The organism is Corynebacterium sp. HMSC08C04 (genome assembly GCF_001807495.1).
GTDB lineage: Bacteria > Actinomycetota > Actinomycetes > Mycobacteriales > Mycobacteriaceae > Corynebacterium > Corynebacterium simulans.
This window is the reverse complement of sequence record NZ_KV789202.1, coordinates 1-110,653: the sequence shown is the minus strand read 5'-3', so window position 1 is coordinate 110,653 and position 110,653 is coordinate 1. Positions and strand designations below refer to the sequence as shown.

General features: G+C 59.8%; 102 protein-coding genes and 4 tRNA genes (1 of these 106 cut by a window edge). 68 read left to right on the top strand and 38 right to left on the bottom strand.

Features of this window, described 5'->3' with window-relative positions; genetic code table 11:
• Positions 1 to 1,263: the 5' portion of a M20/M25/M40 family metallo-hydrolase gene (locus HMPREF3169_RS03670; protein WP_062036344.1), read on the bottom strand. Its footprint begins 45 nt before the window's first position; only the first 1,263 of its 1,308 coding nucleotides appear in the window; the start codon lies at positions 1,261 to 1,263; its stop codon lies beyond the left edge, outside the window.
• 77 nt (positions 1,264 to 1,340) lie between these two features.
• On the opposite strand from HMPREF3169_RS03670, the gene bioB reads away from it, so the two are divergent.
• From bioB to HMPREF3169_RS03655, 3 genes are read left to right on the top strand one after another with little or no spacing between them, the layout of a single operon-like run.
• Complete coding sequence (gene bioB / locus HMPREF3169_RS03665; RefSeq protein WP_070455713.1) at positions 1,341 to 2,321, top strand: biotin synthase BioB; 981 nt, start codon at positions 1,341 to 1,343, stop codon at positions 2,319 to 2,321.
• A complete protein-coding gene (locus HMPREF3169_RS03660; RefSeq protein WP_061919918.1) occupies positions 2,321 to 2,563 on the top strand; it encodes a biotin synthase auxiliary protein BsaP in 243 nt (80 codons plus the stop codon). Before bioB ends, HMPREF3169_RS03660 begins: the two co-directional genes overlap by 1 nt.
• Positions 2,564 to 2,592: 29 nt before the next feature.
• The gene (locus HMPREF3169_RS03655; RefSeq protein ID WP_070455711.1) at positions 2,593 to 3,516 is read left to right on the top strand and encodes a Sir2 family NAD-dependent protein deacetylase; all 924 of its coding nucleotides are present in this window, start codon (positions 2,593 to 2,595) and stop codon (positions 3,514 to 3,516) included.
• Here HMPREF3169_RS03655 and HMPREF3169_RS12910 read toward each other — a convergent pair.
• Positions 3,416 to 3,967 carry a hypothetical protein gene (locus tag HMPREF3169_RS12910; protein WP_141740995.1) on the bottom strand — a complete coding sequence of 184 codons (552 nt, stop codon included), beginning with the start codon at positions 3,965 to 3,967 and terminating at the stop codon, positions 3,416 to 3,418. The genes HMPREF3169_RS03655 and HMPREF3169_RS12910 overlap by 101 nt on opposite strands.
• Before the next feature lie 91 nt (positions 3,968 to 4,058).
• On the opposite strand from HMPREF3169_RS12910, the gene HMPREF3169_RS03650 reads away from it, so the two are divergent.
• From HMPREF3169_RS03650 to HMPREF3169_RS03630, 5 genes are read left to right on the top strand one after another with little or no spacing between them, the layout of a single operon-like run.
• A complete protein-coding gene (locus HMPREF3169_RS03650; protein WP_070455709.1) occupies positions 4,059 to 5,846 on the top strand; it encodes an HtaA domain-containing protein in 1,788 nt (595 codons plus the stop codon).
• A 29-nt stretch (positions 5,847 to 5,875) separates the two neighbouring features.
• On the top strand, positions 5,876 to 6,928 hold the full coding sequence (locus tag HMPREF3169_RS03645) for a heme/hemin ABC transporter substrate-binding protein (protein WP_070433344.1): 1,053 nt from the start codon (positions 5,876 to 5,878) through the stop codon (positions 6,926 to 6,928).
• Positions 6,912 to 7,976, top strand: a complete 1,065-nt coding sequence (locus HMPREF3169_RS03640; RefSeq protein WP_061919926.1) for a FecCD family ABC transporter permease — start codon at positions 6,912 to 6,914, stop codon at positions 7,974 to 7,976. The genes HMPREF3169_RS03645 and HMPREF3169_RS03640 overlap by 17 nt, the downstream gene beginning before the upstream one ends.
• Positions 7,973 to 8,782, top strand: a complete 810-nt coding sequence (locus HMPREF3169_RS03635) for a heme ABC transporter ATP-binding protein (RefSeq protein ID WP_070455708.1) — start codon at positions 7,973 to 7,975, stop codon at positions 8,780 to 8,782. The genes HMPREF3169_RS03640 and HMPREF3169_RS03635 overlap by 4 nt, the downstream gene beginning before the upstream one ends.
• 44 nt (positions 8,783 to 8,826) lie before the next feature.
• A complete protein-coding gene (locus HMPREF3169_RS03630) occupies positions 8,827 to 9,075 on the top strand; it encodes a hypothetical protein (protein WP_070455706.1) in 249 nt (82 codons plus the stop codon).
• Here the strand turns inward: HMPREF3169_RS03630 and HMPREF3169_RS03625 are convergent.
• Positions 9,072 to 10,049 carry an esterase/lipase family protein gene (locus HMPREF3169_RS03625; RefSeq protein ID WP_083286048.1) on the bottom strand — a complete coding sequence of 326 codons (978 nt, stop codon included), beginning with the start codon at positions 10,047 to 10,049 and terminating at the stop codon, positions 9,072 to 9,074. The two genes, HMPREF3169_RS03630 and HMPREF3169_RS03625, sit on opposite strands and share 4 nt — an antisense overlap.
• Before the next feature lie 319 nt (positions 10,050 to 10,368).
• Here HMPREF3169_RS03625 and amn point away from each other — a divergent pair, with 319 nt between their 5' ends.
• From amn to HMPREF3169_RS03595, 6 genes are all read left to right on the top strand, one after another.
• On the top strand, positions 10,369 to 11,772 hold the full coding sequence (amn, locus tag HMPREF3169_RS03620) for an AMP nucleosidase (RefSeq protein WP_070455704.1): 1,404 nt from the start codon (positions 10,369 to 10,371) through the stop codon (positions 11,770 to 11,772).
• Positions 11,773 to 11,815: 43 nt separating this feature from the next.
• On the top strand, positions 11,816 to 12,331 hold the full coding sequence (locus HMPREF3169_RS03615; protein WP_061919934.1) for a phosphoribosyltransferase: 516 nt from the start codon (positions 11,816 to 11,818) through the stop codon (positions 12,329 to 12,331).
• Positions 12,332 to 12,426: 95 nt separating this feature from the next.
• On the top strand, positions 12,427 to 13,827 hold the full coding sequence (locus HMPREF3169_RS03610; protein WP_061919935.1) for a SulP family inorganic anion transporter: 1,401 nt from the start codon (positions 12,427 to 12,429) through the stop codon (positions 13,825 to 13,827).
• 102 nt (positions 13,828 to 13,929) lie between these two features.
• Positions 13,930 to 14,577: a biliverdin-producing heme oxygenase gene (locus HMPREF3169_RS03605; RefSeq protein WP_070455702.1), complete on the top strand. Its 648-nt coding sequence runs from the start codon at positions 13,930 to 13,932 to the stop codon at positions 14,575 to 14,577.
• 103 nt (positions 14,578 to 14,680) lie between these two features.
• Positions 14,681 to 15,499 carry an HtaA domain-containing protein gene (locus tag HMPREF3169_RS03600; RefSeq protein WP_062036334.1) on the top strand — a complete coding sequence of 273 codons (819 nt, stop codon included), beginning with the start codon at positions 14,681 to 14,683 and terminating at the stop codon, positions 15,497 to 15,499.
• Positions 15,500 to 15,747: 248 nt separating this feature from the next.
• A complete protein-coding gene (locus HMPREF3169_RS03595; RefSeq protein WP_070433350.1) occupies positions 15,748 to 16,233 on the top strand; it encodes a ferritin in 486 nt (161 codons plus the stop codon).
• On the opposite strand, the gene HMPREF3169_RS03590 is transcribed toward HMPREF3169_RS03595, so the two are convergent.
• A complete protein-coding gene (locus HMPREF3169_RS03590; protein WP_070455701.1) occupies positions 16,230 to 17,291 on the bottom strand; it encodes an ROK family transcriptional regulator in 1,062 nt (353 codons plus the stop codon). The two genes, HMPREF3169_RS03595 and HMPREF3169_RS03590, sit on opposite strands and share 4 nt — an antisense overlap.
• Positions 17,292 to 17,387: 96 nt before the next feature.
• Here HMPREF3169_RS03590 and HMPREF3169_RS03585 point away from each other — a divergent pair, with 96 nt between their 5' ends.
• The gene (locus tag HMPREF3169_RS03585; protein WP_062039239.1) at positions 17,388 to 17,957 is read left to right on the top strand and encodes an LOG family protein; all 570 of its coding nucleotides are present in this window, start codon (positions 17,388 to 17,390) and stop codon (positions 17,955 to 17,957) included.
• 69 nt (positions 17,958 to 18,026) lie between these two features.
• Positions 18,027 to 19,694: a DUF885 domain-containing protein gene (locus HMPREF3169_RS03580; protein WP_070455699.1), complete on the top strand. Its 1,668-nt coding sequence runs from the start codon at positions 18,027 to 18,029 to the stop codon at positions 19,692 to 19,694.
• Here the strand turns inward: HMPREF3169_RS03580 and HMPREF3169_RS03575 are convergent.
• Positions 19,691 to 20,779, bottom strand: a complete 1,089-nt coding sequence (locus tag HMPREF3169_RS03575; protein ID WP_070433352.1) for an AbrB family transcriptional regulator — start codon at positions 20,777 to 20,779, stop codon at positions 19,691 to 19,693. The two genes, HMPREF3169_RS03580 and HMPREF3169_RS03575, sit on opposite strands and share 4 nt — an antisense overlap.
• Before the next feature lie 99 nt (positions 20,780 to 20,878).
• On the opposite strand from HMPREF3169_RS03575, the gene HMPREF3169_RS03570 reads away from it, so the two are divergent.
• The gene (locus HMPREF3169_RS03570; RefSeq protein WP_083286047.1) at positions 20,879 to 21,661 is read left to right on the top strand and encodes a TSUP family transporter; all 783 of its coding nucleotides are present in this window, start codon (positions 20,879 to 20,881) and stop codon (positions 21,659 to 21,661) included.
• Here HMPREF3169_RS03570 and HMPREF3169_RS03565 read toward each other — a convergent pair whose 3' ends face one another.
• Together HMPREF3169_RS03565 and HMPREF3169_RS03560 are read right to left on the bottom strand one after the other, a co-directional pair.
• Positions 21,662 to 23,929, bottom strand: a complete 2,268-nt coding sequence (locus HMPREF3169_RS03565; RefSeq protein WP_070455698.1) for an ATP-dependent RNA helicase — start codon at positions 23,927 to 23,929, stop codon at positions 21,662 to 21,664.
• Positions 23,930 to 24,595, bottom strand: a complete 666-nt coding sequence (locus HMPREF3169_RS03560) for a sugar O-acetyltransferase (protein WP_070433354.1) — start codon at positions 24,593 to 24,595, stop codon at positions 23,930 to 23,932. It abuts the gene before it with no gap.
• Positions 24,596 to 24,647: 52 nt separating this feature from the next.
• On the opposite strand from HMPREF3169_RS03560, the gene HMPREF3169_RS03555 reads away from it, so the two are divergent.
• Together HMPREF3169_RS03555 and HMPREF3169_RS03550 are read left to right on the top strand one after the other, a co-directional pair.
• Positions 24,648 to 25,337 carry an alpha-ketoglutarate-dependent dioxygenase AlkB family protein gene (locus HMPREF3169_RS03555; protein ID WP_070433355.1) on the top strand — a complete coding sequence of 230 codons (690 nt, stop codon included), beginning with the start codon at positions 24,648 to 24,650 and terminating at the stop codon, positions 25,335 to 25,337.
• A 38-nt stretch (positions 25,338 to 25,375) separates the two neighbouring features.
• Complete coding sequence (locus tag HMPREF3169_RS03550) at positions 25,376 to 25,921, top strand: NADPH-dependent FMN reductase (protein WP_070433356.1); 546 nt, start codon at positions 25,376 to 25,378, stop codon at positions 25,919 to 25,921.
• An 84-nt stretch (positions 25,922 to 26,005) separates the two neighbouring features.
• On the opposite strand, the gene HMPREF3169_RS03545 is transcribed toward HMPREF3169_RS03550, so the two are convergent.
• Both HMPREF3169_RS03545 and betT read right to left on the bottom strand, forming a co-directional pair.
• A complete protein-coding gene (locus HMPREF3169_RS03545) occupies positions 26,006 to 27,583 on the bottom strand; it encodes an aldehyde dehydrogenase family protein (RefSeq protein WP_070455696.1) in 1,578 nt (525 codons plus the stop codon).
• Positions 27,584 to 27,628: 45 nt separating this feature from the next.
• On the bottom strand, positions 27,629 to 29,878 hold the full coding sequence (betT, locus tag HMPREF3169_RS03540; protein ID WP_062036318.1) for a choline BCCT transporter BetT: 2,250 nt from the start codon (positions 29,876 to 29,878) through the stop codon (positions 27,629 to 27,631).
• A gap of 333 nt (positions 29,879 to 30,211) precedes the next feature.
• Here betT and betA point away from each other — a divergent pair, with 333 nt between their 5' ends.
• The 8 genes from betA to HMPREF3169_RS03500 all read left to right on the top strand — a co-directional run bounded on the left by betA (position 30,212) and on the right by HMPREF3169_RS03500 (position 35,749).
• Complete coding sequence (gene betA / locus HMPREF3169_RS03535; RefSeq protein ID WP_070455694.1) at positions 30,212 to 31,987, top strand: choline dehydrogenase; 1,776 nt, start codon at positions 30,212 to 30,214, stop codon at positions 31,985 to 31,987.
• Between the two features lie 21 nt (positions 31,988 to 32,008).
• Entirely contained in the window at positions 32,009 to 32,719 is a 711-nt protein-coding gene (locus HMPREF3169_RS03530; protein WP_070455692.1) for a LysE family translocator, read from the top strand.
• Positions 32,720 to 32,744: 25 nt separating this feature from the next.
• Positions 32,745 to 33,098 carry a DUF2218 domain-containing protein gene (locus HMPREF3169_RS03525; RefSeq protein ID WP_062036311.1) on the top strand — a complete coding sequence of 118 codons (354 nt, stop codon included), beginning with the start codon at positions 32,745 to 32,747 and terminating at the stop codon, positions 33,096 to 33,098.
• 10 nt (positions 33,099 to 33,108) lie between these two features.
• The gene (locus tag HMPREF3169_RS03520; protein ID WP_062036309.1) at positions 33,109 to 33,435 is read left to right on the top strand and encodes a YbjQ family protein; all 327 of its coding nucleotides are present in this window, start codon (positions 33,109 to 33,111) and stop codon (positions 33,433 to 33,435) included.
• Positions 33,436 to 33,535: 100 nt separating this feature from the next.
• The gene (locus HMPREF3169_RS03515) at positions 33,536 to 34,363 is read left to right on the top strand and encodes a CE1 family esterase (RefSeq protein ID WP_148132097.1); all 828 of its coding nucleotides are present in this window, start codon (positions 33,536 to 33,538) and stop codon (positions 34,361 to 34,363) included.
• Between the two features lie 10 nt (positions 34,364 to 34,373).
• Positions 34,374 to 34,661 (top strand): RNA-binding S4 domain-containing protein, encoded by a 288-nt coding sequence (locus HMPREF3169_RS03510; RefSeq protein WP_070455689.1) that lies wholly within the window; start codon positions 34,374 to 34,376, stop codon positions 34,659 to 34,661.
• Positions 34,661 to 35,455, top strand: a complete 795-nt coding sequence (locus HMPREF3169_RS03505) for a VOC family protein (RefSeq protein WP_070455687.1) — start codon at positions 34,661 to 34,663, stop codon at positions 35,453 to 35,455. Before HMPREF3169_RS03510 ends, HMPREF3169_RS03505 begins: the two co-directional genes overlap by 1 nt.
• On the top strand, positions 35,456 to 35,749 hold the full coding sequence (locus HMPREF3169_RS03500; RefSeq protein WP_070455686.1) for an MGMT family protein: 294 nt from the start codon (positions 35,456 to 35,458) through the stop codon (positions 35,747 to 35,749).
• Here HMPREF3169_RS03500 and HMPREF3169_RS03495 read toward each other — a convergent pair.
• The gene (locus HMPREF3169_RS03495; protein ID WP_070455684.1) at positions 35,733 to 36,563 is read right to left on the bottom strand and encodes a PrsW family intramembrane metalloprotease; all 831 of its coding nucleotides are present in this window, start codon (positions 36,561 to 36,563) and stop codon (positions 35,733 to 35,735) included. The two genes, HMPREF3169_RS03500 and HMPREF3169_RS03495, sit on opposite strands and share 17 nt — an antisense overlap.
• Positions 36,560 to 37,123, bottom strand: a complete 564-nt coding sequence (locus tag HMPREF3169_RS03490) for a hypothetical protein (RefSeq protein ID WP_070455683.1) — start codon at positions 37,121 to 37,123, stop codon at positions 36,560 to 36,562. Before HMPREF3169_RS03490 ends, HMPREF3169_RS03495 begins: the two co-directional genes overlap by 4 nt.
• Before the next feature lie 42 nt (positions 37,124 to 37,165).
• On the opposite strand from HMPREF3169_RS03490, the gene HMPREF3169_RS03485 reads away from it, so the two are divergent.
• Positions 37,166 to 39,103 (top strand): M13 family metallopeptidase, encoded by a 1,938-nt coding sequence (locus HMPREF3169_RS03485; RefSeq protein ID WP_070455682.1) that lies wholly within the window; start codon positions 37,166 to 37,168, stop codon positions 39,101 to 39,103.
• Here HMPREF3169_RS03485 and HMPREF3169_RS03480 read toward each other — a convergent pair.
• Positions 39,090 to 39,596 carry a CG0192 family protein gene (locus tag HMPREF3169_RS03480; protein WP_062036293.1) on the bottom strand — a complete coding sequence of 169 codons (507 nt, stop codon included), beginning with the start codon at positions 39,594 to 39,596 and terminating at the stop codon, positions 39,090 to 39,092. The genes HMPREF3169_RS03485 and HMPREF3169_RS03480 overlap by 14 nt on opposite strands.
• A 30-nt stretch (positions 39,597 to 39,626) precedes the next feature.
• On the opposite strand from HMPREF3169_RS03480, the gene HMPREF3169_RS03475 reads away from it, so the two are divergent.
• On the top strand, positions 39,627 to 40,460 hold the full coding sequence (locus tag HMPREF3169_RS03475; protein WP_062036291.1) for an alpha/beta hydrolase: 834 nt from the start codon (positions 39,627 to 39,629) through the stop codon (positions 40,458 to 40,460).
• 248 nt (positions 40,461 to 40,708) lie between these two features.
• Complete coding sequence (locus tag HMPREF3169_RS03470; RefSeq protein ID WP_239240472.1) at positions 40,709 to 41,998, top strand: PepSY-associated TM helix domain-containing protein; 1,290 nt, start codon at positions 40,709 to 40,711, stop codon at positions 41,996 to 41,998.
• 132 nt (positions 41,999 to 42,130) lie between these two features.
• Here HMPREF3169_RS03470 and HMPREF3169_RS03465 read toward each other — a convergent pair whose 3' ends face one another.
• From HMPREF3169_RS03465 to HMPREF3169_RS03445, 5 genes are all read right to left on the bottom strand, one after another.
• Positions 42,131 to 45,496 (bottom strand): arabinosyltransferase domain-containing protein, encoded by a 3,366-nt coding sequence (locus HMPREF3169_RS03465; RefSeq protein ID WP_210385667.1) that lies wholly within the window; start codon positions 45,494 to 45,496, stop codon positions 42,131 to 42,133.
• 30 nt (positions 45,497 to 45,526) lie between these two features.
• Positions 45,527 to 47,497, bottom strand: coding sequence for a galactan 5-O-arabinofuranosyltransferase (locus HMPREF3169_RS03460; protein ID WP_070455680.1), 1,971 nt, complete (start codon positions 47,495 to 47,497; stop codon positions 45,527 to 45,529).
• 37 nt (positions 47,498 to 47,534) lie between these two features.
• Complete coding sequence (locus HMPREF3169_RS03455; RefSeq protein ID WP_061919989.1) at positions 47,535 to 48,293, bottom strand: decaprenylphospho-beta-D-erythro-pentofuranosid-2-ulose 2-reductase; 759 nt, start codon at positions 48,291 to 48,293, stop codon at positions 47,535 to 47,537.
• A 47-nt stretch (positions 48,294 to 48,340) separates the two neighbouring features.
• Complete coding sequence (locus HMPREF3169_RS03450) at positions 48,341 to 49,756, bottom strand: decaprenylphosphoryl-beta-D-ribose oxidase (protein ID WP_061919991.1); 1,416 nt, start codon at positions 49,754 to 49,756, stop codon at positions 48,341 to 48,343.
• Positions 49,757 to 49,900: 144 nt separating this feature from the next.
• Positions 49,901 to 50,179, bottom strand: a complete 279-nt coding sequence (locus HMPREF3169_RS03445; protein ID WP_061919993.1) for a hypothetical protein — start codon at positions 50,177 to 50,179, stop codon at positions 49,901 to 49,903.
• A 34-nt stretch (positions 50,180 to 50,213) separates the two neighbouring features.
• On the opposite strand from HMPREF3169_RS03445, the gene HMPREF3169_RS03440 reads away from it, so the two are divergent.
• From HMPREF3169_RS03440 to HMPREF3169_RS03425, 4 genes are all read left to right on the top strand, one after another.
• Positions 50,214 to 50,678, top strand: coding sequence for a hypothetical protein (locus HMPREF3169_RS03440; protein ID WP_061919995.1), 465 nt, complete (start codon positions 50,214 to 50,216; stop codon positions 50,676 to 50,678).
• 55 nt (positions 50,679 to 50,733) lie between these two features.
• Positions 50,734 to 51,624, top strand: coding sequence for a plasmid pRiA4b ORF-3 family protein (locus HMPREF3169_RS03435; protein WP_061919998.1), 891 nt, complete (start codon positions 50,734 to 50,736; stop codon positions 51,622 to 51,624).
• Positions 51,625 to 51,695: 71 nt separating this feature from the next.
• Positions 51,696 to 52,085: a GtrA family protein gene (locus HMPREF3169_RS03430; protein WP_061920154.1), complete on the top strand. Its 390-nt coding sequence runs from the start codon at positions 51,696 to 51,698 to the stop codon at positions 52,083 to 52,085.
• Entirely contained in the window at positions 52,085 to 52,546 is a 462-nt protein-coding gene (locus HMPREF3169_RS03425) for a GtrA family protein (protein ID WP_070455679.1), read from the top strand. Before HMPREF3169_RS03430 ends, HMPREF3169_RS03425 begins: the two co-directional genes overlap by 1 nt.
• Here HMPREF3169_RS03425 and HMPREF3169_RS03420 read toward each other — a convergent pair whose 3' ends face one another.
• The 3 genes from HMPREF3169_RS03420 to HMPREF3169_RS03410 form a co-directional block, all read right to left on the bottom strand.
• A complete protein-coding gene (locus tag HMPREF3169_RS03420) occupies positions 52,547 to 53,452 on the bottom strand; it encodes a galactofuranosyltransferase GlfT1 (protein WP_062036276.1) in 906 nt (301 codons plus the stop codon).
• A 168-nt stretch (positions 53,453 to 53,620) separates the two neighbouring features.
• On the bottom strand, positions 53,621 to 54,415 hold the full coding sequence (locus HMPREF3169_RS03415; RefSeq protein WP_061920004.1) for a galactan export ABC transporter ATP-binding subunit Wzt/RfbE: 795 nt from the start codon (positions 54,413 to 54,415) through the stop codon (positions 53,621 to 53,623).
• A 28-nt stretch (positions 54,416 to 54,443) separates the two neighbouring features.
• The gene (locus HMPREF3169_RS03410) at positions 54,444 to 55,295 is read right to left on the bottom strand and encodes a galactan export ABC transporter permease subunit Wzm/RfbD (RefSeq protein WP_061920156.1); all 852 of its coding nucleotides are present in this window, start codon (positions 55,293 to 55,295) and stop codon (positions 54,444 to 54,446) included.
• A gap of 240 nt (positions 55,296 to 55,535) precedes the next feature.
• Here HMPREF3169_RS03410 and HMPREF3169_RS03405 point away from each other — a divergent pair, with 240 nt between their 5' ends.
• Positions 55,536 to 56,792 carry an aminotransferase class V-fold PLP-dependent enzyme gene (locus tag HMPREF3169_RS03405; RefSeq protein WP_070455678.1) on the top strand — a complete coding sequence of 419 codons (1,257 nt, stop codon included), beginning with the start codon at positions 55,536 to 55,538 and terminating at the stop codon, positions 56,790 to 56,792.
• Between the two features lie 24 nt (positions 56,793 to 56,816).
• Here the strand turns inward: HMPREF3169_RS03405 and HMPREF3169_RS03400 are convergent, their stop codons facing one another.
• The gene (locus tag HMPREF3169_RS03400; RefSeq protein ID WP_070455677.1) at positions 56,817 to 57,776 is read right to left on the bottom strand and encodes an NAD(P)H-quinone oxidoreductase; all 960 of its coding nucleotides are present in this window, start codon (positions 57,774 to 57,776) and stop codon (positions 56,817 to 56,819) included.
• 82 nt (positions 57,777 to 57,858) lie between these two features.
• Here HMPREF3169_RS03400 and HMPREF3169_RS03395 point away from each other — a divergent pair.
• A tRNA-Ser gene (locus HMPREF3169_RS03395) sits at positions 57,859 to 57,943 on the top strand.
• Positions 57,944 to 58,146: 203 nt separating this feature from the next.
• Here the strand turns inward: HMPREF3169_RS03395 and HMPREF3169_RS03390 are convergent.
• From HMPREF3169_RS03390 to HMPREF3169_RS03375, 4 genes are read right to left on the bottom strand one after another with little or no spacing between them, the layout of a single operon-like run.
• Positions 58,147 to 59,151 (bottom strand): ThiF family adenylyltransferase, encoded by a 1,005-nt coding sequence (locus HMPREF3169_RS03390; RefSeq protein ID WP_062036270.1) that lies wholly within the window; start codon positions 59,149 to 59,151, stop codon positions 58,147 to 58,149.
• Entirely contained in the window at positions 59,148 to 59,594 is a 447-nt protein-coding gene (locus tag HMPREF3169_RS03385) for a molybdenum cofactor biosynthesis protein MoaE (protein ID WP_062036268.1), read from the bottom strand. The genes HMPREF3169_RS03390 and HMPREF3169_RS03385 overlap by 4 nt, the downstream gene beginning before the upstream one ends.
• Positions 59,584 to 60,054, bottom strand: a complete 471-nt coding sequence (locus HMPREF3169_RS03380; RefSeq protein ID WP_070455676.1) for a MogA/MoaB family molybdenum cofactor biosynthesis protein — start codon at positions 60,052 to 60,054, stop codon at positions 59,584 to 59,586. The genes HMPREF3169_RS03385 and HMPREF3169_RS03380 overlap by 11 nt, the downstream gene beginning before the upstream one ends.
• A complete protein-coding gene (locus tag HMPREF3169_RS03375; RefSeq protein ID WP_070455675.1) occupies positions 60,054 to 61,205 on the bottom strand; it encodes a molybdopterin molybdotransferase MoeA in 1,152 nt (383 codons plus the stop codon). Before HMPREF3169_RS03375 ends, HMPREF3169_RS03380 begins: the two co-directional genes overlap by 1 nt.
• 84 nt (positions 61,206 to 61,289) lie before the next feature.
• On the opposite strand from HMPREF3169_RS03375, the gene HMPREF3169_RS03370 reads away from it, so the two are divergent.
• From HMPREF3169_RS03370 to HMPREF3169_RS03360, 3 genes are all read left to right on the top strand, one after another.
• Complete coding sequence (locus tag HMPREF3169_RS03370) at positions 61,290 to 61,547, top strand: MoaD/ThiS family protein (protein ID WP_062039224.1); 258 nt, start codon at positions 61,290 to 61,292, stop codon at positions 61,545 to 61,547.
• A gap of 246 nt (positions 61,548 to 61,793) precedes the next feature.
• Positions 61,794 to 61,973: a hypothetical protein gene (locus HMPREF3169_RS03365; RefSeq protein ID WP_062036262.1), complete on the top strand. Its 180-nt coding sequence runs from the start codon at positions 61,794 to 61,796 to the stop codon at positions 61,971 to 61,973.
• 95 nt (positions 61,974 to 62,068) lie between these two features.
• Positions 62,069 to 62,458 (top strand): hypothetical protein, encoded by a 390-nt coding sequence (locus HMPREF3169_RS03360; RefSeq protein ID WP_062036260.1) that lies wholly within the window; start codon positions 62,069 to 62,071, stop codon positions 62,456 to 62,458.
• A 94-nt stretch (positions 62,459 to 62,552) separates the two neighbouring features.
• Here HMPREF3169_RS03360 and hisC read toward each other — a convergent pair whose 3' ends face one another.
• Positions 62,553 to 63,605, bottom strand: coding sequence for a histidinol-phosphate transaminase (gene hisC / locus HMPREF3169_RS03355; RefSeq protein WP_070455674.1), 1,053 nt, complete (start codon positions 63,603 to 63,605; stop codon positions 62,553 to 62,555).
• A 10-nt stretch (positions 63,606 to 63,615) separates the two neighbouring features.
• A complete protein-coding gene (locus HMPREF3169_RS03350) occupies positions 63,616 to 65,307 on the bottom strand; it encodes an alpha-keto acid decarboxylase family protein (protein ID WP_070455673.1) in 1,692 nt (563 codons plus the stop codon).
• Positions 65,308 to 65,407: 100 nt separating this feature from the next.
• Here HMPREF3169_RS03350 and HMPREF3169_RS03345 point away from each other — a divergent pair, with 100 nt between their 5' ends.
• Together HMPREF3169_RS03345 and HMPREF3169_RS03340 are read left to right on the top strand one after the other, a co-directional pair.
• Complete coding sequence (locus HMPREF3169_RS03345; RefSeq protein ID WP_070455672.1) at positions 65,408 to 66,538, top strand: PucR family transcriptional regulator; 1,131 nt, start codon at positions 65,408 to 65,410, stop codon at positions 66,536 to 66,538.
• 89 nt (positions 66,539 to 66,627) lie between these two features.
• Positions 66,628 to 66,719: transfer RNA gene (locus tag HMPREF3169_RS03340), tRNA-Ser, on the top strand.
• A gap of 49 nt (positions 66,720 to 66,768) precedes the next feature.
• Here HMPREF3169_RS03340 and HMPREF3169_RS03335 read toward each other — a convergent pair.
• Positions 66,769 to 67,500 carry a response regulator gene (locus HMPREF3169_RS03335; protein WP_246815590.1) on the bottom strand — a complete coding sequence of 244 codons (732 nt, stop codon included), beginning with the start codon at positions 67,498 to 67,500 and terminating at the stop codon, positions 66,769 to 66,771.
• Positions 67,501 to 68,181: 681 nt separating this feature from the next.
• Positions 68,182 to 69,588, bottom strand: a complete 1,407-nt coding sequence (locus HMPREF3169_RS03330; RefSeq protein WP_070455671.1) for an NAD-dependent succinate-semialdehyde dehydrogenase — start codon at positions 69,586 to 69,588, stop codon at positions 68,182 to 68,184.
• A gap of 174 nt (positions 69,589 to 69,762) precedes the next feature.
• On the opposite strand from HMPREF3169_RS03330, the gene HMPREF3169_RS03325 reads away from it, so the two are divergent.
• Entirely contained in the window at positions 69,763 to 71,064 is a 1,302-nt protein-coding gene (locus tag HMPREF3169_RS03325; protein WP_246815594.1) for a TrkH family potassium uptake protein, read from the top strand.
• Positions 71,057 to 71,755: a potassium channel family protein gene (locus tag HMPREF3169_RS03320; protein ID WP_179294263.1), complete on the top strand. Its 699-nt coding sequence runs from the start codon at positions 71,057 to 71,059 to the stop codon at positions 71,753 to 71,755. The genes HMPREF3169_RS03325 and HMPREF3169_RS03320 overlap by 8 nt, the downstream gene beginning before the upstream one ends.
• 5 nt (positions 71,756 to 71,760) lie before the next feature.
• On the opposite strand, the gene HMPREF3169_RS03315 is transcribed toward HMPREF3169_RS03320, so the two are convergent.
• From HMPREF3169_RS03315 to HMPREF3169_RS03295, 5 genes are read right to left on the bottom strand one after another with little or no spacing between them, the layout of a single operon-like run.
• The gene (locus tag HMPREF3169_RS03315; protein WP_070455670.1) at positions 71,761 to 73,320 is read right to left on the bottom strand and encodes a polyamine aminopropyltransferase; all 1,560 of its coding nucleotides are present in this window, start codon (positions 73,318 to 73,320) and stop codon (positions 71,761 to 71,763) included.
• On the bottom strand, positions 73,308 to 73,706 hold the full coding sequence (locus HMPREF3169_RS03310; RefSeq protein WP_070455669.1) for a DUF350 domain-containing protein: 399 nt from the start codon (positions 73,704 to 73,706) through the stop codon (positions 73,308 to 73,310). The genes HMPREF3169_RS03315 and HMPREF3169_RS03310 overlap by 13 nt, the downstream gene beginning before the upstream one ends.
• Before the next feature lie 14 nt (positions 73,707 to 73,720).
• The gene (locus HMPREF3169_RS03305; RefSeq protein ID WP_061920038.1) at positions 73,721 to 74,110 is read right to left on the bottom strand and encodes a DUF4247 domain-containing protein; all 390 of its coding nucleotides are present in this window, start codon (positions 74,108 to 74,110) and stop codon (positions 73,721 to 73,723) included.
• The gene (locus tag HMPREF3169_RS03300; protein WP_070455668.1) at positions 74,107 to 74,589 is read right to left on the bottom strand and encodes a DUF2617 family protein; all 483 of its coding nucleotides are present in this window, start codon (positions 74,587 to 74,589) and stop codon (positions 74,107 to 74,109) included. Before HMPREF3169_RS03300 ends, HMPREF3169_RS03305 begins: the two co-directional genes overlap by 4 nt.
• A gap of 6 nt (positions 74,590 to 74,595) precedes the next feature.
• On the bottom strand, positions 74,596 to 75,207 hold the full coding sequence (locus tag HMPREF3169_RS03295; protein ID WP_070455667.1) for a DUF4178 domain-containing protein: 612 nt from the start codon (positions 75,205 to 75,207) through the stop codon (positions 74,596 to 74,598).
• 130 nt (positions 75,208 to 75,337) lie between these two features.
• Between HMPREF3169_RS03295 and HMPREF3169_RS03290 the strand changes: the two genes are divergently transcribed.
• From HMPREF3169_RS03290 to HMPREF3169_RS03265, 6 genes are all read left to right on the top strand, one after another.
• The gene (locus HMPREF3169_RS03290; RefSeq protein WP_062042708.1) at positions 75,338 to 75,730 is read left to right on the top strand and encodes an MmcQ/YjbR family DNA-binding protein; all 393 of its coding nucleotides are present in this window, start codon (positions 75,338 to 75,340) and stop codon (positions 75,728 to 75,730) included.
• 16 nt (positions 75,731 to 75,746) lie between these two features.
• Complete coding sequence (locus HMPREF3169_RS03285; RefSeq protein ID WP_062042705.1) at positions 75,747 to 76,124, top strand: YidH family protein; 378 nt, start codon at positions 75,747 to 75,749, stop codon at positions 76,122 to 76,124.
• Positions 76,125 to 76,442, top strand: a complete 318-nt coding sequence (locus HMPREF3169_RS03280; protein ID WP_061920047.1) for a DUF202 domain-containing protein — start codon at positions 76,125 to 76,127, stop codon at positions 76,440 to 76,442.
• Positions 76,443 to 76,553: 111 nt separating this feature from the next.
• Positions 76,554 to 78,116, top strand: coding sequence for an SLC13 family permease (locus HMPREF3169_RS03275; RefSeq protein WP_070455666.1), 1,563 nt, complete (start codon positions 76,554 to 76,556; stop codon positions 78,114 to 78,116).
• Positions 78,117 to 78,264: 148 nt separating this feature from the next.
• Positions 78,265 to 78,337 (top strand) — tRNA-Arg (locus HMPREF3169_RS03270).
• Positions 78,338 to 78,760: 423 nt separating this feature from the next.
• A complete protein-coding gene (locus HMPREF3169_RS03265; RefSeq protein ID WP_235590976.1) occupies positions 78,761 to 78,952 on the top strand; it encodes a hypothetical protein in 192 nt (63 codons plus the stop codon).
• A 60-nt stretch (positions 78,953 to 79,012) separates the two neighbouring features.
• On the opposite strand, the gene HMPREF3169_RS03260 is transcribed toward HMPREF3169_RS03265, so the two are convergent.
• Positions 79,013 to 80,041 (bottom strand): prephenate dehydrogenase, encoded by a 1,029-nt coding sequence (locus HMPREF3169_RS03260; protein ID WP_061920054.1) that lies wholly within the window; start codon positions 80,039 to 80,041, stop codon positions 79,013 to 79,015.
• A gap of 39 nt (positions 80,042 to 80,080) precedes the next feature.
• On the opposite strand from HMPREF3169_RS03260, the gene HMPREF3169_RS03255 reads away from it, so the two are divergent.
• The 6 genes from HMPREF3169_RS03255 to tgt all read left to right on the top strand — a co-directional run bounded on the left by HMPREF3169_RS03255 (position 80,081) and on the right by tgt (position 85,218).
• Positions 80,081 to 80,560, top strand: coding sequence for a tRNA adenosine deaminase-associated protein (locus HMPREF3169_RS03255; protein WP_070455665.1), 480 nt, complete (start codon positions 80,081 to 80,083; stop codon positions 80,558 to 80,560).
• A 31-nt stretch (positions 80,561 to 80,591) separates the two neighbouring features.
• Complete coding sequence (locus tag HMPREF3169_RS03250) at positions 80,592 to 81,023, top strand: nucleoside deaminase (protein ID WP_070455826.1); 432 nt, start codon at positions 80,592 to 80,594, stop codon at positions 81,021 to 81,023.
• 44 nt (positions 81,024 to 81,067) lie between these two features.
• The gene (locus tag HMPREF3169_RS03245) at positions 81,068 to 81,268 is read left to right on the top strand and encodes a CsbD family protein (RefSeq protein WP_061920058.1); all 201 of its coding nucleotides are present in this window, start codon (positions 81,068 to 81,070) and stop codon (positions 81,266 to 81,268) included.
• A 48-nt stretch (positions 81,269 to 81,316) separates the two neighbouring features.
• Positions 81,317 to 81,407 (top strand) — tRNA-Ser (locus HMPREF3169_RS03240).
• A gap of 110 nt (positions 81,408 to 81,517) precedes the next feature.
• A complete protein-coding gene (locus HMPREF3169_RS03235; protein ID WP_070455664.1) occupies positions 81,518 to 83,920 on the top strand; it encodes an MMPL family transporter in 2,403 nt (800 codons plus the stop codon).
• 5 nt (positions 83,921 to 83,925) lie between these two features.
• Positions 83,926 to 85,218 (top strand): tRNA guanosine(34) transglycosylase Tgt, encoded by a 1,293-nt coding sequence (tgt, locus tag HMPREF3169_RS03230; RefSeq protein WP_070455663.1) that lies wholly within the window; start codon positions 83,926 to 83,928, stop codon positions 85,216 to 85,218.
• 168 nt (positions 85,219 to 85,386) lie between these two features.
• On the opposite strand, the gene HMPREF3169_RS03225 is transcribed toward tgt, so the two are convergent.
• On the bottom strand, positions 85,387 to 86,085 hold the full coding sequence (locus HMPREF3169_RS03225; RefSeq protein WP_061920064.1) for a queuosine precursor transporter: 699 nt from the start codon (positions 86,083 to 86,085) through the stop codon (positions 85,387 to 85,389).
• 319 nt (positions 86,086 to 86,404) lie between these two features.
• On the opposite strand from HMPREF3169_RS03225, the gene HMPREF3169_RS13355 reads away from it, so the two are divergent.
• The 9 genes from HMPREF3169_RS13355 (at position 86,405) to HMPREF3169_RS03180 (ending at position 102,738) form a co-directional block, all read left to right on the top strand.
• The gene (locus HMPREF3169_RS13355; protein ID WP_235590977.1) at positions 86,405 to 87,004 is read left to right on the top strand and encodes a hypothetical protein; all 600 of its coding nucleotides are present in this window, start codon (positions 86,405 to 86,407) and stop codon (positions 87,002 to 87,004) included.
• Positions 87,004 to 89,793: a VWA domain-containing protein gene (locus HMPREF3169_RS03215; RefSeq protein ID WP_070455662.1), complete on the top strand. Its 2,790-nt coding sequence runs from the start codon at positions 87,004 to 87,006 to the stop codon at positions 89,791 to 89,793. The genes HMPREF3169_RS13355 and HMPREF3169_RS03215 overlap by 1 nt, the downstream gene beginning before the upstream one ends.
• A gap of 72 nt (positions 89,794 to 89,865) precedes the next feature.
• A complete protein-coding gene (locus HMPREF3169_RS03210; RefSeq protein ID WP_070455661.1) occupies positions 89,866 to 93,537 on the top strand; it encodes a tubulin-like doman-containing protein in 3,672 nt (1,223 codons plus the stop codon).
• Positions 93,537 to 96,398, top strand: coding sequence for a hypothetical protein (locus HMPREF3169_RS03205; RefSeq protein ID WP_061920073.1), 2,862 nt, complete (start codon positions 93,537 to 93,539; stop codon positions 96,396 to 96,398). The genes HMPREF3169_RS03210 and HMPREF3169_RS03205 overlap by 1 nt, the downstream gene beginning before the upstream one ends.
• A gap of 14 nt (positions 96,399 to 96,412) precedes the next feature.
• Positions 96,413 to 98,653 carry a SaeA-related protein gene (locus HMPREF3169_RS03200; protein ID WP_070455660.1) on the top strand — a complete coding sequence of 747 codons (2,241 nt, stop codon included), beginning with the start codon at positions 96,413 to 96,415 and terminating at the stop codon, positions 98,651 to 98,653.
• Positions 98,653 to 100,200 (top strand): GAP1-N2 domain-containing protein, encoded by a 1,548-nt coding sequence (locus tag HMPREF3169_RS03195; protein ID WP_070455659.1) that lies wholly within the window; start codon positions 98,653 to 98,655, stop codon positions 100,198 to 100,200. Before HMPREF3169_RS03200 ends, HMPREF3169_RS03195 begins: the two co-directional genes overlap by 1 nt.
• Positions 100,201 to 100,205: 5 nt before the next feature.
• Positions 100,206 to 101,165, top strand: coding sequence for a hypothetical protein (locus HMPREF3169_RS03190; protein ID WP_070455658.1), 960 nt, complete (start codon positions 100,206 to 100,208; stop codon positions 101,163 to 101,165).
• Positions 101,165 to 102,178 (top strand): TRAFAC clade GTPase domain-containing protein, encoded by a 1,014-nt coding sequence (locus tag HMPREF3169_RS03185; protein ID WP_061920082.1) that lies wholly within the window; start codon positions 101,165 to 101,167, stop codon positions 102,176 to 102,178. The genes HMPREF3169_RS03190 and HMPREF3169_RS03185 overlap by 1 nt, the downstream gene beginning before the upstream one ends.
• A complete protein-coding gene (locus HMPREF3169_RS03180) occupies positions 102,175 to 102,738 on the top strand; it encodes a hypothetical protein (RefSeq protein WP_246815589.1) in 564 nt (187 codons plus the stop codon). The genes HMPREF3169_RS03185 and HMPREF3169_RS03180 overlap by 4 nt, the downstream gene beginning before the upstream one ends.
• Here the strand turns inward: HMPREF3169_RS03180 and HMPREF3169_RS03175 are convergent.
• Entirely contained in the window at positions 102,692 to 104,095 is a 1,404-nt protein-coding gene (locus HMPREF3169_RS03175) for a hypothetical protein (RefSeq protein WP_070455657.1), read from the bottom strand. The genes HMPREF3169_RS03180 and HMPREF3169_RS03175 overlap by 47 nt on opposite strands.
• A 52-nt stretch (positions 104,096 to 104,147) precedes the next feature.
• Between HMPREF3169_RS03175 and gluQRS the strand changes: the two genes are divergently transcribed.
• The 3 genes from gluQRS to HMPREF3169_RS03160 all read left to right on the top strand — a co-directional run bounded on the left by gluQRS (position 104,148) and on the right by HMPREF3169_RS03160 (position 107,084).
• Entirely contained in the window at positions 104,148 to 105,092 is a 945-nt protein-coding gene (gluQRS, locus tag HMPREF3169_RS03170; RefSeq protein WP_070455656.1) for a tRNA glutamyl-Q(34) synthetase GluQRS, read from the top strand.
• 70 nt (positions 105,093 to 105,162) lie between these two features.
• Positions 105,163 to 106,719 (top strand): cation:proton antiporter, encoded by a 1,557-nt coding sequence (locus HMPREF3169_RS03165; protein ID WP_070455655.1) that lies wholly within the window; start codon positions 105,163 to 105,165, stop codon positions 106,717 to 106,719.
• 26 nt (positions 106,720 to 106,745) lie between these two features.
• Positions 106,746 to 107,084 (top strand): hypothetical protein, encoded by a 339-nt coding sequence (locus tag HMPREF3169_RS03160; RefSeq protein WP_062036214.1) that lies wholly within the window; start codon positions 106,746 to 106,748, stop codon positions 107,082 to 107,084.
• A gap of 30 nt (positions 107,085 to 107,114) precedes the next feature.
• On the opposite strand, the gene HMPREF3169_RS03155 is transcribed toward HMPREF3169_RS03160, so the two are convergent.
• Complete coding sequence (locus HMPREF3169_RS03155; protein WP_070455654.1) at positions 107,115 to 109,103, bottom strand: acyltransferase family protein; 1,989 nt, start codon at positions 109,101 to 109,103, stop codon at positions 107,115 to 107,117.
• A 518-nt stretch (positions 109,104 to 109,621) separates the two neighbouring features.
• Here HMPREF3169_RS03155 and HMPREF3169_RS03150 point away from each other — a divergent pair.
• A partial coding sequence (locus HMPREF3169_RS03150) for a YhgE/Pip domain-containing protein (protein WP_141748307.1) occupies positions 109,622 to 110,653 on the top strand: 1,032 nt, incomplete at its 3' end.

Here is a 110,653-nt window from a genome sequence, read left to right as displayed (position 1 = left end):
GCGCACTGTAAGCTCCAAATCCTCGAGATAAAGGTGCTCGTCGTGGCTGTGTAGCTGGGAGTTGGCGCTCGCCATATCGCGGGCTTCGGCATGCATGGCAAAGCCATAGGCGTTGCCGCCCATACGGCGCGCGAAACGCAGATCGGAACCACCCGTGGCATGGACTGGAACCACATCTTTATCGGGGAAGAACTCTTTGGAGGTTGCCTCAATCGCGTGCCAGAGCTTCGTATCGGTGGAAGATTGCGTGGCGTCTTCCGTAATCAGGTGCTCGATTTCTACCTCGTCAGCAAGATCTCCTAGTGCCTCGCGCAGAAAGTCATCGAGCTCATCCTGGGTCTGGCCTGGGAAGGGGCGGATATCCATCTCCAGGTAGGCGTGGGAAGGCAGCACGTTGATTGCGCCGCCAGCACGTAGGACGGTCTCGGCGATGGTGGTGTGGCTAAACGCGTGAGCGTAGGCGGCAAGATCGCCGAACTTCGAGTAATCGCCGGTACCTGCAATTAGTGCCGCCTCTGTTTCTGGATCGAACTTGAAGGTCTTGACGAATCCCTCCCAGATCTCATTCGAAGCAACGGGCGGTTCAGCAGCGGCGATGCGGCGTGCGACCTCGCCGATCTTCAAAATTGCAAAGTCCTTGCCATAGGGCGTGGATCCGTGGCCGGCGTCGCCATGCACGTGGATGCGGCGCTGGCCGGCGCCCTTTTCGCCCACATTAAAGCCCACCGCGTCGGGTAGGTGGCTGCCGCCGGTCTCGGACAGGCAGTTCTTCCACGAAAACGCATCCGGGTGCTGCTCCGACATGAACTTCACGCCGAGCCCGCCGCGGGCTTCTTCGTCGGCCATGCCTACGAATGCAAGGGTGCCGCCCGGGTTGCCCTCCTGGGCAATCTTGCGGGTGACCGCCGCCATGGAGGCGGTAATAAAGAGCATGTCGACGGCGCCGCGGCCGTAGAGCTTGCCGTCTTCAATGAGGGCGTCGAAAGGCGGCTTGGTCCACTTCGGCTCGTCAACGGGAACCACATCCGTGTGTCCCATGAGGGTAAGCGGCTCTTTTTCTGGATCGCCTGGGACGGTGACAACGATGCTTACGCGCGAGGGGTGGGATTCATAACGCGCGATGGAGACGTCGGTGCCCGCGAAGAACTTCTCCAAGGTGTCGGCGTTGCGCACCTCGTTGCCGGAGTCCGGCGTGAGGTCATTGACGCAGGCATTGCGGATGAGTTCTTGCAGTAGTTCCAGGGTGTCGTCGTAAAGCGTCATGCGTTTAAGGGTAGTCGCCGGGTGAAATTTCGGTTCTTTTAACAAAAATTGAACGACGTTCAAGTACGCTGCTCTCCATGAGCATTATCGATATCGCCCGTGATAAAGCCCTAGGCCAGGGAATTGGTCTCAGCCAAGAAGAATTGCTGGAAGTGCTGCAGGTTCCGGATGAGCAGCTCGAGGAAATCGCAGACATTGCGCACCAGACTCGCCTGAAGTGGTGTGGCCCGGATGTTTCCGTGGAGGGAATCATCTCGATTAAGACCGGCGGTTGCCCGGAGGATTGTCATTTCTGCTCACAGTCCGGTCTTTTTGAATCCCCGGTGCGTGCGGCCCGCCTGAACATTCCGGAGTTGGTGGAGGCCGCCAAGAAGACCGCCAAGACTGGTGCGACGGAGTTTTGCATCGTTGCCGCTGTAAAGTCGCCGGATGAGAACTTGCTTTCCCAGGTCGCGGAGGCAATCCCAGCGATTTTGGATGAAGTCGATATCGAGATTTCTTGTTCCCTTGGCACGCTGACCCGCGAACAGGCGCAGCGCCTGAAGGACATGGGTGCCCAGCGCTATAACCACAACTTGGAGACCTCCCGTTCCTTTTTCCCCAACGTGGTGACTACGCATACCTGGGATGAACGCAAGGAGACCCTGGAGAACGTGCGCGCGGTGGGCATGGAAGTATGCTCCGGCGGCATCATCGGTATGGGTGAGTCCTTGGAGGATCGCGCCGAGTTCGCGTACCAGCTCGCGCAGATCGAGCCTTGCGAGGTCCCAATGAACTTCCTCGATCCGCGCCCTGGCACCCCATTTGCGGATTACCCGCTGGTTCCGCTGGGTGAAGCGCTGCGCGCCGTTGCCGCTTTCCGCTTGGCGATGCCGGCTGTGACCTTGCGCTTTGCAGGCGGCCGCGAGCTTTCGCTTGGCGACGACGGCACGGAGAAGGGTCTGCTCGGCGGCATCAACGCGATCATTGCGGGCAACTACCTGACCACGCTTGGCCGTCAGATTGAAAAGGACGTCGACATGCTGGGCCGCATCGATCTGCCGATCAAGGCTCTGTAATGGATGAGTTGGCTGCTGCCGTATTGGCAGGGGAGGAGCCAATCTTCCATCCGAATACCGGCGAGCCGTTTAAAGACGCGCACCTGCATCCAGCGGCGGCCGCCGGCTTGGACGTGCCGCGTTTTTGCCAGATCTGTGGCCGCCGCATGGTGGCGCAGGTCCGCCCGGACGGATGGAGCACGAAGTGTTCGCGCCACGGAGAGTTGGATTCGGATTGGCTCTACGTGGAGACCCTTCCCTAGCTTGGCCCGAGTTGTCCTAAATTGGAGGCATGGATCCCGCCTTTGAATTAGCCCACAAGTCCGCGTTGCGTTCTATTGAGCGCGTCGTCACGGAGACCGCGGAACCGACGCAGCCAGGGCTTGCGCTTAGCGACGTCGCCAAGCAACTGCGTGCAGGTGGCGTCATGGTGCTCACGGGGGCGGGGGTGTCCACGGAGTCGGGCGTGCCGGATTATCGCGGCCCGAAAGGTTCGTTGAGCAGGCATCGACCCATGACTTACCAGGAGTTTCGGCACGATCCCGCGGCCTCGCACCGCTACTGGGCGCGTGCCTTTGTGGGCTGGCGCGTGATGGATACTGCGCGCCCGAATCGCACGCACTACGCCTTGGTGGAGCTCGAGCGCGCCGGGCTGCTCAGTGGGCTTGTCACGCAGAACGTCGATGGCCTCCACAAGGAGGCGGGGCAGAAAAATGTCGTTGCCTTGCACGGTGACATGAAGCACGTGGTTTGCCTGAACTGCGGGAACGTGGAAGAGCGCGAGCTTTTCGATGTCCGCGCGGAGACCCTCAACCCGGGCTTCTTAGCGCGCTGGGGGGTCAGCGAGGACCAGGTCAACCCGGACGGTGACGTGGCGCTTTCGCAGGAGGCCGTCGATGAGTTTGTGATGCCGCCCTGCGTTGTGTGCGGCTCACTGCTCCTCAAGCCGGACGTGGTCTACTTTGGGGAACCGGTTCCGGCCGCGAAGAAGGATGCGGCCTATGAGATTCTGGCTGGATCGCGCTCCCTGCTGGTGGTGGGCTCCTCGCTGGCCGTGATGAGCGGTTTCCGTTTTGTGCTCGACGCCAAGAAAGCGGGTAAGCGGGTATCCGTGATTAACGGTGGTCCGGGGCGTGGGGATAATCGTGTGGATACGCTGTGGCGGACGCAGGTTGGTCCGGCTTTTGACGAGCTGCTCGACGAGCTGTCCATATAGGGTTCAGTCCCGGCATAAACCAAATGATGAGTGCCGCAACGAGTGCACTGAGTACACCTACGTGAAGTAAGTACTTGACCGGCGTGAACCACCACGCCGCCAGCGTGCCCGCGATGATCAACAACCACAGGGAGGGGATGACGTAGCCGGATGCCACGGTGGTGTTTTCATACCAATTGAGGTTGGGGAAGCGCCCGCGTGCTTCCGCGCGGATGCGGCGCTGCGGTTTGTGCGTTTGAGCCACGGCGCAGAAAAGGACAAATGCGAGCCCAGCGGCCCCAACGATGAGGTTCCCGGTTGCTCCGCCGAATACGAGAGTGGCTACGGCCACGGCGATGGCGATGCGTTCGCCTACCGTGAGCGGTAGGCCGACTGCTGGATCTACATCGGGGTAAATGTTGCGGAAAGCGTCCACGGAGGGGGTGTTTTCTGTGGTCAAAGAGGGGTACACGGTTGACGCCTGCCTTTTAAGTTAGGTAAGTATAACATGCATTAAGTAAGCCTAGCCTATCTAAATCTCTTCGTTAAGGTGACTCACTCTCATGAAAAGAACCCTTCTTGCATGCCTTGCCTCCGCGTTCTTGGTTGCAGGTCCGGCCGCTGCGCTGACACCCCAAACAGCCCATGCGGCAGAAAACTGCACCTGGAACTGGGGAATTAAGCAATCATTCCGCAACTACATCAAAGGCAACATTGCACATGGTTCGTGGGGCGCAAATGGCATTGGTTTCACAGGTGATGAACGCGGTCAGGGTGCGTTTACCTTCACGCCGACAAAGGCCAGTGTGGAAGGGGACTCGGTGGTGATCCCCTTCAACGGAAACCTCAGTTTCAAGGGGCACAACGGCGTCCTTGACATGAACTTGTCCGACTTCCAAGTCCACGCCTCGGGAAACCGCGCAGAGATCTCGGTGGACTACGTCTCTTACGAGCTCGATAGATCCGCCATGGCCCGAGGCCAGGAAATCCGGGGTGACAATGAAGTCATTGCGATTATTGACCTGCAGAATCCGGTCAAACCCGAGAGCGGCTCGGTCAACCTCACCGGCTCCACCACTTTGACGCAGGGCGGAAATCGCCTCTTCACCGGCTTCTACGAGCCCGGCGAAGCCTTGGATCCTTCCTCGGGAACCGTGGGCCTTGATGGTAGTTGCGCGGCAGGCAAAGGCACCGGCGATGTCCCAACGTCGATCACTGGTAAATTTACCGGCTTCAACAAAGAGGCCATGGCAATCCTGTCCGAGACTAACGACACCATGAATGGCATCACCACGTTCATGGGTAACACCGAGAAATTCTTGAGCCAGCTCAAGTCCTTTTATGGCGATTCCGCTGGTAATTCCGGTGGTACTGCGGCAGGCGGCTCCAACGGGGCATCGCACAGCGCAGCGCAAAAAGGTGGTGACACCAAGAGTACGGGTGCGTCTACAGCTTCCGGAAACGGAAGCCAGTCCGCAGGAACCAAGGCCGAAACGGGAACGCAGGCTGCAGGAGCTGCGGCTGCAGGAAGCGCTGGCAACGGGGACGAGAAGTGCGAGGCCACTGGCGTTACCCAAGCTAGCGCTGCATGGGGTGTAAAGAAGTCCTTCCAGTCCTACATCACTGGCTCGATTGCGCAGGGCCGCTGGGACCTTAACGCAGTGGGTTACGAAAATGAGCGCTTCACCTTTAACGGCAACTCCGGCGCTGTAAACGGGAACGCAGGCAGCATTCAGTACTCCGGCTCGATGCACTTTAGCGGTCACCACGGCAAACTCGATCTTAATATCTCCAATCTCGCGGTCACCTTCAACGGCAACTCCGGGCAGCTGATTGGTGACGTCAGCTCTTCCAACATGGAAGGCGAAAAGAAGGACTTTGGCCGAACCGTAATCGGTGATCTCAGCTTCAGCTCCCTCGACGTGGGAGAAAACTCCCTACAAGGTGAGGCGAGCGTGGCCCTGAGCGAGACCGGCTCCGAGGCTTTTGCTGGTTTCTATGAGCCAGGCACACAGCTGGATCCGCTCTCCATCAGTGCAGACCTAGGAGGCAGCGCAGATTGCGCTGCCGTCACAGGCGGTGGCTCTGGCGCCGCGGGCACCTCCGGCGGATCTAAATCCGGATCTACTGGTGCTGGCGCGGCAGGCAAGAACGCAGACGCAGCATCGCTGACAGGCGGCGAGTCGCAGGGCTACCAGGACGGATCTGGCAACTTCAAGATCAAGTCTGCCGCAGCGCAGGACAAGGGCTTTGAGTGGGGCGACTCCCGCACCTACCTGCTGCTGCTCATCGCCGGACTCGTGATCGCGGGCGGCTCTACTAGCCGCTTGGTCATGCAGAACCCGGCTTAACCAGCTTAAAAAGAGAAAAGACCTAAAACATGAAAAAGTTCTCCTCTATTTTTCTGACGCTGGTGTGCGCGCTGACTCTCGGCGCGTGTGGCGTCCAAGGCGGGTATGAGGACCTAACGAGTGAACTGCCCGCAGCAGATAGCGTGAGCGACCCTCGTTCCTTTACCGGACTAAGTAACGTCAGCGACTTCAAAGACATCGAACCAGTGGCGGATTCCGTGGAACCGCAGCTGCCAGTAGAACTCACGGACGCTGACGGCAACGATGTGACCGTCAATGACGTCTCGCGCATCTTGGCTCTCGACATCTATGGCACCTACACCAAATCGCTGACTGGCTTAGGCCTAGCGGACAACATCGTCGGTCGCACTGTTTCCTCAACCGAACCCAACCTACAGGATCTGCCGGTGGTTACCGAAGGCGGACACAATATCAATGTTGAGGCTGTTCTCTCGCTCGAGCCCACGCTGGTGATTGTCGATCACTCCATCGGGCCGCGCGACGCAATCGATCAGATTCGCGCCGCTGGCGTGACCACTGTGGTCATGGAACCGCAGCGCACCATCGATTCGGTTGGCGAGGACATTGCGAAGCTTGGCGGGGTCGTCGGCCTGCCCGAAGAAGCAAAGGAGCTGGGGGAGAGGTCAATTAAGGAAATCGATGAGGCGAAGGCCGCCATCGCCGAGCTGGTGCCAGACGAGCCCATGCGCATGGCATTCCTCTACGCGCGTGGCAACGGTGGTGTCTTCTTCATCATGGGAGAGGGCACGGGCGCCCGCGACCTCATCGAGGGAGTCGGTGGCGTGGATCTCGGAACCGAAAACCATCTGTCCTACGCCGAACCAGCAAACGCCGAGGCCTTGGCCAAGATCGACCCCGAGGTGATCATCATGATGACCAACGGCTTGGAGTCGACCGGCGGAATCGACGGCCTCATGCAGCGCCCAGGTGTCGCACAGACCACTGCCGGAAAGAAGCAGAGAATCGTCACCATCCCGGATGGGCAATCCTTGGCTTTCGGGCCGATGACGGGGCAGACGCTCATCAAATTGGCGAAGGCAGTTTATGCTCCAGACGCTTAATACAACGCTGAACGCACAGCCTGACGTTTTTGAGAAGCGCCAGCGCAAAAGAACGTGGGTCTTCATCGTCCTGGCGGTGCTGCTGTGTGCCGCTGCGCTGGTCTCCATCGTGTTGGGCCAGTACTACGTGCCTGTGCAGGATCTGTTTCCAATCCTTGCCGGCGGTCCGCACCAAGAGGCCTTGTCCGCCAATGTGGTGTGGGAGATTCGCCTTCCACGAATCGCACTGGGCTTTTTGGTCGGGGCGTCGCTTGGCGTGGCTGGCACCTTGATGCAGGCCGTCTTTGCCAACCCCTTGGCAGAGCCCTCCATCATCGGCGTGACCTCCGGCGCTGGCGTGGGCGCTGCCGTGGTCATCGTCTTCAACGTCTCCTTGCTGGGCACCTTCATCGTGCCTGCCGCAGCTTTTCTCACGGCACTTGCCGTTACCGCGTTGATCTATCAACTCGCTCGCCATGGCGGACGCGTGGCCGTTGTCAACCTGATCCTGACCGGCATCGCTATTAACGCAGTGTGCAATGCGGTCATCTCCTTCATGGTTTATCTGGCGCCCACCGCCAACCGGGAGCAGATCATTTTCTGGCAAATGGGATCCCTCAACGGCGCGCAGTGGAAGCACGTCTGGGTGGTGCTGCCAGTGGCTGCATTAGGAGCGTTCGTGGCTTTCCGCTTGGGTGAGCAGCTCGACGCCTTAGCCTTGGGCGAACGCGCGGCGGGGCATATCGGCATCAACGTCCAAAGGTTGCGTATCGCCGCGATCGTTGCTTCTGCGGTGCTGACCGCGGGCGCAGTGTCCTTTGCTGGCCTCATCGGTTTCGTGGGACTCATCGTGCCGCACCTGTTGCGCACCATCGTGGGGCCTGCGAACAAAATCTTGTTACCAGCCTCGGCTCTTGCTGGCGCGGTACTCATCGGGTTTGCCGACGTTGCTGCACGTACGCTGATTCCCTTTGCGGACTTGCCCATCGGAATCTTCACCGCGCTAGTGGGTGGCCCCTGTTTCTTTGTGTTGTTGCGGCGGATGATGCGAAAAGGGATGCACTCATGATTTCGGTGCGGGGACTTACTGTTGAAATTGGGCACCGCAAGCTTGTCGACGCCGTTTCTTTCGACGCACAACCTGGCGAGGTTACGGGTCTCATCGGGCCGAATGGCGCCGGCAAATCGACGGTATTGGCCGCGGTCGCGGGAGACCTTGAATACTCCGGAAGCGTACAGCTGGCTGAGCTTGACCCCACGGGGCTTTCCCCAAACGAACTGGCCCGTCTGCGGGCGGTGATGCTGCAGGATGTTGGAGTGTCCTTCGAGTTCCTAGTGCGCGACGTGGTTGCGATGGGCCGAAGTCCGTGGGCGGGCACTTCATCTGAGGCTGAGGATGAAGAGATCGTCGCCGCGGCCTTAGCTGCTGCCGACGTCGCGCATCTGGCCGGCCGTGACGTCGTTACGCTGTCGGGCGGTGAGCGGGCACGGGTTGCTTTGGCCCGTGTGCTCGCGCAGCAAACCCCGGTTATCTTGCTCGATGAACCCACCGCTGCCCTGGATATCCACCATCAGGAGCAGGTACTTTCCTTGGCCCAAGCACTGGCTAAGCAAGGCGGAATTGCAGTCCTTGTGGTGCTGCATGACCTCAACGCTGCTGCCGCGTATTGCGATCACATCGTGTGCATGGCGGACGGGAAGGTGGTGGCCCACGGAACCGTGCCGGAGGTCTACGCCGATGCGGCCTTGTCCGAAGTTTATGGATGGGACATCACGGTAGCTGAGATCGATGGCCGGCTGTGCGTGTTGCCGCAGCGCTGTCCGCCCACGGGCATCGACTCACTTATCTCCACATACAAATTGTCCAACATTTAAATCGATCAATACTCAAATCTCAACACTTTGTCTAAGGAAAAATCATGCGAAAACTAGCCCTTGTTGTTACGCTCTCCAGCTCCCTTCTCTTGGCACCGCAGGCGAGCGCCGAGCAAACATGCGACCCCACCCAAACCTGTGCGGAACCAGCACCGCAACAGACCTCCAGCTTCGCTGAAGCATGGAATTACATCTTGGGTTTGACCGCGCTCGGTGGAATGTTTGCCATCATCGGTCATGCGATCATGAAATCGGGGCTACTTCCCGCAATGCCAGCGCTGCCGAGCATCTAGTTAATGAGCTTAAGGAGCGTGCGTACGATGGCGTGCACACGCTTGTCCAGTGGCATGTCCTCGTGCATGACGACGGCGCGTTTGTCGAAGTCCTGAACGTAGATGTTGCGCACGGTGCCGTCCTTGACCTTGCTGCCGTCTAGGAAGCACGTCTCGGGAGGAACCACCACGGCGTCGTTCTTCGTGGCGATGCACGTGTAGGTCACGCCGGGCTCGAGGTCGCCGTCGACGTTTGTATCGAGGAGGATCTTACTTCCGACGATTTGCTGCATGCCGGCTGGTCCGAACCAACCATCAATGATGGAGCGCATCACCGCTTCTTGGCGTCCGCTGCGCACAAGTCGGCTGACGATTCCGCCCTGCGTCGTGCCGTGGTTGGGGGAGCTTAGGCAGATGAGATGGCGGACCTTTTCGGCGCCGCCATCGATGCGCATCCAGTAACGGGCTAACAGCCCACCCTGAGAGTGACCGACGAGGATAGCTTTTTCTACGCCGGTAACGTTGAGGACTGCATCAATGTAGGAGCCCAGTTGTTGAGAAGACTCAGGGATGGGCTGGGTTGCTCGGTTGCCGTAGTCAGGGGCAAAAACTGCCCATCCGTCCTCGCGGAGTTGGGTGCCGAGCAGCTGCCAGATGCCTTTAGTGTCGCAGGTGCCGTGAATGAGGATTACTGGCCAGGGCCGCTCCGGCGTTGGGCGGGCGGACCAATCGTCCTCGAAGATGCCGCGGGGTTTGATGCGTGCGCCGAAGGGGAGGGTGGCTGCGGTGTCCGCTTCTAGGATCTTTTCTCCGGGCGTGGAGTCGGGGCGTGCGTGGAGGCGCGAGGCGATTTCTTGGGAGACGTCCTCGCGCAACGAGATTGCGGTTGCAGGGGTTGCGATTCCATAGCGCGGTGAGTCTTCACTGGGGCGCCAAAACTTCCCGAGTTGCTCGAAGATTGAGTTTCGCAATTCAACGATCGGATCTGGTGCCATGCGTCAAAATTGTACCCTTCATCCATTTATGCACTTCATGGGCAGTTTTATGAAGTAGTTTAAAAAGTTTGGAAAACGCTTGACCATCATCCAAAAGTTTTATAAACTAAGGCTTGCCTAATCACGGGCGGTTACTTGGGAAGATGCGCTCCACTTCTTTACCAGGTGCCGAAGATTAGTCATGGGGAGAGGGCCCGCCAGTGCGCAGCTGGTGGGCCCTCGTTAATTCAATAGCCTTGGGGCAGTCTAGCGGTCCCTCGACGGTTTCCCGGCACCGTTGAAGCTGCCGAAATGGTGTACCCGAATTACACTCGCTGGCATGACTGACCTGCAGCATGCCCACTTTGTTGAAGAGGCAGTATGCCGTCTCATCGAGCTCTATGACAGCTCGTGCTCCCTCGCGCGTGAATCCCTCGCGACGGGGGATTTCGATCGTTATAGGCACGTGGTCTATCCCAAAATCACTGTGCACGTGCGCGAATGGCAGCCCATCGACCGTTCCGAACCCTTTGGATACGTGGACCAGGCTGGCCGCTTTTCTGCCGTCATTTCCAAACCTCAGCTCCTGCGTGATTACCTCACGGAGCAGCTATCAAGGCTGACAGAGAACTATCCCTGTGACATTTACGTAGGCCAGTCGAATGAGCTCATCCCACCGGAGTACATCCGTGACGCCGGCTCAGTGCCCGAGAACCGCGGTGAGATACCGCGCCCCACTCTGGACGAGGTCAACGATGCCATCATCGACGGCGAGTGGAAGGCCTTCCACGGTAAGGAAAAACCGCTCTTCCACTTTGGCCCGCAGCGCTTCGACATCGCGTGCGCGCGCATTGAGCACTACACCGGCATCGAGGTCGATACGGTGCAGAGGTACATCCTGTTCACCAACTATGCCATGCACACCACGGAGTTTGTGAAGTTTGGCCTGCGCGAGCTCACCAAAGAGGATTCCCGCTACACGGCGCTGGTGTTGCCTACTGGGGAGACGATCCATTCGAATGACGCCGTGCTTCTCGACGTCGACGAGCTCACCCTAACCTCCCGCTATCAGATGCCACGCTTTGACCTCATCACGGCCAGCGGGGACGGAATCACGATGATCAACATTGGCGTTGGTCCATCCAACGCCAAGACAATCACGGACTGCCTTGCTGTCCTGCGCCCCGAGGCGTGGATCATGATCGGGCACTGCGCTGGACTGGACGGCCGCATGCGTATCGGCGACCTCATCCTGGGTAACGCCTATCAGCGCGAGGACCACATTCTCAACCGCAAGGTGGGCGCGGGGAATCCGATTCCCGCTATCCCTGAAGTGCAGCGCATGCTGGAGGCCTCCGTGCGAGAGGTCTACGGTGACGATAATCCTTTGATGCGTACCGGCACGGTGCTCTCGACCGACGACCGCAACTGGGAATGGCGCACCTCCCGCGACCTGTGGGAGTGGCTACAGCACTCCACCGCTGTGGCGGTGGATATGGAGTCCTGCACGCTGGCGGCAAACGGTTACCGCTACCGCGTTCCTTATGGCACGCTTCTGTCCGTCTCCGATTTGCCTTTGCATGCCGTCCCCAAGCTGCCCGCACAAGCGCAGGCCTTTTACTCGAACTCTAAGGAAGCGCACGTGATGTGCGCGGTGCGCGCAGTGGAGCAGCTAGCAGGAAATCCCTCCCGTTTGCACACAAGAAAGCTCAGAAGAACTTTGGGCGAGGTTCCTTTCCGATAGACTATACGAAAAGATTCGTCGGTCGAAGGAGCAGGCAAGCCGCATGAGCGTCCCAGAATGGTTTAACTCAGAACGCGAGAACCTCACGTGGGAAACATTCGGCGAGGCAAGCCGAGCGCTCTCCCAACAAGTCATTGATTCTGGGTGGTTCCCTGATCTCATCGTGGGCGTGGCCCGTGGCGGCCTCATCCCAGCAGGCGCCATCGGCTATGCAATCGGCGTCAAAGAAATGGGCGCAATCAACGTGGAGTTCTACACCGACATCGGTGCGACCTTGCCCGAGCCAGTTCTGCTTAACCCGCAGCTGGATATCGAATCCTTGCAGGGCAAGAAGGTTCTGGTGGTCGATGACGTGGCCGATTCTGGAAAGACCCTCGATCTCGTGGTCAACCTGCTGGCGGAAACGGCCGCTGAGGTGAAGTCAGCCGTTATTTACACCAAGCCCACGACCATCTTTGAGCCGGATTTCTCGTGGAAGAAGACAGATGCCTGGATCAATTTTGCGTGGTCGGTTCTGCCTGTTATCACTGTTGACGGTTCTTTTAGGGAAGGGGCCTAGGGGCCGCTAGAGTATGTGCGGTGTCTCAACAACCCGCACCTACTTCTGTTCTCGGCAGTTTTAAATATGCATTTTCTTCGCCAGCGCGCTTTCGTATGGAGGTCTTCGGCGGCCTCGCGGTAGCGCTGGCGCTGATTCCTGAGGTTCTCAGTTTTTCCATCTTGGCGGGGCTCGATCCGCGCGTGGGTTTGTTTGCCTCGGTGATCATGGCAATCTCCATCGCGTTCACCGGCGGACGCCCCGCGATGGTTTCTGCGGCGGCGGGCGCGGTGGCCTTGGTTATTGCGCCGTTGTCGCACAGTCACGGCCTTGACTATGTGGTGGCCACCATCATGCTGGCCGGCATCTTGCAGATCATCTTGGCGATGCTGGGCGTCGCCAAGCTTATGCGTTTCATCCCGCGCTCGGTGATGACCGGATTCGTCAACGCTTTGGGCATCATGATGTTTACCGCGCAGCTGCCGCATCTTAAGCATGTGCCGTGGATGGTATACGTGCTGGTGGCAATGGGGCTGGTGATCATGCTGGTGCTGCCGCGGCTGACCACGGTGATCCCTGCGCCTTTGGTGACCATCCTGGTGGTCACGGTGTTGGCTATTGCTTTCGGGTGGAAGGTCCCGGACGTGGCCGACCAAGGTGAGCTGCCTACGAGCCTGCCGGGATTGTTTATTCCGAACGTGCCGCTGAATCTGGAGACGCTCGAGCTCATCGCTCCTTACGTGGTTGGCGTGGCTCTGGTGGGACTGATGGAATCGCTGCTGACGGCGAAGCTCGTCGACGACATTACGGACACGCACTCCGATAAGACGCGCGAGTCCTTAGGCCAAGGCGTGGGAAACATCTTGTCCGCACTGATTGGTGGAATGGGTGTGTGCGCGATGATTGGCCAGACCATGATCAATGTGAAGGGCGCGCAGGCACGCACGCGCTTGTCGACGGTCCTCGCCGGCGTCTTCCTGCTCATCCTCGTCGTGGTCTTGGGGGAGACCGTCGGCCGCATTCCTATGGCGGCGTTGGTAGCGGTGATGATTATTGTCGCTGGTACGACCGTGGATTGGCATTCGATTAACCCGCGCACGCTGCGGCTTATGCCGCTTTCGGAAACAGTGGTCATGCTGGTAACCGTGGTGGGCACCTTGCTTACCCACAACTTGGCAGTGGGTGTGGTCGCCGGCGTGCTGGCGGCGTCGGTGGCTTTTGCTCGCCGCGTGGCGCATTTCGTGTCGGTGGACTTGGAAGGAAACACCTACTTTGTGCGTGGGCAGCTTTTCTTCGCTTCCTCGAACGATCTGGTTTATGCCTTCGACTACACGTTGCCGGAAGAGCACGTGGTTATTGACCTAAATGGCGCCGAAATTTGGGATGCCTCCACGGTGGCGACGCTGGATTCGGTGCAGGAAAAGTATGCCGACCGCGGGGTCGAGGTGGAATTCCGGGGCTTGGATGGTGCGAGCTTGCAGCGCTTGGAGCGTCTGAGCGGCAAGTTAGACAGGTAGTTCTTTTGGTTGATTTTCTCCTTAAATATTGATTTTTAGGTAACCCTAACTTTAAGTTGGTTTCGGTAAGTTAGGTAAGCATTACTTTTCTAAGGAGAATTTATGACCATTGCGCTGGATCGACCGTTATCGCTGGCTTTGCGCGAGGAGACTGCGCGTGCCCACGGGGCGGCGGAGGGATCGAGCTTTATGCAGCGGCTCATGGCGGGAGAGCTAGATGCCAAAGCTGTCGCCGATCTGACCGGTCAGCTGTGGTTTGTGTATGAGACATTGGAGCGAACAGTGCGTGCTGTGGCGGAAACGGCCACCGCGGGCGCTGTGGCCGATCCGCGTTTGGAGCGCCGCGATGCTCTCGAGGTCGATCTGACTCAGCAGCTGGGAGGGGATTGGCGTGATAAGGTTCGCATCTTGCCGGCTACCGCGGCTTATGTGGCCCGCCTTGAGCAGTTGGCTACACCTGAGCATGCAGTTGAGGTTGTGGCGCATCACTATGTGCGCTACCTCGGTGACATTTCCGGCGGCCAGGTTATTGCGGCGCGGTTGGGTGCACTGTATGGGATTGATCCGGATGCGCTTAACTTCTACGACTTCACCGCGATCGGGAAGATTCCTCCTTACCGCAATGGTTACCGACAGCGTATTGATGAGATGCGATTGGCAGAAGCAGAGCGGGCGGCGCTTATCTCTGAGGCCCAGGCGGCCTTTGCGTTTAATTCGGGCATCTTTGCTGAGTTAGATCGGCGACACTAAAACAGGTCTTGACTTTAAGCTTAGCCTTGCCTAACCTCTGTTAGGTATAGCAAAGCTCAGTTTGCATACTCTCATCTACACTCTTTCTGATTCGGAGAACTAAATGAAGCCAATCTCTGTACTCACCGCCACCACTCTCGTGGCCGGTGCTCTCGCAGTACCCACTGCTTCCGCTGCGGAAATTCCTGCCCTCGCTTCCGGTGAGCTCAGCTGGCCCATCAAGGAGTCCTTCATTTCCTACCTGCAAAAGCCTTTTGCGCAGGGTGAGATTAAGACCACTGATGGTGCCGTCTTCGCTGACAATTCTTTCAAGCTTCCAGTGAATGCTTCCGCATCCACGGTTGACGAAAAGGGTAACGGAACCATCGACACTGATGGCTCGCTGCACTTCAAAGCACACCCGGGCATGGGCCCAGATGGCGGCTATGGCCTCGATATGACGTTCAGCGACATCAAGGTGGTGGTTTCCGGCACTGATGCCACCATCACGGCGGACTTGAAGACCACCGGTGCCAAGGGGCCAGGCAGCAAGGAGGCAATTGAAACCGACCTGGATGACGCAGAAATCTCCACCTTTAAGTTGAGCGAAGCAATTGTTCCGGCAGCAGAGAAGACCTACACCACCACAGATGCACAGACGTCCATCACCAAGGTTGGCTCCGACGCGATGCTGGGCTTCTACGAGCCGGGACCGCTAGAGGACGGAAACACTGACCTCACTGTCACCTATGGCAAGGCGGCTGCTGAGCCAGAAGTGAAGCCAGAGCCGAAGCCAGAGTCGAAACCAGATCCAAAGCCTGACGCGGGTTCTTCCGCGGGTGCAATCGGCGGCATTGTAGCCGCGATTGTTGCGATTCTGGCTGCAGTCGGTGCTGCCTTCTCTGGTGCGATTCCGGGCCTGAAACTGCCGAAGCTGTTCTAGGCAAGGGCGGCGTCGTCAAGCGTGGCTTGGTTGTGTCGCGGTTGTTCTAAGGGGGAATGCAGTGGTGGATATCCTGAGCAAAGTTAGGAGATCCAACCCAAAAAGTTGCCTTGACCGGCATGTTTGCTAAAGCAAACCTTCCTAGCGCGACGGAAATAAATCTGTATTGTTGGTGTTGCACTTAATGAATCGCCCCGGTTTGATAGGCAATTGTACTTTCCGGGGTGTCTTAGAGAAAGGTTCCTGACATGGACGAGAAGCTGCAAACCCTCCTGAACAATCAGGTCAACAACGAGCACGGCGCTGCTCTTATTTACACCCAGCTGGCATACGAGATGGATAACCTCTCCTTCCCAGGTATGCGCGACTGGTTCTACGCGCAGGCAGAAGAGGAGCGCGCGCACGCGCAGAAGTTCGCGCAGCACCTGCTGGACCGCGGCTACCGCGTTGAGCTTTCTGACATCTCAGTTCCTTCCATCAAGGCAGCTACCCCGCTGGATGCTTTCGAGGCGGCTTTCGCGCACGAGCAGAAGGTCTCCGAGCAGATTCGCGAGATCGCGCGCACCGCTGATGCGGCCGGCGATCTGGATTCCCGCTCCATGATCAACTGGTTCCTGGAGGAGCAGATCGAGGAGGAGTCCACCGTCAGCGAGATCGTCGACCAGATCAAGCTCGTGGGCAACGATGGCTCTGGCCTCCTGCGCATCGACGCAGAGCTTTCCTCCCGCGGCTAAGCCTTTAGCTCGAGCGGCACGCGCAGCAGGGGATCGAGCGCAATTGCGCGGGTAATCGCCCCCACGATCTCCTGATGCGAGGGGATGAGACGTAGCTGGGCGGACTTTCCGGCTTTTTCTCGTACGACTGCCGCGAAACGTTTCGGCGCAGCAGGGTCATCAAGGAATGCTCCACCGGCGAGCACAACGGTGGTGGGCTCATGTTCCTTGATGAGTTGTGCCGCGACAAGGCCTAGATGGCGAGCGCGTTCATCGAGGATTTCGCGGTGCGCGGAGGTATCGACGTTGTCTAGCTTTTTCTGCACGGCGGCGGTAGTTAAGGTTTCCTCTGGGTGGGGCACCTCTGCGATGGAAGGCAGGGGGATGATCTGGGAGACTTCGTCGCCAGTGGAAAGCGCGGCGCCGATCGAGTCATCCGCAAAAAGCACTAGAACCGGATCGGTATTTCCAAGTTCCGCGGCTTGGGTTTCGGAGCCCAAGATTGCGGGCACGGCGGAGGAAACCACAACGGGCACGCTGAACTGATAGTGCAGGCGCTCTGCGATGTCGACGTCGACCCAACCCAGGTTTGCGGCGGTGACGCGGCCCGCGGCGTCGACAGTGCCGGAGGTGGTAATGCCCACGGAGACCAGTTTGCGGTCGAGGCCTGCGCTTAGGCGATGGACGCCGGCCATGATGTGCTCGATGAAGTCCTCCTCGCTCAGCTGCGCGACGGGGGTAGGTACGTCATCTTCGCGGATGGTGCGCCCGAGCGTGTCGTAGAAGCCGATGTGGGTTTGCGAGGTGCCCACGGCGATTCCGGCCAGGATCCAGTCATTTTCGGCAACTTCGAGCGGAACCGTGGGGCGCCCGCGGCCGCGGGAACGGGTGAGATCGTTTCTTTCCTGGACGAGGCCCGCCTGGAGCAGTGCCGCGGTGGCGCGGGTGATGGTGGGCTGGGAAAGTCCTGTCGCCTCGACGAGCTCACTGCGCGTGATGATGGGGTTTAAACGCACGAGGTGAAGGCACTTAGCCGCTGGGGTGCGCGGGCGAGTGAACACGGGACCAGGTTTGAGCATAAGTAGAAGTATAGATTTTCTAGACCGTATTGTCTAGCAGGTATCCGCAAGATTAGACAACATTGTCTAAGGGATTCTTTCTATAGTGTGGTGTCCATGGATTCAATTGCGGTTTATTGCGGCTCGGCCACCGGTAACTCGGAAGCATATATCGAAGCAGCCCGTCAGCTGGGCGGGCAGCTGGCAGATCGTGGAATCAACTTGGTTTACGGCGGCGGCAACGTGGGGCTCATGGGCGTGGTAGCGGATGCATGTCTGGCAGGAGGCGGAACGGTCACCGGCGTGATCCCCGAACAGCTGGTGGACCTAGAGCTTTCACATCCTGGCCTGACCTCACTTGAAGTGGTGGAGACCATGGCGCAGCGCAAGACCCGCATGGAGGACTTGGCAGATGGCTACGTGTGTCTGCCGGGCGGCGTGGGCACCCTCGAAGAGCTCGCGGAGGTGCTGACCATGCAGCAACTAGGCCACGTCGACGGCCCCGTTGGCTTGGTGGACGTCGCCGGATTCTGGCGTCCTTTCGTGGACATGTACGCGGGCATGTCAGAGGCGGGCTTCGTGCAGCGCCGCTTTGTGGATGCGATCGTGCTTGAGCCAACGCCAGCGCAGGTTCTGGATGCCTTTGCGGGTTGGACTAATCCCGGGATGAAGTGGGATAACAAGTAGCTAACAAGCTGACAACGTTTGGCGCCTAGGTTGGCCCTAGGCTCCAGGTAAAGGATAGACTTCACCCTCATGAGTTCAGAGCCAAACCAGAGCCGCCATCCTTCCCTCTTGGACGCGGCCTGCGATAACTTTGTGCACGATCTTGCGGAGCTAAGCCCTACCGAAGCAACGGCGTGGGGCATCCCGGGATTCGAAGGCGAGCTGCAGGATTTCTCGCCGGAGTACTACGCGGCTATTGCTGACCGCACCCGTGACATGGTCGCTGACGTCGATGCTCTGGATGACACCACTGACGAGTCCGATGATGAAGATGACTTCGACGATGTGGATTACGTGACCGCAGCCGTCTTGCGCGATCGCCTTTGCCTAGAGCTGGACTTGCACCACCACGGCGAGGATATGCGCAGCCTCAACAACATCGCCTCCCCGGTGCAGACCATTCGCGATACTTTGCTGCTGATGCCGCAGGATACCCCTGAGCAGCTTGATGCCATTCGCTCGCGCCTGTCCAAGGTCGGTGGCGCACTAAGCGGATACAAGGATTCCTTGCAGGAGTCGGCGGCACATGGCCTGATTCCGCCGCATCGCCAGATCAACGAAGTCTTCGTCCAGTGTGAGCGGCTTGCCGACGCCGGTTCCATGCTGGAGGGCCTTGGCGTCGAGGGTACTGAGGTCGAGGCGGCAAAGAGCGCTTTTGGGCAGTTCGCTGATTGGCTCTCCAATGAACTACAGCCGCAGGCTTCCACCGAGGATGCGGTGGGCCGCGACCGCTATGAGCGGTTTTCCAAGCTTTTCGTCGGCGATACCGTCGATCTTGATGAGGCCTACGAGTGGGGCCTGGAGCGTGTCCAAGAAATCCGCGCTGAGCAAGAAAAGATCGCGCACGAGTTGTATGGCTCTGAGTGCACCGTGAAGGCCGCGATGCGCAACCTCAACCAAGAGGAGCGCTACGTGCTGGAGGGCACCGATGCGCTCGTGGAATGGATGCAGGGCACGGCGGAGAAAGTCATCAAGGATTTGGATGGCACCGAGTTCGACATTCCGGAGCAGATCCGCGATATCGAATGCTGCATCGATCCTGCCGGTACAGGCGGCATCTTTTATACCCCGCCTTCAGATGATTTCTCGCGTCCCGGCCGCATGTGGTGGTCAGTTCCGGCTGGCCAGGAGCGTTTCCACACCTGGCAAGAGCTGACCACGGTTCACCACGAGGGCGTGCCGGGCCATCATCTGCAGCTGGGTTCTGCGCTGGTCCAAGATGATCTCAACCTGTGGCGCCGTGCGGTGACCTGGAACTCGGGCCACGGCGAAGGCTGGGCGCTTTACGCTGAGGCGCTCATGGCGGAGCTGGGTTATATGGAGGATCCGGGATTCCGCATGGGGCTTCTCGACGCCCAGCGTTTCCGCGCCGCCCGCGTTGTGGTGGACATCGGATTGCACTTGGGCAAGAAGCTGCCGGACTGCAGCAACTCTGGCAAGTGGGATAAGGCCCACGTGAAGACCTTCATGCGCGAAAACACCGCGATGGATGACGCGAACCTCAACTTTGAGGTCAACCGCTACTTGGGCTGGCCGGGGCAGGCGCCTTCCTATGCCTTGGGCGAGCGCCTATGGCAGCAGACCAGGCAGGAGGCCGTGGAGCAGGGAATGAGCGTACGGGACTTCCACTCCGAGGCCTTGGCGCTCGGCTCTGTCCCCATGTCCGTGCTGCGCGAGGCTGTACTGGAGACTGACTAAGGGCGCAGACGCTTTGCCAAGCGTAGGAGTTGTGGCAAATAACCAGCGACGACGAGGACCGCTATGAGGCGGGTGAGCTGGACTGCGATGACCGCGGGGCCGGCCCCGCCCTCGGCCGAGAGTGCGAGTACGGTCTCCAGCGCGCCGGGGCTGGTGGCCAGGTAGGCCTCGAAGTAGGAAATGTGTAGCCACATGGTCAGCGGCCAGGCGGTGGCCGCGCAGATGCCGATAATGACCACGATGAACAAAATTGTGGCAGGCAGCTGCTTGGCAAAGGCCTTGAGCGCCGGCAGCGAAAGCCCGCCGCCGCAGACCCAGCCGATGGACAAAAACGCCATCACCTTAAAGGCGTAGAGTGGCTCGAGCGTGTGGCCCTCCGGCAACACGAAAGAGGCTAGCACTGTCAGCAGCAAGGGACCGAGCACCGCGGCTGCGGGGAGGTGGAGGAACCTGCCTACCTTTTCGCCGATGAAGGCAATGGCGATCACTAGGGCAACTATCCACCAGGTGGTTTCGCCGTCGACCGAAAGATCCGCTCCCTTGCCGGCGGGCGTGTCCAATAGGGCGACCACGGCCGGTAGCGATACCGAGACTACTAAGAGGCGCAGGTATTGGGTGAGGGCGACGTAGCGGAAGTCGGCACCGAGTTCGTCGGCAAGCGCGGGCATGAGCGAAGCACCACCCGGCAGCATAGATAAAATACCGGTTTCGGAAGAGACATCCTGTGGCCGTGCGCGGTGTAAGAGTTGGCCGCCGATAACTCCCACCATCAGAGTGACAAGGGAGATCGTCAGGGCGGCAGGCAGGAAGCCAAGCAATTGGCCCACCGGAACCACGGTCAGCGGGATGGCAGCCATGATGCCAATAAAGCCGCGCGACAGGCTATAAAAACTCCGGTTTACGTGCAGATCTTCCCCGGTAAAAAGCGCCATGGCGCCGGAGGAAAGGATCGCTGCCAAAATCCAGGCCGCAGGTACGTGCCACATGCTAAAGAGCCAGCCCAGTACGACTGATGCTGGAATAACAATGGCCCACCGTGCCACGGTACGGGCACTAAGCCGGGTGCCTTCCTGTTGTGCGGCCATGCGAGCCTCCCGGTTCTGCTGCGGAAAAGTATAATGCCTGCTTTTCTCCACTACGGGGAGGGCAGTAGGCGGGTTATCACCTTACATCATTCAAGATTTATGATCGGGGGCGTGGAAATCGATGTGGTGCAGTGGATAATTCTCTTCTTTGGTACTGCGGCCGCGGGATGGGTCGATGCGGTCATCGGCGGTGGCGGATTGATCTTGATCCCGATGCTGCTGGCGGTCCTGCCGGGCCTTGCTCCGGCCGCTGCTTTGGGCACTAGCAAGCTCGCCGCGGTGACCGGCACCGGATCCGCTGCCGTGACCCTCGCTCGCAAGGTGAAGCTGGACAAGGCAGAAATGGCGCGCTTCATCCTCATCGCGCTGGTGTGCTCTGGGCTGGGAGCCAGCGTGGCCTCGAGCCTAGATAAAGACGTCATGCGCCCCATCATCATTGTCCTCATGGTGGCCGTGGGCATCTTCGTGGCCTTCAAGCCAGACTTTGGCAGCAGCGACGCGGCCGGCATCCGCGGCGGTTGGCGCACCGTCGTGGTCCTCGTGCTTTCCGGCATTATTTCCTTCTACGACGGCATTTTTGGGCCGGGCACCGGAATGTTTTTGATCATGGCGTTTACTTCCATCTTTGCCCAGAGCTTCCTGACCTCTGCAGCCATGGCCAAGGTGGTCAATACCGCCACCAATCTAGGTGCGCTCATTGTTTTCATTATCGGTGGACACGTGTGGTGGACGCTCGGCATCGTGCTCGCGGTGGCGAATATCGCCGGCGCGCAGCTGGGCGCGCGCACCGTGTTGGGCGGCGGCGCAAAGTTCATCCGCTACGCGCTGCTTACCTTGGTCGTGGTTATGAGCTGCTACCTAGGCTGGCAGCAGTGGGGATAACTACATCCGGTTCTTGGTGCGCGCGGTAGCAACAGCATTCCACGGGTCTTCCGGCCACGGGTGCTTGGGGTAGCGGCCGCGCATATCGGCGCGCACGCCGGCATAGGGGCCGGACCAGAAGCTGGCGAGATCATCGGTCACCGCGAGCGGGCGGCCGGCGGGGGAGAGTAGGTGGAATTGCACGCGGTGGCCGCAGTATTCGGGGGATTCGGCCAAGCCGAAGCATTCCTGCAGCTTGATGTGGACCACGGGGCGATCACCGGACCAGTCGATGGCGGCATCACGGCCGGAGGGCACCGGAAGGCGCTCGGGGGCGAGCTCGTCCAGGTGGGTGGCTTCCGGCCAGGGCAGGAGGCGTTGTAGCGCGGGGTACATGTCGAGCTTGGCGGCGGGAGTTCCCTCCGCAATGCTGTGCAGTTCGGGGCCGAGCCACTCGGCGGGATCCGCGGAATCGACATCGGGCCAAGGAGCGCCATAGTGAGCGTGCAGGTGGCGCAGGCGGTCTTTGAGGTTCTGGGCTTTCTTGCTGAAGGTGAAAAGACCCAAACCTTCTTCGCGGATGCCGGCCGCAAGTGCCTCCTCGGCCGCGGGGCCGGTGACCTTCACTGGGGTCTCAGAGAGCGTGATGGCGCCCGCAGCCTTGACCTTGATACCGTGCACGCGACCATCGCGCAGGAAGGCGCGGGTTTCTTCGGTGACGCCGATGGTCTCGAGGGCTGCCGTTTCCTCGATGCGGGCGGCCGAGCGGATGATGGCATTGCCCGCGTTGGACAGGGATACCTCCGCGATGGCGAGCCATGGTGCGCCGGCCAGGCCCGAGTTATCCAGCAGCCGTGCGCGAGTGCCGCTGGCCAGCAGGTAATCCTCGCCCATGCGCTTGGCCACCTGTTCGGGAAAGGCGGTGGCGACGACCTCGCCGGGATCGGCGGGGCCGAGATCCTCGACGAGGCGGGCGAGCCGCTTGATCTCTCTTTGGGGTGGGCGGTGACGGGTGAGGTCGGGGGTTAAGGGGGCGTCGGCAAGCGAGGCAATAATGGGTGCGGCCTGGCTGCCGTGCCGGAGCAAGGAGGCGCCAAGGCGTGGATCGGTGGGCAGGAGGGCGAGCTCCTGCGTGGCACCAATGCGCTTGAGCGTTGCCTGCGCGGATGCGAGGGCCTGGGCTGGGGGCGGATCGAGCAGCGGGAAATCGGGGCCCGCGCCCCAGCAGTCCAAAAACAGCGCGGCCTGGGTTAGGTCCGCGGAGAGGATCTCCGGAGTAGTGTGTGGGGAAAAGTGCTGATAATCGTCCTGCGAATAGCAGCGAATCACGGTGCCTGGTGCCTCACGGCCAGCACGACCAGCGCGCTGGTCGGCACTCGACTTTGAGGTAGACACCGTCACTAGCCCGGACATGCCGCGTTGGGTGTCGCGCCGGGGAACGCGGGAAAGCCCGGCATCTACCACCACGCGCACGCCCGGCACGGTAAGCGAGGACTCCGCGATAGAGGTAGCTACGACGATGCGCTGTTCATCGGTATATAGCGCGGCGTCTTGCTCCGCGGTGGTCTGCTTGCCGTGCAGCGGGAACACATTATGGCCCTGCAGCGCTTCACAGACGAGGTTTACTTCGCGCACGCCTGGCACAAAGACCAGCGTTGATTCCTGCTGACAGGCTGCCTGCTTGGCGACGTCCCCGTAAAACTCCCTCGTTCCCGCCGCCCTGCCCGGCAGGGGCGCGTAATGGATATCAAGCGGATGGGTCACCGCCTCGGTCACGTGCACGGGTGCGTCCATAAGTTGGGAAAAGCGCTGTGCATCCACGGTGGCGGACATGGCGATGACGCGAAAGTCCTCACGCAATTCGGTCAGCTCCAGGCACATGCCTAGCACCAAATCCGTATCGAGCTGGCGCTCGTGGACCTCATCGATGGCAACGGCGGACACGCCCTCGAGCTCCGGATCCTTAAGCAGGCGGCGCAGCAGCACGCCCGGCGTGACGAACTCGACCTCGCTGCCCTTGCGGGACTCGCCTCGGATGGCGAAGCCGACCTTGTCCGGGGTGCCGCTAAGCGTGCTTAATCGCTGCGCGGCCGCGCGCACGGCCACACGACGTGGGGCGGTGACAATGACTTTGCCACCTCCTGCCGCATGATTGGCTAGCGCCGGTGGCACGAGTGTGGTCTTACCCGTGCCGGGCGGGGCCTGGATGACGACGTTTCCGGTTTCCGGCAGCGAATCGATGGTCTCGGCGACGGGCAGACCATCGCCGATGCGAGCGAGATCAAACATTTACTTGGCGGCTCCAAAACCTTCGACAGGACCGTTGAGATCCTGGCGTTCCCAGACCTCTTCATTGTCTTCCAGCTCGCGCACCACGCGGCCGGGTGATCCCAGGACCAGCGAATTATCCGGGATATCGGTGGTAATAAGTGTGCCTGCGCCGATGACACAGTTCTTTCCGATGGTGATGCCTGGCAGCACAGTGACGTTGGCACCGAGCCAGGTGTTGTCACCGATGGTGATGGGCTTGGCTATCTCCCACCCACCAGCGCGCATCTCATGATCGTTTACCGGATGCCCCACCGTAATCAGGGAGCAATTGGGGCCCACCATGACGCCATCACCGAGCATCACCTGGGCCTGGGCCAAAATGGTAGCGCCAAAGTTAATGAAGACGCGCTCGCCGCATACTAGATTGCAGCCGTACTCCAGATTCAACGGCACATGCAGGCCTGGCACCGCGGAATCTTCCGGCAGTATCTCGTGCAAAATGCCTTCGGCACGCTCCTGGTCCGTATTGTGCAGCTCGTTGAGCTGCTTTACCAAGCGAAAAGTGCGCTGGTGCTCTTTCTTCGCCTCCGGCATGCTCGGCAAGAACCACTCCCCACCGGTCATTCGCTCCCATGAGCCGTAGCGTTCCAAGTCCTGCCGCTCCTGTGCATCCATGGTGGTCATTGTAGAGGGTGAGTGGATCGATTTATTGGGGTGCTCGGATTAGGGTGAGGTCATGCTTTTTGATTCGCTGCCGCGGCCGAGCGTGCGTGTGGCTCCGGGGGTGGGGCATGTGCCGGGATGGGTGGGCGTCGATAAGCAGAAAGCCTTGGTAGAGGAGATGCGCGGCATTGCGCGCGAGTATGCGGCGACACCGATGGCGATGGTGCGCCCGCGGTTGAAATCCGGCGGGCAAATGAGCGTTTTTCAGCTGCATTTGGGCAGGTATTGGCATTATCCCAGCTATCGGTATGTAGATAATATGGACGGCACGCGGGTTCCGCCGGTTCCGGAAAGCCTGCGGCGGATTGCTCCGGGGGCATTGCGCGCCGCGGCCGAGGTGGCACCCGAGCTGGAGCCATGGGTCGAGACTTTCGTGCCGGAGATGGCGCTGGTGAATTACTATCCACCGGGATCGGCCATGGGCATGCACGTGGATGCCTTTGAGGAATCACCTGCGCCGGTGATTTCGCTTTCCATTGGGGATGAGGCACTTTTCCGTATGGGGCATACCGAGGCGCGCACGCGGCCGTGGGACGATATCACGCTGTGTAGTGGTGATTTGGTGGTCTTTGGCGGACCGAAGCGCTACGCCTACCACGGGGTGGTGCGCGTCAATGACGGCACGCTGCCGGAGGGCTGTGGGCTTAGAGAGGGACGTATCAACATCACCATCAGACAAGTATCTGCACGGTCTGTAATCTAGAGATGTTACATAAAGCTTGAAGAAAAGAAGGTTTTCTCATGTCTCGTATTGGCATCATCATCGGCAGCATCCGCGATAAGGCCGTCGGCAAGGTAGTAGGCGAGTGGCTCAACGACGTGGCCCAAGGACGCCAGAATGGCGTGGATTACACGTTGCTGGATCTCAAAGAATTCGATATTCCGGTTCTGACCACCGAAGTTGTACCGGCTGCCGCTAATAAGCAGTACGAGGACGAGAAGGTCCAGGCATGGTCTGATGCAGTGGACGCCTGCGATGGCTTCATCTTCATCACGCCAGAGTACAACCGCTCCGTGCCAGGCCCGTTCAAGAATGCCTTTGACTGCTTGGCCGCAGAGTGGGCGGGCAAGCCCGTTGCCTTCGTTGGCTACGGCCCATCCGGTGCCGTTCGCGCGATCGAGGCATGGCGCCCTATCGTGGTGAACTTCTCCATGCCACAGCTGCGCAACCAGATCGAGTTCTTCCTCGCCACCGACTGGGCGGAGGGCGAATTCCGTCCGGTCGATTTCAAGGTGGAGCGCACCACTTCCTTGCTGGCTGAGCTGGAAGACGCCGTTTCCGCATAATCAGTGCCCGTTGGCCGCATATAAAAAGCCAGCCCCCGCGCTCTTTCCGAGCAGCGGGGGCTGACTTTTATGTGGCCGGCTTAGTTACTGCAGGCCAAACTGATCCCAAGCGGCAGGGGAGAGGTTCTGGTACACGTGCTTGTGCTCCTGGTACTCGGCAAGGCCGGTCGGGCCGAGCTCGCGGCCGTTGCCGGACTGCTTGTAGCCGCCCCACTCGGCCTGCGGCAGGTATGGGTGGAAGTCATTGATCCAGATGGTGCCGTGGCGCATAGCGCGTGCCATGCGCTCAGCCTTGCCGGCGTCGCTAGTAAATACGGCGCCTGCCAGGCCGTACTCGGTGTCGTTCGCGGTAGCGATGGCTTCTTCTTCAGTGGTGAAGGTCTCCACGGTGACAACCGGGCCGAAGGCCTCGTCGTGGACGCATTCCATGTCCTTGGTGGCGCCATCGATGATGGTCGGCAGGTAGTACATGCCCTTGCCCAGGTCCGTGTTGCCGGTGCCGTGCTGGCCATTGGTGTCCTCACTGGTAGCGGCACGGCCGCCGGTGAGAATCTTTGCGCCCTGCTCACGGGCCTTGTCCACGTAGGCGGCAACCTTCTCGCGGTGCTGCTCAGAAATCAGTGGGCCGGTCTCCGCCTTATCGTCGGTCGGACCGCCGATCTTGATGTTGTTGGTGCGCGCCACCAGTGCCTCGATGAACTTATCGTGCAGGGATTCTTCCACGATGATGCGGGAACCCGCGGAGCAGACCTGGCCGGAGTGGAAGAAAGCGCCGTTGAGGGCGTTATCTACAGCGACGTCGAAGTCCGCGTCGGCGAAGATGACGTTCGGGTTCTTGCCACCGAGTTCCAGCGCGGTGCGCTTGACGGTCTCCGCAGCGTTCTTTGCGATGATCTTGCCGGTGACCAGGCCGCCGGTGAAGGAGACCATATCGACGTCAGGATGCTGGGACAGTGGGTTGCCGCAGTTGGCACCGGCGCCGGTGATGAGGTTGCCTACGCCGTCTGGCAATCCGCATTCCTTGAGGGCGGCCATGAGCAGCATCGCGGTGTGCGGGGTGAGTTCCGCCTGCTTGAGGACGAAGGTATTGCCGGCGGCCAGGGCCGGGCCGACCTTCCAGGAGACCTGCAGTAGCGGGTAGTTCCACGGGGTAATCAGTCCGCAGACGCCAACGGGCTCGGCGTCGATGCGCGATCGCAGGTTGGGATCCTGCGGGTCGACTACGCGGCCGGCCTGGTGCTGGGCCAGGGTGCCGAAGTACTCAAAGGCGTTGGCGATGTCATCCATATCGCCTAAGGACTCTTCATAGCGCTTGCCGGTATCAGCGGACTCTGCGGAAGCGAAAAGTTCCTTGTGCTCGCGGATGAAATTGGCCACGCGGATGACCAGCTTGCCGCGCTCGGCGGCCGGGGTATTAGCCCACTCGCCCTTGTCGAAGGTTTCACGGGCAACCTTGATGGCGCGCTCGGTGTCCTCGTCGGATGCCTCGGAGACTAAACCGACGGTGGAACCATCGGCCGGGCAAATGATGGTGCGGGTGTCGCCGCTTTGGGCGGCTTCCCACTTACCGTTGATGAACAGGGACTTCGGGGCGCCATCAGCATGCACGCCCTTTAGCAGCTCGGTCTGGGTTGGGTCGAACAAAGTGTTCTGGGTGCTCAAGTGAAAAGCAACCTTTCTCTCATAGAGGTAGTTGTAGTGGCCAGCTTAGCTATCTTCGCGCCAGGTGCGCTCAGGCTCGGCGCCATCAGAGACATCGGAGTCACCCGGCTGGGTCTGCTGCATGTAGAGGAAGGCCAGGTGGCGCTCGTAGAGGTCCAGCACGTTATTGATGATTTGGTTCTCGGAATAGCCGTAGACGTCATAGCCCAGCGAACCGGTCATATCGTAGACCTCAAGGCGGTAGTACTCGTCGCCTTCGCCCGCGCTGAAATCGGGGCGCTCGGCCGCTACCGGGAAAAGCTGGTAGCGGAACATGCGCTCATTGTGCAGCTTTACTTCTAGGTCGAGTTGGGGCAGTTCGACGTCGGGAAGCTCACTGGTGAGCAAGATGGCGTCGTAGCCGCGGGTACGCATGTGCGTTGCCACCTGCTGGAGGGCGTAGGTGGCGGTTTCGCGCAAATAGGTATCCATCTCCTGCTTAGAGGGGAAGGTATTGGCCCGGTCGAGGCGGTTCTTCCAGAGGTCGGCATTGGCCGGTTCGCGCTCGGTACGGGAGGAAATCACTCCGTGCATAGCGGTGGTGCGGGCTTCGCGCTGCACGTTTTCTAGGCGCAGGGACTTCCACAGGGAGAACATAATGAGGTAGACCACGAAGGCGAAAGGCAGGCCCATGACCACGGTGGCGGACTGGACTGTGGTGATGCCATCGATCTGCAAAAGCGCCAGGGTTAGTGCGCCCACGGTGACGGACCAGAAGATGCGCATCCACTTCGGGCCGTCCTGGCGGCTATCCGTAATCTTCGAGGTGAAGTTGGACATCACCAGCGCACCAGAGTCGGCTGAGGTGATGTAGAGCAGCAGACCGATGAACGTGGTCAAGAAGATGACGATGGATGCGCCGGGGAACTCGGCCAGCATGTCGTAGAAGCCTTGCTCCGGTGTATTGATTGCGGCTTCGGCAAAGTCGGGGTATTCGCCGGAACGAACCATGTCCAAAGCGGTGTTGCCGAAGAAGGACATCCACATCAGGATGAACAGGAAGGGGAAGGTCAGCACGCCGAAGATGAACTGCCGCAGGGTGCGGCCGCGGGAAATACGGGCGAGGAACAGGCCGACGAAGGTAGCCCAGGCAATCCACCATGCCCAGAAGAAGAGGGTCCAGGACTGCATCCAAGTGTCTACGTTGGCTTGGTCTTCGGCGAAGGCGAAGGTCTCCATGGTCCAGGATGGGAACTTCGAGACGTAGTCACCGATATTGGTCACGATGGCATCGAAGAGGTAGGCGGTCTTGCCAAAGACCACGACGTAGACCATCAGCGCGATGGCCAAATAGACGTTCAGCTCGGAGAGGAAGCGAATGCCCTTATCCACACCGGATACAGCCGACAGTGTGGCAATGGCCACCGCAATAATGATGAGAGCGGACTGCAGACCAAGGCCCTGCTCGATGCCGAAGATGAGGTGGAAGCCGTAGGACAGCTGCACCACACCGATGCCCAGGGAGGCGGTCACACCGAAGACGGTGCCCAGCATGGCAGCGATATCGACTGCATCACCAACTGGGCCGTGTACGCGCTTGCCGATGAGCGGATACAGCGCGGAGCGGATAGCCAGCGGCATATTGAGGCGGTAGGCGAAGTAACCGAAGGCCATGCCCATCAGTGCATAAAGCGCCCAACCGGTGATGCCGTAGTGGAACATCGCCCACACCACGGCCTCCTTGGCGGCCTCCATGTTTTCGCCTTCCCCGACCGGTGGGGTGACGTACATGGTCACGGGTTCTGCGACAGCGAAGAACATGAGGTCCACGCCGATGCCGGCGGCAAAGAGCATGGACGCCCAAGAGAAGGTGTTGAATTTCGGCCGCGAGTGGTCCGGGCCGAGGCGGATATTGCCGGCATTGGAAAAGGCAATATAGAGCACGAAGACCACGGCGATGGTGGCGGTGAGGACATAGAACCAGCCGAGGTTGTGGCCGATCCAGCCGGTGACGCTGGCGAGGGTTTCCGCCGCGGAATCGCGGCCGAGCCCGGCATAGAGCGCCATGGCAATAATGAGGACGCCGGAGATGATAAATACCGGCCAGTTTGTCTTGGGAGCAGGGACCTGATCCGCGCCTACGGCATCGCCGGTTTCAGCCTTGTAGCTGCCGACGAGGGCACGAACTTGGTAGCGTGGGCTGCGCTTCTTGGGCTCTCCAGATGGGGTTGCGAGAGAGGTGTTTTTACCCCCTTCTTGGGGGACTTTACTTGAAGTGTGAGACTCCTCAGGATCGTGAGGGTCAAAGTTAGCCATCTACTTCTCCTAATGTTGGTTGGTTTGGGCCGAATCTTTCGCACGGGTGCCCCAAAATGCTCACAAGATCGCAGGGAGAGAAAGGTGAGTGAAATGAATCATATTCGGGCAACCTATGTGCAAAGACTTCGGATTTCATCTCCAGAGACATCCATCCGGACAAGGTAAATATACATTAAGATGGGCAAACTTCTAGAAGGATGTGTACTCTGAAGGTAGTGCCCGCACATGAGGCGATGTGAATAAATACAGACTTTTGTATAAATTACAATGTTTTCACTTCCGGTGGGACAATCTTGACGTGTGAAATATTTCACAGAAAGAAGGGGATTTATGGGTTTTATGGACAAGCTGACCAAGAAGCGTTCCGCTAAGAAGGTCACCGATGAAGTAAGCGACGTAGTCGTCGTTGGCGGTGGCTCCGCAGGCTCCGTCATCGCCGAACGCCTGACCGAAGACAAGAACACTCGTGTGCTGGTCCTTGAGGCCGGACGCAACGATTCCCTGTGGGATCTCTTCGTCCACATGCCTTCCGCATTCTCTTTCCCGATTGGTGCAAAGAACTACGACTGGATGTACGAATCCGAGCCGGAGCCAGAGATGAATGGCCGCCGCATCTACCACGCCCGTGGCAAGCTGCTGGGTGGCTCTTCTTCCGTCAACGGCATGATTTACCAGCGTGGCAACCCCATGGACTACGAGAAGTGGGCCAAGAACCCGGGCATGGAAAACTGGGACTTCGCGCACTGCCTGCCTTATTTCAACCGCATGGAAAACGCCGCCGCGGCAGAAGATAACGATCCGCGCCGCGGCCACGACGGCCCGCTCTACCTTTCCCGCGGTCCTGCAACCAGCGAGCTCTTCCAGGCCCTGTTCAAGTCCGTGCAGCAGGCCGGCTACCACCTGACCAACGACGTTAACGGTTACCGCCAGGAAGGCTTTGCTCCTTTCGACCGCAACATCAAGCACGGCAAGCGCTGGTCCGCCGCGCGTGCATACCTGCACCCGAACCTAGACCGCGAGAACCTCGAGGTTCGTACCCGCGCGTTTACCACCAAGGTTCTCTTCGAAGGCCAGAAGGCCGTCGGCGTGGAATACGAGTGGAAGGGCGGCGTCCACCGCGTATTCGCCGAGAAGATCGTCCTTTCCGCTGGCGCCATCAACACCCCGCAGCTGCTGCAGGTCTCCGGTGTCGGTGATGAGGAACTGCTGCGCAAGCACGGAATCGACGTCGTCAAGCACCTGCCGGGCGTCGGCGAGAACCTGCAGGATCACCTCGAGGTCTACATCCAGTACGAGACCACCAAGTCCACCGCTTCTTCCCAGCCTTACCTGGACAAGTGGCGCTGGCCATTTATGGGCCTGCAGTGGATTCTCACCAAAAAGGGCCCGGTCGCAACCTCCCACTTCGAGGGTGGCGGATTCGTTCGTTCCAACGAGAACGAGGAATACCCGAACCTGATGTTCCACTTCCTGCCGATGGCAGTGCGCTACGACGGCCAGAAGGCCGACGTCAAGCACGGCTTCCAGTGGCACGTTGGCCCGATGTTCTCCGATACCAAGGGCCATGTCCGCATCAAGAGCGCCGATATCCACGAAAAGCCGGAGATTCTCTTCAACTACCTGAAGACCGACCAGGATCGCCGCGAGTGGGTCGAGGCAGTGCGCGTTGCGCGTTCTCTGCTGGACACCGAAGCCATGGCTGAGGTGGGCGCCCGCGAGATCAGCCCGGGCCCTGACGTGCAGACCGACGAGGAGATCCTCGAATGGGTACGTAACGACGGTGAGACCGCACTGCACCCGTCGTGCACCACCAAGATGGGCTCCAAGGATGACCCTATGGCGGTTGTGGACCCAGAAACCATGCAGGTCTGGGGCATTGAGGGCCTCTACATCGCTGATGCTGGCGTCTTCCCGTCCGTGACCAACGGCAACATCTACTCGCCAACGATGATGGTGGGCGAGAAGGCCGCCGATCTGATTGCCGGAAAGAAGCCTTTGGCACCGCTTAACGACGTAACCTGGTACAAGGCTGGCGAGGATATGCCGCTGTACGCCCCAGGCGAGGCAGTGCGCGATCACAAGCAGGCCGTAAAGGGTGCTTACTAGAAGAGCCAAAAGAAGGGTCGGATGACTTTAGCTGCATTAGTTTCGCTGCTAGGAGTGTGGGTGGCGATGATCGTCGCTCCCGGCCCTGATGTAGTGCAGGTCATCCGCGTCGCCCCGCGGTCCATGCGTGCCGGAATTATGTGTGCGCTGGGCATCTGCACTGGAATCGTCGTCTGGCTCACCGCCTCCCTGGCAGGACTATCTGCTCTTATCGCCGCTCGCCCCAGTCTGCTCGGCTTGCTGCAGCTGGTGGGCGGCGGCTTCCTTCTCTGGATGGCCTATGGCTCCATCCGCTCGGGCCTGGCGCAACGGCGCTCTGCCCTTAGCTCTGCCCGCAGTACTTCACAGGACTCGGCAGAAAACGCGGGAAGCTTCGACGAGGAGCACATCGAGCAGGCAGTGAGCACTGGCGACGTCGAGGACATCACCGCTGGCCGCGCCTACAAGCTGGGCCTGCTCACCAACCTTTCCAACCCGAAGGCGCTTGTCTTCTTCGGTGCCGTCTTTGCCCAGTTCATTCGCCCTGACATGGGGCTTGAATGGACCGTGTTCATCGCCATCATCCTGACTGTGGTCTCCGTGGCGTGGTTTTCTACCTTCGCGCTCATCGTCCGCGCGGCGGCGCGTTTCCTCACGAAGTATTCGGCCCATCTCGATATCGGCTCGGGCCTCATTTTCGGCGCCTTGGGCTGCGTGATGATTTATGAGGGAATCCTCGCGCTGGTTAGGTAAACCTAAATCACGTACAGTGACCGGCATGAGCAATTCCACCGCACGCGTTTCAACCGATCGCCCGGCACGCTACGGCAAGCAGCTGGCATCACATTTCTCTGCCAAGATTGACGCCCACTGGGACCCAGAAACCGAAACCGGCCGCTGCGTCTTCGAGCGCGAAAACACCCGCGGCACCCTCGACCTTGCTGTTGAGCCCAACATCCTCCTCCTCAACGTCGAGGCAGACTCAGAAAGCATCAAGTCCGTCGAGCACGTTGTGGCCCGCCACCTCGTGGGCTTTGGCAAGAAAGACGACTTGAAGGTCGAGTTCACCCGCGCCGACGGCACACCGGGCGTGTACTTCAGCGTCGCTGATCTTCCCCCAGAACGCAGGTAGTCTAGGGCTCATGATTTTCACCACTACCAACAACGTCGATGGTCACGAAATCACCGAGTACATTCGCGTCATTGCGGGTGAGACGGTGACCGGTATTAACTTCCTCAAGGACTTAGGCGCCTCCTTCCGCAGCTTCACTGGCGGCCGCTCCGCTGGCTATGAGGAAGAGGCAGTCAAGGCCCGCGAGGCTGCCCTTAACGAGCTGTGGAACCGCGGCCAGGAGCTGGGCGCCGACGCCGTCGTGGGCATCAGCTTTGATTACTCGCCTATGGGCCAGGCCAACGACATGCTGATGGTCACCGCCACCGGCACAGCAGTAAAGCTGCGCGCTCTCTAGATAGGTGCGCAAGTATCTTTTAATAGCGCTGTGCCTAGGCTTGAGCGCGTGCTCGCACGTCGATGAGCCGGGGCACGGCCCTTATGATTATCCTGCGGACATGGCAACGGCCTCGGAAAAGGCCGAGCTTCCTTCCCAGGGCGCAACGCAGACCGGCCACTATCGCACGATCGAGCTGCCCAGCGGCAGAAGCTTCATCGCGCACGTACCCGATAACTATGACGCAGCGCAGCCCGCGCCGGTGGTCATGGTCTTTCATGGATATAACAGCGATCCCGCGACCATCTTTCAGGACACTGAGCTCTATGAGGCCAACGCCATCACGCTCTTTCCGGCGGGTATTGGGGAGGCTTGGGCGCCTGCGCCTTATGCGCAGACTTCCTTGGGGGAAGACTTCGCTTTGGTGGATGACGCCTTGGCCTGGGTTAAACAGAATTACAACACCGATGGCCGCGTCTTTGCCGCAGGCTTTTCCAATGGCGGCGGTTTCGTGCGCGCCCTAACCTGCAACCGGCAATTGGACGGCGCCGCCACGGTTTCCGCGGCGAACTACGATGCCGTGGATGAAAGCTGTGAAGGAAAGCCCACCCCTTATTTTGCGGTGCACGGCACTGCCGACGTCGTTATTAATTACGGTGGCGGCACCGCCCACGGTGGCCACTACCGCGGTGTGGAGGAGACCATGGCGGAAGTCGCCGAGGACAATGCCTGCGATCCTTTCCCCGCCGAGCACCGGGAAGACGCAGTTACCCGTTTTACATGGGGATCGTGCGCTATTCCTACCGTGAGTTACAAGATTAAGGGCGGAACTCATACCTGGAACGGTGGCGTAACGGATCGCAGCGGGCTTGTCCCGCACGATTGGGCAACCAACTCAATTTTGGACTTCTTCAAGGTTGAGTATCCCGGCAAGGTGCCTTCTCGGTAAGCTATGCCGCATGTTAGAAGTCTCAATCAAGGGCGATTTCATTAAGCTCGGCCAGTTCATCAAGCTGGCCTCCCTCGTGGGTACCGGCGGTGAAGCAAAGGAGCTCATCGCGCAAGGCGAGGTCCAGGTCAATGGGGAAGTGGTGACCCAGCGCGGCGCCACTCTGCACCCCGGCGACGAGGTGAGCATCGCTGGCACTTCTGCCCGCGTGGCCGCAGCAGATGAGGACGAGGACGATTACTTCGATGAGGCCACAGCAGACGATGACTTCGATCCGGAGAAGTGGAGGAACATGTAATGCCCGCTTTCGAAGCTGAAGTAGGCATGCCCTACTGGATCGACCTGACCACCTCTGAGCCGCGCAAGTCCGTGAACTTCTACGAGCAGGTGCTGGGCTGGGAAGTTGATTCCGCTAACGAGTACCGCGTGGGCCGCGTGCAGGGCCTGCCGATTGCCGGCTTCATTCCGCAGCCAGAGCAGGCTTCCATGCCGGATACGTGGGTGACCTACTTTTTAAGCAAGGACATCGACGGCGATTGTGCGCGTGCGGAGCAGCTTGGCGGCCGCGTGCTGGCACCGGCAACGCAGGTGGAACTGGGCCATATGGCGCTGCTTGTCGACGTCGCGGGTGGCATGTTTGGCCTCATCCAACCGGCGGGCGCGGACCAGTTCGTGGCCGGCGGCGAACCGGGCACGCCGGTCTGGCACGAACTGACTGCCACTACCAGCTACCAGCAGGCCTTGGACTTCTACGGCGAGCTGTTTAACTGGGAGGTCCGTGGCGGCGATGCTTATGCCACCGCGGAGGAAGATGGCGCGCCTTTCGCCGGCTTTTGGAACGCGGAGGGTCAGTTCCCGTCGCAGGTGCCAAGCTTCTGGCAGACCTACCTCGGCGTGCGTGATCTCGAGGCGGCTGCTGCCAAGGCAGTAGAGCTTGGTGGTGAGGTTATCCGCGAGCCGTGGGATTCGCCTTTCGGGCGCCTGTGCCTGCTGGCTGATTCCACCGGCGCTACGGTCACTCTGGCCGAGGTCGAGGACGCGCCGGAGGAAGAGCCGCGCGAGTCAGATGACGTGCTCAACCTCGACTTTTAGATGAAAGACAAGGTAGAGGAAGTAGCGGAGGTCGTTCGGCGCATTCCGGCCGGCAACGTCTCTACCTACGGGGAAGTGGCTAAAGCGGCGGGCTGCCATGCCCGCTACGTGGGTTGGGTGATGAAGAAGGTCCCCGGCCTGCCCTGGTGGCGCGTGGTCCGCGCTGACGGCTCTTCCCATGCGCCGGAGCTTTCCATCCCCTATTGGGAGGAAGAGGAAATCAGCCACTCGGGTGCTCGCGTGGACATGCGCCGCCACGGGCTAGACGCCGCGGACCTCAAGCGGTTGGGGTGACGTAATAGGTGTCATCCTGCTTGGCCAGCTTGTTGCCGCGCAGGATGAGGAAGATGCTTAACGGGTAGAGCACCAAAGCCACGACGATGTATTGGATGATCGTGAAGATCTCGTTGTCATGCATGTAGTTCCAGCAGAAGTGGAAACTAAAGGAGCATGCCAAAAATCCGCAGAGAACGCCTAAGCGCCAACCGCGCGACTTTTTCGCCGCAAAGATAGCCCAGCCGATGCCCCAGCCGGCCATGGCGGTGAGTAACACGTGCAGGCCAGGGCCTGCCACTAGGCGCAGGCCCCACATTTGCAGCATGCCTGACCAGTCATTGAGCGGATGAACGATACCGCCCATGATGCTGTACATGACGTTTTCTACCATCTCGAATCCAAGGCCCACGCAGGCGCCGACTATCCAGCCATGCCAAGGTCGGTTGAGCTCTCGGTAGGAAAGCAGAATAAAAAGCACACCTGTGGCCTTGGAGATCTCCTCCGGATAGGCGCCGGTCCACGATAATGCGGCGGCCTTCCACCCAAGGGAAAGCGCAAGGTCAGTAAGCGGGGAAGCGCTAAGCATCACAAGCCCCAGCGCGGTACCGCCGCCCCAGAGCAAAGCGGGCGGAACCCAGCGGCGGCCAGCGCCCGGCCACATGGGGCTAAGCCGTAGCAAGAAGAGAAAAAGGGCGGCAACCACAGCGCCAATCGCGATGCTGGAAAGCAACAATGTCGGTGCGATGAGCCCCAAGCTTAAGAGATTAAAAAGCAGCGCAAGGATGCCAAGGGCAATCATCACCCACATGGTATTGCGGAAAAGCTTGTTCATGAGCCCACCACCATTTTCTCGTGCCAAGGCAGGTTCGCGTGGCCGAATGCGTGCCAAATGCGCTCGCCTGTGGCAAAGGTTTGCGCCGGTGAGCTGCTGCTCAAGATAACCATGTAATCCACCTTTGCGTCCGCGCCCTCCCCGTCGCGGGAGAGGACAAGTGTGCCGGAGGGGTCGTCGTAAAGCGCGAGTGCATCGCCTTCATGGAAGATTTCCGCCTCGGAAGTATCGCCCATGCTGTAGCCGCGCACGGCGCGCCGGGCGGCGGTGTCCTCCTCGCTGTCGCTGAGATCCTCGAGCGCCGTGAGCTGGACCAGCACCTGGCCGCAGTCCCAGGCTTGCATCGCCATCGCGTCTGCATTCGGGGTGCAGTACAAATCCGGCACGGGGATTTCCCAGTCAAAGCCCGGCGGGCTGAGCACTACTTCTTCCGCCTCCGGCCCAGGAGTGGGAATAATCGCGGCCAAGATGGCAGGCAAGCCTAGCGCCAAGAGCACGCCACCTGCGGCGAGAAAGAAATGCCCGCGCAGCTGCGCAGGAGGAAAACGATAAGTTGGCATAACCCACACCTTATAGACCGCGATTGACATAGAGTGGCTGGCATGAAAGATCTCTACCAATTTGCCAACGGACCATGGCTACAATCCCACGTCATCCCCGATGATCGTGGCGTTGATGGCACCTTCCACAACCTGCGTGACGAGGCGGAAGAGCTCGTGCACGAGATTGTTAAAAATGACACTGGGCGCCCAGGAGCGCTCTACGCATCGCACCTTGATACCGAGGGCGTAAATGGTGCAGGCATGGCGCCAATTGACGCCGACCTCGACCACCTCACCGCAGCCGACCCTCAAGAGCTGGCGCAGCGCCTCGGCGAACTCGAGCGCGAGGGAGTCGGCGCCCCGGTGACCTTCTGGGTGGAAAAGGATTCCGGCTCCGAGGAAGCCGTGGCCTATGTCATCCAGTCTGGCCTGGGCCTGCCGGACGAGGCCTATTACCGCGAGGAAGCGCATGCGGAGACGCTGGCTGCATACGAAAAGCACGTGGCGCAGATGCTGGGCTTCCTGGATCCTGCCCGCCTGTTCGGCTTGGGCGCCGACGTTGCCGCCACGCGCATCGTGGGTTTGGAGAAGGAGCTGGCTGCCGGTCATTGGGATGTCGTTTCCACGCGCGATGCCGTGAAGACTTATAACCCGATGCCTTTCGAGGAGCTGCCGGAGTTGGCACGCGCCATCCTTTCAGGTGGCGGCCTGGAAGCACAGCGTGTTGTGAACATGATGCCTTCCTACCTCGAGCACTTCGAGACGCTTTTCACCGCGGACCGCATGGCAGATTGGCAGCTGTGGGCCACCTGGCACATCCTGCTTTCCCGCGCGCCGTACCTGCCGGAGGAAGTCGGCGCGAAGAACTTCGAGTTCTACGGCACCCGCCTTTCAGGTGCTACCACTCAGCGTGACCGCTGGAAGCGCGCCGTGGGCCTAGCGGAGTCCCTGGTGGGCCAGGAGATTGGCAAGGTCTTTGTAGACCAGCACTTCCCGCCGGCATCTAAGGCGGAGATGGACACCCTAGTTGATTACTTAACCGCTGCCTACCGCGAGCGCATCTCCCAGCTCGAGTGGATGACGCCCGCTACCCGCGGGCGTGCCTTGGAGAAGCTTGCCCAGTTCAAGGCCAAGATTGGCTACCCGGATAAGTGGCGCGACTACTCCGATCTTTCCTTCAGTGCGTCGGGCAAGGACCTGATTGCGAACGTGCGCGCTGGCAACGCGTGGGCACACGACTTCGAGCTGCGCAAGATCGGCAAGCCGGCGGACCGTGACGAATGGTTCTCCACCCCGCAGACGGTCAACGCTTTCTACAACCCGGTGGTCAATGACATCACTTTCCCAGCCGCCATCCTGCGCGCGCCGTTCTTCGTGCCTTCTGCTGAAGGCGGCGACGTTGCAGAGAACTTCGGCGCAATCGGCGCGGTCATCGGCCACGAGATCGGCCACGGTTTCGATGACCAGGGCTCGCAGTACGATGGCCAGGGCAACCTGAACTCCTGGTGGACCGAAGAGGACCGCACGGCATTTGAAAAGCTCACCGCGAAGTTGGTGGAGCAGTTCAACGGCCGCGTGCCTTCCGTTCTGGAAGGCACTGATTCCGCGGGCGTCAATGGCAGCTTCACCCTGGGTGAGAATATCGGTGACCTGGGCGGACTGGGCATCGCAGTGGTGGCTTACAAGAACTACTGCGCGGACAACGGCCTCGACGTCGCCGGCCAGGTGGCCCCTTTCGAGGTAGAGGACGCATCTCCTGCGCTTTACGACGCCGAGTACAACGGCCTGCAGCGCCTCTTCCTGTCCTGGGCGCGCGTTTGGCGCACCGCAATCCGCCCGGAGATGGCCACCCAGTACTTGGCCATCGATCCGCACTCCCCGGCGGAGTTCCGTTGCAACCTCATCGCGGCGAATGTGGCGGAGTTCTACGAGGCCTTCGAGGTAGAGAAGGATTCTCCGTTCTACCTGGCCGAGGAAGACCGCGTCACAATCTGGTAAGACGCGCCGCGAGGTAGTCGGTTCCGGTCTCGGAGTCGACTACTCGTAATTGCCCAGCCTCCGGTGGGGTAACGGTAAGGGTGGGCAAGAACTCGATTTCGCCAGGTAGTCCGCCGGTGCCATAGGCGTGGAAGCGCTGTGGGCCGGTGGAGTATGCGGCGGAGGTTTCCTCGTTTTGTACAAGATGGACCCATTGTGTGATGGCGACTGGGTCGTCTTCGGCGCGGGCTACCGAGCGCTTTCCGAGCACGGAGTGGTCCATGGCGCACAGTGGTTTGTTGGTGGCATTGTCGGCGGCGCGGTAGGTGACGGGGAATTGGACGATGTTGCCGGCGTAATCGTGGCCGAGGAGGACTTCAATGCCAACTTCGTCATCAGGATCTACTGCGCGGTAGCTTCCAATGATCTCGTCGATGTGGGCGTGCTTAGCTGCGATTTCGGCTTTAGTGGGGGATAGTTCGGCGGTGGGGTGGAGTTTGGCTACCTTCGTCATGGCCGCCATAGTAGCGGTAACCTCGAATGCATGACTTCGATTGAGCAGTGGCAGATTGGCGGCCAAGACCGCCAGTTGAGCGAGGAGGAGCAGCTGGAACAGCTCTACACCTACATGCAGGTCCACTACCCACTGCCGGATTTCCGTCCGCCGTGGGCTGGCGGCGGCTCGCCGGATGCTGACCGCTACTGCGCGCTTTTACCGGATCGCATCACGCAGGCTTCCATGATGGTCTTGGGCACTGCGGTTGACCACGCGCTGCCGGGTACCAAGTTCACTGATGGAATCACGCAGCGTGACACTGAGGTCGGCGCCATCTTCGAGCCCACTGCGCCGAATGGCAAGTGGGCAGTCTCCCTCCACTCCGGCGGCTGGTGGCGCGGTGATGGAACCGCGTTAGAGATGCAGTGGCGCCCCGAAGTTGCCGCCGCAGCACAGTTGTCCGGCACCACCATCATCGACGTGGACTACCCGCTAGCACCTGAACACAGCGTGGCTGACATGGTGGAATCCGTCAACAAGGCCATCGCTTATGCCCGCGAACAAGGTGCGGCTTCCGTGACCGTGTGGGGCTACTCCTCGGGCGGCGCCTTGGCTGCACTCGCGCCCGCCGATGCACTCATCCTTACTTTCCCCGACTTCGCCGCGCTTTCCAATCTCCCCGAGGAGATCCGCGCCGGCTACGAGCTGCCAAACGAGTACCCGCGCACACTCGTCCAGACTGCGGTGCAAGACGAAATCGCCGAGCGAGTCACCATCCCTGGCGCCGAAACCGCCGATTACGTCTCCACTCACCGCATCTCAACTCCGGCAGTGGCCCGCCAGCGCATCATGGACACCGCGGACTTCCTGCGCTCCGTCTAAGCCGCCTGGTTTTAGCGTTTAGCGGTTTGGTCCCATTGGTTGGATCCCCTTGGGGGTAAAGCTACCCAATGGGGCATCCCGCACGGCTTCGCTACTCGTAAAGGGACCATTAGAGGGGGACCCAACCAGGGAAACCAAACCGAATTGAGGGCAACCTGACCACTGCCGGCAAAAGTTCCCGCGATTCGAAAGGATCACAAGAAAACTTTATCGGGAACTATTGCTAATAGCGTCGCGACTATTCACCCATGAGTATTTCCAATCATGGTGCGATGTCGCGCTTACACAAGACAGCCGGTGTTCTCATAGCGCCGTTCCTCATCGTTGCAGCGCTGAGCGGGTTCTTCTACGCCTTGGCCCCCAGCATCGAGTCGGTGGTGTACAAGAATGAGATCGCGGCGTCAGGAAGCGGTGAAGCACACAGCCTCGACGAGCAGATCGCAGCAGCCCAGAAGGTCTATCCGGATCTCGCAGTAAGCAAGGTGCAGGCCTTCGACGACAGCGAGAAGAACACCCGCGTGCTCTTCGCGGATGACGCACTGAAATCCTCCAGCTACGCCCACGCAGTGTTCGTGGACCCCGCCACGCTCGAAATCAAGGGTGACCTCGTGCAGTATGGCTCCTCTCGCGCATTGCCGTTGCGCAGCTGGCTCTCCGAGGGGCACCGCCGCCTCTGGCTTGGCGACGCCGGCCGCATCTACTCCGAGCTCGCCGCCTCATGGCTGGGCGCACTGGCGATCATGGGCATCTACCTGTGGTTCAAGCGGCGTCGGAAAGCGGGCAAGATGCTCACCCTGCACTCCAAGATCGGCGCGTGGCTGTTGCCCGGCTTCGTGTTCCTCACCATCACTGGCCTGACCTGGTCCTTGGTTGCTGGTGAAAACATCTCTACCCTGCGCGAGAAGATGGACTGGATGCAGCCCAAGCCCGCAGCAACTGCCGCCGCGGACCCGCATGCCGAGCATCACCATATGGACATGACGGGGGACATGAACGTGATGGGCGGCGCAGACGCGTTGGCGGCCGCGCGTTCGGCAGGGTTGACCGGCATCCTCGACATGACGCCGCCTTCCGCGGAGACGCCAGCGTGGACCGTCACTGAGGCACGCCAAGACTACAAGCTGAGCTACGATGCCATCGCTGTCGACCCGCACACTGGCGAAGTGGTGGACCGCGTGGACTTTAAGGACTGGCCGCTCATGGCCAAGGTGGTCCCATGGCTCATCCAGCTGCATATGGGCACCTTGTTCGGAATCTACAACCAGGTTGCGCTTGCGCTTCTCGCGCTAGGCCTGTTGGCGGTCAGCGTCATGGGCCTGTGGATGTGGTTTAGTCGCCCGAAGCGCTCGCTCCAGCACCTGAAGCTCTCGCCAGCGCTGGTCGTGGGCGCGGTGCTGTATTCCATCATCGCTCCGCTCTTCGGCGCATCCCTGGTGCTGTTCTTCCTTGTGGATTGGGCAGTGCAGCGCGCTAAGAAGGCGAAACAGACCGAGCCACGCGAAACCCAAGAAGGGGAAAGCATCAAGCAACCTGTCTAGGACGATTGCCATAAAGTAACGAGAGGGAGGACCACCTGGTCCTCCCTCTCTCGTACTCGCTGGGTCCTACTTCTCGCTGGGTGCTTTATCACGCTGGGTGCTATTACACGCTGGGTGCTATGCCACCCAGCGTTATTTCTCCTCAGAGCCCTCCGGGCGAATCTTCATCTCAGATTCCTTCCAGAGTCCGGAGCGCGAAACGATCTCATGATCGATGTTCGCCTCGGCAGGTGCCTCGCCCTTGGAGTTGGTGCGCAGCTCGTACTTTTCGATTGCGCCCCAGTCTCGAGCCCAATCATTGTTGAGGTAGCTCGGGATCTCGTAGGAGTAGTTGACTGCCTCAGCCGTGGCCATCGCGCCACCGCCCGAGAAGGACTGGAAGTCAGTCAAGGACGTCTGCGCCGCTGCATCCGGCAGGATGCGGTATTCCGGAATCTCCGTCACGCCCGCATAGTGGTCGAAAGTGCGCTGGCATGGGAACTGCAGAGCCACAGACCAGTCCATCAGCGCCGGGGTCTGTGAATCGAACTGCGAGTTGATGGTCGCAAGCTCCGGCACGCGCGGCGGAGTGAAGGCGAGCCATTCGTCCTCGTCAGTGGAATCATCCACGGCCACCAGGCGGACCACGTTGGCCTCAGCTGGCAGCTTGTCCAACGGGATGCGTAGGTTGCGCCACTTCGGGGTAGCGCCGACGTCGGAAAGCTCTGCTTCGCCCTTGTTGGTGGCCTTGCCGTCCTTGTAGGTGGCGTACTCCAGCTTGAGCTCCATGCCGTCCTGCTCGATGCCGTTGACATCGTGGTGGTAGATGTTGCCCGCCGCAGAAACAGCCAGAATCGGGGCGTTTTCCTTGGCCTCAGGCAGGTTGTACCACTGGGTCGTTACGGTAGAGGTAGAACGCTGCTTTTCATCGTAGGAGCCCAAAACCGGTACCTTGTTGTAATCCAGGTTGAAAGGCAAGTGACGGGTCGAGCCGTTTACGCCCTTGGTCCCACGCACGCCGCCGCTTTGCTCATTGGCAGACTTTTCGCTGCTTTCCTCCGACTGCGCGGCATCGGCAGAGTCAGCATTTTCTGCCTTCTCGGTTGAGGTATTCGCAATTGCGCCAACCGACGCCGAGTTCAGATTCTCCGGCTCGATGGATTCCGGGATGTTATCGGGGCCAAAGCCGAAGGAATCTTCGCTTGGGTCCTCCAGCGAGTCCTTGAGCTCGCCTTCAACCGGGCTGAGGAAGGAGTCGTTGGTGTTGGTCTCTACCATCGTGGCGTCGGCAAGCGAGCACTGGTTGCCCTTCAGCGAGGCCAAGTTGCCCTTGCCCACGGAGTAGGAATTCTGCTGCGAAGCATAAGCCTTAGCGAAGGATGCACACGAGAAGGCCACAATCAGCGCGCAGGCCAAAGCCAGCGGCGCGGACATGATGCCTGCCCAGCGCGAAACTTTGGCGGCGGCCTGTGCCTTGAACTCCTCGAGGCGGCCTTCCTCTTCTGCTTGGGCCTTGCGGTAACTGTGGAACATCGCCTGGACGACGCCGACGGCAAGGACCACCAAGCCAATAAACAGCAGCACGGTGTTGGCCTCAATGGCCTTGAGCTGAACCGTGCGATCCCACCACGGGATGCCGAAGGAGGAGACGTACCACCAGGCATTCCAGCCAGCCATGGAGATAGCCAGCAGGAAGATGACCGATGCGAGGGCGAAGGTGCGCGCGCGTGGCGAGCGCATCGCGATCTGGGAGAGGACAACCGCGCCCAATGCCGCAATCACGCCCGCGACGCCGGCGTAGATACCGAAGTGGTGGGTCCACTTGGTTGGGGTGAACATCAAGAAGAAGGTGCTAAGCCCAATGATGAGCAGCAGGCGCTGGGTTGGGCCGACCGCTGCGCCGACGATGCGGCGATCCTTGATGAAGGCATAGATGATCAGCGCCAAGCAGAAGATCATGGTGAACATGGCGAAGCGGCGGGTCATCGAGCCGTCCACGGACTGCTGGAAGAGCGTGGTGTAGCGCACGTACTCCGAGTACCACGGCAGCGAAGGGCCGACCTCAGAGCGCACGCGGGTGGACTCCATGACCGAAGCCAGCGTCTGATCACCAAAGGCTGCGACCATGATGGCGGTGCCGGAAGCGAGGAAAGGTGCAATCATGGCGAGCCAGCCCACGTGCGGGGCGCGCTCGGCCATGAAGGCAAATAGCTTCGGCAGTGATACCAAGAACACGCCGACGGCGAAGAGTCCGGTAGGACCAGCGCCCAGCGTCAAGGTTGCGGCGATGGTGCCCACGGCTGCTGGCAGCAGGCGGCGGGCGGCAATAGAGCGTTCGAAGGAAGCCCAGGTCACCATGACACCGAGAGCCACGATCGGCTCTGGGCGGATGCCGTTGTTATATGGCAGCCAGAATGCCAAGAACATAAAGGCGGCGGTCCAGTGCGCCACGCGGCGGCCATTAACTAGGTCACCAAAGCGCGGCAGAATCTCGCGCGAGAGAATGAACCAGACGATGAATGCGGAGATGAGCGCAGGCAGACGCACGAACATTGACGTACTGGAAATCTCCGACAAGAAGGCCACGAGGTCGTAGTACGGGGAGCCGAACGGGGCCTCGGGAACGCCGTACCAGCGGTAGTAGTTCGCCATATAGGAGGCGTGACCGGAAACGCGGCCCATCGTCAGGATGAAGCCGTCATCCGAGGTATTTGCGCCGAAGATATGCCAGAAGACGAGGACGGCAGCAACCACGCCGTCGAGCGGGCGGATCTGCTTCCAGGTGGCAGGCATAAAGCCCAGCTTGCGCCCGTCTAGACGGTCAATGCGCCACAGGCAGATAAGGCTCAGGATGGTCATGGCTACGCCCAGCCACATCGCAATCTTCTTTAGCAAAGAAGGCGAGGAGGTAAAGCGCGAATTGATATCGACGTGGACGTTTAGCCCTTCGTCGACAAGCTTTGCGGCATCCTTATCTTCTAGCTCGGTGTAGACGCCGGTGACCTGCGGACGAACGTCGTCCTTCGTGGTCTCGGAATGCTTATCCACGCTGACCGTGGTGCCGGAGCCGGAGGAGTCGATCTTGAGCACGGCGTCGTCAGGCAGTGCGGCTACTTCCTTGGGGGTAAGGGCAAGCAGCACCTCGTCCAAGGAGACGACGGAAAGGCCTTGGTCGCTCACGCGGACGAACATGCCGCGGTTGGAGGCCTTGGTGGATTCCGGCGGGATGGTGCCGTAGAGCAGGTCCTGATCATTATGGAGCTGGTCTGCGGCGCTCAGCGGGATCTCGGCCTTGATGTCCTCCGGCGCCACCGAAATCAGCGGGGCGTTTATGGACTGCAGCGAATTATTCTGCGGCCAATCAAAAGAGGACTGGGTTTGGTTCACCGGAAGTAGCGGGGTCGCTACAAAACAAATGAAGCCAATCAGGCCGGCAATAATGGCGGTTAGCCGCAGCGAACGCGGGGCGTCCGCTATGGCTAAGCGGGTATTTTCGGTACTAGGAAGGCTAACTGACACGGCGATCAGTTTACGGCACGGCCCCTAGAGTTAGTGAGAACGCACCGCCACCACGAATGGGCCAACCTGCTTGGTATCCCAGCCTTCCTCGAAGACATCTGGGTTGAAGAAGACCGCACGGTAACGCACGTTGGGCTGATTGGGATAGATATCCTCAGCCAGGTGGATCTTGAAGCCATCGCCCGGCTCTTCGAGGCTGCCGCGGAAGATGACAACATCGGGACCATTCCACTTCGCGGAATCGATCGCCTTCTGGAACTCGGCCGGCGTTTGCTCCCAGGAGTCCTTGCCCCAGGCTTCGATCTGCGCGTTGCGGGCGCTGAACTCACCCAGCGGGTTGGCGTAGTGGCTGGTAAAGGCGTTGAAACCCCAGTATGGGTGATAAGCCATAAACAGCTTCTCGTCCGTCATGACCGTGGTCGCATTCGGCGCGTAGCCGTGCGAGTCGATGAACTCACGGATCTTCAGGTAGTCCTGAGAGGAATCACTGGCAAAGCGGTCGGCGCGCTCGCCGTTGCCGTCGGTATCGGTATAAGCGTGGTCGAGGGCATCCTCGTTGGCTTCCGGGATGTGCTGCGCGTAGTAGATTCCGCCGAATACCAAGAAGATGGCGAACACCGCGGTGATGCGCTTGTTGGTGGTCTCACTAAAGCGCGCCGGGTACAACGTGGGAATGCCCAGCAGGCGGATTTCTGCCAGACAAAGAACGCCGGCGGTGGCGAAAAGCAGCACGATGATGCTCTCCAGGCGGAAGCCCAGCAGGGTGGAGCCGGCCAGGGTGACCACCATGGACATCACGACCCAGAGGTAGGTACCCAAGGTGGCGATGACGAGGGCGCGTACTGCGGCGTCTTCCAGGCGCATGGCCATGTAGATAAGGCCGATGAGGCAGAGCGCGCCGATGATGCTGAAGGAGAGGAAAGGCACCGGAATTTGGGTTCCTTCCTCCGGCAGGTAATGCTGAGCGGCGGACTCCAGTGGCGCCTCTGCGCGGAAGGTGGCGAGCAGATAAGGCGTCCAGGCAACGGCGGCGATGGCCAGCGAGCCGACGCCGATGACCACCAGGTGCATGAGGGGGCGCAGGGAGCGCTCGTAGATTGCGGTGGCGATAGCAACCAACGAGACCACGGTCAGTGCGATGGCGCCGGTGAACAAGGTGTAGAAGCAGGCGGAGAAACCCAGGTACAGGGCCACGCCCAAGGTAGAAAGCCAGGAGCCGTTGAAGGCGCGGGCAGCCAGCACAGCTACTGCCGGAACGCCCATGGCGATGACCGCGGAATAAGGCTCCTCAGCGTTGACCGTGAGCGTGACGGCGGTGGTCACGAGCGCGATTGCGGTGGCAACTGGAAGCGAGCCCACCAAGCGCTGCCAGAGCGGAACGAGCAGGCAGCCACACATCGAGATAGAAATCAGCGCCCACGGCTGGAAGACCTCCCAACCAGGCATGTGCAAAAGGTTGGCCACGCGGCCGCCGAGCCAGAACCAGCCCATGGGGTAGAAGGTGGGAAGGCCCTCGTAGTTCATGTCGGCGTAGCCCATCTGATCCGTGGTGCGGGTCAGGAACTGGGTGCGGAAGACCTGGTCCACCTGCACTCCGTCCAGCCACAGCTTGGAGGCGGAAAGCGGCAGACCGATGGCAGAAAGCACTAGCAAGGCAGGCGAGAGATAGCACGCCGCGTAGGTCAGCCACGTGCGCCACTTAGGCCGTGTGAAAGCAGGACGGTGGGTGTCATAAATCCACTTCACGCAGAGCACGCCGACCAGCAAGAGGGTCAAAACAATGCCGACCGTGCACAGTGCACGGGTGACCATGGAGGTACTAAAAGCTGGCAGGGAGACCGTCTTGAAGGCATAAAAACCGAGGAGAGCGACGACCGCCCCGCCAAGGGCAGCCGCCGCTATGCCCAGCAGAGCCGACTTAGTTGAAAGCTCGTCGGCGTTGTAATCCGTGGCACGGGTGTGTTCAGTGTGCATGGAGTGCATGGTTGCTGGGCTAGTCATGCACACTAGTTTCCCACATTCGGGAGGATTGCTGGAATTAGAAAGGCAGCTTTCGGAAGATGGATTGTGGGATGAACTTGAAGGCCAAGGAGACGTACTCGAACAGTGGGTGCACGTAGATGGACTGCGTGCCGTTCAAGATTGCCTTGACGGTGGCCTTGGCAACATCGTCAACGTTGACGGTCAGCGGTGCCTCGCCAGCGTTTGCGGACATCTTGGTGCGCACCTGGCCCGGACGAACCACGAGGACGTTGGCGCCGGAGCCGCGCAGTGCCTCACCCAGGTTGATGAAGAAGCCATCCACGCCGGCCTTGGAAGCGCCGTAGACAAAGTTGGAGCGGCGCACGCGCATACCCGCCACGGAGGACATGGCGACGATGGTGCCGTGGCCCTGCTCCTTGAACTTCTGGCCCAACAGCACGCCCAGGGAGACCGGGGCGGTGAAGTTGGTCTGTGCGGAAGCGACGGCCTTGGCCTGGTCCTGCCAGAGTTCTTCCTGGTCACCCAGGGTGCCGAAGGCGACGATGGCAACGTCGACGTCGCCGCGGTTCCATGCCTGCTTGACGACGTCCGGGTGGGCCTCGAAGTCAGTTGCGTCAAAGTCGATGACCTCGACGTCAGCACCGCGGGAGGTCAAAGCGGCGGTGGCATCGGCGATGCGCGGGGACTGTGCGCGGGCAGCGAGGGTGACCTTGGCCGGGCCACGCTCCAAGAATTCCTCGACGATGCCGAGGCCGATTTCGGAGGTGCCGCCAAGGAGAAGGATGTGTTGTGCTTGGCCTACTGCATTGAGCATGTGGGTTATTCCTTAAAAATCTTCTGCGTTGTGTTCGGTGCGGACGTTTAGCGCAGCTCGAGGCGGCGGGACATGTCGGATGCGAAGACGCCGGTTGGGTCGATGGCGTTGCGGGTGGCAAGCCAGCCCTCCATGCCCGGGTACATCTTGTGGAAGTTCTCCGCAGAGGTACGGGATTCCTTGGCCAGGTAGAGGCGGCCGCCGAATTCCATGACGCGCTTGTCCAGATCATCAAGGAAGGCGCCGAGGCCTGGCTTGATTGGGAAGTCCACGCAGACGTTCCAGCCCGGCATTGGGTAGGACAGTGGTGCCTTGTTGCCTGGGCCGAAGAGCTTGAACACGTTCAGTGCGGAGTAGTGGCCGGACTTTTGCATGTCACGGATGATCTCCTTGAAAGGCTCAACTGCCTCGGTCGGTACCACGAACTGGTACTGCAGGAAGCCGTTGGAACCGTAGCCGCGGTTCCACTCGCCGATGAGATCCAGCGGCTGGTAGAACTGCGTCAGGTTCTTGATCTTGTTACGAGCCGGCGCGCCCATGAGGTAGTAAGCCTCGCCGATGGCCATCAGGGAGAGCTTGTTCATGGTGAAGTTCGGGAAGATATCCGGCACCGTCATCAGCTGTGGAGCGTTGAACTTCAGCGGATCCTTCGCCAGCTTTGGTGCGAGCTCTTCGAGCTGCGCCAGGGTGGCCAGGCTGCCGCGGGAGATGGTGGAGCGGCCGAGCTTTGGCTCTGGGGAGATGACGTCGAACCAAGCAGAGGAGTAGGTGTAGTTGTGCTCGGAGCCATCCGAGTGGAAGGCTACGGTCTCATCCAGGTTCTCGGTGCGGTCAGTGTCCGCGATGAAGTAGGCGGTCTCGGTCTTGGTCATGCGGATCTGCGCGCGCAGGATGATGCCGGTCAGGCCCATGCCGCCGACGGTGGCCCAGAAGAGCTCTCCGTCTGGATCATCCTTGGAACCGTTAGGCTCCAAGTGGAGTACGCGGCCGTCTGCCACGAGCAGCTCCATGGAGGTGACGTGGTTGCCAAAGGAACCGGCGGAGTGGTGGTTCTTGCCGTGGATATCCGGGCCGATTGCGCCGCCGATGGTGACCTGGCGGGTGCCTGGCAGAACCGGGACCCACAGGCCGTATGGCAGGGCGGCCTTCATCAGCTGATCCAGAGTTACGCCACCGTCTACGTCGACGATTGCGGTTTCCGGATCGATGGAGTGGATCTTGTTCAGCGGCTGCATGTCGATGACCAGGCCGCCGCCGTTTTGGGCAGGGTCACCGTAGGAACGGCCCATGCCGCGGGCGATGACGCCGCGGCGCAGGTGTGCTGGTTTGTCGGAGTTATCTTCTGCAACCTGGGCGACGGCCTTCTTGATGACCTCGACGTCTTCGGTGGACAGTACGTGGGCAGTCGTCGGCGCGGTGCGGCCCCAGCCGTGCAGGGACTTTTCGGTGGTATGTAGTTCCATCTCTTACTCTTTACTCGACGTGATATGTCGTTCCTAGCCTACTCACCAACACGGACACGTGACGTGTGTGACGTTAGTGATATTTGGAACATGTTCGGGCATCGGCCGTGCCCGAATGTGTTGATTTGGCCTTCTAAAACAGATCTAATACAGATCCATGAGCTCGCGGATCTCTGCTGGGAGCTGCTCCTGGGAGGTAATCTCCGGGCCCTTGTAGGAACGCAGAATCTCATAGACCCGACGGCGCGAAGTGGAATCGAGGATAGGCAGCTCCTCAGCCATCAGGCGCGTCATAAACCCGTCGAGCGGGAGATTGGTGTGCTCGGTGGCCAGGAAGTGGCCGTTGTACTTGTCGTCTTCAGCGCGTTCGTCTTGGGCTGCGCGCTGGGCAGGGGTTAGGTGCTCTTTCTTTGAGGAGTACATGCGCTTTAGCTTAGTGCCGCATAAAGTAATCCCCATGACTGAGCAAGACTCCGCACAAGAAACCGAGCGCGTCGACCGCTACGCACTCGATGACACCCTGTCTGGCCGCATAACGCAATCGCTGGCTTTGGGCCTTATGACCTCCTATCCAGATTGGATCAAGAATAAGAAGGCACTCGTCGCCGCTTATATCGGCTCGTTTCTGGGCTTCGGCGCGCTGGTTGCGGTGACCAATGCACAGCGCGAGCAGGAAGAACAGCAGCCGGTGCAGGCACAAGAACAAGAGATGGACGTGAAGGCCTGGGCAGCATTTGTTGCCGTGGTACTGGTTCTCATCGCCGGTGGTTTCATCAACGTCAAGGTTGCGCAGGCCATGGTCAAGCCCCTGCGCAAGCGCGGTGTGCAGAAGCCATGGACCACTCTGGGGGCCATCGGCGCGGGCCTGCTTTTTGTGGTGAGCGAGCTGGAAGCACGCGACATCGCCAAGCGCGCGGCGTAGCCTCACGCGCTTACCTCCACAACTTTGACCCGCAACTTTGCGTATGGTGGGGCCCATGAGCCTCGGGGTCACAGATTTGAGTACGGCACGCGCCAAGCGTGACAACTCTATCGTGACCCTGCGCCGCGAGCCCCTCACCGTCATCTGCCAGGTTTCCAACGTGAGCGCGGACGTCGAAGTCCACCGCCAAATCGGGTTTTCTGACGCCCTTACCTTTGAGCAACTCCACCACGTGCTCGAAGTCTGCTTCGGGCTCCCCGATGAAGATTCGCCGTGGCACTTCTTTGAACACCATGAAGCCCGCGGGGCCCGCATCGATCCCAAGCATCAAGTCTCCGAGTTTTTGTGGCGTGAGGGCGTGCAGCTGGACTATGCCTGGGGGTTGTGGGACTTTAGCCTGGTTGTGGTTGACATTTACCCGCGCGATTCCGGTACCCCTGAATCATTGTGTGTAGGCGGATCGGGCGCCTTCACGCAGCCTTTCGATCTTACTGCCATCAATGCGCAATTAACTGGCCAAGAGACCATCGATGAAGTGCTCAACATCGTGACCCCGCCGGTGCGTGCGCTCATCCAGCGCAGCAAGCTTTTTGATTTCGTGCCGCTGCTGCAGGCGCTCGATTTAGAGCGCAGTGATTCAAACGCGCCTTTATCAGTCCTAGATTCTTTGCCGCGGGAAGTTACCGCAGAAGGCCAGGACTCGTTTTGGTCCATGGTCTTAGCGCTGACCTGCATGGGCGGGCGGGAGCTTAGCAATTCCGTGGCAGAGTCCACGATGGATGCCTTGGGTTGGGTCTCTGATGAAGGCAAGCTCTTAACAGGCGAAGAAATACGCGAGTTGTGTAGCGCTTCGCTTTCTGTGCTTGCAAGCGTGGGCGCCTATGGGGATGAGGCACTAGCACCGGTGGATCGTCTTGACATTTACCGTGCCCTACTGCGCAGGTAGGCTTTTTAGCCGTGACTGATAAAAATCCTTCTGACGCGGCGCCCCGCGACGTCGAGGTGCGCCGCACCTCGCTGGCGACGCAGCTTTTCCGTTTCGTATTCGTGGGCGTGTTCACAGCGGCAATTGACTACGGGCTTACTTTGTTGCTGACCCATTTTGGCCTGCACCGTTCTGCGGCAAAGGCAATCGGTTGGGTCTTTGGCACCATCGCTGCGTACGTTGCCAATGCGCGTTGGACTTTCGGCGCGCAGGTCTCCGGCCGTACTGCGGGTGCCGTGGCGGCGTTGTATGCCTCGACCTTTGCGGTACAGAACTTCCTGTACTGGGTGCTCAACGAGCCGCTGATTTCTATGGGCTTTGAGGGAGCAGTCAAAGACACCATCGCGTTTGTCATCGCGCAGGGTGTGGCTACAGTAACCAACTTTGCCATTCAGCGCATCTTCATCTTTAAGGGAGATTAATGGTGACCAACGCAGAGAAACTCTCACGCTCGAATTCCCTGCAGGCGCAGGGAACCAAGTTTGTTATTACGGGCGTAATCTCTGCGATCGTTGATGCTGGCCTAACGTGGCTTCTGCAGCTGGGCTTGGGGCTGCTTGATAAAGATGGCGCCCGCACCGTTGGCTTTATCTTTGGCACGCTCGTGGCGTACTTGCTCAATCGCCGTTGGACGTTCAACGCCAAAGCCTCCAAACGCCGCCTTGTGGCAGTGGCGGCGACGTACGCCCTGACTTATTTGGTCAACATGGTGATCTACCGCCGGGCTTTTAACTTCTTTGACGAGGACCTGGCTTGGTCATCCACGTTGGCGCTGGTCGCGGCGTATGTACTTGCGCAGGGCACGGCCACCATCATCAACTTCTTCGTGCAGCGCTGGGTGATCTTCCGCCGCACCCGGAAATCCTTCGTGGTGGAGGATTAGTTAGGGCCGGCGGAAGTCTTCCTTGCGGCCCTGGTTATGCAGGCGAAGCCACTCTACAAAGCCTTGTGGATCGCGTTTTTGGACGAGGAAGAACCAGCCAAAGCGCGCGAATTCTTGGGGCAGGAGCTTGCGCATGCCGCGCTGCCAGAGCAGATAGCCGCGGTTGCGGTAGGTAAAGAACCTCTTGAACTCGCCGTCTGGGTACTGGGTGTGCATCTTGCCGCCAAGAATCGGCTTGAACTCGTCGGAACCATCCGGGTGTAGGTAGCTGGTGGTCAGCGCGGTGCCGAACTTGAGGCCCGAGCCTGCTAAGCGGCGGTGGTATTCCACTTCGTCGCCACGGATGAAGAGGCGATAATCCGGTACACCGATTATCTGCATGGCTTCCGCCGAAATCAGCGCGCCGTTGAAAAGCGATGCAATACCTGGCAGGAAGTCTCCCTCGAGCTCGCTCATGTAGCGGCGCCACACGAGGCCCTGGCGCAGCGGGAAGGCCAGACGGGCTGGTTCGTTGATGTTGCACACGGCAGGGGAGACCTCGTGCAAGCCGTTGGCTTCCGCCACGCGGTAGAGCTCTGCGAGCACGTTTTTATCGGCGGGGCGGCCGTCGTCGTCGGCGCACCACACGGCGTCGGCGCCCAACGAAAGAGCCGTGAGGAAGCCAAGGGCGAAGCCGCCCGCGCCGCCCAGGTTTGTCTGGGAAGGAACGTAGACGGCGCGGTCACCGGCAATCTCATTGACCAATTCCTCGACTGCGGTCTCGGCCCCATTGTCCACCACGATGATCCACTGCACAGGGTGGGTTTGGTGCGCTACCTGCTCCAATGAGGCGCGAAGCAGTTCCACGCGCTGGTGGGTGACGATTACGGCGGCCGTCGAACCGGCGGCGTTCAAGGTGGCAGTCATGAGCTCTATTCTGCCACCCGTGGCGCCGGGGATAGGCTTTGGACATGGAATTAGAACAGATGTGGCCGCCGTTTGCTGTGCGGATTGATGCCAGTGGCTTTACGACGACACCGGCTACACCATCGAAGTAGAAGGCGTAACCGGTGAGTTAAAGGAGATGCTTGGGGCTTAGTCGTCTTCGTTGTCGAAGCGGCGGCGCAAGTCCTTGACGTATTCGCCTACCTCGGGGCCTTCGTATTGGCCCACGACTTCAGAGACCTCGCCGGCAGAGCGGACGGTGCCGTGGTCAATCCACAGCGCAGTGTTGCACAGCTGGGCCAGGAAGTCATTGGAGTGGGAAGCAAAGACGAGGATGCCGGAGCGCTTAACCAGCTCCTGCAGGCGCACGCGGGCCTTGGCCATGAAGGCGGCGTCGACTGCGCCGATGCCCTCATCGAGCAGCAGGATTTCCGGCTCGATGGAGGTAACCACGCCGAGCGCCAAGCGTACGCGCATACCGGTGGAGTAGGTGCGCAGCGGCATGGCGAGGTAGTCACCCAGTTCAGAGAACTCGGCGATCTCATCCATCTTGTTTTTCATCTGCTTGATGGTCTGGCCCAAGAATAGGCCGCGGATGATGATGTTGTCGTAGCCGGAGACCTCTGGGTCCATGCCCACGCCCAAGTCGAAGACGGGGGCGACGCGGCCGCGAACGTCGGCAGTGCCGCGCGTGGGCTCGTAGATGCCAGAAAGCAGACGCAGCAGCGTGGACTTGCCGGCGCCGTTGTGGCCCACGAGACCTACGCGGTCACCTTCGCGGAGGTGAAGGTTGATGTCTTTGAGGGCCTCAACCACGACGGTTTTGTCGGAGTTTTGGCCAATCGCACCGCCGGCTGAGGAAAGTACAGCCTTCTTTAAGGAGCGGGACTTGGCATCAAAGATGGGAAAGTCCACGCAAGCGTTATAAGTATCGATAGAAACCATTGTTTAAGATCCTTTCGTGCAGCTTGCGCTACACCCAGTAGCTCACGCGGAAACGCCATTGGCGCATGGCCAGGCCGGCGACGAGGAGGCCCACGACGGTACACGCGATGACGATAAGCCAGTGGTAGCCCGCGACGGGCTCACCGATCATGGGGGCACGCACGATCTCCATGTAGTGATACAGCGGGTTGATCTCTGCGATGCGAGCGCGGTTGCCCACGGCACCGCCTTGCTCCTTCAAAGTGTTGGTCATCCAGACAATCGGCGTGACGTAGAACAGCAGCTGCGTGAGTGCCTCGAGCAGTGGCGCAATGTCGCGATAGCGGGTTGCCACGATGCCGAAGAACATTGCTACCCACACGCCGTTGACCAGTAGGAGGCCAAGTGCCGGGATGAAGAGGAAGAACTCCCAACCCAGGTGACGCGGGAAGATAAGGATGAGCAGCAACCAGATGATGAGGTTGTGGCCCAAGAATAGCGTTTGGCGCCACACTAGGCGATAGACGTGCACCGATAGGGGAGCCGGGAGCTGTTTGATGAGGCCCTCGTTGTCAATGAAGACGGTGGAGCCTTCCTTGATTGCGCCCGAGATGAAGTTCCACATGATAAGGCCCACGGTGACGTGAGGTAGGAACTCCGCGACTGGAATCTGGAAGAGCATGGAGTACAAAAGGCCCAGTGCTGCTGCCATCACACCGGTGGCGATGGTGATCCAGAAAGGTCCTAGAACCGAGCGGCGGTAGCGTTGCTTGATGTCCTGAATGCCCAGCATGAACCACAATTCACGCTGTTTGGCGCCTTGGATAAGATCGGCAAAAGCCGCCTTCATGGTCATGGACTGGGAGGCCGGTACCGCGCTTTCCTCCGGGGTGGAGGTCATGCGGGCGATGTCGGCGCGCAGTTGGTTGTTATCTTGCACGTCAAAACACCCTAGCGCGCGTGCTGGACAAACGGGTATCTACACGCCGTCTGTACTGGGGGAATGGCTGTAACCTGCAAAAATTCCTTTTTAGGAAACCGTACCCAAACCCGTATAGAGTAGGGAGTCGACTGCCCCACAGCGGCCCCTACAAACGTTGCGTTTGGGTACCAATGAAAGGCGTAGAGGAAGGTTTTATACATGCCATTAGGCTTGCCAGCACGGTATGACGTCGCCAGTGTGCGAGGTCTTTACACTGGCCTATCGGACGGGTGGACCTACCTCAACGCGAATGCTGCGCCGCAGATCTCTGAACGAGTAGCGGCCGGCGTAGCTCGCTCGTTCCGTATGTCCCCAGCAGTAGCCCCGCAGGAAGATGCCACGGGAGCGCATTCCGCGAATAGCGCGCCGGGCCGGTTGGAGGGCTCTGCGCATTACGACGCCGCGCGCATGGCGATTGCGGATCTCGTGGGCTCGAAGGCCAGCCGCGTGGTCTTAGGCCCTTCGCTGCCAGCTTTGTACCAGACCTTGGCGCGCAGCCTGCGCCCGATGTTGCGTCATAATTCTTCGGTGGTTCTGTCCAAGTTGGATCCGCCGGCGCTGTACTCCGCGTTGTCGGAGCTTGATGCGGAAGTGCGTTGGGCACAGCCGGATCTGGGCACGGGTGAGCTGCCGGCTTTCCAGTACGCTGAGCTTGTCGACGGCTCGACGCGCCTGGTCTCCTTCTCCGCAGCGCATGAGCTTTTGGGCACAGTAACACCCACGGCTGAGATCATTGAGAAAATTCGTTCGCGCTCGCGCGCGTGGACGCTTGTCGACGTCTCCGCGCTCGCGCCTTATCGCCCCCTGGGCTTTGATGAACTCGGCGCGGACATCATCGGCATTGATATCGGAATGCTCGGCGGCCCGCAGTTAGCGGCCCTGGTATTCCGTGATGAAGCGATGTTCCGCCGCGTCGATGCGCATAGCCCGGTGAAGGCTTCTAATTCTGCGGAAAAACTAGAGACCCCAGTATCTACCGGCCTGGCCGGTGGCGTTGGCCCTCTAGTTGATCACTTAGCAGCGTTGGCTGGCGGTGAGGCTGGTTCGCGCCGCGTGCGCGTGCATAAGTCGATGGAGGCGCTGAATGAGTACTTGGGCGATCTGACCAATGACATGTACGCCTACTTGGAGACCTTGCCGGCCGTCCACATCTTGGGCGTGACGGGTGAGGCTGCCGCCGGCGCTTCAAAGGATCGCCTGCCGCGGCTTACCTTCGCGGTGCAGAACGTACCGGCAGAGACGGTGCACCGCCGCCTCATCGATAACGGCCTGGTCACGACGTTGGCGCTGCGCACTCCGCTTCTTACGGAGATGGGCGCCGACGAAATCGGCGGCGCCGTTACCGTGGCCTTGGGCCCGTTCAACACCCGCCACGATATTGAACACCTCACGCGCGTGGTGGCGTCTTTGGCCTAAGCCAGTAGCTTAGACCCAAGACGTTTAAGACACCGTCAGCACCAACTTGCCGGTGACGGCGCCGGAGTTTAGTGCTTCGTGCGCAGCGGCGGCCTCGGCCAGCGGGTAAGTGCCGTGGAGATGGTGCTTTACCGTGCCATCTTCCAGCCATGGCCACACGTTGGCGACGGTGTCTGCCACGATTGCGGCTTTGTCCTCAATGCTGCGGGAGCGCAGCGTCGTGCCCTGCAAGGTGAGGCGCTTTGCTAGGACGATGCCCATGTTGAGCTCTTCCTTCGTGCCGCCTTGCAAGCCGATGGTGACCATGTGGCCGTCGGTAGCCAGCGCCTTCAGGTTCTGTTTGAGGTACTTCGCGCCGATGATGTCCAAGATGACGTCGCATTGGTTCTTCAACTCTTCTGCGAAGTCTTGTTCCTTGTAATTAATAAGGATGTCTGCGCCATAGTGCTTGCAGGTCTCCAGCTTCTCCGCGGAGCCGGCCGTCACCGCAACAGTAGCGCCCAGCGCCTTGGCCACCTGGATGGCGAACAAGCCGATGCCGCCCGCACCACCATGAATGAGAATGGTTTGCCCAGCGTGCAGGTTCGCTTCCATGGCGAGGTTGGACCATACGGTGCAGGCCACCTCGATGACTGAGGCGGTATCGGTAAGCGAAAAGCCCTTCGGAATGGGCAGCAGCTGGCCCGCTGGTACCGCGACATATTCGGCGTAACCACCGCCGGCAAGCAGCGCGCCAACCTGGGTGCCTTCTTTCCACTCGGTGCCATTTGCATCCACGATTTCACCGGCCACCTCTAGGCCGATGGTCTCGGAAGCACCTGCTGGTGGCGGATAGTGTCCGCGCGCTTGCAAGAGGTCAGCGCGGTTCACACCCGCAGCATGGACCTTTACTAGAACTTCTCCGGGGTGGAGCAGCGGCTTTTCGACGACGCCTAGCTCCAGCGCTCCGGGATCTTTAGGGTCGGTCTGCACGATAGCTTTCATGCCCACCCAGCTTAACGAAAACTCCGAGGCCGAATATGATCTGCATCGCTAGGTTTAGTAGGCTTAGTGGGTCGCAAGACAAGGAGACGTGGCAGAGCGGCCGAATGCACTGGTCTTGAAAACCAGCGTGGGTCAAACCACCGCGGGTTCAAATCCCGCCGTCTCCGCCGTGTGAAGTCTCGAGACATCGTTCCTTTGGATGGTGTCTCGAGACTTTTTGTTTCCTTCAAACGCCCTTCGCATTGCCAGGCGTGGTTTCATGTACCGATATATGTAAATAGCGGCCAGAAACCTGGTGATTCAGGCACGCTAAATACACGCAGAGGTACACACGCCGTGGACTGTCTTCAGTTTCCTTAATATGGGCTGCCTACGCGGTATTCTGCTCTAGCCATGCGTTGATGCCGCCGCGCAGGGAGTAGACCTGCGTGTAGCCGCGCTCGCGTAGTGCGGCTACGGCTTGGGCGGAGCGGATGCCGCCGGCGCAGTGGATGACGGCGGGTTCGTCGTGGCCGAGCCGGGGATTCTCACCCGCCAGGATGCGGTCCAGGAGGAAGTGCTCGGAGCCGGGGATGGAATGCTCCGCGCGTTCTTCCTCGGTGCGCACATCGATGATGCGGTAGCCGGAGGGGATGGTGCGTATTTCGGGGGCGTCGGCAGGCTGCGTGGGCGTTGCGCCGCTGGCAACCACCGGAATGTACTCCCAGGTGCAGGTCAGCGCATCGAAGTAACCAATCTTCCCAGTAAGCAGCGTGCCCATACCCGTGAGGTACTTAAGGGCCTCCAACGCCATGGCGGAGCCCACCGTGCCCACCACGGGGCCCAGCACGCCGGCTTGGGAGCACGAAGGCACCGAGCCAGGGGCAGGTGCCGTGGGAAAGACGTCCTCGTAGACCGGACCGTGCCCAGACCAGAAGACGGAAAGCTGCGCATCGAATCCTAAAATCGACGCCCACACGTGCGGAATACCCAGCTCGTGGCACGCCCAAGAGCACAGGTAGCGGGCTTCAAAATTATCGGTGCCGTCTAAGAGGACGTCGGCTTCAGCCAAGTGCGCAAGCGCCGTGGCGGAGCTTAGGCGCGGGTACTGCAGTACCTGTACCTCCGGGTTGAGCTGATGGATCGTCTCCGCGGCCGACGCTGTCTTCGGCCCACCAATATCGTCCATGCCGTGGATGACTTGGCGTTGCAGATTGGATAGGGAGACCACGTCGTCGTCGAAAAGCAGGATGCGCCCCACACCTGCGCCCGCGAGGTAAAGCAGGGCAGGCGAGCCAAGCCCGCCGGCACCGATGACCGCCACCGTTGCATTAGTTAGCTTGGCCTGGCCCTCTGTACCCCACAGGGCCTCCTGGCGTGCGTAGCGATTACTCATTCCAAGCCCACCCAGTTGCTAAAACCATCCGCGTAACGCTGCTCTTTCCAAATCGGCACCTCCGCCTTCACGCGGTCGGCGCACTCTTCCGCAGCCGCGAAAGCATCCCCGCGGTGGGCCGCGGCAGCGATCACCACGAATGCTGCCTCGCCCACGCGCAGATCACCGGTGCGGTGTGCGCACCACAGGCGGGTATTCGGATGCGCGGCGATGACTTCTTGCGCCACGCGGGAGATCTCGGATTCGGCAGTGGGGTGCGCGGTATAGCGCAAAAGCTCCACGCCGCCGCGCCCGCCATCATGGTTGCGCACGATGCCGTCGAAGGTGACCACGGCACCCATCGCCGGGGTGGAAATATCAGGCTTTTCAATGGGCGAGCTCGTCATCATCGCCCCGATTACCTTTCCGGTATCGGCGCTAACAAAGGCGGGATCAGTGCTCATGCCTTCCTTCCAATTGATCGACGATGTGCGGTAGCAAAGGCTCCAAAACCTTACAACCATCCTTCACCCCGCCCGTGGAACCGGGCAGCGCCATGGCGAAGGTGTGTGCGTTGACGCCGGCGACGGTACGCGAGAGCGCGGCAGTGGGCACGCTTGCCGACGCCGCGTAAAAAGCATGCGCTATCCCCGGCAGCTCCCGTGCCAGATGCGAGGAGACGGCCTCCACCGTGGCGTCGTCAGGCGAAATGCCCGTGCCTCCGGAAGTTAAAATGACGCTGGGCTGGGCGGCGAAGACCTTATCGAGGGCCTCGGCGATTTCGGCATCGGGTACCACGAGCGCATCCGGAGTATCAAAGCCCATCCGCCGCAGAAAATCCACCGCGATGGGCCCGGAACGATCTTCGTAGATGCCCGCTGCCGCGCGGGTGGAGGCAACCACTACTACTGCACGTCGCGCCATTAGAACGGGATAACCTCAACGACATCGCCCGGCTGCAGATGTGCGCCGGCCGGGATGCGGATGAGGGCGTTGGCGCTCATAGCCTGCGAAATCAGGTGCGAACCAGTGCCGGCGAAGAGCTCGGCCGTGGCGATGCCGTTTTCATAGTCGATGATGCCGCGACGGAACTGGCCGCGGCCTTCCAAGCCGGTGACTGGAACGGTGACTTGCGCGGTGTGTGCGGCCCTGGCGCGACCCAGTGTGGGGCCTACGTAGATGCGGAAGCTGACCAGCGTGGAGACGGGGTTGCCGGGCAGGCAGATAACCGGGACGCTGCTTAGCTTGGACAGTCCCTGCGGTCCGCCGGGCTGCTGTGCCACGTGGCCGAACCAGCCGTCTTCTTCGAAGACTTGGCGCACGACTTCGAACTTGCCGTGGGATACGCCGCCGGAGGTGACGATGGCGTCGGGCTGGTAAACGCGAACCACGCCTTCCAGATCGGAGCGCAGGATGCCTGGGTCATCGTTGGTGCGTACAAAGGCGACGACCTCAATGCCGTACTCGCGGCAGAGAGCAGCAATCATCGGCGCATTCGCATCGGGGATGCTGGCCGCACCTTGGCCGCCGATCTCTGCGCCACCCGTGGCGACCACGATGCGTGCCGGGGCATAGACCTCGACTTCAGTGATGCCTTGGGAGGCCAGCGTGCCGATGATGGCTGGGGTCAGCCGCGTGCCTTCCTCCACCAGCACCTTGCCAGCCGCGATGTCGGATCCGGCCTCGCGGATGAACTGGCCCGCCGGAGCCGCCGGAATGGTGACTTTTTCCCCTTCGCGCGGGAACTGCGGTGGCTCGCATTGCTCCACTGGGACGATGGTCACGGTGTTCTCTGGCACCTTGGCGCCGGTCATGATTGGGGCCGCGATGCCATCCTGTGCAGCGCTGGGCACAGCACCGGCAGCCACCGTCTGGCCGACGGTGAAGGTGCCGCCTTCCGTCGTGGTGATGGCGTAGCCGTCCATCTGCGAGTTATTAAAGCGCGGCATGTCATAAGCCGCGGCGATGGTGCGCGCGAGGATCAAGCCATCGACCTCCAGCAGTGAGCGCGTCACCACCGTCGGCGCAGGTAGTGCCCCACGGATAGCTGCTAGGTGTTCTTCGTAACTGCGCATGCTGGCGTGCCTCTCCTTATGTTCCTGGTTAACCTCTTCAATTTTAACGGCACTTTCAATGCAAAAACTGGCATAGTGGCAGACATGGTTGAAATTCACTATTTCGCCGCCGCCCGCGCAGCGGCAGGTGTAAGCCACGAACAGATTGCAGCTCCTGCAACGCTAGGCGAGCTGCTGGACACCGTGGCCGCAGAGCACAGTGGCACCACCGAGGCCGGCATGAACTTGGGCGAGGTGCTAGACCGCTGCACCTTCCTGGTGGATGGCAAAAACGCCGAACGCGCCGCCTCCCTCACGGGTGCGACGCGTGTTGACGTGTTGCCGCCTTTTGCAGGCGGGTAGGGCTGCTGGTCTAGTGTCTTGTATCGGTCCTCAGGGCATTTACGTCCGACAATAGACTGTGATGTGGATGCTTTCATGGAACACGTCCATTTTCACCTTCATGTTCTGGTCAAACCACAAAATCCGAGAAGAGTATACGAAAGTACCCGATTTAGAAACAGGACTCATTGGTGGGAAAAGAATTGTTAGTCTAAAGGGCGATTCTTAAGCTCAGTTGACGACGAAAATTGTAAGGACGATGCGGAAATGAAATTGCTTAAAGCTTTTACCCTTGTCGTTCTCATTGCAGGGGTTTTGTTGTGCGTAGCGGGCCTATATTGGGAAAATAAGCTTACCAATCTTGGGATTCCCATAGCCTTGCTAGGCATCGCTCTTTCGGTTGCTATACCTGTGAAAAAGAGAAGCGAAGGGGAAAAACACGCTTAGCACAGGTAGTGAAATGAAGAACGCTAAGTTTACGTGTTTCATTCATCAATGAGTCCCGTTTGAAGTGTCTTCGGGAGCCGAAAGCTATAAGGTCCATGTTGCCCGATAAACCGCGCAAGATTCTCACTGCCGATGAAGTCTACGACGCTGTCATTGATTGGTTCAGAGCCGATGATGATTGGGTCAATCTTGTCTACATCGTCCAAGATACCGGCTACGATGACGACGCACTGACTAGTGAGCAGCTTCAGGATGTCATTGAAAAAGTCATGAGCTTTGATGACCTTGCTATATATGACGCTGCAAGCCCTTCATCAAGTGAGATTGGAACAAACTTTGGTGGCAACCCACTGCCTAGGGACGCGGACGCAGCGGCATTGAGCCGATTCATCATTGAAAAGGACCGAGCTGGCCTGCTGATGGCGCTTATGGTTGTCCCGCATCCGGATAAGCACAAGATGCCTTACGAATACGACGAGGAATAGGAGTATATCGCGGCTTGCGATATATCGCTTCGCTAAAAGGGGGTGCTGCTTTGGTGGCAACCCCTTTTGTGATCTTTTACCCGCTTTGCCGTTTTTAGGCGCCGAAAGCAGCCTCCCACGCCTTGAGGAGTACATCGGTCTCCTCGACGGTGGTGATGGAGATGCGTACGCCTTCGTCGAAGGCGCGAACCAGCACGCCGTTTTCGGCGAGCTTGGCAGCGACTTCTTGTGGGGTGCCCAGTTCGGTGATGTTTGCTGCCGGGAACCAGATGTGGTTGGTCTCGGAAGAAGGAACGCCGAACTTAGCAAAGTGCTCAGTGACGCGCTCGCGTTGGCGAACCGTCTCGTCGGTGCGCTCACGCAAGGAATCCTGTGCCGCCAGAGAGTGCAGGGCGCCGACCTGAGCCACCGTGTTCACGGAGAACGGGATGGCTACCTTGTTCAGCGCCTCAATGATCTCTTTGTCGCCGAAGGCATAGCCCACGCGCACGCCGGCTAGGCCGTAGGCCTTGGAGAAAGTGCGCAGGCCCACGACGTTGCGGTGCGTCTTGACGTAGTCGGTGGCCAGCGGCAGGGAGTCGTTGCGGTTGTACTCGATGTAAGCCTCGTCCAATGCCACGATGATGTCATCCGGCACGGCCGCCAGGAACTCGTCGAATTCCGCGCGAGTGATGATCGAACCGGTGGGGTTATTCGGATTGCATACGAAGATAACCTTGGTCTTTTCCGTCACGGCCTTGGCCATCGCCGGCAAGTCCAGGCGGTGCTCCTCATTCAGTGGGACCGGAACCGGCGTCGCGCCAACCACGTGGGCGAAGATTGGATAGGCCTCGAAGGAACGCCACGGGAAAACCACTTCATCGCCAGGCTGGCAGGTGATTTGTACCAGCTGCTGGCAGATGGCAGAAGAACCCGTTCCCACGGCCACCTCATCGAGGGTCATACCAAGGTGCTCTGCGAGTGCAGTGCGCAGCTCGACGACGCCCATGTCTGGGTAACGATTGGCGTCGCCAGCCGCGGCCTCCATGGCCTTGAGCGCCTCCGGAAGCGGAGGCTGGGTGGCCTCATTGGAAGACAGCTTCAAAGCAGTCTCGTTGCGGGCACCAGGAACATAGACGGGCAGGGAGGAAAGATCGGATCGAATCATGGCAACCACCTTAGCCCTGGGAAGAGGTTTCCGGGTTGCGCGGACCGCGAGGGCCGTAGTCAAACTCGGCCGTGAGCGGGCCGAACGCCTGCAGGCCCTTCGGTGCATCAAAAGCGTCGAGCTGAACCTCAAGGAAGGCGCCGCGCTCCGGGTGCTCAGAAATGTCCGCGAGCGCCTTAGCCAGCTCGCCCTCGGTCTTCGCTGCATAAGACTCCATGGTGGTATCTGCCTTGAAGACCTTCGGCAGCTCGTTGTAGCTCCAGTTCTGGATGGCGTTGTACTCCTGCTCCATGCCCAGGATGTAGCGCTCAATGGTGTAGCCATCGTTGTTGACCAGAACGATGATTGGCTTGAGCTCCTGGCGCAGGATGGTAGAAAGCTCCTGAGCGGTCAGCTGGAAGGAACCATCGCCAATGAAGAGCACGTGGCGGCGCTCCGGGTTAGCCAGTTGGGAGCCGAGCACGGCAGGCAGGGTAAAGCCGATGGAGCCCCAGATGGTGGAGTTGATGTACTGCACGCCCTCCGGCATACGCAGCGGGCCCAGGCCGATGTTGGAAGTACCAGCCTCGGCGATGACCACGTCGTCTTCCTTGAGGAAGTGAACCATCTGGTTCCAGATGCGCTCCTGGGTCAGCGGCGCTGACTCGTCTGGCTCGAAGGCCGGCAGCTCAAACTTCTCGCCCGCGGCGGCTTCCTTGGCTGGGATGCGCTCGACGAGGACGTCGAGAAGCTCAAGCGTATTGATGCCCACGAAGTACTCGCCGTCAGCGTTGAGGTGCTGATCGCCGAAGTTGAACACGTGCGCCTTATCCAGATTGTGGGTGAAGGAACCGGAGTTGACCTCGATGAAGCGTGGGTTGGTGGTGACCAGGAAGTCGGAGTTTTCGATGCGCTCCTGCACGCCCGGGGCGGAAGCGGCGCCGTTGTAGGTGCCGATGAACAGCGGGTCGCGCTCGGACAGGATGGCCTTGCCGGAAGAAAGCTGGGAGTACGGCAGCTGGGCCTTGTCGATGATGGCGCGGAACTTCTCGGTAAAACTGTGGCGATCGGTGTCTTGGTCGATCAGGAAGATGGGATCCTTGGCCGCAGCCAGCGCCTCGATCACGCGATCGGCGGCGGCGTTGAGACGCTCCTGGTCGGAGGTAGCCAGCTCGGTGCTGAACGGGGTATCCGGGACCTCGATGGTCAGGTGCGTGATATCGGAAGGGATCTGGATGTGCACCGGGCGCTTCTCGCGCAGGCAGGTGTGCAGGGCGCGGTCGAATTCCTCGACCACGTTCATCGGGGAAACGCGGGTGGCTACCTCGGTAAACGGTGCGATGGCGTCGAGCATGTTGGCAAAGTCGCCGTCGGCAAGCGAGTGGTGCAGGTTCCAACCGAACTCGGTGGCGTACTGCGGCGGTGCGCCAGCGATGGAGACCATCGGAACGTGCTCCGCGCGAGCACCCGCGATGCCGTTGAGCGCAGAAAGCTCGCCCACGCCGTAGGTGGTGAGCAGACAGCCGACGCCGCGCTGGCGGGCGTAGCCATCAGCGGCATAGGCCGCGTTCAGCTCATTGCAGGCGCCGACGAAACGGATGTCCTTGTCTTCGTCGATCTGCTCGAGGAAGCTCAAGTTGAAATCGCCCGGGACACCGATGATTTCGGTGATGCCGATGGCCTTCAAGCGATCAAGGATAAATTCGCCGACAGTAGTCTGCATTGCGAGTCCTTTCTTTTGATAGCGATAAAACGTGCTTTTTCGATTATCGTAGGTCACATTTTTGTTGTCATTAGTCAAAATAGAGAACTATCTTTGACATATGTCGAAACTGACGGCGCCGAACCTGGCACGGATTCAAGAGTTAGCCGATGACATCGCGCGGCAGTTGCAATGCTCGGTGGAGGTAACCACTCCCTCTATCAACGTGATTGCAGCAAGCGCGCAGTTGGGCGCCGTGGATAGTCACCGCGTGGCCTCGATTCTGGAGCGCACCCCGCCGCCGGAGCCGATCCCGTGGATGCTCAGTTATGGCATTCAGGAATCTTCTGCCCCGGTGCGCCTGCCGGCGAATGCGGAATATGACATGCTCCCGCGCGTGGTTATTCCTTTGCGCCACGGCCCTGACCTGGTAGGGCACGTGTGGATCATTGATGAGCACGCGCTTTCCGACGCCGCTCTTGCCTCCGTTTCCCCGCAACTGAGCACGCTGACCAAGTTGGTAGACGAGCGCGATGCTTACCTGGCCACTCGTGCGCAGCAGCTTGGTGACTTAACCCGTGACATCGTTGCGGGGGATGAAAGTGCGCTGGCTATAGCCCGCGAGCGCGACCTTTTGCCGCGTGATGGGGAAGTGCTCATTCACCGTATCGACGTAGACGGTGATTTAGTCCAGCTGACGATGGAGCTCGCCCGTCCGCTGCGGCGGCGTCCGTTTCTGGCCCTGGACTTGCATGATTCGCTCATCATTGTGGAATCCCCGCGCGACGAGCAAGACACGAAAACGCTGATTGAGGAGGTTGCTTCCGCGGCCCTCACGGCGGGGACGCAAATTGGTGCGCGGGGCAGTGCGCCCACTGCGCGTCGGGCTCGTTTCATGGCCGACGTTGCGCGGCTAACCGGGCAACCTGCGATGGACTGGGCTGCGGCTGGCGCCTGGCGCGCGCTGTTGGGATGGGATCTGAGTCCGGCTACCGTGCGTGCGCTGAGCCCCGATGCCGCACTGCTTTTAGACGCCGAGCGCAAAAGCTACTGGGAAAGTCTGCTTTGTTATTTCGAGCATTCCCGCAACGTCAATGACACAGCCGCCGCGCTGTATATTCACCGTGCTACTTTGCATTATCGCCTAGACCGAGTCCGTGAGATCCTGGGCACGGCTGCCCTCGAAGATGGCTGGCGCTGTGCCGCTTTGTATGTGGCATTGAAGCTGCATGCGGCGCTTAATCGCCGCTAAAACCTAAGCAGTTAGACGGTAGTGAGGGGGCTGTTTGGCACGCGTGGAGGGGCTCGGGTAGAGTAAGCGAAGATTCATTGCGAATCGCTGGAGACGTGCCAGAGCGGCCGAATGGGGCTCCCTGCTAAGGAGTTGACTTGCTTGCGCAGGTCCGGAGGTTCAAATCCTCTCGTCTCCGCCACTTGAGAAGTCTCGAGACATCGTTTGCCCGCTGTCTCGAGACTTTTTACTTAGACCCCGATGTGGGGCAGTGCGGTTATTGCCAAGCTGAGCCTGGAGCTCACCGCGAAGACGGACATGAGATGGGAAACCTGCTTCTTAACGGTCGATTGTGCGTAGTGCATCGACTTGGCAATCTCTGCGTTTGAGCGCCCTTCGCAGATGTAGCTCAAGATTTGCTTCTCAGTATCGGTGAGTAAGGCGTACTTCTCATTGAACTCGATAACGCTGGATTCTTTGTCGTTATCGCCCTCTGCATGGGAATCGGATTGGGGAAGGTAGTCAACCAGGCGGGTTAGCGCGTGCGGCGATACGGCTGTGCCACCGTTTACCGCCTCGCGCACAGCGGCATACATTGTGGCCGGCTTGCTGCTTTTTACAACGTAGCCGGCCCCTCCGTTGGTTAAGACCTCGATCATTGTTTTGTCAGTGTCTAAAGCGGTGATTGCTACGAATGCCGGTGGGGTGGGCCGCTTCTTGGCCTCGCGCAAGAGCGTTATTCCGTCCATCTCGGGCATGTGAATATCGGCGATGATGACATCGATGTCGATTTGGTCGAGAAGCGAAAGGGCTTCGACGCCGGTGCTGGCCTCGGCGACGACGTGAATGTCGGCAGTGTATGAGAAGTAGGTCTTCAGCGACGAGCGTACGAGGGGATCGTCATCAACGATCAACGTCGCAATGCGGCTATCGGTGTCAGCGGTGCTCATCGATGCTGGATCGCCGACTTGGAAAATAGCCATAGGTATCTACTTTCATAGTTAAAACTCTTATTTATGCACACTCTATTTGTACCATCATTGAGCTCAATTAAAACCCCCCGTGCAAAGGGCTTATACAAAGGAGGATACGAAAGTATATTTCGCCTGAATATAAAGCTAAATTTGGGCAATTTCCGGTGGTTCAAGCGCGGTTAGGGGTAGCTTACTTACGGTAGCGGAAGTATGGTCCTAGGTGGATTCAGGCAAAGCCCAGTTCCACTTGTTAATGACCCTTTTACAGTTAGGACTCCATCATGGAAATCGCATCCACCGTTCTCGAAATCCTCGGCGGCATCTTCGAGGCAATCGCTGAAGGTCTGCAGAAGTAAAAGCTTCTAAAACCTTCAAACGCTCCCGTAGGCTAGTTCAATCGCACTGCCTCCGGGAGCGTTTGCATGTTTTGCGTGGGATGCTGCGCTTGGACTCTTTATCGGTCTTAGGGGCGTCCTTGTGCTGCACCGTGGTTGCCGCTAGGTGGTGAGGTCTAGATGGTGAGGAGTAAATGGTGAGGTCGCCTAACAATAATCACAGCGCTTAACACGAACCGCAGCGGTTACGGGGTGACCTCACCATTTGTGGCCACAGTAAAAGACGAACCCCCGCCCCACCAGTGATGAGCTGGCAGGACGGGGGGTGCGGCTCTGGAAGAGCGGGCTCGTGTACTTACATCGCCGGGGAGAGGCCCGCGTCGTCCTGGCCGCTGACGCGGTAGAGGTGTTCGTTGACGAACTCACCCACGCCCCAGCGCTCGAGCTCGCGGCCATAGCCGGAGCGGTTAATGCCGCCGAACGGGAGGCCGGCAGCGGTGACGGAAGCCTCGTTGACGAAGGTCATGCCGTCGTTAAGCTGCTGCGCCACCTCGAAGGCCTTGTCGAGGTCGGAACCCCACACGGAGCTGGAGAGGCCATAGTCAGAGTTGTTGGCAATCGCGATGGCCTCGTCGATGTCCTTTGCCTTGTAGATGACTGCGACTGGGCCGAAGATCTCGTTGCAGGCGATCTCGGCGGAAGGATCGACGTCGCTAAGCAGCGTTGGCTCCATGTAGGCGCCGTCGCGGTCTACCTTCTTGCCACCCACACGGACGGTGGCGGTGCCATCGGCAACAGCCTTGTCGAGGCGCTCGATGATTTCGTCGCGGGCACCGATGGAGGACAGTGGGCCGATGTCGGCATTCTCGTCGTCGTATGGGCCGACCTTGAGGTTGCCGATCTTCTCCACCAGGTAGTCGAGGGTGCGGTCGTAGAAATCCTCCAACACAATCAGGCGCTTTGGGGCGTTGCAGGCCTGACCGGTGTTGTACATGCGGATAGGTACGAACTGATCGAGGGTCCACTCGAGCTTCTTGTCATCGATGATGATGAATGGGTCGTTGCCGCCGAGCTCCAGCACGGACTTCTTGTAGTTCTCACCCGCGGTCTTTGCCACCGCAGCGCCGGCTGCTTCAGAGCCGGTGAGGGAAACGCCCTTGATGCGCTTGTCCGCCACGAAGGCATCCATCTGGGAGCCGGAAGCGTAGATGTTGATGAAAGCGTCCTTCGGCAGACCTGCCTCTTCCAGGAGATCCTGGCAGGCCTGGGAAGACAGCGGGCAGATGGAAGCGTGCTTGAGCACGATGGTGTTACCCAGCAAAAGGTTCGGCGCCGCGAAGCGGGCAACCTGGTAGTACGGGAAGTTCCATGGCATAACGCCCAGCAGCGGGCCGAGCGGCTCCTTTTGAACAACAGTCTTTTGCGCGCCCTGGGCCGCCAAGTACTCGGGCGCGAGCAGCTCGTGAGCGTGCTCGGCGTACCAGCGGTAGATGTCAGCGACGATTTGAATCTCGCCCTTTGCCCAGCGCGTGAGCTTACCCATCTCACGGCCGATGTGCTCGGCTAGCTTGTCTGCATTTTCTTCATAGAGATCTGCAGTGCGGAAGAGGATGGCTGCACGCTCCTCGATTGAGGTGCGGGACCAGCTCTTGAAGGCTTCCGTGGAGCGGTCCAGGATCGCGTCACGGTCAGAGTCATTGATGCGGTCGAAGGTCTCCTCGGAGAGGCCAGTGTTTGGGTTCTCAAGTGCAAAAGTACTCATGTCCCCTGTGTACCCGCGGTGTGCCGAGCCTTCAAGAAAAATTAGTCACTTATAAAATGGTAAATCGCCCTAACAGGTCTATCATCCCTATTTGTGAAACGAAGATCTTTGCAGAACCGAAGCCGCATCTTTGGCCCTGCACGCGTGACAGCTTTGGGCTTTTTTCTGCTCATCATGCTGGGGGCATTCCTGCTGATGCTGCCATTTTCTACCGAAGGCACGCAGTGGACTCCTCCTTTACACGCTTTCTTTACAGCGACTTCCGCTGTCTCTCTGACCGGTCTTATCGTTGAAGATACCGGCACGTACTGGACTCCCTTCGGCCAAGTGGTAATTATCACCCTCATCCAGCTCGGCGGCTTGGGAATCATGTCGCTTGCCTCCTTATCCGGCATGCTTTTAACCGGACGCATCAGCTTGAAAGCGCGGCGCTCGACGGCCGCCGAGGGCCGCCCCGTAGCCGGCGGCATTCGCCGTACCCTCTTGCTTACCTTTCTCGTCACCCTCGTTTGCGAGGCTGCAGTTGCTGTCCTCTTGGCCCTACGCCTGCATTTCGCACATGGCGTCCCAGTACTGCGCGCGATGTGGGAGGGTGTCTTCCACGCGATTTCGGCATTTAACAACGCGGGTTTTAGTACGTACTCGGACAATATGATTGGTTTTAATACCGATGCGTGGATTCTGCTGCCGGTGGCCTTTGCGCTCATCGTGGGTGGCTTAGGCTATCCCATGTTGGCGGAGATAGTGCGCCGTATCCGCGGCCGGATCAAGCTCGCCCTGCGAGGGCGTGCGCCGCGCGTGCACCACATGTCCATTACCGCGCGGATGACGCTGGTGGGAACTGCCATTTTGCTCTTCGGCGGCATGACGTTTTTCTTGGTGGCCGAGTGGTCCGGCGTGCTGGCAGATATGCCGTTTGGCACCAAGCTGCTCAATAGCTTCTTCATGAGTGCTTCGCCGCGTACAGCGGGCTTTAATGCCATCGACTACGGGCATGTACATTCCATTACCTTGATGGCCTCGGACATCTTGATGTTCATCGGCGGCGGCTCCGCCGGTACGGCCGGCGGCGTGAAAGTGACCACCACCTGCGTGCTCGTTGCGGCGATGGCGGCGGAGTTCCTGGGCCGTGAGGACACCACCATCGGTAAGCGCCGTTTGCCGAATTCGATTACGCGCCAGGCGCTCGCCCTGACTGTGGCCGGTGCGGCAGTGGCGATGTTCGGAGTTGGAACCCTAGTGGTTTTGAACCCGCAATTCTCTACCGACCAGATCACCTTCGAGGTGCTCTCGGCTTTCGCCACCGTTGGTCTGTCCACAGGTATTACGGCCAGCCTGACCGCGCCTTCCCAGATTATTTTGTGCTTCATCATGTACCTTGGCCGCGTTGGGCCGACCACGTTGGTGGCCGCTTTGGCCGCGCGCACAGTAACTCGTCACTATCGCTACCCAGTAGAAAGGCCGTTCATTGGCTAACATCTTCGGCGCGCTGCGCCACGAAAAGCAATCCATCGACATCCCCGCAGTGGTCGTCATCGGCTTGGGGCGCTTCGGTTTTTCCCTGGCGCGTGAACTTATGGATCATGGCGTTGAGGTGCTCGGCATCGACAATTGCGAGAAGTTCGTGCGTGATTATTCGCCGGTTCTCACCGAGGCAGTACAAGCTGATACAACCGACGCCGAGGTCTTGCACCAGCTGGGCATCGACGAGGTGGACCGCGTGGTGCTGGCCATCGGCTCGCACCTAGAGGACTCCATTTTGACCGCCTCAAATTTGGTAGAACTCGGCGTAAAGGACATTTGGGCGAAGGCGGACTCCGACGCGCATGCACGCATCCTGCTGCAGCTGGGCGTACACCACGTCATCCGCCCAGAACGCGACACTGGTCGCCGCATTGCACACTTGCTCGGCGGCAAGTTCGAAGATTTCGCCGAAATCGCTGAGGACTATGGCGTTACCAAGCTCACCCCGCCCGCGCACTTGGTTCAAACCCCACTAGATCCGCAGAAAACGTGGGAAAAACATCGCGTGCAGCTGGTCTCAGTGCGCAAGGACTATGGCCACTGGATGCCTGTTGAGAAAGGCCAGAAATTGAACCCGACGGATCTTATCGTGATTGCCGGCAGCCCCGTCGCCTTGGAGAAGTTCTCCGAGGCTGGGTCTTAGTATTCTTAGTCCCCTGCCTGGCGGTATCCGCGGCGCAGGTCATCGACCACATAAGGATGATCGAGCGTGGAGGCCGGCAGGTTGCGCGGCTGGTTATCTAAGCCGAATGATTGCGCGGCCTCAAGAGTCGCATCATCGAGGTAGCGCAGCGGGGGAGCGTAGTTGGGCACGGAGATTTCCTCCGCGCAGGCCACAAAGCCCCAGTCACCAAAGGTGGGCACGTGCACGTGATAAGGCACGGTGGGGCAGCCGGCGGAACGCAGTGTGGAATCGATACGCCAGAACACATCGGGAGTACTAAAGGCACTGGTTGCCTGCACGACCATCTTGCCGCCGGGAGCGAGCATCTTGTGCGCCATGGTGTAGAACTCTTCCGAGTAAAGGCGGGCCATGGCGGCGGAGTCTGGGTCGGGTAAATCGATGAGGACGGCGTCGTAAAGCGTGTGATCACCGCCCGAACGCAACCAGGTAAACGCGTCCTCGTTGAGGATCCGCACGCGCGGATCTTCCATGGCGCCCCCGTTGTCCTCGCGCAGGACCGTGTTGGCCACGTTCACCACCTCGGGATCGAGCTCGACCTGGGTGAGCTTAAAGTCCATCTTGAGCAGCTCGCGCGCGGCTAAGCCATCGCCGCCGCCAATGACGAGCACTCGCCCGCCTGGCTTGGCAGGCAGCACGGGATAGACCAGGGACTCGGTGTAGCGATACTCATCGCGGGAGGAATACTGCAGGCCGCCGTTGAGATAGAGGCGTGAATCCTTGCCGCGTTTGGTCACCACGATGTCCTGGTAATCCGAGGTATGGGCGTAAATGACAGGATCATCGTAGAGCGATTGCCGGGCGGTTACCACTATGGATTCGCTGCGGATGATGAGAGTAAGCAGCAAGGCGATAGCGCCCAGCAGCGCGAGGACATGCATTAGAAGCTGCTTGCCGGAGAGCACCGTGCGCAGTAGAAGCAGCGCAACCACGAGTGCGGCGATGAGGTTGACTAAGCCGGCCGCAGCGGTGCCACGAATCATGCCCAGCCACGGCAGCAAGATAAATGGCCATGCCAAACCGCCCAGCAGGCCGCCGACGTAATCCGCGAAGTTGAGGTTGGCTACCACCGAGCCGGAATCCTCAGCATTCGAGGTACGCCCGCGCTGAATCAGCGTCATAAGCAGTGGCACTTCCATACCCACCAAAATGCCAATGAGCAGCGTCGCTACGACCAAAATGAGGGTGGACTGGCCCACAAGCGCGAAGACCATGTAGAGCACCACGGCGCTCACGCCGCCGCACAGGCCGAGCAGAGTTTCGACGATGAGGAAAGAACTCGCCGGCCACGACAAGAATGGCTTGGCCATTAACGCGCCCAAACCCAAGGAGGCGACGTAACCTGCCACGATCAGCGAGGTCTCTACAATGCCGCCGCCGTTGAGGCTCGTGGACAGCGTCAGCAAGGCCAGCTCGTAGACCAAGCCCGAAGCTGCGCAGATACAGACGGAGATAAGCAGAGCTACCCGCCAGGCGCGCGAGCGGACCAGCGAATCTGCGGCGGGGGAAGCGTTTAGGTCAGGCATGCGGCATTAATTGCGCCGATGACGATGAGGATGACGCTCGCGCAGAAGGCGCCCGCGCGGGGCTTGGTATCTTCCACCAGATCCCGGAAACGGCCGGGGATAAGCGCCTCCAAAATGACCAACGCTAGTGCCTGCAGCACGATGCCGACTAGGCCGTAGACAGCGGTTTCTAGCAGTTCAAAAGAGTGCACGATGGCGGTAACCAGCACCGCTCCCAGGGCAATCTGCTGGGCGGAAGCGATGACCGCAGCGTTGACGTGATGATCAACGAAGACAGCGCGGTAAAGCTTGCCCGGGGTGAGCAGATCCAGAACTACGAAGCCGGCAAGTAGCAGCACCGCTGCAATACCGAAATAAGCAAAGGTGGCCAGGATTGAATCGAGCATGAACTAAAGCCTTTCTATTTCACGCCGCCGGAAGAGCCGGAGGAGCCGCCGGAAGAACGGGAAGGGGAGGAGGGACTAAAACCGGGACCTAAGAAGATATAGGTGCCGTCGTGGAAGTGATCGAGATTTTCCACGCGCACTGAACAGTTCTGCGGGCCAGTGGGCTCGACCTTGACAATCTGCTTGCGGTAGCGCAGGTACTCTGTGCCCGTTGCGGGATCGAATTGGCGCGCCTTCGGCTTATGCTCTGCTGCAAGGCGGTTGGCCTCTGCCTGAACATTGTTTGCCTGACAGGTGCCTGACCTGATGGGAGCGCCAGTAACGCCGGGTGAAGTCAGACCGCCAATTACTGCGAAAAGTACGGCGAAGACCAGTGACCATTTCCAGCCTTTGTCATAGTTCATGGAACCCACCTACTTGTAGTCTTCACGATTATTTCTTCTGCAGGGTACATATGTACCGTTTCCCACTCGAAGCCTGCGCAGCCTTCGGGTGCGGTGCCCTTGAGGGCGGTGACGTGGTAATCACCCTGCCCGGGAAATTGCGCAGAGTGCCAATCCGTGCCCGATACCCGTTGAAATTCTGCGGCGAAGCCATCCGCCCCATGCTTGGCGACGTCCGTCTTCAGCTCGTAACCCATCATCTCACCGTAGGCCTGCGGCAGCGGACCCTCACAGTGGCAGGAGATCTCCTCGCGGAAGAGTAGCGTCTTGCCGCGATAAACGCTGGCAGTATGCGAAGCGCCGATGATATCCAGCTCAAGCCGCAGGCCATTGGAACCGTGAAGCATGGTCGTGCTTAACGCCTGCGGGCGCGGGCCGTTTAAGCGCAGCCCCAAGTCAGCGGCACTGACGTCCGCGCTGGGGCAATCTAGAACCTCCACTGCGGCCTATGCCTTCGGAGCTGGGTACACGGTGAACTCACCCGGCAGCATGGTGCGGCCGGTGGATACCTCCCAGCTGTCATTGTTGGCCCAGCCCTCAAAGCCCAGCAGCTTGTCACCCGCGGAATAATCTACGTAGCGCATCTCGCCGGACTCTGGCAGGCCGGTGGTGCCGGTGGAGGTGTAGCGCGCATGGCCGCGCTCGTCCTCACTATATGTAACTCCCTCGAATTCCACGGTGCCGCGATCTGGCGTGACGCCGGCGCCCTTGCGGGAGGTCCACCAGGTGAGATTGAGCTGGCCTTCATCGACCTCGACTCCCAGCCAGGAGGAGTTATCTCCACCGTCGAGCAGGTATTCGTACCAGTAATAAGGGCCCTCATTTAGGGTCAGGGTGCCGCGGACGACGTAGTCGGTGGCGCCGTAACGGATGATTGCACCCGGACCAAGATTTTCTGGATTGAACTCGTTTTGGCCTTTGGCCTCAGCGAAGTAATCCTTGGAGAAGGTATCGCCCGTCTCCTGCGCGCTAGCCGCCTTGGCTTGGCGCGATTTAAAGAACATGTAGATAGCCGCGATTAACAAAACCACGGCGAGCAGAAAGAAAATCTTGTTCATGACTGGCCCTTTATTTTTGCTTAGCTTAGGTCTGTAGCAGTCACCTTAGCCCACGCCTTGGACGTCCGATAGTCCTACGCATTAAGCTGGGGAATTGTCGTTTTCAATTCGATGGATTTTAGGTCGGCGTATGAACGAAAAAGAGCTTATTTCTATTGCGAGCGATGCTGCAGCAGAACTCATTGACGCCGAGTCCTATCCCTTCGTCGAAGGCTGGCGAGCCTGGCGGGTGCGCGGAAAGTGGTTCATGCTGGCCACCACCATGCCTGCGAATAAGCCCTTCGGTGGAAAGAAAGCCATCATTCTCAAAGCTCCGCCGGAGGATGTCACCGCTTTGCAGGCTGGTTATGCCGACATCGGCCCTGCGTATCACATGAATAAGCGGCACTGGTACACCGTGTATCCCGGGGATTCAATAAACCCCAAGTTAGTTCGGGAGCTCGTCCAGGAATCCTATGCCGCGGTGGTGCAAAAGCTGCCTAAGGCGCAGCGCCCTGCCGGGTGGCAAGAGGCAGTGCGTTAAGGAAGTATAAGACGCAATGGATAAATCTAATGGCCGGTTCCCACGCTTTGTCTATGAAAAGGGCACAGAGCCCGATCCGCGTTTCAGCATGGCCAACGAGCGCACGTTCTTGGCATGGATTCGTACCTCGCTCGCTTTCATCGCAGGCGGCGTTGCACTGCAGGCTTTCGACCTCCCGATTCACGGCACGCTGACCCTCATCATCTCCGTGATCATGCTGGTGGTCGCCATCGTCTTGCCGGCGGTGGCGTGGACGCATTGGGCGGCGTCGGAAAGCGCGATGCGTGAGCAAAAGCCCCTGCCGCCGAATGTCGCGATGCCTCTGCTCGTGTTGGTGGTGCTGCTTATCGGCGTGCTGATCCTGGTAGGTCAGCTCGTGGGCGCGGGGGCGTAAATGTATGACCCAGGGCTGCAGCCGGAGCGCACCCGGCTGTCGTGGCAGCGCAGCCTTTTGGCGTTCGTGCTGGTGGTTCTGGTGGTTTTGCGCAGTGAGCTGCCGTGGACCATTGCGGAGCTCATCGCCTTCGTGGGCGGCGCGGGTGCCTGCGCCTGGCTGGGTTGGCGGGTGCGCCGCCGTAACGCGCTTTACGACGCCGCCCTTCACACCGGCGGCGCCCTCCCCGGTGCCGCGGCGCTGGCGGGCCTAGCCGTGGCCGTGATGCTGCTGGCAGTGCTGGCTCTGGTGGGCCTTGGTGGGGGTAACCGCGTTTAAAAACCGATTTTTTCTTTGGTTCAAAGTTGTATGGTGTTCGCAAACGTGGGTATTGCATGGTTCACATTTTGCTTATCCCCGCGTGCTAGAAGGTTTGGCAAGGAGAACTGAATGACGACCCCGCAAACACATGAATCAACAGCACACGTAGAAGGCGAAGAAGATCACGGCGTCGACAAGCGCGAATGGCGCCGCATGCTTATAGGCGTGTTCCTAGGCTTGGCGCTGGCCGCCCTGGTGTGGTTTATTTTTCCGTCGAATGCGGTGGATACCGTGCTGCAATCCTCGGGCGCGGACCCGGAGGAAACCTATACTTATGGCGCGATTCGCGCGGTTGCGGCGGTGACCATCCTGATGGGCGTGTGGTGGATGACCGAAGCAATTCCGCTGGCAGCTACGGCACTTTTGCCTTTGGTTATCTTCCCGCTGGCCGGCGTGGGCACCATTAAGGAAGTTGGCTCGCCTTATGCTTCGGCGACGATCTTCTTGTTTATGGGTGGCTTCCTCATTGCGCTCGCGTTGCAGCGTTGGAACTTGCACCGCCGCATGGCCCTGGCGGTGGTGAAGGTGGTTGGCACCTCGCCAAAGCGCATTGTGCTGGGCTTTATGCTGGCAACCGGCTTTTTGTCCATGTGGGTCTCAAATACGGCGACCGCGGTAGTCATGCTGCCTATCGGTACCTCCGTGCTGGCGCTGACCGCAGACACCGTGGGTGGCATGGCCAAGCAGAAGAAGTTTGCAACGGCGCTGATGCTGGGCATTGCGTATTCTGCGTCCATTGGCTCCCTGGGCACGCTGATCGGTACTCCGCCGAACGCTCTGTTGGCCGGATATATGAAGGAATCTCACGACATCGTCCTCGGCTTTGGCAAGTGGATGATCGTGGGAATGCCGCTGGCAGTTATCTTCCTGTTTATCGCATGGCTGTTGTTGGTGACCATCTTCAAGCCGGAGATGGACCGTATTCCTGGCGGCAAGGAGCTAATTGACCGCGAAATCGCAGCTCTTGGTCCGTGGACTGCTCCGCAGATTCTCACCGGCATCATCTTCCTAGGCGCAGCTATCGCCTGGGTGGTCGTTCCTTTCTTGGTTGGCGAGGACTCAAACTACGACGATGCCATCGTCGGTATTGCTGCCGGCCTGCTGCTGTTTATCATCCCGGCCGACGCTAAGACGCTGGACTGGAAGACCGCGAATGAGATGCCGTGGGACGTCCTGCTTCTTTTTGGTGGTGGCCTGTCTCTGTCCGCGATGTTTAACAACTCGGGCCTATCTCTGTGGATCGGCGAGATGGCTAAGGGTCTCGGCGGCCTGCCCACGGTGCTGCTCATCGCAGCAGTTGCGCTGCTGGTTCTTTTCCTGACCGAGATCACCTCCAACACGGCAACGGCGGCGACCTTCCTGCCCATCATGGGCGGCGTTGCGGTTGGCATTGGCCTGACCGAGGGCGGCGAGATCAACATCCTGCTGCTGACCATTCCGGTGGCGCTCGCGGCAACCTGCGCGTTCATGCTGCCGGTGGCAACCCCGCCGAATGCCATTGCATACGGATCGGGTTACGTGAAGATTGGCGACATGATCAAGGGCGGCGTCGGCCTCAACCTCATTGGCTGCGTGCTGATTACTCTCACGGTCTACCTGCTGGCCGTGCCGGTCTTTGGGCTGGTGCTTTAAAGGCTGGTGTTTAAGTGCAGTTATCGACAGGTTAACAACGCGTAAAAACGTGTGTTGGCCTGGCGATTTGCCGCCTTTAAAGAACGGCACTATAGTTAATCCACGTTGCAGCGAGAGATTGCACAGCAATCAAACGCAGTAGCGGTTAGCGCCCGTAGCTCAACGGATAGAGCATCTGACTACGGATCAGAAGGTTGGGGGTTCGAATCCCTCCGGGCGCACAAAATTTTCTCGCGGTTTCCTTCTTGGAGGCCGCGAGATTTTCGTTTTGTATGGGTGGCGCGAAGGAGGCGCTTGGTGGCTCTTGGCGGCGGCGCGGAGTCAAATGGTGAGGCCAGCCAGTCAAATGGTGAGGTGTAGATGGTGAGGTGACCGCTCACCAGCCACGGGCGTTAACACCAGCCACTTCCGTTGCGGGTCGACCTCACCATTTGCGATTTGCAGCCGCAGGGGCCGTGCAGAGAACCTGGTGCCGTGCAGAGAACCTGGTGCCGTGCGAAAGACCTGCGGGGCGCGGAAGCTGCTGCGAGAGAGGCCGCGGCGTACGATGAGACCGGAACCGCTTTACGAGACCTCATTTTTAGGTGCTTAGCTTCATGGCCAGTAAAAAGTTTGCCTTCGCCACGGGAACTAGAAAGGTGAGCGTGAACAACAACAAACTCGTGCCCTGCTTGGTAGCGGGCGCAATCCTCGGCGTGGTGCTGTGGGTTGCCTCGGGAATGCTGGTGCTTTTCCCGATTGGGCTCGCGCTGGGCCTTCTGGGACTTCCCATCCTTGCGGTGAGCAGGGATGAATCGAAGTCCCGCAAGCGGCGCGACGATACGTTCCGTGACTAGACGGGGCGGGAAGGCTAGACAGGGCGGGAAGCCTAGACAGGCCTAGAAGACTAGACGGGGCTAGAAAATCTCGATTCGCCCGCCCAAAGACTCCGACTGACGCAGCTGCGCCACCCAGTTCGGGCCACCAGGATGTAGGCGCAGTACCGGCCGCGAGGAAATCTTGACCGGGGAGACCGATTCCTTGCGGGCGCCGGAGCGTGCCTCAATGCGGGTGCGGGCGCGGAAGCCATTCTCCGCGAGTTCAGCAACAGAGGGCTGCTCAGCGGCGAGAGAGTCGCGCGCGTCCTGGAGGAGCTGCAATGCTTCATCGAGGGCGTCGACAAGCGCGGGTGCGTTGGTCTCACACATCTGCCGCACCAGCTCCGGGGTGGTACCGGCCACGCGGGTGCCGTCCTTGAAGGAGCCCGCGGCCAAGGACTGCGCGAGGATGCCGCCGTTGTCGCCCACCACAGCGAGGGTTTCAGCGAAGACGTGCGGCAGGTGAGAAATGCGCGCCACCGCGGCATCGTGATTTGCCACGCGCACGGGGACGGCCTCGGCGTGCACCATCTGCGTCATACGCACCACATCGGAGAAGGTCTCAATCCACTTCTTCGGGATGCGCTCCCCGCGGGCCTCGCACTCGGCGGCGTAGTCATAGGTAATTGCCCATGCTGCACGCTTAAAGAGCTTGGTCTGCGAGTGGTCCCAGCCTGAGTTTTGAGTGCCGGCCATCGGGTGGCCGCCCACGTAGCGCGATTCCATGCCGCGCTCCAAGAAGAGATCACGCACCTCAGTCTTCACGGAAACTACGTCCGTGATGCCACAGCTCGGCGCGTGCTGTTGAATCTCGTCCAAGACCGAAGCGACCGCTTTCATCGGGGTAGCGATGACGATTAGTGCATTGTCTGCCTCCGCGCGGGTCAAAATTGCCTGCAGGTCATCGGTGACGTCATAGCCCGCTTTGATGGCGCTGCGGGCACCGGAAGTCGAGTGATTATAGCCATATACTGCGTGTTTGCTTGCCACGAGATCGCGCAGCAGGGAACCGCCAATAAGGCCTAGGCCGATGATGCATACGGGTCGTTGAACGTCTTGAGAACTCACGGTGACAATTCTGGCACAACACGACTAATCTCACGAGGTATGAGTGATGACAACATCTCCTTCGCAGTTACCGTTGCCCGCAATGAGGGGCAATGGGTGGTTCGGGAGTTTAATGACGACTTCGAGGACATCAACACCTCCATCAGCGCGGTGCGCGCGCTGCGCTCCGAGGGCGCGGCCTTCGCGCTGCTGTGCGTAGAGGATGAATACTTCGTTGTCGTACGCCCAGTGCCGGGAGATGTGCGCATGCTGATCTCTGACGCCACATATGCCGACGAGGATGATTTTGCCGCAGACTTCCTGGAGCTGCGCGACCTTGACTTTCCCGAAATCGTTGACGACGACGAGGATCCAGATCCTTATGGCGACGGCGACTTCGATATCTTTGCTGATCTTGGGCTCAGTGAAGATCAGTTGGGCTACATCATCGACAATGACGAAGATTGGCCCTCCGATATGCTCCTGCGCATCGCGGGCGATTTAGGCTTCGGCGACGAGCTCGAAGAGAACATTGCTTAAATCCCAAGGCTTGGCCCGCGCCGAGGCGCGCATGCGCCGCGCGCTCGAGGTGGCACGCCAGACACCCGCGGGAGACATCCCGGTAGGAGCGGTGCTTTACGACGCCGCCGACAACGAGCTTTCCACCGGCGTCAACCGCCGGGAGCAGCGCGGCGATCCCACCGCACATGCGGAAGTGGAGGCGATTCGCGCGGCCGTCGCCAAGCATGGCGATGGCTGGCGCTTAGAAGGCTGCGAACTTGTGGTCACCCTTGAGCCGTGCGCGATGTGTGCCGGGGCTATCCAGGGGGCCCGCGTGGCTTCCGTGGTCTTTGGTGCTTTCGAACCGAAGACGGGCGCGTGTGGCTCGCTTGTCGATGTCCTGCGTGCCCCCGGTGCCCTGCACGTGCCCGAAGTGCGCGCCGGAGTTTGCGAGGAAGAATGCGCCGGACTGCTCACCGGCTTCTTCGGCGAGCTGCGCTGACATTGCGTAGGATGGGGTCACCGCAAACAAAAAGGAGAAATAACATGGGTGATTTCGAAAACAAGAAGGACGACCTAGTAGGTAAGGCAAAGGAAGCTGCGGGAAACGCAACCGACAACGAGGATCTTGCTAACGAGGGCAAGGCAGACCAGGTTACTTCCCAGGCTAAGGACAAAGTCTCTGACGCTGTCGAGGGCGTAAAGGACAAGGCCAACGAGGTTATTGGCGGCCTGAAGGACAAGTAAATCCGGCGGGATTTTGTGCCGCGCGCTTCAACACGTAACCTAGACCACGGTGGCGTGTCCGAGCGGCCGAAGGTGTTCGCCTCGAAAGCGAATGTTGGGTAACCCCCAACCGCGGGTTCAAATCCCGCCGCCACCGCCATAGCGAAAGCCGTGGGGCAAGTAATTGCTCCACGGCTTTTCTTGTTTTAGCTGCCAGCGGCTGGCCGCTAGACTGGGCGAAGTTAATCAACGAGACAGAAGGTAACTCCTGTGGCAAAACTCTTGTACCGTCTTGGGCGCTGGTCCTTCCTCAACAGGTGGAAAGTGATCATCGCGTGGCTTGTGATCTTTGTGGCCGCTGTGGGCGCCACGATTGCCTTGATGAAGCCCATGACTTCGGAGTACTCCATCAAGGGCACGCCGGCGATTGACGCTACCCACCGCGCCGCCGAGCTTTTCCCGGAAAGCGGCAATTTGGCCAGCGCGCCTTCGGTGAACCTGGTTTTCCAAGCACCCGAGGGGCAGAAGCTTTCTGACCCGCAAAACAAGGAAGCGATGCAGCAGGTGGTCGATCAGATCACCAACGAGCTCGGCATCAAGGACCAGCAACGCTGGGGCAACCCGCTCGACGTATCGCCGGCTTTGCAGCAGCAAGTTATCGAACAATTCACCTCGATGGGCCTGCCGGAAGAGACCGCTCGCAAGGATGCGGATAACCTCGCGATGGTTAATGAGGACGAGACCATCGCCTATACCACCTTCAACTTCGATGCGGAAAGCTCCTACACCGTTGAGCAAGAAGACAAGGACGTCGTCACCGCGGCGATGGAGCTGGGCCGCGAGAAGGGGCTAACGGTCGAGGCCGGCGGCGCGGGCTTTGGCGATGAGATCAAGGTCAACTCCATCTCGGAGATCATCGGCTTGGGTGTGGCCTTCCTCGTCCTCATCTTCACCTTCGGTTCTTTGGTCTCGGCAGGCATGCCGCTGATCTCGGCCGTCGTGGGCGTGGGCCTGGGCGCGCTCGGCGTCATGATTGCCACGCACTGGATTGAACTCAATAACTTGACCCCGGTCCTGGCCATCATGATTGGCCTGGCCGTGGGCATCGACTATGCGCTGTTTATCATGTCGCGCTACCGCCAGGAGCGCTCGCGGATGGATGGGCCCGAAGCCGCCGGCATGGCGGTGGGCACGGCAGGTTCCTCCGTGGTCTTCGCTGGCGCCACGGTCTTCGTGGCGCTCTTCGCCCTCATCGTGGCCAAGATTGGCTTCCTCACCGCCATGGGCTTGGCTGCCGCGGGCACCGTGTTCATGGCGGTGCTCGTCGCGCTGACCCTGGTGCCGGCGCTGCTTGGCCTGGCTGGCGATAAAGCCTTTGCTGGTCGAATCCCCGGCATCGCCGGCAACCCGAATAGGAAGGGCAAGCGCCGTAAGGGCGCCACCATGGGCAACCGCTGGGTGCGTGCGGTGCAGAAGGCCCCGGGCCTGGTCATGGCCGTGGTCGTGTTGGGTCTTGGCGCGCTGAGCGCCCCGGTGCTGAACATGGAGCTCGCGCTGCCAGCGGATACCAGCTCGAATCCGGATACCACCCAGCGCAAGTCCGCGGACCTGCTGGCAGAGGGCTTCGGTGCAGGCGTCAATGGTCCATTCCTGGTCATCGTCAACGGTGAGGAAGCCAACCCAGATGCGCCGGCTCTCCAGCCGCTGATTCAGGGTCAAGAAGGCGAAGACCAACAAAAGAAGGCAACTTTCGCCTCCTTCATGTACGCGACCCAGCAGCTTAACCAGGTAGGCGGCGTGAAGCACGCACAGATCGTTGGCCTCAACTCTGATCAGACCGCGGCACAGATCATGGTCGCACCGACCACAGGCCCGACGGATCCCACGACCGTCGGCACGGCGTCGGCTCTGCGTGCAGAGAACGAGCGCTTGGGCGAGGTCACCGGCGCGGAAATCGGCATGACTGGCCTGACCGCCGTGCAGCTAGATATCACCGAGCGCTTGGAGGCCGCCATGCTGCCTTACCTCGCCATCGTGGTGGGCTTGGCCATCCTGTTGCTCTTCTTAGTCTTCCGCTCGGTCTTGGTCCCCGTGGTGGCTGGCTTGGGATTCCTGCTCTCAGTGGGCGCGGCCTTCGGCCTTACGGTTCTGGTGTGGCAGGACGGCCTCTTCGGCCTAGTCCCGGCGCCTGGTCCGCTAATTTCCTTCATGCCTATCTTCCTGATCGGCGTGACCTTCGGCTTGGCCATGGATTATCAGGTCTTCCTGGTCACCCGCATGCGCGAGCACATCGCGCGTTATCCACGCGGCAATGGCACCAAGTACAACGCTGTGGATGAGGCCACCATCGCGGGCTTTACTGAAGGCGCGCGCGTGGTCACGGCCGCAGCCATCATTATGATTTCTGTCTTCGTGGCGTTTATTAACCAGCCGCTGCCGTTTATCCAGATCTTCGGTTTCGCCCTTGCCGCAGGCGTGCTTTTCGACGCCTTCCTTGTGCGCATGTCCCTCGTCCCCGCCACGATGTTCCTGTTGGGCCGCGCGACCTGGTGGCTGCCAAAGTGGATGGATAAGGTCATGCCTTCCCTCGACATCGAAGGCACAGCTCTGGAAGAAGAGTGGGAGCGTGAGCATGGCGGCGCATCTGCGGATACGACGCAACACGTAAACTAGCCTCTATGATCGAGCAACAGCCGCCTTTTCCTGCACCCAAGCTAGAGACTGACCTGAGCTTCGACGTGCGCACGCGCCTCGACCAGGCTGGTCCTGGCAAACATGGTCGCAGCGGCACCATTCACACACCGCACGGGGATATTCAGACCCCAGCCTTTATCCCCGTGGCCACCAAGGCCACGGTCAAGACCCTGACCCCGGAGCAGATCCGGCAGACGGGAGCGCAGGCCATCTTGTCCAACGCTTATCACCTTTATCTGCAGCCGGGCCACGACATCGTGGATGAGGCTGGCGGCGTCGCGGCCTTTGAAAACTGGCATGGCCCCACCTACACGGACTCCGGCGGATTCCAGGTGATGTCGCTTGGCGTGGGATTCAAGAAGGTCCTGGCCATGGACGTTGCGAACCTCACCGAGGGCGACATCCGCGCGGCCAAGAAGGAGCGTATGGCGCAGGTCGACGAGGATGGCGTGGATTTTAAGTCTGTTATCGATGGCTCGAAGCATCGCTTTACCCCAGAGGTTTCCATGCAGATTCAGCATGGTTTGGGCGCTGACATCATGTTCGCCTTTGACGAGCTAACCACGCTCATCGATAGCCGCGCTTATCAGGAAGAGTCGGTCGCGCGTACCCATCGCTGGGCGCAGCGTTGCTTGGATGAACACCACCGCCTGACCGAGGAGCGTGGCCCGCAAAAGCCGCGCCAATCCCTGTGGGGCGTGGTGCAGGGTGCGCAGTACGAGGACCTGCGCCGCCAAGCAACCCGCGGTCTGGTGGAGCTTTCCCAGGCTGCCGAGGCGAACGGCAAGCGCGGTTTCGGCGGCTTCGGCATCGGCGGCGCGCTGGAGAAGGAGAACCTGGGCACCATCGTGGGCTGGGTCTGCGATGAGCTGCCGGAGGATAAGCCGCGTCACCTGCTGGGCATTTCTGAGCCCGATGATTTGTTCACCGCGGTTGAGGCAGGCGCCGACACCTTCGACTGCGTTGCGCCTACCCGCCTGGGCCGCCGCGGCGGCGTGTACACGCTCGATGGCCGCCTGAACCTCAAGGGCGCGCGCTTCAAGCGCGACTTCACGGGCATCGACGAGGAGTTCGGCGGCTACGTCTCGGAGAACTACTCCCGTGCGTACATCCACCACCTGCTCAAGGCCAACGAATTCCTGGCCGGCACGCTGTGCACCATGCACAACCTTACCTTCATGATCCGCTTGGTGGACAACATCCGCGCCTCCATCGACGGCGGCTACTACGAGGCCTACCGCGACGAGTTCATGGGCCGCTACTACGCCGGCAAGTAAGCTACCTCCCTGCGCCCGCCGTCTCTTTTCCGCAAATACCCAGGGCTGGAACTGCAGACCTCCTGTTCGGCTTTTCTCGCGCTTGCCGACGCCGCCCTTTTCACCAGGAAGCTGCAGTTCCAGCCCTGGGTTTCTAGGGCTGGGTTTCTAGGGCTGAGTATTTGTGGGTTAGTTGCTGGGAACGTAGTCTTCGCGGGATTTAACCCACTTGATGACGATGGTGGTTAGCGGCAGCATGACCACCTCGATGAGGGTTTTCCACACGAAGCCGACCACTACGTAATTGAGAAAGCCGCTGAATGTGGAAATGCCGATGACTGGTGCGGCGATGATGCAGAACAACACAGTATCGCCGAGCTCGCCCACGACGGTTGAGGCGACCAAACGGCCGATGAGTCCACGTTCACCGGACTTTGCCTTCATGCGGGTCAGCGTGAAGGAATTGAGCAGCTGGCCCACTAAGTAGCCTGCCAAGGAAGCGGCGAGGATCTGCGGCACAAGGCCCAAGGTAGCGGCGAAGGCCTCTTGGCCTTCGTAGAAATCCGCCGCTGGCAGCCAAATCGCGATATAGAAGCACACCGCGGCCAGAATCGCCATGACGAATCCGATGTAGACCGCCCGCCGCGTGGACTTGAAGCCATAGCATTCGGACAGGACGTCGCCTGCGATATAAGCCAGCGGGAATAAGAAGAAGGCGCCGTCGGTGATGAGCGGACCGAGCTGGACGCCCTTTGTGGCATTGATGTTGGAAATGAGGAACGTAACGACGAACACCGTAACCAGCCACGGGTACAGCGTGGACTGTACCGGGATGAATCGGATGCTCTCGCCACTGGAAGTGGTTGCGGTTGCCGATTTTTCTGTCATGGGCAGTTATCTTGCCATGCCGTCTTATGGCGTTGTCTTATGGCGCTGTCTTATGGCCTGAGAAAACAGAAATGCTCACACATCTTAGGGGAGACTGGGGAATGATCCTCAAGGTAGATCCAGCGAGATATGTGCAGCTGAATCCGGCATTATCGATGTGGCGCTGGGGTAGTGGAGGGTAAATCCCAAGGAAGAGGCGAAATGAGGCCTTAAGTATGGCATTCTTTTGCTTGCAACACTTGTGCCTATTTTGTTCCCTTTGGTTTCCCTGGCCGCTCTCTTGGCTGGGGGAGCGCTATTTGAGAAAAGGTCATTAGTTATGACATTTGGTTCGCCTGGCTCATCGCCCCAGTTTGGTGGTCCGCGCCCCGGAGCGGGTAGCGGCCCCAACAACGGCCCTAACAATGCAGCCGGCCCGAGGTTCGGATTCCCAAGTTCCCCTAGCTTCGGTTCGCCGAATCAACCAGGAGGAAGCGCGCCGTCGTTTGGCGCAGCTGGCCCCGCACAAGGTGGCGGCCAGGGTTTTGGCGCACCAGGCGGGCAGCCCAGCGCGCCGCGCAGCTCGCGCCCTGCCACCCCAGCCGCACCCACCAAGGGGCCGTGGCCTTTGCTCATCGCCGCTGGTGTGGCCGCTATTTTCTCCTTAATCGCGGTAATCGCCGCGCCATTGGCCTCCACTGCAACCCAAGGCCTTTTCTTTGGCTTGGCCATCGCGGGATGGGTGCTTGCCGGCATCGTCGCCTTTGTGCTCCTTGGCCTATACACCCTGCAAAATACTCGGCGCCAAGCGGAAAGCTTCTACATTGAGGACACGCGCCAGACGCTGGTCTACCGCCTCGTCATGATCGGCGGCTTCTTGCTTGTGATCGCTTCCGCGGTGGAGATCGCCTTCTACGTAGGAAAGGTGATGGGCGCCTAATGCGAAAACTAAATCGTCTCCTCGCTCTCAGCAGCACTGCACTGTTGTGCGGTTTCGCAGGTTCTCTGGGAGCTTCCGCGCAAGATGCGCCAGCGCCTGAGCAAGCACCAGCGCCCGAGGCGGCCCCGCCGGCAGAACAAGCCCCACCAGAACAAGCTCCACAGGATAAAGCACCGCAGGCCTCCGAGAGCAGCCTCTCTGAGGCCTCGCAGAAAAACCTAGCGGACTTTAGTTCGTGTATCGCGGATAAGAAATCCGCGGACCTGTTGTTCGTGCTCGACCAGTCGCAGTCCCTCATCGGTTACGAAGGCGAACCAGCCACCGATGGCTCCCACTTCCGTGTTGATGCCACCAAGGACATCGTCAATCAGCTGGCCAGCCTAGGCAAGGACGCCGGCGCGGATATCAATGTCAAGCTTGCCGGATTCGGTTCAGGCTATTACTCCGAGGCCGGCGAGTACGGCGGCTGGACCAATGTTTCCGGAAACGCCGGCGCCTTGGACAAGGAGATTGACGCTTTCCGCAACATGGAGCGCACCTCCGATCTAGAAACCGACTACGGTTTGGCCTACTCGGGCGCGCTCAAGGAATTCGGCGATCATGATGGCAGCGATTGCCGCGCCATTGTCTTTTTCACCGACGGCGCCTACGTGGGCGTTGAGACCGGCAAGGACAACGCAGCAGCCCGCAACATTTTGTGCACCCCGGATTCCACGGTGTCCGCATTCCGCCAGTCCAATATCCGCCTCTTCAACGTCGGTCTCGTACCGGCGCGCGATGCGAAGGAGCAGACGGAGCTTCTCACCGACCTGGCTGAAGGCGAGGGCTGTGGCCAAGGCGAACCCAACGGCGCCTTCTTCAACGGCGGTGAGGATCCCGCCGCACTGTTTGCAGCTTTCCGTAACCTCATTCCTACCTCCGGTGGCTTGAGCAAGGAAGGCACTTTCACCGAGCAATTCGATTTCTTCCTGGATAATTCGGTCGACCCAGTCCGCCTGTCCGCGGTTCCGAAGACCAGCGTAGAAGAAGGCAAGATCATTCCGACCCTCACCGGTCCTGATGGGCAAACGGTAGAGCTGAAGCCGGATACCAAGAAGGTCGCCGGCGCTGACGTGGAGATCACCACCAATGACCGACTGCCGGGCATGGTCGACGTCGCAATGAAGAAGGGCGGCGAAGGCTGGGCCGGCAAGTGGACCTTTGGCTACAAGCTGGAGGGCGGCGCCGAGGGCGAGTACCAGGCATCCATGGTGATGATTCCGGGTCTGAACCTCAACCTGCAGCGCGAAAACGGTGAGAAGCTAAGCGGCGGCATCAACTCCGACCAAGTTATTAAGGCACAGCTTGTCGACGGCGGCGGTGAGCCGCGCAAGCTCGAAGGCCAAGGCACGCTGCGCGCGGAGTTCGTCCCCGAAGAGGGCGAGCCAGTAACGCTTCTCGAAAACGCCCCGATCATGGACGGCAACGCGGTGGATATCCCGTTGGACAAGGTCGAAAACGTTGCCGCGGGCAAGCTGGTGACCAGCGTGGACATCACCACGAAGGGCGTCGATAATCAGCCGGGCTCCAAGCTCAACCCCATCAAGAGTGAAACCCCGCTGACGATTACCCCGGTCAACATGCCCTCCGTCGGCTCGGCACAGGTGGTGTCGATGACGGAAAAGGAAGTCACCGTTGATGTTCCGGTAACTGGTCCGGGCAAGGTGTGGCTGGCGGAGCAAAGCTTCGGCGCTGACGAGGCCACTCTGCCGAAGGGCGTGGATGCGCTGAAGGTAACCTCGAAGCACGATTCCGCGGATAACGCGCTCGAGCTTGGTGAGGGCGAAGAGGCGACGCTGCCGATCACCCTTTCTGCAGAGAACATGGAAGACGGCGCTTTGGCTTTGAAGCCAGAGCTGAGCTTGCAGTCTGCGGAAGATAATCAGGAAGCGCAGCTGCCGCTGCAGCTGAAGGGCTCGATGACCACGCCTTTGAGCAAGAGTGCCTTCGGCCTGGCATTCGTGCTGGCGGTCCTTTTGGGCCTTTTGATTCCGCTGGCGGTTCTTTACTTCATGAAGTGGTTCTCCGGCCGCATCCCTGAGTCTCCGCGCATGTTCGCGAAGACGATTCCGGTCAAGAAGGAAGGCACGAGCCTCATCCGCACGGATACCGGCAAGCCGTTTGCGGTCTCCAAGGAGGAGTTCCAGGGCGCAGTGCCTGTCGACGCCGCGCCGCGCCGGGCAAATCTGGGCCTGTACGAGGCAAAGGTAAAGATGGGCCTTAGCCCATTTACTGCGGCCCATGTGGAAGTTGAAAGGGATGGCTCCATCTCCGGCAAGGGCAAGCAATCCGGTGGCCGCGCCATCTTGCCGCTGGCAGTTCAGAACAACTGGTTCTTCGTGGGCAACGCGAATGACAAGGAGCGCGGCGAGATCGTTTTGACGGTCGACACGATGGCACATGCCGAAAAGTATGACGAGCTTTCCGAGGAGATCAACCGCTCCGCACCGGTGCTCTTCGAGCAGGTGCAGTTCCCCGCGCCGAAGGAGCCTAAGGCTCCGAAGGGCCCGAAGGGAGAGCAAGGCGCACAAGGTGCACAGGCACCGCAGAACGCGCCGGGTGCTAACGCTCCAGTGCAGCAGTTCCCTGGCCAGCCGGGCCAGTTGCAGAAGCCGGGCCAACCAGGCGGCTTTGGCCAGCAAGGCGGCTTCGGTCAACCAGGTAGCCAGGGCGGCTTCGGCCAGCCGGGCAACGGGCCACGCGGCAACAACGGTGGATGGCCGCAGGGGCCTTCCTTCGGAAACAACTAGTCCGAACCAGAACGCAAGCAGAACGCACAAGTTGAACACTTAAAGAGACATCCCGAAAGGTTTTAAGAGCAGATGAAGAAGTTCCTCGTAGTTGGCTGCGGTGGCTCCGGCGCCAAGACCTTGGCTTTTATCATGGACCAGCTCAAGGCGGAGCTGCGCACCATCGATCCAGACATCACCGAGCTGCCCAAGGCGTGGCAGTTTGTGAACATCGATGTTCCCCTCGAAGAGGAGGCCGGCCCGCAGAAGCTGCCGAACGTTACCCAAAGCGGCGGTCAGTATGTGGGTATCGGCTCACGCCAGCATTACAACCAGTTCGATGCTGGTATCTCTGAAACGTTGGGCCGCTCCGGCAAGCTTGGTGAGATCGCCACGTGGGCTTCGCGTACGCCGCAATCGAATGACACAAAGCTTGCCGACGGCGCCGGCCAGTACCGCGCCATCGGCCGCATCCTGACCCTGCGCCACCTGAAGGACATCCGCAACGCATTGAACGCGGCGGTGTCTGAGATGTTTACCCAGGAAGCTATCCAGGAGCTCAACGAGCTCAATTACAAGCAGTCAAAGAAGCGCACCGATACTGGTTCCTCCGCACCGGTTGTGCTGGTTGTTTCCTCCATGGCAGGCGGCGCAGGCGCTTCGATGTTCCTGGATGTCTGCCGCGTTCTGACCACCATCAAGAATCTCGATCCGACCAGCACGCTGGTCTTCATGTACACCCCGGAGATCTTCTCCGACAACAAGGCAGAGGACATGGCCGGCGCATGGCCCAACTCCCTGGCCATGTTCGGCGAGGTCGTTGCATCCCAGATGGGTAACTCCACCGCGCATGACCGCGCCATCTTCGAGGCCTTTGACATGGGCACCCCGCCAGAGGGCCCGACTTTCGGCCGAATCTTTCCCATCGGTTCCAAGATGGGCACCACCGGCTCCCGCTTTGGCGATGGCTCCGCGATGTCGATCTACCGCGGCCTGGGCCGCGCGCTGGCCGGTTTGATGGCCTCGACTCGTGCGTCTGACAACCTGGTCTCTTATGCGTTGACCAACACCCCATCCGGTGACGGCGGCCGCCGTTTCTTCGGTTGGGACCGTGATCAGTCCCAGGGCGGTACCCCGTGGGCTCGCCTGCCGTGGGGTTCGCTGGGTTATGCGCAGATTTCCATGGGCCGCGATCGCTTCGCCGAGTATTCCGCGCAGCGCCTGGCCCGTAGCTCCTTTGAGCGTCTGCTCAACGGACATCTCGATAAGGCCAACCCAGAGGCCGGCGAGATGCAGATTGCAAAGCGCCTTGATGAGCGCCTGCCGGGCCGCTTCCAAGACATGATGTTGGATCCGAGCTGGGCGATGGGCGGACCTATCGATCCGAACTCCGCGTATAACTGGCTGAACACCGTATTCGGCGGCATGGGCCAGCCAGCTGCCGAAAACGCAGCGCGCAGCCTGCGTAATTTCATCCCGGTAGGGGAAGGGCGCAACGTTAACGAGTGGCGCGCAGAGCTCATGCAGAACCTGAGCGATCCACAGAACCAGCAGTACATCGCGGGAATGCTCCAACAGGCGGCGTATGACACCACCTATCGCTTCGCTAACTTCTTCTCAGACAAGGTCTTGAGCACGGTCGAGGGCGAGTTGGCGGCAGTGGGCCTGCCTTATGTTCGCGAGATGCTCGATCGCGTCAAGGACGTCTTGGCCAGCGGCGACCGCCTGCAGCCGCAGCTTAATGAGTTCTCTAATTCCTTCCAGAACTTCGCCGTGCTTGCGCTTCCGCAAGGCGCGGAGCCGATCCTTAGCCCGCTGACCGGCAAGGGTCAGATGACGGATCCAACGCCGACTGTCAACGCTCTACTGGGCCTTTATCACCAGCAGTTCTATCACTACATCCTGTTGGCTACGGCGCATATTCTGCAGGACGTTCTGCAGGATTACGTCGACGAGAACCTCTTCCATCTGCAGCGTGAGCTTGGCGACGCCCATGAGGTGCTCGAGAAGGCGGCACAGTCACGCCCGGAGACCAACAAGCTGGCAGACGTTCGCACCAACGAGGTCAACGCCTGGCCGGAGGAAGTAGACGAGATCGTTGAGTCTCGCTTCAAGGGCGCGGAAAACGAAATCATGTTGACCGACGTCAACGCGTTTATCACCGACTACCAAACCCAGATGTTGCGCACCATTCAGGGCCAGCAGTCCACTGCCGATGTACAACATTACGATCAGGCTTACCCATTCGCGGTGCGTGCGGTCATTCGCGGCGAGTGGGATTCGCTAGATGCCAACAAGGCACCGCGGGATACGCTGGCGCCGCAGAAGCGCACCAACGATGAATACAGCAACCGTGCAGGTTGGGTATCCAAGCACCTATCGCAGCATCCGCAGACCGGGGAGCGTCGCGAGTCCCAGCGCGCACAGTACCGTTCGCGCATCCGCCCGGCAGATCTGCTGGAGCGCTCCCGTGCGTGGATTAACCGCCGCGACTATGAGTTCTACAAGTTCAACTCCGTGGATCTGCGCAGCTACCTGACGCTGACCCCGGATATCAACGAGGTGGAGCACTCCCAGCGCATTGACCGCTTCGTCAGCGCCTTCCAGATGGCGCTGAGCTACGCCCGCCCGTTGGCTGCCGTGTCCAGCGACATGGTCCAGCGCATCCACGGCAAGGACGTGCAGTACACCTACTCCTTCTCTGATATTCCTTTCGAGGCTTTGGGCAGCGAAGAAACCGGCATCGTTCCACGCCTGAGCGAGCTGCTTTCTACGCCTTCTATTGACGAGCCATCGCAGGTGGCGTTGCGTAACTCGCTGAACATGTCCGAGCAGGTACAGCACATCGAGATCTTCGGTTCCTACCCGAACTACTCGCCGATCGTATTTTCTTCCATGTTCGGCTACATCGCCGAGGACATCGATAAGCAAGAAAACTTCGATGGTTCCTACTGGTCGGAGCGTCGTACCCGTCCGCTCGCGGCGGCTCTGCCGCTGACTGAGACCGAGCGTCAGGCCATGGTGGCAGGTTGGATCATCGGCCGCATTACCGGCCGGATCCACATCTCCAACCCGGATTCCGATAACGCCGCGGCACATATCTACGACGACACCGCCAATGGCGTAGGCGATTGGGTACCTTTCCCGAACCCGATGCTGATTTCCCCGCGCCGCATGGTTAAGAAGTCCGACTGGATGTCTTCCGTGCTTGAGTCCATCTTCATCGCGTACGCGAGGGTACAAAAGAACGGCGCATACGGCTTTGCCTCTTCCTTGTACCCGTACCAGTTGCTGCGCGGGCTTTACGACGACGGCCAGGACTTTGCGCACTCTGGTGCTTCGACGCACCCACTGGTCCACCGTCTGGCGGCCTTCCTGCGTGATGGCACCGTGCCGGGCCGCGGCGTCGTCGGCTCCAGCATCCAGGATCGTTATGAATCCTTCGTTGCGGAGCTCGATAAGTTCGTCCGCGGCGCTGATCACTTCATTCCGGGTGGTATGAATTCTCTGCCGGGCCAAGGCATGGATGACAAGCCATTTGCAAACATTCGCCGCCGCGACGTCGCCTCCGCTACGCCGTACTACCGCGACCTGGCGCCGGACGTCGTCGTCATGGCGCAGCGCATCCGCGATTTGCTGGGCCAGGCAAAGACTGTCGCTGAAACGCCCGATACTTTTGAGGCTCCCGCGAGCCGGGATTCTTCCAGCCAGACCCCGCGCTTTGAGCCTGAATTCAACCTCACCGACTTGGATGACACCTTCTAATGACTAACGTACTGTTCTTTGGACACGGCGCCACGGCCGATGAGATTCGTTCCCGCCTTTTCGACCTGCGAGCTGTTGGCTTGCTGCAGAACTTCATGTGGGTGGACTACACCCAACCGACGTCGGCAGCCGCAGTGCGCTTCTTCGACGCCGAGGGAAACCCACGTATTGCCACTCTCGACGAGTCTCTGCGCAACCACGAAGGCGATATGCTCCTCGTGGTCATCGATACGCTGGATGAAAGTGATTCCTTGCAGCCAGACGCTTTGTCGCGGTGGGCGGCGGCCGTGGATTCGCGCATCGTCCAGGCCTCGAACCAGCGCGTTCGCCTGTTGCTGACCACCTTGCCTTTGCAGCCGGCACACATTGAGCCGCTGCAGGTGTGGGAGAACCTGGTGCTTTCCCCAGAAGAGGGCGGCACTCCTTCCGCTTCGCATATTCGCCCCATCATGCGCAGCGAAGATGGCTTTGCCTTGGCACAGTTCGCAGCTCCTGCCGTGGCATCCATCTTCGGCCTGTGGCGCGGAATGCAGGAGGCAGCTGTATTCGAGGCCGAATCGGGCCGGCTGATGGAAACCGGCAACTGGGAAAACTTCCGTCTCGTGCGTGCTTTCCACCGCACTATCGATGCCAGCGAGGTCGAAAATGAGGTCAAGGACCGAGTATTCAATCCGAATAATCGCCTGCCGCGTACCCGCGTGAATAACACCAGCTACACCGAGCACGCTACCGATCCGAACGCGCTTACGCAGCACTACGCGGATACTCTCTTTCACGCTTTTGGTGGCAGCCTGATTTCCCAGGAAATCCCGCTGGAGACCCCGAAGACGCAGAAGATCGGCGCGTGGGCTGCGCTGCGCGATAACCTGCGCCTGTACTGGGCCACCGTCATCGGCAAGCCGCAGGATTGGGTCAACGACCGGCGCGGTGCCGTAAACAGCGCAACCGCCTCGTTCCTGCAGAATCTTCTCTATGGCCGCAATTCCAACATGGAGGTGGTTTTGGATGGCCATTCCGGCAAGGGCGAGAATGCTGTATCCATCGCACAGATGCAGCAGAAGAATAACCGGACGCTGAATGAAGCCCAGAAGGTCCAATTCGACGTTGGTGATACCCCGCAGCTGGCTGGCATGTGGGAGGCCTATCATGACTTTGCGCTGGGCTTAGTTGATGGCCAGTGGAAGGAAAACGCCAACTTCGCCCCGCCGAAGGGCAATAACCAGGACGTACTCATTGTCCAGCACGGCAAGCAGTCCGTGCCCGATGTCAGCCAATCCTTCCGTGGTTTCCACCCACTGATGAACCGCACGGTGGGCTATGAAAACGAGGCGCAGGCAACGATTGCACCTTTCGATCCACTCGCTGCGGAGAAGTTCGCGGCTGACCTGGAGTGGACTAGCCAGAGCACACAAAACACTGAGATCAACCGTAAAAAGCAGCAGTTCGCGGCATGGCGTAACCAGCACCAGGAAACCTTCGCATGGAAGGTCGGCTCTGGTTTGGCCGCAAGCCTGCACTCCGCGCGCCAGCGCGAGGCGCACTTCGAGGACGTCGCCCGCCAGCTCAGCGAGGAAGCCAAGGGCTTTGCCGAGCGTGACTTCAACGCTGAAAACCGCAAGCTGACCACCAAGCTGCGCGCCATGTGGGGCGTGCTAGGCGCGATTTTGCTCGTGCTCATTTACCTGTGCATCTCGCATTACAACAGCGACTTGCGGATCTGGGATTCCATGCCCACCCTGGACTGGAAGTGGACCACCTTCGGCGTCATTGTTTCCATCGCCTTGTTCCTGGTTTGTTCCTGGCTTGCCTTCACCAAGGCGCAGCGCGAAATCTACGATTACGTGCAAAGGCAAAAGCTCAATCGCCAGAACCAGGAGATTGCCGCGCGCAACATCGTGCTCGCAGCGGGAGACATCGACCGCAACATCAATGCATACGGTCAGTTCCTGAGCTGGTCTTCAGTTCTGGGTCGCGCAATCTATGCGCCATTCGGCTTGAAGTCCACCACCAGCGACCACCTGCGCACCCCGGAATCCGGCTTGCCGGATAACGCGCGTATCGGCAAGGCAAAGGTCACCGACGATGAAACCAGCCGCATGGCCGAGGGAATTCGTTCCCACGTTTTCTCTGAGGCCTGGGCTCATAAGTCTTTGCGTGGGCTCGTGGATTACATGAATTCTGTCTTCGAGCGTCACCAGGTGGGCAACGGTTCTATCCAGCCGAGCGCCATGTGGGGCATGCGCGGCCAGTATTCGAAGTCGCCGCTGGACATGATCGCTCGCAACCTGGATCACCCAGCGATGGCGGATCGAGATTTGAAGCCGCAGGTCTGGCACAGTGCGATTACCAATCCACAAATGACGGGCAGCATGCAGCAGTTCCTGTCCAAGGTGACCTTCTTGGACGATAATCGCAGGCAGGAGCAATCCACCCAGCAGTTCATGGCGGGTATGAGCGAAGAAAAGGGCGCTATGCAGGCCTTCAGCAATGAATCGCTGACCACGTTGGGCGCTTCCGATGGATACACCGAGATCGATCCTTCCCGCACTCGCATCATCGAGGTCGATAGCAATACCGCGCTAACCAGCCAGCTTTCGCGTTCTTTGACCGTGGTGCAGTTCGGCCGCATCACCGATTTCAAATACTTGCTGCCAAAGGAAGCGCAGCCGGAGACGGAAGCTGCTTTACCTTCCTTCGCAGATGCGCTCAGTGGACTGGACGAAACCGACCACATGGACTCTTTCAACAATGCTTCGCAGGTGCAGCCGGGCCGCCACAGCGCCGGCGAGGGTTCCACCGGCTTTAGCTTTGGCCGCCACAGCCAGACGCCGTCGCTCGATGACTTGGACGAGACGTTCTAGGAGCAATCACCAAGATGACGCAATCACCCAAGATTACGGATATTCCGCTTTCGCAATTACTCCCGCTGCACGATTTGGAGCAGGTCTCGGCCGAGGACGTGCGTCGGCACATTGCACCGCAGTACGGCGAGTTTGCAGAACAAATCGCGGCGGTATTCAACGGCAGCGCCGTTGCGCATCCGGAACTTAACGCGGCCAATCTCAACCCGCAGCCGCCTGCTCCGGAGCCCCAAACGGGCGCCACCCTATCCTCCTTTGGAACTTCGGAGATCAAAGACATGAGTCCCAAAAAAGAAGACCCACAGTCGCCACAGCCTGGTAACAAGGACATCGACTGGGCAGCGGAGCTTGCCAAGCTCAAGGCCAAGGAGAACGTACGTACCCAGGTCAACGAGGACGATTACACCAACCTGCCGGCAGATGCATTCAGCGCGCCTTATAAGGGCAAGCAGCCAGAGGGTTGGGTAGTGCCTGAGATGCACGCTGTGGTCGAGGTCCCGGAAACCACCGATGCAGCGGCAGAAGCAGAAGAAGATCCTTATGGCTACGAGCAGCCGGCAGAGGATAATTCGGACGTCCGCCACCCGGTGCGCATTTGGTGGGAGCCGGTTTCTGCGCAGCCGGGAGAACTGGTTTTCTACCGCGTCGTTGCCGATGACCGAGAGATGATTGCCTCGCCGGAAGCAGGCGAGACATTGATGATTACCCGCGGCACCGCTTACCGCGACATGGATCCGGGTGCGGCCGGTCTGCGCCACTATGCGGTGTGGGCTTATAAGGGCGCCGATCTGGGAGAAGCGATTAGCAGCCAGCCGCTGTTTATGGGCGAGACGGCAGTAGTCTTCCCGCCGGTCAACGTCAAGGTGACCACCATCAAGGGCGCAATCCAGGTCTCTTGGGACTTGCTGGAGGGCCATGAGGCCGCCGTCGTTTATGCATGCAAGGACACCGAGCGCGACTTGCTTTCCCCGCGGTTTGAGCAGGACATCGAAAGCAGTGGGCGTAAGGCCACCATCCGTGTGCAGGAGGCGGGCCAGACCATGGTTGTCTCCTTGCTCGGCCAGGCGCAGTTCCGCGATGGCAGGTTGACCAGCGCGAATGAGACGGTAGTGCAGCATTCAGTGAAGCTGGCCAGTGAGTTGGAGAAGATGTCGCTTACGCGCTGTGAGCGGGAGAATTCCGATGGCCACGACAACATCGAGATTGAGTGGAACTCGCCGAAGACGGGCGAAGTCAAGATTTATCTGACCCCGCACGCCCCACGTCCGGAGCTGCGCACCAAGGCCATCGATAAGTCTTATGTGGAAAACGCGTTTGCCGACGCCGTGACTGAAACGCGAGGCGCAACCCCACCGGATTCCGTGCAGAACACCACGATGCCGTGGCCTTCTGATTGGTACGAGGTTTATGTCACCCCGGTCAACTTCAACGAGGCCGACGCATGGGTCGGTGAGTCGCGCGTTCTGCAGCGTGTGCTGCCCATCGGGGAGGATGAAGTGCGGCTTATCGAGCGCGTGGATAGCCAGTTGATTTCCTTCACCTGGCCGCGCGGCGCCACGATGGTGGAGTGCACGACCAACAGCGGCACTACCACGGTGCGCGAGGAGGAATACGAGTTGCAGGGCGGCATTCGCCTGAAACTCGAGCGCCACAGTGACGTCGTGCGCCTGCGCCCGTTTGCCATGTTTGCGGGTAAAAGAACTGAGGCCCGCGAACAGGTCATTGAATACCCCGGCCTGCGCACGGTGACTTATGACTTCCACTATGACTTCAGCACCCGGCAGCTTGGCGTGTACCTGTCCAGCCTGGACATGGGCGATAGGCGCCCATTTTCTTGCCAGGTGATTTATAACCCGGTGCGCCTGCCGCTGTTTGCTGAGGATGGTGTGCCGTTGAAGCTGTCTGGCATGAACACGGACCGCTACACCAGCCAGGGCCTGCACCAGGGCACTTTTGAGCAGCCTGATTTCATCGTGGACTTAGACCAGCGAACCTGGAACGGCGGCTATGTTCGCCTGTTTGCGGTCGAAGACTTTGCTACGGGTGATTTTTCCGCGCAATCTTTCAACCCTGACTTCGGCCACGACTTCAGCTTGGGCCAGCAGGGCAGCTTCGATTCTGATTCGGCGTCGCAGTTCAATGCCACTGATAGGACGGTCGTGGTAGAAAGCGGCGTCGCCCAGCGCTTGCGCTTTGACCCATTGCCTTCCCCGCAGGATGGCGCGCAGAACTTCCAGCAAGGAGGGCAGTATTAATGGCGGGTGCTTTTAGCTTTGCATCCTTCTCGCGCGGCAACGGTCGGGCAGGCGGCTGGGGAGTGGGCGCAGTAAGCGGGGATATTTCCCAGGAGCAGCTGCAGGAGCTGGTTAGTTTTGTCCCAACGAGCTTGAACAGCGGTGCGCCTATCCCGGACTTTCCTTCGGCTCAGGAGCGCGCGGAGCTGGTGCGCCGCACTGCGGTATTCACGCTGACCGAGGAGGGCGAGCAATGGGTCACCATGGTCTCCGTTCCCGCCGGCATCGACGCCACGGGCCGCGGCGGCAACGTCTTTACCTATACCGCGGTTTCAGACGGGGGAGTGCCGCCCGCACCGGCGGACGTGCTGTATTCGCCGGATGTGCCGACGCCTTTTTCAATCTTTGAAGTGGACAAGGTGGAGATCCCGGAAAAGATTTCGCGTAAAGGTCCGCTTGCGAGCGATGCGCTTATCGACGACTTCTTGGCCGGCGAATTCCGCAGCCCTGCCGCGTTGCCAACGCCCTTCAAGTCCGTAGTGCCGCATAACGACGCCGCCTATAACGCGCGCTTGGTAGAAGCGATGGCGAAGGTGCTTTCTTCGAAGAAGAAAACTCTCGTCATCCTGGTGGCGCCCGAAAACCAAGCGGCCTTTTGGGTTGCTGCCGCAGCCCGCGAGGTAGGCGAGCCGGGATTCGGATTCTCTACCTTTGAAAAGCCGGCCGCCATAGCTGAGCTTCCACTGGGCACTTCGACCATGGTGGTGGTTCCTGAGTCCGAAAAGTTGCGTCTTTTCGAGCTGACCAAGGCCCGCGCTATTCCTGGCAATCCGGTGATCTTCGAACTGGGCGAGCCACTGCCGGACTTGAGCGCCTACGAGGGCGCCGGGGAAGTAGCGTCGGCGCCGACCCCAGCACCGGAAGCAGTAGAGCCAGAGGCGAGCTCGCCTTTTGTTGACGAACCCGCACAATCTGTGGCCGAGCCGTGGGCTGAGTCGCCGGCTGCAGCTGCCGCAGACTTGTCGGCTGCGTCGCAGGTAAACCCTTTCAGCGAAAGTGCGCAATCTGCGCCACGGGGCGAGGAAAACGGGGCATCGCCAGGCATCGCGCAAACGGAGCCTGCACCGACCGCAGCAGCTGCAGCGGCCCCTGCGGCGCCGGGTGCGAACGCCGTTGTTCCGGGGCTTACCTCAGATGAACTGGAACAGCTGCGAGACTTCGATCCAGCTTGGTGGATGGGTTACCTGAAGAAGCATCGGGGGCGTGCTATTCACTTTGCGCTGCTGCATCCTTCCTGCTTCCCCGAGGGAACGCGGGTCTTTGCGCTGGCGGCAGCATTGGCTTCTTGGGTGAAATATTTTCCGGCCGATTATAACTTCCTAGTTTCGCAGGCTTTGGGCGGCATCGACACGGCGTCGCTGGATCAAGCGCGTGCACTCACTATCGAAAGATTTGCGCCTGTTATCCAGCTTGAGGAACGGCGGAGTGCGGCGACTGGTGAATTAGGACGTTACTTGGGCGGGATTTTTGCAGAAATCAAACGAGCACACGGTTTCACGGAAAGTTAAAGACAATGGCTAAATACACTTTGAAAGACGGGGAATCTCGTCACCTTACAATCACTGACACCATTCGCGTCGAGGCTTTCGAAATCGGTGCGGGTGGCGCGCAGGTTGAACTCGCTATCGTGCCCGAGGGGGTGGATTACACCCGCGTAGATGACCTGCTGCTCATCGTGCATGCGGTTACACAGGATGCGACGATCCAGGTGCGCCCGAAGGGCTTCGGCACCTTTGGTTTGCGCAGCGAGATTCGTTTGAATATCAGCAACGGTGAGGACACCGTGAGCTTCCCGCGCGTGCTTATCGACGGCGCGGAAGATAGCCCCGAGCGTCTCGCCGAGCTGCAGGTTGAGGACCAGCAGCTGCGTCTTTCGGCCTTTGGTTCTTCCGAGGGTGCAGGAATCACCGATTCGGCGCGCGAGGTCCGCTCTAAGATGCGCCGCGCGGCGCTTGATGACGCTGAGCTGGCCGATGCCATCGCGGTTATCGATAGCTCTGCTTCCATGCAGGTCAATACTTCCGATGGTGCTATCGAGCTGGCGGCGAAGTACATCAATGCCCTTGCGGATTCCTTCACGAACTTCACCGCGACCGATGGGCAGGAACGTACCGCTGGTCATACCGTAAGCGAGCTGCAGAGCTTTATCACTGGTGCTATCGATGCCGGTGCTGATCGCGTGGGGCGCCGCCAGTGGAAAGGACATGACTTACATGAATCTTCCTCGCTGTTTATCTATGTAACCGACAGCCCTACTGCCGCGATGCTAAGCGGTGAAAAGCCCGCCGTGGTGATTGTGGTTAGCCCGATTGCCGAGCAGGAAGTTGAACTCGCTCGCGCAAGTGCAGGCGAGCACCCGGTGGCATTCGTGGTGATTGACCGAGACGACGTCGATAAGCAGCGCAGCGCATTCAACAGCGATCTTGCGCGCCTATCCGATGAAGTGGCAGCGATGCTCAAGGAGGAGTACTAATGACCAGCACCGCCGCATGCCCGTGGACTTTCCGTCCACTGGAAAAGGGCGCTACCGAAAGCCCATATAACAACCGCGAGCTGTTGCCGGACTGGACGGAATCCGTGACCCACTGCGTGGCCATGGCCGGCGCGCGTAACTCCGGCAAGTCGCTGTATACCGCAGTGATGGTCAAGCAGCTCAAGCAGCTTGCGCACAAGCACGATCACTCCGTGCTGGCGGCCGATGAATCCACGGCGCAGCGCTATGCGGAAAAGTACGAAAATCCGCTCTTTAAGGAAATGCAGAGCATGGAGCCCACCCCGAGCGCCGTGGCCACCGATGCTTATCAGCGTGACCCGCTGATCTTTGATCTGGGCCGTTGGCCAGATGCCGAAGGCGTAATGCGTACCAATTATCTCGTCTTCCGCGACGTTGCCGGCGAGGACCTGGAGAACCTGCCGGAGCGGGAAGAAGACCGCGAGGCGCTGTCCTTCTTCAAGTACGCCGACCTGGTTATCTTCCTGTTTGACCCGCTGCGTGAGCGACAAATCCGGGACTACCTGCACGGACTTGTTCCGGACTTTGGTGAGCTCGGTGCCGAGCCCACGCAGGTGCTGGAAAACCTCATCACGCTGATGGGAACGGAGTGCCCGCCGCCGCTGGCAGTTACCATCTCCAAGTTCGATACGCTGCAGAAACTGGAGCATAACCCGAATACGCCGTGGGCCAAGATCATGGGCAACGCGGGCGCTGCCTTCCGCCGCGATACCGGCTGGAACTTCCACTTCGACGATTCCTACGTCCTGCACCAGGAAGTGGACTCCTTGCTGCGCTACCTGGAAGCCTTCGACCTCATCAACATGGTCGCCAACGTCAGCAAGAACGGATACCGGTACTTCGCGGTCTCCGCTCTAGGCGAGGCGCCGACAGGCCGGCACCTAGCACGCAGTGGCATCGCACCTTTCCGCGTGCTGGACCCAATCCGTACGCTGCTTAGCGGCTACGGCGTATTTGGAAAGGATGTCCAGTGACCTTCGGTACGCCCAACGGAAACCAGCAATTTGGGGTTCCTTCCCAAAGCGGTGCTGGCGGAGCACAGTTTGGTTCCCCAGCGATGCCGGTCAGTGACTACCGCTATGGGCAGGTTGCAGACCAACAGAAGGCGGCGCGCCGGGCCGCCGATATGTCCGCCTGGCGGGCGCCGTGGGCGCTACAGATCGCTGCGCTTTTTGTGCTGGGAATCTCGGCCTACATCGTCTACTACGTATTCGAGCTCGTGGCCTCCGAGCGCGTTCCCGAACACTTGAACCGCATCGAGCGCCTAGCCACTGAGCTGGGCGTGGGGCTTTCACTCGTGGTGCTCGCGCTGTGCGTGCTCATGGTCTATACGCTGCATGCCCAGCACAAAGCGCGAATCTGGCTGACGGTCATCCTTGCCATTGTGGTGTTGATGCTCGTGTTGCCACATGTCTGGCCCATTTCCTTGGCAGCAATGGTAACCATCGTGCTGCTGTGGCTACCAGGCAACAAGGAATGGTTCGGCTTTAAGCCTTCAATGCCGCGAGTGCCTCCTGATTGTTCGCCGTATTAAACAGCTCATAGGCCACGCGGTACTTCTCACGTGCGGTGACAGTATCGTTCGCGGAGGTATAGCGATCCCCCAAGAGCTCAACGACTTCAGCCAAGGCGTTGAAATCTAGGGGGCTGCGCGCCGAGGCGATGGGGTGGCGGCTTAGAAAGTCCATCAGGACCTGGGTGGACTTAAACATGTTTTCTGCCTCCGTGCGCAGCGTCTCGGAGAACAAGACGGTCCAGCGTGCGGCGATGGGCAGCTCCGTGTACTTGAGTGCGTTGACGTACCGTGAAGCCAAGATGTCGTGCGCTTCATCGCGGTCATTGTCGATGAGGAAGACCTCGACCTTGCGCAGCAGCATTTCTAGCTCGCGGGCTTCATTGCCGTTGCGGGAGTATTCCTTAGCCGCAAGGCCGTAGAAATCAGCTGCGGTTTCGCCCGTGGTATCGGTATTGTTTCCGGCCGCATCAGCGTAAAAGCGTGCCAGCATTCCCGCAGGCAGCGTGGCATATTCGGGGCTGAGGTGGTACTTGCGCAGGATCTCGTTGCTCTTGTTCGCCACGTGGCTGCGCGTCGCAAAGGAAGGGCACGCCCACAGCGCGCCGACAGCGGATTCGAGGAGGATAGACAGCGCCTTCGCGAGGGCGGAGTTTGGGTTCGGCACCGCGCTGACCGGGGAAGCCGGAAGCGAGTCTTCCTCGCTGAACGCAGCGAGCTGGACTTGGCGGTTGATGTCGACGAATTCCTCGCTGTGCTCTTTGACGTTCTCACGCTTGGCAATCTCGAGGCGGTCACGCAGCTCGTTTAGCTGCTCTTCGAGGGTGCCGGTTCGCTCGCGCTCTTCCGGTTCTTCTGGCTCTAGCTCTGCTGTTTCTTCTGCTTCGGCTGCTTGTGCTTGCTGGGCGGCTAATGCTTCCTCGGCGGCGCGCTCTTGCTCGGCGATGTTCTGCAGCTTTATCAGTTGGGCGTCGTCTCCTGCCTGGGCAGCTTTCTTGGCGTATGCCCATGCCTTCTCGGAGTCTTGTAGAGCATCGTAGTAACGGGACGCGAGCCTAAAGCCGCGGCTGGTGATGGTCGGATTACCAGCTAAGGCGCCGAGGCTTGCGATGTGCAGCGCGGACTGGGCCGCTGCGGGAGAGGACGGGTCCTGCCAGATAAGCAGGAGCATGAATGCATTGAGCAGGTCAGCGGTAGGCGTTACGTCCTCAGCTGAGCCCACGAATTTATCGTCACCGATGACTTGGCTTAAAAGTGCGCCGATTTCCTTTAATTCCGCTGCGGGAAAAGCGGTGTCGTTGTCGTAGCTTTTCGCAATATCCAAAAGCGCGGTGGCACGTTGAGCATCGAGAATAGGGTAAGTCACATCGGTAGGCATGGGGCAGATTTTAGTGCAGGAACATATAAATTTCGCTCGTACACTAGATTCCATGGATTCTCACACCCACGCTGGACGCTACGCCCCGAGCCCTTCGGGGGATCTCCACTTCGGAAACCTCCGCACAGCCCTTCTGGCATGGCTTTTTGCGCGTTCTTCAGGGCGGCGCTTTGTGGTGCGAATCGAGGACATCGATAAGCAGCGCTCCTCGCTTGATGCAGCGCAGCGCCAATTGGAAGATCTGGCCACGCTCGGAATCGACTGGGATGGCGAGGTCATCTACCAGCAGGATAGGGAAGCCGCCTACAGCGCGGCCTTGGAGAAGCTGCAGTACTATGAGTGCTTCTGTTCGCGCAAAGACATTCAGGAAGCCGCGCGCGCCCCGCATGCCATCCCCGGGCAGTATCCGGGCACCTGCCGCTATCTTGATGAGGGAACCAAAGCGCAAAAACGCGGCGAGCTTGCCGCGCAAAGCCGCGTGCCATCGCTGCGGCTGCGTGCGGAAACAAATCAGTTCACCATCCAGGACAAGCTGCATGGCAATTACACAGGCGACGTCGACGATTTCATCTTGCGGCGCGGCGGCCAGGTTACCGATATTGATAATCCAAAGACGGACTGGGCTTATAACTTGGCGGTGGTGGTAGACGATATCTACCAAGGAGTCGACCAGGTAGTCCGCGGCGATGATTTGTTGAGCTCCGCCCCGCGGCAGGCTTATCTCGCGAGCTTGCTGGGCCAGCCGGCGCCAGAGTTTGTTCACGTTCCCTTGGTTCTCAACGCGGAAGGCAAGCGCTTGTCCAAACGGGATGGTGCGGTAACGCTGCGCCAGTTGCTGGAGTTTTATACCCCGGAGCAGGTGGTGGGGCAGATGGCGCATTCGCTGGGCTATACGGCAGCAAGCGCTCACGAGCTACTGGAAAAGTTTCAGCCGGAGGCGCTGAGCACTCAGCCTTATGAGTGGAGCGATGGGCGCCGAGGTGCCGCACAGGACTAATACCGGCCAGACTATTGTTTAAAGGGTAAGCTACAAGGGGCAGAGTCGGCGCGTATGTGGAGTGAGTTTTGTGGAAGTACTGCTAGTACTCATTGGTTTGATGTTGTTGACCGTGATTGTGGTGGCAGTCGGGGATAAGACCGGGCTTCCCTGGCCGGCTTTGCTTTCCATTCTGGCGGCACTGTCCATGTTCATTCCGAGGCTGCCGGACTTTGAGATTCCAACCGATCTCATCCTGCCCGTCTTCCTGCCGCCTTTGCTGTGGGCACTGGCGCGTAGAACCTCCTGGGGTGTAATCCGCGAGCAATGGGTGACTATCTTGAGCTTGTCCGTGCTCTTGGTGGTTGCCACCACGCTGACCGTGGGCATGACTGCCTATGCCTTCTTGCCTGGAGTCAGCCTGGCGGGTGCGATTCTCATCGGCGCTGCTATCGCGCCGCCTGACCCAGTTGCGGTGGAAGCAGTGGCTGAGCCCGCGGGTATCCCGCGCCGCATTATTTCCACGCTGCAGACTGAAGGCCTGTTCAACGACGCGGCATCGATTGTGGCTTTCCACCTCGCACTCGTGGCGGTGACCGATGATTCCACCATGACCTGGGGGAATGCTATCTTGAACTTCCTCTACTCGGCAGCAGTGGCGGGTGTGCTGGGCTGGGGCAGCGGACGCCTTGCCTCCATGTTCATCGCGCGAGTTCATGAAGTGGTTGCCCGCAATGCGCTTACCTGGGTGATTCCCTTCGCCGTCTATGTAGTTGCGGAAGAACTCCATGCTTCTGGTGTTATTGCAGTCGTTATCGCCGCGGTGGAGCTGCATTCGCGCGCGTCGATTCAGGCCGAAGACCGACTTTCCGGTCAATCCTTCTGGGAGACCATCGAGCTGCTGTTTACGGGCGTGGCCTTTGGCCTTATCGGCATGACCGTTAACAGTGCGGTACACGAGGCGGGCACCAACCTGGGGCATTCGATCATCGTTGGCGTGCTGCTTTCCCTCGTGGCCTTTGTAGTTCGGCTGCTATGGATGTGGCTTTTCTACCGCATCAATCTGCGGCGCGGAAAGCCACGCCTTGCACCGCTGCGCTTACAGGAAGTGCTGCTTATGGCTTGGTCAGGCATGCGTGGCCTGGTCACCCTCGCGCTGGTTTTGTCCATACCGAGCGATGCCATTGCCTATAGTGATGAACTTTCCGTTATCGCGCTGACCGTTCTGGTGATGACCATGGTGCTGCCAGGTCTCCTGCTGCCGTGGCTCATGCGTCAGCTGGATCTGACCACGTATTCACAGGCAGCTTCTGACAAAATGCGCGCGGAAATCACCAAGCGTGCGCGCAAAGCTGGCGTGGCTTCGATGCGGAGGAAATACAAAGAATTGGACCCAGAGATTGCCGCCAATATCTCGCAGTGGTTTGAGGATCGCCTTGGTGAAGACGAGGACGGCGACGATGCCAGCACCCGTCTGCAAAAGGCGATCAAAGCTCGCGACGTCGCGCTGGCGGCGCGCCGGGTTGCCTTGGCAGGTGCCCAACAGGAGCTGCTTCGCCTGCGCCGTGACCGCAACTTCAACCCGATGATCGTGGATGAAGTACTCGAGGAAGTAGACCGCATGACCCTGGGAACCAAGACCCGCTAGGCTGGGGCCGCAAGGAGTATAAAAACATGAATGCACTCGAATATGCCCAGCTGGAAGACAGTATGGATTATTTGTACGACTTCTTCGACGAGGACCTAGAAGCCCGCGTGCGCGCCGAGCGTGAATACCTGCCGGAGTCTCTGCAGGACTTGCTGGGGGATCACAGTGTGCTGGACTATATCTGGCTGTGGATTAAGGAGCCGGGCAAAAACGGTTTCAAGGCCTATCTGCGCGATGGTGGCTACTCGGAAGCAGAAGTAGAAGAGGCTTTTGTGTGGACCCGCAACGAGTGGGGCCACAACACGCCGCCGCATATTGAATGGCTAAAGGCCGATGGTTTTGAACCACCGGCCTTTGCGAATTAACTATGTCCTGCCCGATATCTTTGCTTTTTCCTAGCGGGTAGGCGTGGAATCTACCGCCACGATCTGGTGCTCCGGCTTGGAGCCATCAGCAGGGAATGCCTTGGCGATTGCCTTGGAGAAGTACTCCGCGCGCTTCTCGTTGCCACCGGTGTTGTAGTGGACGTCATCGCCCTCCAAGAACCACTCGGTCCGGGCATCGGCAGCCCAGTCATAGACCACCAAGTTCGGGTAACGGTCACGCGCTTTGAGCAGGGCCTCGTTGAAAGGCGCCATGTTGGCGTTGACGTAAGCACCGGAATCCAGGTTGGTCTTGGCAGTCGGCCACATCACGGGGGCTTTGCCGAGCACCTGCATGATTTGGTCCACGCGCCAGTCTTCCTCGCCGGAACCGCCCACGGCGCGGTTTGCGGCGTCGTTCACACCAGCGCCGATGACCCAGCAATCGTCCTCGCCGTAGCCCTGCTGCAACAGCTGATTAACGGAATCGAGGATGGTTGGATCCCCCTCGAGGGCCTCAACGGTGGAGCGGGCGCCGGTGACGTCTGCGACGACTTCTTGAGCGCCGACGTTCTTGTAGGTCACCTGGGCATTGAGTGAAGGATCGGAGACGTAGTCATCGGAGAACATGCCGATGGAGGTGGAGTCACCGACGTGGATGATGGTGGTGCAGCGCGTCTTGCCCTTCTGGTTCGGATCTGGGGCAGCGGAACTTGGGGCCGCGCTAGAAGAGGCATTAGGTGCTGGCGCCGCAGCCGCGGTGTCCTTCTTGGGGCCGCCTCCACCGACCTTCAAGCCCATCTGCTGCGAGCCTGGGGTTTCCTCCTGGCCCAGTGCATCGTTCCATGCGGCCGGAATGCCCATTGCAACCACGGCCGCCATAAGCGTGGCTGGAACGGTAAGGCCAAGGCGCGGCATGCCGATGCTCTTGCGCTTCGCCCACCAATTCTTCACCGGCTCGACGACGCCGTTGCGGCGGATCGGGTCCTCAACTAGCGCCCAAGAAATGGCCGCGAGGAGGATGGAGATCACGGTGACCAAGATGGGGTGCGCTACGGACCAATCTGGAATGAACACGATGGCAGGCAGGTGCCAGAGGTAGATACCGTAGGAACGCTCACCGATCCAGCGCAGTGGTGCCAGCGCGAAGAAGCGGGAGAGAAGGCTGCGCTGATCCAAGGCCGCGGCGATGACCGCGACGGTGGCGATGGAAAGAGCGATAAGGCCCCAGTTGTATAGGTGCGGCGAATAGTCCGGCAGCAACCAGAAGAGCAGGCCAATACCAACCAGACCGAGAATGGAAGCCGGGATGGTAAGTGCCCGCGGCGGGATGCGGTAGCCGCGTTGCTTGGTCAGTGCGATAGCGAGGGCAGCGCCAAGCAGAATGCCGCCGGCACGGGTATCGGTGCCCTCGTAGACGCGGGTGGCATCGGCGCCGGTGTTGAACAGGAAGGCCATCCACCCGAAGGACAGTGCGGCAAGCACCAGCGTGGAAATAAGAAGCGGCTTGCGCTTGCCACGGGTGAGCTTGAGAAGCACAAACAACACCAGCGGCCAGAAGAGATAAAACTGCTCTTCCACCGACAGCGACCACATGTGGTCCAGCGGTGCGTGGCCGGCAAAGCGGTCAAAGTAGGACTGGCCCTCCAAGATGACATGCCAGTTGTTGACGTAGAACAGCGCGCTGAGCGCATGGCCGCTGGTCTCGCCGAGCTTGGGGAGATCGAAGAAGATCGTCAGCAATACTACGGCGACCAGCATGAGAACGACTGCCGGCACGAGGCGACGGAAGCGGCGCAGCCAGAAGGTAGGCAGGCCAAGGCCCTTGCCGCGCAGGTGGCTGCGCATAAGGTTGGCAGTAATGAGGTAGCCAGAGAGCGTAAAGAACATACCGACGCCCAAGTAGCCGCCGGGCAGCCAGGCCGGGTCTAGGTGATACGCCACGACGCTGAGCACAGCGACGGTGCGCAGGCCGTCGATTGCGGGCACGTAAGAGGTATGTGAATCAACCGGTCTTGGCATCCGGAATTCTCCTATAGGGAAACATCAATCAAGGGGGCGGAAACGGACATCTCTCGCGCTGCTTTAAAAAATGAAGGGCAGTCACAGCGCAAAGCTCCACTTACTCTAAACCCTTGTCTCGACATGTTTGGCTCTTGGGGGAGAATATTCCCCACGGTGTGGGGGTTGCGGGGTGAGTAAAAGTTTTATGTAGTTCTTTAGGCCTCGTATATATGGTGAGTGACATATTTAACAAAGTGGTTTAAAGGTGGTCTATAGATCGCGGTGTTGAAAGGCTGTGCCTTTTGCGTGCTAAGGCGAGTCTCGAAAGCGTAAGTGATAGTGCGGGTTCCGTTTAGGCCGAGAAGCTCGGGAAATAACTCCGATGTCCCAAGTTTGCTCAAGCCCTCGTCCGGGGAAGGAAAGCTGTATAAAACCGTCGGCCCGCAGCTTGAAATGAATAGTTTCTAAAATGAACTACTTTCGTTCGTTGAACAATAAAGGTGCTGGTTAACGCCATGTCCGAAAGCTTAAGTAGTATGTTCAGCGTGCGTTATGCTTGGCAAATTTTTCTAAGAGATATTGCCCGTCTTGGGCGCACCAAAAAGTCGTGGATCATTCTCATCGGTTTGGTCATTACGCCCGCGCTTTATTCGTGGGTCAACATCGCGGCATTCTGGGACCCATACGGAGCAACCGAAAATATTAAGGTCGCCGTTGTCAATGAGGACAAGGGCGGATCTTCTGATGTCACCGGTCATATCGACGTCGGCAAGCAAGTCACGGAGCAGCTGCACGACAATCACCAGCTGGGCTGGCAATTCCTTGACGCTGAAGAAGCCGAGCGCTCCTTGGAGCGCGGGGAGACCTTCGCCACGGTGACCATCCCGGAGAATTTCAGCTCGGATCTTCTAGGCGCGCTGCATGGCCAATATGCGCAGCCAACGTTGGAGTACCGCGTCAATGAGAAGGCCAGCGCAATCGCGCCCAAGATCACCGACAGCGCCGCATCTAGCTTGGACGAGCAGATCACCTCTGCATTCAAGCAGCAGGTGGCGGAGGCAGCGGCCTCCTCGGTGCGCGATGAGGGCAATAAGTTCGAAGACCGGCTGCAGCGCTCTCGCCAGAGTTCGGAGGGTGCCTTCGACAAGGCGGCTAATAACATCGAGTCCGCGCGTGCGGATTTGCGTGAGGTTGGCGATAAGCTTGGCAACTCGCAGGTCAAGATGCAAAATGCCAAGCAGACGGTGCGCGATGTTGAGCAGGCTATGACGGATGCACAAGCCGCACTTGGCGACGTCCAGGATGTCATCGCCAGCGCACAAGGCGACGTCACCGGCTATACCGATTCCCTGACCTCGGCTTTCGTCGAGGGCTCAACCGGCGTCGCGCAAGGCACCGCGCGGGCCCAGGAATCCGTCGCGGATATTACTGCGCAGCTCGACCAAGCAAACTCCCGTTTTAACTCCGCGACCCAGCAAACCAACGATGCTATTGCCGCCGGGGATGAATCCATCCGGCAGCTGCGCGATGTCGTTAATTCGCCCGCCGTAGCTCCGGGTGTGGCGGGG

What these genes read in the sequence shown, in the direction of transcription:
- HMPREF3169_RS03630 (WP_070455706.1), top strand. Translation starts at nt 8,827, where the DNA reads ATGCGAAAACTAGCCCTTGTTGTTACGCTCTCCAGCTCCCTTCTCTTG.
- HMPREF3169_RS03585 (WP_062039239.1), top strand. Translation starts at nt 17,388, where the DNA reads ATGGATTCAATTGCGGTTTATTGCGGCTCGGCCACCGGTAACTCGGAA.
- HMPREF3169_RS03645 (WP_070433344.1), top strand. Translation starts at nt 5,876, where the DNA reads ATGAAAAAGTTCTCCTCTATTTTTCTGACGCTGGTGTGCGCGCTGACT.
- HMPREF3169_RS03570 (WP_083286047.1), top strand. Translation starts at nt 20,879, where the DNA reads ATGATCGGGGGCGTGGAAATCGATGTGGTGCAGTGGATAATTCTCTTC.
- HMPREF3169_RS13355 (WP_235590977.1), top strand. Translation starts at nt 86,405, where the DNA reads ATGACATTTGGTTCGCCTGGCTCATCGCCCCAGTTTGGTGGTCCGCGC.
- HMPREF3169_RS03555 (WP_070433355.1), top strand. Translation starts at nt 24,648, where the DNA reads ATGCTTTTTGATTCGCTGCCGCGGCCGAGCGTGCGTGTGGCTCCGGGG.
- HMPREF3169_RS03215 (WP_070455662.1), top strand. Translation starts at nt 87,004, where the DNA reads ATGCGAAAACTAAATCGTCTCCTCGCTCTCAGCAGCACTGCACTGTTG.
- HMPREF3169_RS03420 (WP_062036276.1), bottom strand. Translation starts at nt 53,452, where the DNA reads ATGACTGCCACCTTGAACGCCGCCGGTTCGACGGCCGCCGTAATCGTC.
- HMPREF3169_RS03365 (WP_062036262.1), top strand. Translation starts at nt 61,794, where the DNA reads ATGAAATTGCTTAAAGCTTTTACCCTTGTCGTTCTCATTGCAGGGGTT.
- HMPREF3169_RS03655 (WP_070455711.1), top strand. Translation starts at nt 2,593, where the DNA reads ATGGATCCCGCCTTTGAATTAGCCCACAAGTCCGCGTTGCGTTCTATT.
- HMPREF3169_RS03505 (WP_070455687.1), top strand. Translation starts at nt 34,661, where the DNA reads ATGCCCGCTTTCGAAGCTGAAGTAGGCATGCCCTACTGGATCGACCTG.
- amn (WP_070455704.1), top strand. Translation starts at nt 10,369, where the DNA reads ATGACTGACCTGCAGCATGCCCACTTTGTTGAAGAGGCAGTATGCCGT.
- HMPREF3169_RS03530 (WP_070455692.1), top strand. Translation starts at nt 32,009, where the DNA reads ATGACTTTAGCTGCATTAGTTTCGCTGCTAGGAGTGTGGGTGGCGATG.
- HMPREF3169_RS03155 (WP_070455654.1), bottom strand. Translation starts at nt 109,103, where the DNA reads ATGCCAAGACCGGTTGATTCACATACCTCTTACGTGCCCGCAATCGAC.
- HMPREF3169_RS03455 (WP_061919989.1), bottom strand. Translation starts at nt 48,293, where the DNA reads ATGCTCAATGCAGTAGGCCAAGCACAACACATCCTTCTCCTTGGCGGC.
- HMPREF3169_RS03635 (WP_070455708.1), top strand. Translation starts at nt 7,973, where the DNA reads ATGATTTCGGTGCGGGGACTTACTGTTGAAATTGGGCACCGCAAGCTT.
- HMPREF3169_RS03595 (WP_070433350.1), top strand. Translation starts at nt 15,748, where the DNA reads ATGGACGAGAAGCTGCAAACCCTCCTGAACAATCAGGTCAACAACGAG.
- HMPREF3169_RS03460 (WP_070455680.1), bottom strand. Translation starts at nt 47,497, where the DNA reads ATGACTAGCCCAGCAACCATGCACTCCATGCACACTGAACACACCCGT.
- HMPREF3169_RS03560 (WP_070433354.1), bottom strand. Translation starts at nt 24,595, where the DNA reads ATGACCACCATGGATGCACAGGAGCGGCAGGACTTGGAACGCTACGGC.
- HMPREF3169_RS03295 (WP_070455667.1), bottom strand. Translation starts at nt 75,207, where the DNA reads ATGAACAAGATTTTCTTTCTGCTCGCCGTGGTTTTGTTAATCGCGGCT.
- HMPREF3169_RS03225 (WP_061920064.1), bottom strand. Translation starts at nt 86,085, where the DNA reads ATGACAGAAAAATCGGCAACCGCAACCACTTCCAGTGGCGAGAGCATC.
- HMPREF3169_RS03315 (WP_070455670.1), bottom strand. Translation starts at nt 73,320, where the DNA reads ATGCCTGACCTAAACGCTTCCCCCGCCGCAGATTCGCTGGTCCGCTCG.
- HMPREF3169_RS03440 (WP_061919995.1), top strand. Translation starts at nt 50,214, where the DNA reads ATGACTGAGCAAGACTCCGCACAAGAAACCGAGCGCGTCGACCGCTAC.
- HMPREF3169_RS03425 (WP_070455679.1), top strand. Translation starts at nt 52,085, where the DNA reads ATGGTGACCAACGCAGAGAAACTCTCACGCTCGAATTCCCTGCAGGCG.
- HMPREF3169_RS03650 (WP_070455709.1), top strand. Translation starts at nt 4,059, where the DNA reads ATGAAAAGAACCCTTCTTGCATGCCTTGCCTCCGCGTTCTTGGTTGCA.
- HMPREF3169_RS03550 (WP_070433356.1), top strand. Translation starts at nt 25,376, where the DNA reads ATGTCTCGTATTGGCATCATCATCGGCAGCATCCGCGATAAGGCCGTC.
- HMPREF3169_RS03185 (WP_061920082.1), top strand. Translation starts at nt 101,165, where the DNA reads ATGACCAGCACCGCCGCATGCCCGTGGACTTTCCGTCCACTGGAAAAG.
- HMPREF3169_RS03245 (WP_061920058.1), top strand. Translation starts at nt 81,068, where the DNA reads ATGGGTGATTTCGAAAACAAGAAGGACGACCTAGTAGGTAAGGCAAAG.
- hisC (WP_070455674.1), bottom strand. Translation starts at nt 63,605, where the DNA reads ATGATTCGATCCGATCTTTCCTCCCTGCCCGTCTATGTTCCTGGTGCC.
- HMPREF3169_RS03255 (WP_070455665.1), top strand. Translation starts at nt 80,081, where the DNA reads ATGAGTGATGACAACATCTCCTTCGCAGTTACCGTTGCCCGCAATGAG.
- HMPREF3169_RS03195 (WP_070455659.1), top strand. Translation starts at nt 98,653, where the DNA reads ATGGCGGGTGCTTTTAGCTTTGCATCCTTCTCGCGCGGCAACGGTCGG.
- HMPREF3169_RS03475 (WP_062036291.1), top strand. Translation starts at nt 39,627, where the DNA reads ATGACTTCGATTGAGCAGTGGCAGATTGGCGGCCAAGACCGCCAGTTG.
- HMPREF3169_RS03640 (WP_061919926.1), top strand. Translation starts at nt 6,912, where the DNA reads ATGCTCCAGACGCTTAATACAACGCTGAACGCACAGCCTGACGTTTTT.
- HMPREF3169_RS03205 (WP_061920073.1), top strand. Translation starts at nt 93,537, where the DNA reads ATGACTAACGTACTGTTCTTTGGACACGGCGCCACGGCCGATGAGATT.
- HMPREF3169_RS03490 (WP_070455683.1), bottom strand. Translation starts at nt 37,123, where the DNA reads ATGCCAACTTATCGTTTTCCTCCTGCGCAGCTGCGCGGGCATTTCTTT.
- HMPREF3169_RS03360 (WP_062036260.1), top strand. Translation starts at nt 62,069, where the DNA reads ATGTTGCCCGATAAACCGCGCAAGATTCTCACTGCCGATGAAGTCTAC.
- HMPREF3169_RS03605 (WP_070455702.1), top strand. Translation starts at nt 13,930, where the DNA reads ATGACCATTGCGCTGGATCGACCGTTATCGCTGGCTTTGCGCGAGGAG.
- HMPREF3169_RS03280 (WP_061920047.1), top strand. Translation starts at nt 76,125, where the DNA reads ATGTATGACCCAGGGCTGCAGCCGGAGCGCACCCGGCTGTCGTGGCAG.
- HMPREF3169_RS03335 (WP_246815590.1), bottom strand. Translation starts at nt 67,500, where the DNA reads ATGGCTATTTTCCAAGTCGGCGATCCAGCATCGATGAGCACCGCTGAC.
- HMPREF3169_RS03210 (WP_070455661.1), top strand. Translation starts at nt 89,866, where the DNA reads ATGAAGAAGTTCCTCGTAGTTGGCTGCGGTGGCTCCGGCGCCAAGACC.
- HMPREF3169_RS03580 (WP_070455699.1), top strand. Translation starts at nt 18,027, where the DNA reads ATGAGTTCAGAGCCAAACCAGAGCCGCCATCCTTCCCTCTTGGACGCG.
- HMPREF3169_RS03565 (WP_070455698.1), bottom strand. Translation starts at nt 23,929, where the DNA reads ATGTTTGATCTCGCTCGCATCGGCGATGGTCTGCCCGTCGCCGAGACC.
- HMPREF3169_RS03370 (WP_062039224.1), top strand. Translation starts at nt 61,290, where the DNA reads ATGGTTGAAATTCACTATTTCGCCGCCGCCCGCGCAGCGGCAGGTGTA.
- HMPREF3169_RS03305 (WP_061920038.1), bottom strand. Translation starts at nt 74,110, where the DNA reads ATGAACTATGACAAAGGCTGGAAATGGTCACTGGTCTTCGCCGTACTT.
- HMPREF3169_RS03450 (WP_061919991.1), bottom strand. Translation starts at nt 49,756, where the DNA reads ATGGAACTACATACCACCGAAAAGTCCCTGCACGGCTGGGGCCGCACC.
- HMPREF3169_RS03190 (WP_070455658.1), top strand. Translation starts at nt 100,206, where the DNA reads ATGGCTAAATACACTTTGAAAGACGGGGAATCTCGTCACCTTACAATC.
- HMPREF3169_RS03200 (WP_070455660.1), top strand. Translation starts at nt 96,413, where the DNA reads ATGACGCAATCACCCAAGATTACGGATATTCCGCTTTCGCAATTACTC.
- HMPREF3169_RS03345 (WP_070455672.1), top strand. Translation starts at nt 65,408, where the DNA reads ATGTCGAAACTGACGGCGCCGAACCTGGCACGGATTCAAGAGTTAGCC.
- HMPREF3169_RS03480 (WP_062036293.1), bottom strand. Translation starts at nt 39,596, where the DNA reads ATGACGAAGGTAGCCAAACTCCACCCCACCGCCGAACTATCCCCCACT.
- HMPREF3169_RS03625 (WP_083286048.1), bottom strand. Translation starts at nt 10,049, where the DNA reads ATGGCACCAGATCCGATCGTTGAATTGCGAAACTCAATCTTCGAGCAA.
- HMPREF3169_RS03615 (WP_061919934.1), top strand. Translation starts at nt 11,816, where the DNA reads ATGAGCGTCCCAGAATGGTTTAACTCAGAACGCGAGAACCTCACGTGG.
- HMPREF3169_RS03350 (WP_070455673.1), bottom strand. Translation starts at nt 65,307, where the DNA reads ATGCAGACTACTGTCGGCGAATTTATCCTTGATCGCTTGAAGGCCATC.
- HMPREF3169_RS03600 (WP_062036334.1), top strand. Translation starts at nt 14,681, where the DNA reads ATGAAGCCAATCTCTGTACTCACCGCCACCACTCTCGTGGCCGGTGCT.
- HMPREF3169_RS03590 (WP_070455701.1), bottom strand. Translation starts at nt 17,291, where the DNA reads ATGCTCAAACCTGGTCCCGTGTTCACTCGCCCGCGCACCCCAGCGGCT.
- HMPREF3169_RS03435 (WP_061919998.1), top strand. Translation starts at nt 50,734, where the DNA reads ATGAGCCTCGGGGTCACAGATTTGAGTACGGCACGCGCCAAGCGTGAC.
- betA (WP_070455694.1), top strand. Translation starts at nt 30,212, where the DNA reads ATGGGTTTTATGGACAAGCTGACCAAGAAGCGTTCCGCTAAGAAGGTC.
- HMPREF3169_RS03485 (WP_070455682.1), top strand. Translation starts at nt 37,166, where the DNA reads ATGAAAGATCTCTACCAATTTGCCAACGGACCATGGCTACAATCCCAC.
- HMPREF3169_RS03330 (WP_070455671.1), bottom strand. Translation starts at nt 69,588, where the DNA reads ATGAGTACTTTTGCACTTGAGAACCCAAACACTGGCCTCTCCGAGGAG.
- HMPREF3169_RS03385 (WP_062036268.1), bottom strand. Translation starts at nt 59,594, where the DNA reads ATGAGCACTGATCCCGCCTTTGTTAGCGCCGATACCGGAAAGGTAATC.
- HMPREF3169_RS03510 (WP_070455689.1), top strand. Translation starts at nt 34,374, where the DNA reads ATGTTAGAAGTCTCAATCAAGGGCGATTTCATTAAGCTCGGCCAGTTC.
- HMPREF3169_RS03175 (WP_070455657.1), bottom strand. Translation starts at nt 104,095, where the DNA reads ATGCCTACCGATGTGACTTACCCTATTCTCGATGCTCAACGTGCCACC.
- betT (WP_062036318.1), bottom strand. Translation starts at nt 29,878, where the DNA reads ATGGCTAACTTTGACCCTCACGATCCTGAGGAGTCTCACACTTCAAGT.
- HMPREF3169_RS03310 (WP_070455669.1), bottom strand. Translation starts at nt 73,706, where the DNA reads ATGCTCGATTCAATCCTGGCCACCTTTGCTTATTTCGGTATTGCAGCG.
- HMPREF3169_RS03325 (WP_246815594.1), top strand. Translation starts at nt 69,763, where the DNA reads ATGCTGGGGGCATTCCTGCTGATGCTGCCATTTTCTACCGAAGGCACG.
- HMPREF3169_RS03400 (WP_070455677.1), bottom strand. Translation starts at nt 57,776, where the DNA reads ATGAAAGCTATCGTGCAGACCGACCCTAAAGATCCCGGAGCGCTGGAG.
- HMPREF3169_RS03415 (WP_061920004.1), bottom strand. Translation starts at nt 54,415, where the DNA reads ATGGTTTCTATCGATACTTATAACGCTTGCGTGGACTTTCCCATCTTT.
- HMPREF3169_RS03515 (WP_148132097.1), top strand. Translation starts at nt 33,536, where the DNA reads ATGGCAACGGCCTCGGAAAAGGCCGAGCTTCCTTCCCAGGGCGCAACG.
- HMPREF3169_RS03380 (WP_070455676.1), bottom strand. Translation starts at nt 60,054, where the DNA reads ATGGCGCGACGTGCAGTAGTAGTGGTTGCCTCCACCCGCGCGGCAGCG.
- HMPREF3169_RS03495 (WP_070455684.1), bottom strand. Translation starts at nt 36,563, where the DNA reads ATGAACAAGCTTTTCCGCAATACCATGTGGGTGATGATTGCCCTTGGC.
- HMPREF3169_RS03250 (WP_070455826.1), top strand. Translation starts at nt 80,592, where the DNA reads ATGCGCCGCGCGCTCGAGGTGGCACGCCAGACACCCGCGGGAGACATC.
- HMPREF3169_RS03610 (WP_061919935.1), top strand. Translation starts at nt 12,427, where the DNA reads ATGGAGGTCTTCGGCGGCCTCGCGGTAGCGCTGGCGCTGATTCCTGAG.
- HMPREF3169_RS03290 (WP_062042708.1), top strand. Translation starts at nt 75,338, where the DNA reads ATGAACGAAAAAGAGCTTATTTCTATTGCGAGCGATGCTGCAGCAGAA.
- gluQRS (WP_070455656.1), top strand. Translation starts at nt 104,148, where the DNA reads ATGGATTCTCACACCCACGCTGGACGCTACGCCCCGAGCCCTTCGGGG.
- HMPREF3169_RS03160 (WP_062036214.1), top strand. Translation starts at nt 106,746, where the DNA reads ATGAATGCACTCGAATATGCCCAGCTGGAAGACAGTATGGATTATTTG.
- HMPREF3169_RS03275 (WP_070455666.1), top strand. Translation starts at nt 76,554, where the DNA reads ATGACGACCCCGCAAACACATGAATCAACAGCACACGTAGAAGGCGAA.
- HMPREF3169_RS03405 (WP_070455678.1), top strand. Translation starts at nt 55,536, where the DNA reads ATGCCATTAGGCTTGCCAGCACGGTATGACGTCGCCAGTGTGCGAGGT.
- tgt (WP_070455663.1), top strand. Translation starts at nt 83,926, where the DNA reads ATGATCGAGCAACAGCCGCCTTTTCCTGCACCCAAGCTAGAGACTGAC.
- HMPREF3169_RS03375 (WP_070455675.1), bottom strand. Translation starts at nt 61,205, where the DNA reads ATGCGCAGTTACGAAGAACACCTAGCAGCTATCCGTGGGGCACTACCT.
- HMPREF3169_RS03575 (WP_070433352.1), bottom strand. Translation starts at nt 20,779, where the DNA reads ATGGCCGCACAACAGGAAGGCACCCGGCTTAGTGCCCGTACCGTGGCA.
- HMPREF3169_RS03525 (WP_062036311.1), top strand. Translation starts at nt 32,745, where the DNA reads ATGAGCAATTCCACCGCACGCGTTTCAACCGATCGCCCGGCACGCTAC.
- HMPREF3169_RS03660 (WP_061919918.1), top strand. Translation starts at nt 2,321, where the DNA reads ATGGATGAGTTGGCTGCTGCCGTATTGGCAGGGGAGGAGCCAATCTTC.
- HMPREF3169_RS03470 (WP_239240472.1), top strand. Translation starts at nt 40,709, where the DNA reads ATGAGTATTTCCAATCATGGTGCGATGTCGCGCTTACACAAGACAGCC.
- HMPREF3169_RS03500 (WP_070455686.1), top strand. Translation starts at nt 35,456, where the DNA reads ATGAAAGACAAGGTAGAGGAAGTAGCGGAGGTCGTTCGGCGCATTCCG.
- HMPREF3169_RS03390 (WP_062036270.1), bottom strand. Translation starts at nt 59,151, where the DNA reads ATGAGTAATCGCTACGCACGCCAGGAGGCCCTGTGGGGTACAGAGGGC.
- HMPREF3169_RS03445 (WP_061919993.1), bottom strand. Translation starts at nt 50,179, where the DNA reads ATGTACTCCTCAAAGAAAGAGCACCTAACCCCTGCCCAGCGCGCAGCC.
- HMPREF3169_RS03520 (WP_062036309.1), top strand. Translation starts at nt 33,109, where the DNA reads ATGATTTTCACCACTACCAACAACGTCGATGGTCACGAAATCACCGAG.
- HMPREF3169_RS03285 (WP_062042705.1), top strand. Translation starts at nt 75,747, where the DNA reads ATGGATAAATCTAATGGCCGGTTCCCACGCTTTGTCTATGAAAAGGGC.
- HMPREF3169_RS03410 (WP_061920156.1), bottom strand. Translation starts at nt 55,295, where the DNA reads ATGACCTCCACCCCGGAGGAAAGCGCGGTACCGGCCTCCCAGTCCATG.
- bioB (WP_070455713.1), top strand. Translation starts at nt 1,341, where the DNA reads ATGAGCATTATCGATATCGCCCGTGATAAAGCCCTAGGCCAGGGAATT.